This window comes from Cellulomonas fimi, assembly GCF_028527925.1.
Lineage (GTDB): Bacteria > Actinomycetota > Actinomycetes > Actinomycetales > Cellulomonadaceae > Cellulomonas > Cellulomonas fimi_C.
Genome location: NZ_JAPESW010000014.1, coordinates 1 through 93,862, shown reverse-complemented (window position 1 = coordinate 93,862; position 93,862 = coordinate 1). Strand labels below are relative to the sequence as shown.

General features: G+C 74.2%; 90 protein-coding genes, 1 tRNA gene and 1 riboswitch. Of the genes, 29 read left to right on the top strand and 62 right to left on the bottom strand.

Annotated elements, in window-relative coordinates:
* Positions 1 to 234: 234 nt before the first annotated feature.
* From OMK64_RS08990 to OMK64_RS08975, 4 genes are all read left to right on the top strand, one after another.
* The gene (locus OMK64_RS08990; RefSeq protein WP_272727739.1) at positions 235 to 582 is read left to right on the top strand and encodes a hypothetical protein; all 348 of its coding nucleotides are present in this window, start codon (positions 235 to 237) and stop codon (positions 580 to 582) included.
* A gap of 102 nt (positions 583 to 684) precedes the next feature.
* A complete protein-coding gene (locus OMK64_RS08985; protein WP_272727738.1) occupies positions 685 to 828 on the top strand; it encodes a hypothetical protein in 144 nt (47 codons plus the stop codon).
* Positions 829 to 956: 128 nt separating this feature from the next.
* Positions 957 to 2,015, top strand: coding sequence for a hypothetical protein (locus OMK64_RS08980; RefSeq protein ID WP_272727737.1), 1,059 nt, complete (start codon positions 957 to 959; stop codon positions 2,013 to 2,015).
* Positions 2,016 to 2,218: 203 nt separating this feature from the next.
* Positions 2,219 to 3,154, top strand: coding sequence for a hypothetical protein (locus OMK64_RS08975; protein WP_272727736.1), 936 nt, complete (start codon positions 2,219 to 2,221; stop codon positions 3,152 to 3,154).
* 36 nt (positions 3,155 to 3,190) lie between these two features.
* On the opposite strand, the gene OMK64_RS08970 is transcribed toward OMK64_RS08975, so the two are convergent.
* Positions 3,191 to 4,036 carry a DUF4253 domain-containing protein gene (locus OMK64_RS08970; RefSeq protein ID WP_272727735.1) on the bottom strand — a complete coding sequence of 282 codons (846 nt, stop codon included), beginning with the start codon at positions 4,034 to 4,036 and terminating at the stop codon, positions 3,191 to 3,193.
* 141 nt (positions 4,037 to 4,177) lie between these two features.
* Here OMK64_RS08970 and OMK64_RS08965 point away from each other — a divergent pair, with 141 nt between their 5' ends.
* Positions 4,178 to 4,504 (top strand): hypothetical protein, encoded by a 327-nt coding sequence (locus OMK64_RS08965; protein WP_272727734.1) that lies wholly within the window; start codon positions 4,178 to 4,180, stop codon positions 4,502 to 4,504.
* Positions 4,505 to 4,626: 122 nt separating this feature from the next.
* A tRNA-Lys gene (locus OMK64_RS08960) sits at positions 4,627 to 4,702 on the top strand.
* A gap of 56 nt (positions 4,703 to 4,758) precedes the next feature.
* On the opposite strand, the gene OMK64_RS08955 is transcribed toward OMK64_RS08960, so the two are convergent.
* The 3 genes from OMK64_RS08955 to OMK64_RS08945 form a co-directional block, all read right to left on the bottom strand.
* Positions 4,759 to 5,583: a MerR family transcriptional regulator gene (locus OMK64_RS08955; protein WP_272727733.1), complete on the bottom strand. Its 825-nt coding sequence runs from the start codon at positions 5,581 to 5,583 to the stop codon at positions 4,759 to 4,761.
* A 162-nt stretch (positions 5,584 to 5,745) separates the two neighbouring features.
* On the bottom strand, positions 5,746 to 6,543 hold the full coding sequence (locus OMK64_RS08950; protein WP_272727732.1) for an SCO4651 family lipoprotein: 798 nt from the start codon (positions 6,541 to 6,543) through the stop codon (positions 5,746 to 5,748).
* Between the two features lie 203 nt (positions 6,544 to 6,746).
* Positions 6,747 to 7,157 (bottom strand): PPOX class F420-dependent oxidoreductase, encoded by a 411-nt coding sequence (locus tag OMK64_RS08945; RefSeq protein ID WP_272727731.1) that lies wholly within the window; start codon positions 7,155 to 7,157, stop codon positions 6,747 to 6,749.
* 160 nt (positions 7,158 to 7,317) lie between these two features.
* Between OMK64_RS08945 and OMK64_RS08940 the strand changes: the two genes are divergently transcribed.
* The gene (locus OMK64_RS08940) at positions 7,318 to 8,655 is read left to right on the top strand and encodes an MFS transporter (RefSeq protein ID WP_272727730.1); all 1,338 of its coding nucleotides are present in this window, start codon (positions 7,318 to 7,320) and stop codon (positions 8,653 to 8,655) included.
* On the opposite strand, the gene OMK64_RS08935 is transcribed toward OMK64_RS08940, so the two are convergent.
* Positions 8,632 to 9,765: an AI-2E family transporter gene (locus tag OMK64_RS08935; RefSeq protein ID WP_272727729.1), complete on the bottom strand. Its 1,134-nt coding sequence runs from the start codon at positions 9,763 to 9,765 to the stop codon at positions 8,632 to 8,634. The two genes, OMK64_RS08940 and OMK64_RS08935, sit on opposite strands and share 24 nt — an antisense overlap.
* A gap of 183 nt (positions 9,766 to 9,948) precedes the next feature.
* Here OMK64_RS08935 and OMK64_RS08930 point away from each other — a divergent pair, with 183 nt between their 5' ends.
* The 3 genes from OMK64_RS08930 (at position 9,949) to OMK64_RS08920 (ending at position 11,852) form a co-directional block, all read left to right on the top strand.
* Positions 9,949 to 10,380, top strand: coding sequence for a VOC family protein (locus OMK64_RS08930; protein ID WP_272727728.1), 432 nt, complete (start codon positions 9,949 to 9,951; stop codon positions 10,378 to 10,380).
* A gap of 88 nt (positions 10,381 to 10,468) precedes the next feature.
* Positions 10,469 to 11,026: an OsmC family protein gene (locus OMK64_RS08925; RefSeq protein WP_272727727.1), complete on the top strand. Its 558-nt coding sequence runs from the start codon at positions 10,469 to 10,471 to the stop codon at positions 11,024 to 11,026.
* A 4-nt stretch (positions 11,027 to 11,030) separates the two neighbouring features.
* Positions 11,031 to 11,852 carry a hypothetical protein gene (locus OMK64_RS08920; protein ID WP_272727726.1) on the top strand — a complete coding sequence of 274 codons (822 nt, stop codon included), beginning with the start codon at positions 11,031 to 11,033 and terminating at the stop codon, positions 11,850 to 11,852.
* Between the two features lie 170 nt (positions 11,853 to 12,022).
* Here OMK64_RS08920 and OMK64_RS08915 read toward each other — a convergent pair whose 3' ends face one another.
* Positions 12,023 to 13,015: an aldo/keto reductase gene (locus tag OMK64_RS08915; RefSeq protein ID WP_272727725.1), complete on the bottom strand. Its 993-nt coding sequence runs from the start codon at positions 13,013 to 13,015 to the stop codon at positions 12,023 to 12,025.
* A 191-nt stretch (positions 13,016 to 13,206) separates the two neighbouring features.
* On the opposite strand from OMK64_RS08915, the gene OMK64_RS08910 reads away from it, so the two are divergent.
* The 3 genes from OMK64_RS08910 to rocD all read left to right on the top strand — a co-directional run bounded on the left by OMK64_RS08910 (position 13,207) and on the right by rocD (position 15,881).
* Positions 13,207 to 13,662 carry an SRPBCC family protein gene (locus tag OMK64_RS08910; protein WP_272727724.1) on the top strand — a complete coding sequence of 152 codons (456 nt, stop codon included), beginning with the start codon at positions 13,207 to 13,209 and terminating at the stop codon, positions 13,660 to 13,662.
* Between the two features lie 147 nt (positions 13,663 to 13,809).
* Positions 13,810 to 14,658, top strand: coding sequence for a dimethylargininase (gene ddaH, locus OMK64_RS08905; RefSeq protein WP_272727723.1), 849 nt, complete (start codon positions 13,810 to 13,812; stop codon positions 14,656 to 14,658).
* 2 nt (positions 14,659 to 14,660) lie between these two features.
* A complete protein-coding gene (gene rocD, locus OMK64_RS08900; RefSeq protein ID WP_272727722.1) occupies positions 14,661 to 15,881 on the top strand; it encodes an ornithine--oxo-acid transaminase in 1,221 nt (406 codons plus the stop codon).
* A gap of 161 nt (positions 15,882 to 16,042) precedes the next feature.
* On the opposite strand, the gene OMK64_RS08895 is transcribed toward rocD, so the two are convergent.
* On the bottom strand, positions 16,043 to 17,155 hold the full coding sequence (locus OMK64_RS08895; RefSeq protein ID WP_272727721.1) for a CAP domain-containing protein: 1,113 nt from the start codon (positions 17,153 to 17,155) through the stop codon (positions 16,043 to 16,045).
* Between the two features lie 208 nt (positions 17,156 to 17,363).
* Here OMK64_RS08895 and OMK64_RS08890 point away from each other — a divergent pair, with 208 nt between their 5' ends.
* Positions 17,364 to 17,843: an Lrp/AsnC family transcriptional regulator gene (locus tag OMK64_RS08890; protein WP_272727720.1), complete on the top strand. Its 480-nt coding sequence runs from the start codon at positions 17,364 to 17,366 to the stop codon at positions 17,841 to 17,843.
* Positions 17,844 to 17,897: 54 nt separating this feature from the next.
* Here the strand turns inward: OMK64_RS08890 and OMK64_RS08885 are convergent, their stop codons facing one another.
* The 4 genes from OMK64_RS08885 to OMK64_RS08870 form a co-directional block, all read right to left on the bottom strand.
* Positions 17,898 to 18,833, bottom strand: a complete 936-nt coding sequence (locus OMK64_RS08885; protein ID WP_272727719.1) for a universal stress protein — start codon at positions 18,831 to 18,833, stop codon at positions 17,898 to 17,900.
* 243 nt (positions 18,834 to 19,076) lie between these two features.
* The gene (locus OMK64_RS08880) at positions 19,077 to 19,679 is read right to left on the bottom strand and encodes an HNH endonuclease (RefSeq protein WP_272727718.1); all 603 of its coding nucleotides are present in this window, start codon (positions 19,677 to 19,679) and stop codon (positions 19,077 to 19,079) included.
* A 280-nt stretch (positions 19,680 to 19,959) separates the two neighbouring features.
* The gene (locus tag OMK64_RS08875; RefSeq protein WP_272727717.1) at positions 19,960 to 20,739 is read right to left on the bottom strand and encodes a C40 family peptidase; all 780 of its coding nucleotides are present in this window, start codon (positions 20,737 to 20,739) and stop codon (positions 19,960 to 19,962) included.
* A 2-nt stretch (positions 20,740 to 20,741) separates the two neighbouring features.
* Positions 20,742 to 20,901, bottom strand: a riboswitch (cyclic di-AMP (ydaO/yuaA leader).
* Between the two features lie 350 nt (positions 20,902 to 21,251).
* Positions 21,252 to 21,953 carry an iron-dependent transcriptional repressor DtxR gene (locus OMK64_RS08870; RefSeq protein WP_272727716.1) on the bottom strand — a complete coding sequence of 234 codons (702 nt, stop codon included), beginning with the start codon at positions 21,951 to 21,953 and terminating at the stop codon, positions 21,252 to 21,254.
* Positions 21,954 to 22,067: 114 nt separating this feature from the next.
* Here OMK64_RS08870 and serC point away from each other — a divergent pair, with 114 nt between their 5' ends.
* On the top strand, positions 22,068 to 23,213 hold the full coding sequence (gene serC / locus OMK64_RS08865; protein WP_272727715.1) for a phosphoserine transaminase: 1,146 nt from the start codon (positions 22,068 to 22,070) through the stop codon (positions 23,211 to 23,213).
* Positions 23,214 to 23,372: 159 nt separating this feature from the next.
* On the opposite strand, the gene OMK64_RS08860 is transcribed toward serC, so the two are convergent.
* The 6 genes from OMK64_RS08860 to OMK64_RS08835 all read right to left on the bottom strand — a co-directional run bounded on the left by OMK64_RS08860 (position 23,373) and on the right by OMK64_RS08835 (position 30,052).
* Complete coding sequence (locus OMK64_RS08860) at positions 23,373 to 24,068, bottom strand: peptidase (RefSeq protein ID WP_272727714.1); 696 nt, start codon at positions 24,066 to 24,068, stop codon at positions 23,373 to 23,375.
* Between the two features lie 156 nt (positions 24,069 to 24,224).
* Entirely contained in the window at positions 24,225 to 26,132 is a 1,908-nt protein-coding gene (locus OMK64_RS08855) for a DUF4012 domain-containing protein (protein WP_272727713.1), read from the bottom strand.
* A gap of 78 nt (positions 26,133 to 26,210) precedes the next feature.
* Positions 26,211 to 27,554 carry an MFS transporter gene (locus OMK64_RS08850; RefSeq protein WP_272727712.1) on the bottom strand — a complete coding sequence of 448 codons (1,344 nt, stop codon included), beginning with the start codon at positions 27,552 to 27,554 and terminating at the stop codon, positions 26,211 to 26,213.
* Entirely contained in the window at positions 27,551 to 27,973 is a 423-nt protein-coding gene (locus OMK64_RS08845) for a MarR family winged helix-turn-helix transcriptional regulator (RefSeq protein ID WP_272727711.1), read from the bottom strand. The genes OMK64_RS08850 and OMK64_RS08845 overlap by 4 nt, the downstream gene beginning before the upstream one ends.
* A 96-nt stretch (positions 27,974 to 28,069) precedes the next feature.
* A complete protein-coding gene (locus OMK64_RS08840) occupies positions 28,070 to 28,690 on the bottom strand; it encodes a CAP domain-containing protein (protein ID WP_272727710.1) in 621 nt (206 codons plus the stop codon).
* Between the two features lie 36 nt (positions 28,691 to 28,726).
* On the bottom strand, positions 28,727 to 30,052 hold the full coding sequence (locus OMK64_RS08835; protein WP_272727709.1) for a UDP-glucose dehydrogenase family protein: 1,326 nt from the start codon (positions 30,050 to 30,052) through the stop codon (positions 28,727 to 28,729).
* A 185-nt stretch (positions 30,053 to 30,237) separates the two neighbouring features.
* Here OMK64_RS08835 and OMK64_RS08830 point away from each other — a divergent pair, with 185 nt between their 5' ends.
* Positions 30,238 to 31,014, top strand: a complete 777-nt coding sequence (locus OMK64_RS08830) for a class I SAM-dependent methyltransferase (RefSeq protein WP_272727708.1) — start codon at positions 30,238 to 30,240, stop codon at positions 31,012 to 31,014.
* On the opposite strand, the gene OMK64_RS20880 is transcribed toward OMK64_RS08830, so the two are convergent.
* The 9 genes from OMK64_RS20880 to OMK64_RS08785 are packed head-to-tail and all read right to left on the bottom strand — an operon-like array spanning position 30,959 to position 41,134.
* A complete protein-coding gene (locus tag OMK64_RS20880; RefSeq protein WP_272727707.1) occupies positions 30,959 to 31,609 on the bottom strand; it encodes a CatB-related O-acetyltransferase in 651 nt (216 codons plus the stop codon). The genes OMK64_RS08830 and OMK64_RS20880 overlap by 56 nt on opposite strands.
* An 11-nt stretch (positions 31,610 to 31,620) precedes the next feature.
* The gene (locus OMK64_RS08820) at positions 31,621 to 32,964 is read right to left on the bottom strand and encodes an O-antigen ligase family protein (RefSeq protein WP_272727706.1); all 1,344 of its coding nucleotides are present in this window, start codon (positions 32,962 to 32,964) and stop codon (positions 31,621 to 31,623) included.
* Positions 32,961 to 34,271 carry a lipopolysaccharide biosynthesis protein gene (locus OMK64_RS08815; RefSeq protein ID WP_272727705.1) on the bottom strand — a complete coding sequence of 437 codons (1,311 nt, stop codon included), beginning with the start codon at positions 34,269 to 34,271 and terminating at the stop codon, positions 32,961 to 32,963. The genes OMK64_RS08820 and OMK64_RS08815 overlap by 4 nt, the downstream gene beginning before the upstream one ends.
* Positions 34,268 to 35,500 (bottom strand): Coenzyme F420 hydrogenase/dehydrogenase, beta subunit C-terminal domain, encoded by a 1,233-nt coding sequence (locus tag OMK64_RS08810; RefSeq protein ID WP_272727704.1) that lies wholly within the window; start codon positions 35,498 to 35,500, stop codon positions 34,268 to 34,270. The genes OMK64_RS08815 and OMK64_RS08810 overlap by 4 nt, the downstream gene beginning before the upstream one ends.
* The gene (locus OMK64_RS08805; RefSeq protein ID WP_272727703.1) at positions 35,497 to 36,591 is read right to left on the bottom strand and encodes a polysaccharide pyruvyl transferase family protein; all 1,095 of its coding nucleotides are present in this window, start codon (positions 36,589 to 36,591) and stop codon (positions 35,497 to 35,499) included. The genes OMK64_RS08810 and OMK64_RS08805 overlap by 4 nt, the downstream gene beginning before the upstream one ends.
* On the bottom strand, positions 36,591 to 37,508 hold the full coding sequence (locus OMK64_RS08800) for a glycosyltransferase family protein (RefSeq protein ID WP_272727702.1): 918 nt from the start codon (positions 37,506 to 37,508) through the stop codon (positions 36,591 to 36,593). The genes OMK64_RS08805 and OMK64_RS08800 overlap by 1 nt, the downstream gene beginning before the upstream one ends.
* A complete protein-coding gene (locus OMK64_RS08795) occupies positions 37,505 to 38,491 on the bottom strand; it encodes a glycosyltransferase family 4 protein (RefSeq protein WP_272727701.1) in 987 nt (328 codons plus the stop codon). Before OMK64_RS08795 ends, OMK64_RS08800 begins: the two co-directional genes overlap by 4 nt.
* The gene (locus OMK64_RS08790; RefSeq protein WP_272727700.1) at positions 38,478 to 39,638 is read right to left on the bottom strand and encodes a glycosyltransferase; all 1,161 of its coding nucleotides are present in this window, start codon (positions 39,636 to 39,638) and stop codon (positions 38,478 to 38,480) included. The genes OMK64_RS08795 and OMK64_RS08790 overlap by 14 nt, the downstream gene beginning before the upstream one ends.
* On the bottom strand, positions 39,638 to 41,134 hold the full coding sequence (locus tag OMK64_RS08785) for a sugar transferase (RefSeq protein WP_272727699.1): 1,497 nt from the start codon (positions 41,132 to 41,134) through the stop codon (positions 39,638 to 39,640). The genes OMK64_RS08790 and OMK64_RS08785 overlap by 1 nt, the downstream gene beginning before the upstream one ends.
* Positions 41,135 to 41,419: 285 nt before the next feature.
* On the opposite strand from OMK64_RS08785, the gene OMK64_RS08780 reads away from it, so the two are divergent.
* Together OMK64_RS08780 and OMK64_RS20875 are read left to right on the top strand one after the other, a co-directional pair.
* On the top strand, positions 41,420 to 42,994 hold the full coding sequence (locus OMK64_RS08780; RefSeq protein ID WP_272727698.1) for a tyrosine-protein kinase domain-containing protein: 1,575 nt from the start codon (positions 41,420 to 41,422) through the stop codon (positions 42,992 to 42,994).
* Between the two features lie 54 nt (positions 42,995 to 43,048).
* The gene (locus OMK64_RS20875) at positions 43,049 to 43,495 is read left to right on the top strand and encodes a serine O-acetyltransferase (protein WP_272727697.1); all 447 of its coding nucleotides are present in this window, start codon (positions 43,049 to 43,051) and stop codon (positions 43,493 to 43,495) included.
* 67 nt (positions 43,496 to 43,562) lie between these two features.
* On the opposite strand, the gene OMK64_RS08770 is transcribed toward OMK64_RS20875, so the two are convergent.
* The 3 genes from OMK64_RS08770 to OMK64_RS08760 all read right to left on the bottom strand — a co-directional run bounded on the left by OMK64_RS08770 (position 43,563) and on the right by OMK64_RS08760 (position 46,727).
* Entirely contained in the window at positions 43,563 to 44,081 is a 519-nt protein-coding gene (locus tag OMK64_RS08770; protein ID WP_272727696.1) for a peptidase, read from the bottom strand.
* 89 nt (positions 44,082 to 44,170) lie between these two features.
* Positions 44,171 to 46,030, bottom strand: coding sequence for a DUF4012 domain-containing protein (locus OMK64_RS21085; protein ID WP_272727695.1), 1,860 nt, complete (start codon positions 46,028 to 46,030; stop codon positions 44,171 to 44,173).
* Between the two features lie 172 nt (positions 46,031 to 46,202).
* The gene (locus OMK64_RS08760; protein WP_272727694.1) at positions 46,203 to 46,727 is read right to left on the bottom strand and encodes a SpaA isopeptide-forming pilin-related protein; all 525 of its coding nucleotides are present in this window, start codon (positions 46,725 to 46,727) and stop codon (positions 46,203 to 46,205) included.
* Between the two features lie 128 nt (positions 46,728 to 46,855).
* Here OMK64_RS08760 and OMK64_RS08755 point away from each other — a divergent pair, with 128 nt between their 5' ends.
* Positions 46,856 to 47,320: a VanZ family protein gene (locus OMK64_RS08755; RefSeq protein ID WP_272727693.1), complete on the top strand. Its 465-nt coding sequence runs from the start codon at positions 46,856 to 46,858 to the stop codon at positions 47,318 to 47,320.
* Between the two features lie 7 nt (positions 47,321 to 47,327).
* On the opposite strand, the gene OMK64_RS08750 is transcribed toward OMK64_RS08755, so the two are convergent.
* Positions 47,328 to 48,827 carry an NCS2 family permease gene (locus tag OMK64_RS08750; RefSeq protein WP_272727692.1) on the bottom strand — a complete coding sequence of 500 codons (1,500 nt, stop codon included), beginning with the start codon at positions 48,825 to 48,827 and terminating at the stop codon, positions 47,328 to 47,330.
* A gap of 134 nt (positions 48,828 to 48,961) precedes the next feature.
* Between OMK64_RS08750 and OMK64_RS08745 the strand changes: the two genes are divergently transcribed.
* Together OMK64_RS08745 and OMK64_RS08740 are read left to right on the top strand one after the other, a co-directional pair.
* Positions 48,962 to 49,567, top strand: coding sequence for an arsenate reductase/protein-tyrosine-phosphatase family protein (locus OMK64_RS08745; RefSeq protein WP_272727691.1), 606 nt, complete (start codon positions 48,962 to 48,964; stop codon positions 49,565 to 49,567).
* 9 nt (positions 49,568 to 49,576) lie between these two features.
* The gene (locus OMK64_RS08740) at positions 49,577 to 49,834 is read left to right on the top strand and encodes a DUF2530 domain-containing protein (protein ID WP_272727690.1); all 258 of its coding nucleotides are present in this window, start codon (positions 49,577 to 49,579) and stop codon (positions 49,832 to 49,834) included.
* A gap of 6 nt (positions 49,835 to 49,840) precedes the next feature.
* On the opposite strand, the gene OMK64_RS08735 is transcribed toward OMK64_RS08740, so the two are convergent.
* The 12 genes from OMK64_RS08735 to OMK64_RS08680 form a co-directional block, all read right to left on the bottom strand.
* Positions 49,841 to 50,329, bottom strand: a complete 489-nt coding sequence (locus OMK64_RS08735; protein WP_272727689.1) for a hypothetical protein — start codon at positions 50,327 to 50,329, stop codon at positions 49,841 to 49,843.
* Positions 50,326 to 50,688 (bottom strand): response regulator, encoded by a 363-nt coding sequence (locus OMK64_RS08730; protein WP_272727688.1) that lies wholly within the window; start codon positions 50,686 to 50,688, stop codon positions 50,326 to 50,328. The genes OMK64_RS08735 and OMK64_RS08730 overlap by 4 nt, the downstream gene beginning before the upstream one ends.
* Positions 50,689 to 50,764: 76 nt before the next feature.
* Complete coding sequence (locus tag OMK64_RS08725; protein WP_124342397.1) at positions 50,765 to 51,232, bottom strand: chemotaxis protein CheX; 468 nt, start codon at positions 51,230 to 51,232, stop codon at positions 50,765 to 50,767.
* Entirely contained in the window at positions 51,229 to 51,612 is a 384-nt protein-coding gene (locus OMK64_RS08720; protein ID WP_124342398.1) for a response regulator, read from the bottom strand. The genes OMK64_RS08725 and OMK64_RS08720 overlap by 4 nt, the downstream gene beginning before the upstream one ends.
* Positions 51,609 to 52,547 (bottom strand): CheR family methyltransferase, encoded by a 939-nt coding sequence (locus OMK64_RS08715; RefSeq protein ID WP_272727687.1) that lies wholly within the window; start codon positions 52,545 to 52,547, stop codon positions 51,609 to 51,611. The genes OMK64_RS08720 and OMK64_RS08715 overlap by 4 nt, the downstream gene beginning before the upstream one ends.
* Complete coding sequence (gene cheB / locus OMK64_RS08710) at positions 52,544 to 53,680, bottom strand: chemotaxis-specific protein-glutamate methyltransferase CheB (protein ID WP_272727686.1); 1,137 nt, start codon at positions 53,678 to 53,680, stop codon at positions 52,544 to 52,546. Before cheB ends, OMK64_RS08715 begins: the two co-directional genes overlap by 4 nt.
* Entirely contained in the window at positions 53,677 to 54,096 is a 420-nt protein-coding gene (locus tag OMK64_RS08705; protein ID WP_272727685.1) for a type 1 periplasmic-binding domain-containing protein, read from the bottom strand. Before OMK64_RS08705 ends, cheB begins: the two co-directional genes overlap by 4 nt.
* A 55-nt stretch (positions 54,097 to 54,151) precedes the next feature.
* Positions 54,152 to 55,774, bottom strand: a complete 1,623-nt coding sequence (locus OMK64_RS08700; protein WP_272727684.1) for a methyl-accepting chemotaxis protein — start codon at positions 55,772 to 55,774, stop codon at positions 54,152 to 54,154.
* A gap of 95 nt (positions 55,775 to 55,869) precedes the next feature.
* Entirely contained in the window at positions 55,870 to 56,289 is a 420-nt protein-coding gene (locus OMK64_RS08695; RefSeq protein WP_272727683.1) for a chemotaxis protein CheW, read from the bottom strand.
* Complete coding sequence (locus OMK64_RS08690) at positions 56,286 to 58,808, bottom strand: chemotaxis protein CheA (protein WP_272727682.1); 2,523 nt, start codon at positions 58,806 to 58,808, stop codon at positions 56,286 to 56,288. The genes OMK64_RS08695 and OMK64_RS08690 overlap by 4 nt, the downstream gene beginning before the upstream one ends.
* 48 nt (positions 58,809 to 58,856) lie before the next feature.
* A complete protein-coding gene (gene csrA / locus OMK64_RS08685) occupies positions 58,857 to 59,204 on the bottom strand; it encodes a carbon storage regulator CsrA (protein WP_272727681.1) in 348 nt (115 codons plus the stop codon).
* Positions 59,205 to 59,266: 62 nt separating this feature from the next.
* Positions 59,267 to 59,680 carry a PLD nuclease N-terminal domain-containing protein gene (locus OMK64_RS08680; protein ID WP_272727680.1) on the bottom strand — a complete coding sequence of 138 codons (414 nt, stop codon included), beginning with the start codon at positions 59,678 to 59,680 and terminating at the stop codon, positions 59,267 to 59,269.
* A 241-nt stretch (positions 59,681 to 59,921) separates the two neighbouring features.
* Between OMK64_RS08680 and OMK64_RS08675 the strand changes: the two genes are divergently transcribed.
* Positions 59,922 to 63,371 carry a 1,3-beta-D-glucan phosphorylase, GH149 family gene (locus tag OMK64_RS08675; RefSeq protein ID WP_272727679.1) on the top strand — a complete coding sequence of 1,150 codons (3,450 nt, stop codon included), beginning with the start codon at positions 59,922 to 59,924 and terminating at the stop codon, positions 63,369 to 63,371.
* Between the two features lie 54 nt (positions 63,372 to 63,425).
* On the opposite strand, the gene OMK64_RS08670 is transcribed toward OMK64_RS08675, so the two are convergent.
* A complete protein-coding gene (locus tag OMK64_RS08670; RefSeq protein ID WP_272727678.1) occupies positions 63,426 to 64,895 on the bottom strand; it encodes an MFS transporter in 1,470 nt (489 codons plus the stop codon).
* Positions 64,896 to 65,217: 322 nt separating this feature from the next.
* On the opposite strand from OMK64_RS08670, the gene OMK64_RS08665 reads away from it, so the two are divergent.
* From OMK64_RS08665 to OMK64_RS08655, 3 genes are read left to right on the top strand one after another with little or no spacing between them, the layout of a single operon-like run.
* Positions 65,218 to 65,787 (top strand): DUF2243 domain-containing protein, encoded by a 570-nt coding sequence (locus tag OMK64_RS08665; protein ID WP_272727677.1) that lies wholly within the window; start codon positions 65,218 to 65,220, stop codon positions 65,785 to 65,787.
* Positions 65,788 to 65,789: 2 nt separating this feature from the next.
* A complete protein-coding gene (locus OMK64_RS08660) occupies positions 65,790 to 66,632 on the top strand; it encodes a cytochrome c oxidase assembly protein (protein ID WP_272727676.1) in 843 nt (280 codons plus the stop codon).
* 9 nt (positions 66,633 to 66,641) lie between these two features.
* The gene (locus tag OMK64_RS08655; RefSeq protein ID WP_272727675.1) at positions 66,642 to 67,859 is read left to right on the top strand and encodes a PP2C family protein-serine/threonine phosphatase; all 1,218 of its coding nucleotides are present in this window, start codon (positions 66,642 to 66,644) and stop codon (positions 67,857 to 67,859) included.
* A 58-nt stretch (positions 67,860 to 67,917) separates the two neighbouring features.
* On the opposite strand, the gene OMK64_RS08650 is transcribed toward OMK64_RS08655, so the two are convergent.
* From OMK64_RS08650 to purL, 17 genes are all read right to left on the bottom strand, one after another.
* Positions 67,918 to 69,135, bottom strand: coding sequence for a hypothetical protein (locus OMK64_RS08650; protein WP_272727674.1), 1,218 nt, complete (start codon positions 69,133 to 69,135; stop codon positions 67,918 to 67,920).
* The gene (locus tag OMK64_RS08645) at positions 69,113 to 71,170 is read right to left on the bottom strand and encodes a flagellar biosynthesis protein FlhA (protein ID WP_272727673.1); all 2,058 of its coding nucleotides are present in this window, start codon (positions 71,168 to 71,170) and stop codon (positions 69,113 to 69,115) included. The genes OMK64_RS08650 and OMK64_RS08645 overlap by 23 nt, the downstream gene beginning before the upstream one ends.
* A complete protein-coding gene (locus tag OMK64_RS08640) occupies positions 71,167 to 72,381 on the bottom strand; it encodes an EscU/YscU/HrcU family type III secretion system export apparatus switch protein (protein WP_272727672.1) in 1,215 nt (404 codons plus the stop codon). Before OMK64_RS08640 ends, OMK64_RS08645 begins: the two co-directional genes overlap by 4 nt.
* A complete protein-coding gene (gene fliR, locus OMK64_RS08635) occupies positions 72,378 to 73,139 on the bottom strand; it encodes a flagellar biosynthetic protein FliR (protein ID WP_374694076.1) in 762 nt (253 codons plus the stop codon). Before fliR ends, OMK64_RS08640 begins: the two co-directional genes overlap by 4 nt.
* A gap of 10 nt (positions 73,140 to 73,149) precedes the next feature.
* On the bottom strand, positions 73,150 to 73,422 hold the full coding sequence (gene fliQ, locus OMK64_RS08630; RefSeq protein ID WP_272727670.1) for a flagellar biosynthesis protein FliQ: 273 nt from the start codon (positions 73,420 to 73,422) through the stop codon (positions 73,150 to 73,152).
* Positions 73,422 to 74,171 carry a flagellar type III secretion system pore protein FliP gene (gene fliP, locus OMK64_RS08625; RefSeq protein WP_272727669.1) on the bottom strand — a complete coding sequence of 250 codons (750 nt, stop codon included), beginning with the start codon at positions 74,169 to 74,171 and terminating at the stop codon, positions 73,422 to 73,424. Before fliP ends, fliQ begins: the two co-directional genes overlap by 1 nt.
* Positions 74,168 to 74,641 (bottom strand): FliO/MopB family protein, encoded by a 474-nt coding sequence (locus tag OMK64_RS08620; protein ID WP_272727668.1) that lies wholly within the window; start codon positions 74,639 to 74,641, stop codon positions 74,168 to 74,170. Before OMK64_RS08620 ends, fliP begins: the two co-directional genes overlap by 4 nt.
* 11 nt (positions 74,642 to 74,652) lie before the next feature.
* The gene (gene fliN, locus OMK64_RS08615) at positions 74,653 to 75,360 is read right to left on the bottom strand and encodes a flagellar motor switch protein FliN (RefSeq protein ID WP_272727667.1); all 708 of its coding nucleotides are present in this window, start codon (positions 75,358 to 75,360) and stop codon (positions 74,653 to 74,655) included.
* Positions 75,357 to 76,253, bottom strand: coding sequence for a flagellar motor switch protein FliM (locus tag OMK64_RS21080; RefSeq protein ID WP_272727666.1), 897 nt, complete (start codon positions 76,251 to 76,253; stop codon positions 75,357 to 75,359). Before OMK64_RS21080 ends, fliN begins: the two co-directional genes overlap by 4 nt.
* A gap of 167 nt (positions 76,254 to 76,420) precedes the next feature.
* Entirely contained in the window at positions 76,421 to 76,936 is a 516-nt protein-coding gene (locus OMK64_RS08605; protein ID WP_272727665.1) for a flagellar basal body-associated FliL family protein, read from the bottom strand.
* Position 76,937: 1 nt separating this feature from the next.
* Positions 76,938 to 77,834, bottom strand: a complete 897-nt coding sequence (locus OMK64_RS08600; protein WP_272727664.1) for an OmpA/MotB family protein — start codon at positions 77,832 to 77,834, stop codon at positions 76,938 to 76,940.
* Positions 77,831 to 78,616, bottom strand: a complete 786-nt coding sequence (locus tag OMK64_RS08595) for a motility protein A (RefSeq protein ID WP_272727663.1) — start codon at positions 78,614 to 78,616, stop codon at positions 77,831 to 77,833. The genes OMK64_RS08600 and OMK64_RS08595 overlap by 4 nt, the downstream gene beginning before the upstream one ends.
* A complete protein-coding gene (locus tag OMK64_RS08590; RefSeq protein ID WP_308201779.1) occupies positions 78,616 to 78,906 on the bottom strand; it encodes a flagellar FlbD family protein in 291 nt (96 codons plus the stop codon). Before OMK64_RS08590 ends, OMK64_RS08595 begins: the two co-directional genes overlap by 1 nt.
* A gap of 190 nt (positions 78,907 to 79,096) precedes the next feature.
* The gene (gene rsgA / locus OMK64_RS08585) at positions 79,097 to 80,185 is read right to left on the bottom strand and encodes a ribosome small subunit-dependent GTPase A (RefSeq protein ID WP_272727661.1); all 1,089 of its coding nucleotides are present in this window, start codon (positions 80,183 to 80,185) and stop codon (positions 79,097 to 79,099) included.
* A gap of 56 nt (positions 80,186 to 80,241) precedes the next feature.
* Positions 80,242 to 81,234, bottom strand: a complete 993-nt coding sequence (locus OMK64_RS20870) for an MvdC/MvdD family ATP grasp protein (RefSeq protein WP_272727660.1) — start codon at positions 81,232 to 81,234, stop codon at positions 80,242 to 80,244.
* Between the two features lie 10 nt (positions 81,235 to 81,244).
* The gene (locus OMK64_RS08575) at positions 81,245 to 82,795 is read right to left on the bottom strand and encodes a trypsin-like serine peptidase (protein ID WP_272727659.1); all 1,551 of its coding nucleotides are present in this window, start codon (positions 82,793 to 82,795) and stop codon (positions 81,245 to 81,247) included.
* Between the two features lie 316 nt (positions 82,796 to 83,111).
* The gene (gene purL / locus OMK64_RS08570; RefSeq protein WP_272727658.1) at positions 83,112 to 85,487 is read right to left on the bottom strand and encodes a phosphoribosylformylglycinamidine synthase subunit PurL; all 2,376 of its coding nucleotides are present in this window, start codon (positions 85,485 to 85,487) and stop codon (positions 83,112 to 83,114) included.
* Positions 85,488 to 85,759: 272 nt separating this feature from the next.
* Between purL and OMK64_RS08565 the strand changes: the two genes are divergently transcribed.
* Complete coding sequence (locus OMK64_RS08565) at positions 85,760 to 86,467, top strand: hypothetical protein (protein WP_272727657.1); 708 nt, start codon at positions 85,760 to 85,762, stop codon at positions 86,465 to 86,467.
* A gap of 60 nt (positions 86,468 to 86,527) precedes the next feature.
* Here OMK64_RS08565 and OMK64_RS08560 read toward each other — a convergent pair whose 3' ends face one another.
* A complete protein-coding gene (locus tag OMK64_RS08560) occupies positions 86,528 to 88,729 on the bottom strand; it encodes a SpoIIE family protein phosphatase (RefSeq protein WP_272727656.1) in 2,202 nt (733 codons plus the stop codon).
* Between the two features lie 110 nt (positions 88,730 to 88,839).
* On the opposite strand from OMK64_RS08560, the gene OMK64_RS08555 reads away from it, so the two are divergent.
* Positions 88,840 to 89,604 carry a DUF2599 domain-containing protein gene (locus OMK64_RS08555; RefSeq protein WP_272727655.1) on the top strand — a complete coding sequence of 255 codons (765 nt, stop codon included), beginning with the start codon at positions 88,840 to 88,842 and terminating at the stop codon, positions 89,602 to 89,604.
* A 55-nt stretch (positions 89,605 to 89,659) separates the two neighbouring features.
* Positions 89,660 to 90,592, top strand: coding sequence for an aldo/keto reductase (locus OMK64_RS08550; RefSeq protein ID WP_272727654.1), 933 nt, complete (start codon positions 89,660 to 89,662; stop codon positions 90,590 to 90,592).
* A 104-nt stretch (positions 90,593 to 90,696) separates the two neighbouring features.
* On the opposite strand, the gene OMK64_RS08545 is transcribed toward OMK64_RS08550, so the two are convergent.
* Positions 90,697 to 92,778: an acyl-CoA dehydrogenase family protein gene (locus OMK64_RS08545; RefSeq protein ID WP_272727653.1), complete on the bottom strand. Its 2,082-nt coding sequence runs from the start codon at positions 92,776 to 92,778 to the stop codon at positions 90,697 to 90,699.
* A 152-nt stretch (positions 92,779 to 92,930) separates the two neighbouring features.
* Between OMK64_RS08545 and OMK64_RS21275 the strand changes: the two genes are divergently transcribed.
* A partial coding sequence (locus tag OMK64_RS21275) for a TetR/AcrR family transcriptional regulator (protein WP_308201778.1) occupies positions 92,931 to 93,862 on the top strand: 932 nt, incomplete at its 3' end.

Genomic DNA, 93,862 nt, shown 5'->3' with positions numbered 1-93,862 from the left:
GCGCGCCGCGGCCGTCGAGGCGGTCGAGAAGGCCGCGAGCCTGATCGAGTTCTCCGACCGCGTCACCGTCCTGGCAGAGGGACGCGCCGACGGGTGCGGCACGCGCTCCGACGGGCCCCTGTTCTCGCAGCCGACCGGGTACCTCTGCGTCCTGGGCTGGATGGTCACGCTCGTCGTTCGGGCGCAGGCACCCGCGAGGAGGTCGCCGGCGCGATCGACGACGAGATGCGGTCCATGGACATGGACTACACCTCCGCGACCGCGACCGACCTCGTCCTGTCGTACCCCAGCGTGCGCGACGGCTCGGTCCTGCGCGGCGGCGGTCACGCCGACGGGATGGAGGTCCAGGTGGAGGTCACGCCGTTCCGGTCCGGCACGTGGACGGCGCCGCGCATCCCGCGCGGTTCCGCCGACGTCTCCACCGAGGGCGACCTCGAGGACGTGACGGCCGCGGACGTCGAGGCGACGGGGGCCGGCGACGTCGTCACCGTCCTCGTCTCGACGACGTACTGGGACACCGCACGCGGCGACCCGAGCGACCCCCGCGAGCCGAGCCGCCCGGTGACGCCGCTCGCGGTTTAGCACGTCGCCGAGGGCTCCCGGTACGCCTTCGACGTCGGGCTGCCGGAACCCTCCGGGGCGGCGGACGCGTGCGCGCAGGACGTCGCCGTCGACCCGCCCACCGTGGTGTCGGTCGACACGCCCTTCCCACGCACGACGTTCGCCCTGCGCCCGGAGGCGACCTCCGACGACATGCAGCGCGTGCGCGGTTGCCTCACGACCGGTCTCGACTCGGGCGGCGTCGCCGTGCTGACGCCCTACGAGTGAGCAGCGGCCGTGCGCTGATTCGCGGCTCGGCGACGCCTCCCGCAGCATGAGGGTGCGACGGGGCACGCCCCGTCTCCGCACCACCGGTCGACCGCTGCGGCGGCGACCCGCACACAGGGGGCACTTCCGTGCGACGACACCTCGTCCTGAGCTCGATCCTGACCGCCGCGCTCGGCACCGCCGTGGCCGTCCCACCGGCCGCCGCGGCGGACCCGCCCCCGACGGGCTGGCAGGGATCCGTGTGCGGCACGCGCACCGCGATCCCGTTGACCGTCGCACGCGACGTGGACGACGCGGGCGTCGTCGTGGGGTACGACCAGCGGACCCGGGCGGCGTCGTGGGACTCCCGGACCGGGACGTACCGCTGGTACGGCGGCATCGACGGCGGCCTGTTCTCCGAGATCAGCGCGGTCAGCGGCGCCGGACGCGTCGCGGGCGTGGCCGAGGTCGACGGCCCGACGACGAACCCGCCGAAGGCCGTGCGCGTCGAGGGCCCGCTGCCCCTGCGGCCGGTGGACCGCTCGCTGCGGACCGCCGACCAGGTGCACGACGTCAACGACGCCAACGTCGTCGTCGGCACGAGCGAGGTCCTCGGCGGCCAGGGCGCGACCGAGCCGTTCGTGTGGACCGACCGCCGGTACGTGCTGCCGACGCCCGACGCGTCCTACCGCTTCGTGCACGCCCGGTCGGTCAACGAGGCCGGCTGGGTGCTGGGTGAGGGCTACCACCTCGACACGCAGGGCGTGTACCACCACCGGGTGCTCGTGTGGCGCCCCGACCGCACCGTGCTCGAGCTCCCGCCGCTGCCCGACGACGCGATGTTCGTCGCCGAGCACATCGACGAGCAGGGCGGGGTGACTGGCCACCGCCTCAGCCCCGACTGGGAGAACGACGCGCTCGTCACGTGGTCGCCGACCGCGGGATACACGTCCGTGCCCTCGCCCGGCGGCGACCTCCAGGTCATCTCGGCCGACGACCGCGGCGGCGCGGTCGGCACGATCATCGACCCGACGTCGGGCTCGGCGCTGCCGTTCCTCTACCGCCCGGACACCGGCTTCCGACGTCTGGCGACTGCCGACGGGACCCTGCTGCGCGGCGTCCCCTATCGAATGAGCGAGGCCGGCCAGGTCATCATCATGACCGACCAGCGGCCCACGCTGTGGACCCCGACGTGCGCGGGCGCATGACGGCGCGCGCCGGTCGACGCGTCGCCCGTCCCCGACGACACCGTCCCGGACCACGCGGACGTCGGCCACCCGCTGCCGTCGCGCTTCTTGCGCTCGCCGTCGCCGGTGGCCTGGCGGTCGCCGGCACGCCGGCCGCGCCGGCCCGCGCGGACGCGGCGCCGACGACGGTCTGGGCGGGGACCGTCTGCGGCTCGCTGACGCGGGTGCCCGTCCCGTTCGCGCTCGACCTGGGCGACGACGGGTTCGTCGTCGGCTACGACACCCGCCTCCGGACGATGTCGTGGGACGCGACCACGAACGAGACGCGGTGGTACGGCGGCATCGAGGGCGGGCTGCGCTCCGAGCTCACCGCGGTGTCGCCCGGCGGCCGCGTCGCGGGCACCGCCGCGGTCCAGGGCCCGCGGTACGAGATCGCGAAGGCGGTGCGCGTGGACGGGCCGCTGCCGCTCGTACCCGTCGACCGGTCGCCGAGCCGCTACGACAGCGTCCGCGCGGTCAACGACGCCAACACCGTCGTCGGTGCGAGCGACCCCGTCGCCTCCCCCGGACGCACCGAGGCGTTCGTCTGGACCGACCAGCGGCGCGTGCTCGCCCCGCCACCGGGCGCGTGGAGCTCGACCGAGGCCGTGGCGGTCAACGCGTCCGGCTGGGTCCTCGGCTGGGGGGCCGGGACCGACGCGACCGGGTCGTTCCGGCGGCAGGTGCTGCTCTGGTCGCCGACCGGCGCGGCCACCGCGCTGCCACCGCTCGGCGACGGCACGCAGATGGTCCCGGTCGCGATCGCCGACGACGGGCGGGTGATCGGCTACCGTCTGCGGGCCGACGGTCGGGGCGACGCCCTCGTCACCTGGACCGCCGCCGGCGGGTACGACGTCGTCCCGGCACCCACCCCGAACGGGTCATCGGTCGACCTCCAGGTGACCGACGCGGACGCGGACGGGACGACCGTCGGAGCCGTCCGCGACGAACAGGCCTCACCGCCGCTGCGCCCGTTCCTCTACGAGCCGGGGACGGGATTCAGGCTCATGGTCGACCCGAGCGGGACGCCCCTACCCACCGTGCCCCAGGCGATCAACGACGGTCACGAGGCGCTCGTCCGCGTCGGCGCCCACCCGCACCTCTGGACGCCCTGCCCCTGACCACGACGCGCGTCGTCCTCGCGGCGTCGGGAAGGCTCAGTCCCACCAGAAGTACCAGGACCGCGACCCGACCTGGTCGCCCGCGAGATCGGTCAGCGAGCCGACGCCCTGGTGGACCACGTCGTAGCAGTACTCGTACTGCTCGCGCGCCACCGCGAGGGCCTCCGCCGTGCTCGCAGGCGGACGGTCCACCCACAGCTCCAGCACCTGCTCGCCGTCGAGCGTCACGAGCTCGGCACCGAACCGCTCCTGCCAGTCGCGCAGCACGACGGCGTGGTCCACGGGCTCCATGTCGTAGTTCACCCCGCCGTCCCACCCGAGCAGGACGGGCACCTGCCAGCCGTGCGCCGCCGGGACGAGCGCCACGAGACCGTCGGCCTTCGCGACCGTGAACGTCGCGGGATGGTTCGCCAGCCTGGGAGGTTCCACCATGGCGAGCGCGTCGTCGTCGTCCTCGTCGTCGCCGAAGGAGTCGTCACCGCCCAGGTCGCCGTAGCGCTCCGTGCGCCGCACCCGCAGCGCCCGCAGGTCGTCGATGGTCATGCGCTCCGCGCGCGCCAGCTCGGCGGCGGGGTCGTAGTCGTCGCGGGCACCACCGGGCAGCGCGGCGCACAGGTCGCCGACCTCCGGTCCGAGCAGCACCGGCCACAGACCCGTGCGCGGATGCTCCGCCCGCAGCTGCTGCCACCAGGCCACCAGGTCGCCGGCGGGCGCGCGGAACGCCAGCACGTCGCCGGTGCTGGTCGTCCCGATGACCTCGGTGGGCGGCGTCTCCCCGAGGACCGCGACGCGTTCGAGCGGCTGCTCGGGGACCTCCCCACCGTCCGCGGACCCGGGACGGGTCGGGTCAGGGGTGCTGCGACGCTTCCTCCACCAGGCCACGGCGTCATCGCACCACGCGGCACCGACAACCCGCGGCGGGTGAATCGCGGGGATGCCCCTTCTGGAGCAGCGACCGTCGCCCCTACCGTGACAAACCGGACACCGCGACCCGCGCGGTGCCCGTCGTCGAGGGGGCACTCCATGGCTCGTGCACGTCTGACACTCACCGCCGCCGCGCTCGCCGGCGCCGCGCTCTTCGCGTCCGCCGCACCCGGCGTTGCCTGCCCGCGCGACCCGCGCGACGACCCGGCGACATGGGAGTACGAGGGCGTCTACGACTGCACCAAGGCGACGGTCGGTCACGGCGTGCGGACGTACACCAAGCCGTCCCCGGTCGCGTTCGTCGTCATCAAGACCGGCACGACGTACTTCGTCAGCGAGCTGGGCGACGCGAACGAGGGTGACCGCACCTACACGTTCGACAAGCCCATCCGCTTCGTCATCACCTGCAACTTCACCGACGCGTAGAGCCCGGTCCGGCCCCCGAGCGCACGAGCCCGCCACGGGACGCGATACCTTCACCGTCGGAGGGACGGCGGTCGACGCCCGCCACCGGACCTGTCCGGCGGCACGGGCCGTCGCCGTCCACCGGGCCTCTAGCTCAACTGGCAGAGCAGCGGACTTTTAATCCGCGGGTTGTGGGTTCGATCCCCACGGGGCCCACCAGCGTCCAGACGCGCGCCGCCCAGCGACCGACCGAGCGGCGCGCGCCGGCACGGCGGTCAGGCCACGCGCTCGACGGGGGCCTGGAGCTCGGTGACCCAGTCCGGACCGGGCTCGTGCCCCTCCGCCTCGAGGTACACCTCGCGGGTCGGGCCGGCGACGCGGTAGCCGTCGGCGGTGAGCTGCTCGAACAGCGCCATCCACGACTCGCCGATGCCGCTCATGTCGCCGTGGTGGAGCGCGATCGCCGCGAGCGGCACGGAGGGCAGGTCGACGACGTGGTACCCGTCGCCGGGCTGCGGGTCGGGGCCGGCCGGGTAGGAGACGGTGACGCCGAGGGTGTCGTCGTCGTGCGGCTCGTACCAGAAGGTCGACGGTTCGAGGATGGCCCGGCCGGCGGCCTCGAGAGCGGTGTCGAGCCGCTCGATGAGCGGTCCGACGACGGGGCTGACGTGCTCGGGACCCATCCCCGGCGCGACACCCGCGAGCGCGTAGACGGTGACGGACGGCAGGCTGCGGTAGTCGACTGCGACGGACATCTGGGCATCTCCTTCGAGCTGGGAGAGCTTGCGCCGGATCCGGTCGGCGCGGGCGGCCTCGGCCGCGAGCTCCGACTCGATCTCCCGCAGCCGCTCGCGCAGCACCTCGGCGAACGCCGCGTGCTCGTCGTCGGCGGACAGGACCGTCGCGATGCGGTCGAGGCCGACGCCGAGGTCGCGGAGCTCGACGAGGCGCAGCAGGTGCGGGACCTGCGCGGGCGCGTAGCGGCGGTAGCCCGTGCGGTCGTCGACGTGGGCGGGCCGCAGCAGGCCGATCGCGTCGTAGTGCCGCAGCATGCGCACGCTGACCCGACCGATGCCGGCGAACTCTCCGATGGTGTACATGGCGTCGACCACGCTGGAGCCTGACACGGCGTGAGGGTCAAGCACCATGCTCGACAGGGACGCGGCAGCCCGTCGCGGACGCGACCAGGAACGGCCCCGAGAACGGCCGTGGGCCGCGTGACCGGGGAGGTCACGCGGCCCACGATGCCAGGCGGAGGTCCGTCAGAAGGGCATCTCCGTGGTGATCTGCTCGGGCGCCGGTGCGGTGACGGGCGTGCCCGCACCGAAGTTGGTGAACGTCATCGTCGTCGTCATGCCGACCAGCTCGTACGACACCTTGCGCACGAGGTCGTCGGCGCCGACCCAGTAGGTGTAGGTGAGGGTCGCGGGCAGCTCGGCGACCGACTCCGCCTCGGCCAGCTTGGCGGCGGCCTCGCCGGTCATCTTCGTGGTGTCGACGACGACGGTGTACGGCTGCACGGTGACGCCGTCGATCGTCTCCTCAGGGCCGGCGGGCTCGACGCTCGTGATCGCCTCCTCCATGCCGGACAGGCCGGTGTCGAACTGCTCGGTCATGCCGCCGAAGTCGGCCGCGAGCGGGTTCGACGCGTCGTTCGGGTCGATCTGGAAGAACTGCTCGCCGAGCATCGCGATCTTCAGGTACGCCATGCCGCCGACGAACCGGACCTCCATGTCGCCGACCTCGGGCATCGACATGCGCATCGCCATGTTCTGCGCGCCGTCGACGACCTGCATGCTCGCGGTCCCCTGGAACGTGGCGGCGCCGGTCATGTCGAGCGTCATGTCGTACGACGTCTGCGCCTTGAGCGCGCCGTCGAGGCGGGACACGAGGTTGGTCGCCGACAGCACCTCGACGGTCGGCGTCGGCGTCGCGGACGCGGTCTTCGTCGGGACGGGCGCGGGCGACTCGTCGGCGGTGGCGCTGCCGCCGCCGCACGCGGCGAGAGTGGCGGCGAGGACGACCGAGACGGGCAGGGCGAGGATGCTGCGGGACTGCACGGGGGTGCTCCAGACGACATGCCGCGCGGGTGGGCGGTCGCCCGGGGCGCGCCGGGCGGGCGGCAGACGCGCGGCGCGGACATCCTGTCAGGCCGACGCCCCCGCCCGCGTCTGCTTTCCGCGGCGACCTGGGCCGACGCCCGGAGCGCCGCCCGATCGGCCGAGCCCACGCGCCCCCCGGCCGAGCCGTGCGGCGGGCGGGGTCAGTCCTGCTTCGCCGCGCCCCAGCCGTGCCAGTGGTCGATCTCGACGAGCACGCTGACGCGGGCGCGGTCGCGGACCGGGTAGGGGTTGCCGCCGTAGTGGACGGACAGGCGGTCGATGTCGACGAGGTCGGTGTCGTCGCGGATCTCCACGACCCGGCCCTGCACGCTCACGTGCGTGTACCAGTTCGCCTCGTCGATCGCGGTGAGCGAGACCTGCGGGTGGGCGCGCAGGTGCTTGAGGCGCGCGCGGGACGCGTCGAGGTTGAGCAGGATCCGCCCGTCGTCCTCGACGAGGTACCAGGTCGCGACGGTCACCGGGTGCCCGTCGGGGTGGATGGTGCCCATCACCGCGGGGTTGGGCTTGGCGAGCAGCGCGGCGACGTCGGCGGGCAGCGGGGGCTTGGGCACGGGATGGTCCTCTCGTCGTGGTGTCGGCCACAGTGTCTCCGCGTCGTCGCAGGAGAGCACGCTCGGCGGCCCGACGTCCCGCCCCGCGGACGTAGGCTGGTGGCGTCCCCGGTCGCACCGCGTGCTCGTCGCGGGCCGGGTCCCCGAGAGGTTCCCCTGCGTGACTCGCGTGCCCGCGCCCGCCCCGGCACCTTCCGACGCACCCTCCTCCGTCTCGCGCAGCCGACGCGCGTACGCCGTGTACGCGGCCGCCGTCGTCGCGTACTTCGTCGCGATCGTGCACCGCACCGCGATGGGCGTGGCCGGTGTGGAGGCGGTCGACCGGTTCGCGCTGTCGGCCACGGCGCTGTCGTCGTTCGTCGTCGCGCAGCTGCTGCTCTACACGCTCATGCAGATCCCGGCGGGACGGCTGCTCGACCGGTTCGGGCCGCGCGCGGTCATCACCGCCGGCTCGCTCGTCATGGCGGCGGGGCAGCTGCTGCTCGCGGTCGCGGACACCGTGCCCCTCGCGCTGCTGGCGCGCGTGCTGCTGGGTGCGGGCGACGCGGGCATCTTCATCAGCGCGGTGCGGCTGATCGCCGAGTGGTTCCCGCCGCGCAAGGCACCCGTGATGGTGCAGGTCACCGGCCTCATCGGGCAGTCGGGCAACCTGGCGTCGGCGATCCCCGTCGCGTGGCTGCTGCACCACCACGGCTGGACGACGACGTTCGGCACCCTGGCCGTGGTCGGCGTCGTCGCCGCCGGCGTCGCGTTCGGCGGCATCCGCAGCGCGCAGCCCCTCGACCCGCTCACCCACGAGCGCCTGGCCCCCGCCCTGCGCGCGGCGCTCCAGCCACCCGGGACGCGTCTCGGCTTCTGGAGCCACTTCGCGACCCCGTTCAGCGCGAACGTCGTGGCGCTGCTGTGGGGAGTCCCGTTCTTCGTCACGGCCCAGGGGCGGACGGCCGCGGAGGCGAGCGTGCTGCTCACCGCGCTCACGCTGACCGCGATGGTCACCGGCCCGGTCGTCGGGCGGTTCACGGCCCGGCACCCGCTGCGGCGTTCGTGGTCCGTGCTCGCGAGCTGCGCGGTCACGCTCGTCGCGTGGGTGTGGCTCCTGGTCCCGTCGACGCCCCGGCCCATGTGGCAGCTCGTCGTGTTCGTCGTCCTCGTCGGCGCGGGCGGACCCGTGTCGCTCGTCGGCATGGACTTCGCGCGCACGTTCTCCCCGGCGGCGTCGCTCGGGACCGCGAGCGGCTTCGTCAACACGGGCGGCTTCACGTCGACGATCGCGGGTCTGCTGGGCGTCGGCGTCGTGCTGCAGCTCGTCGAGCCGAACGCCGCGGGCACCTACTCGCTCGACGCGTACCGCATCGCGTTCACCGTGCTGCTCGTGCCGTGGGTGGTCGGCGTCGTGGGCGTGCTGTCGAGCCGTCGTCGCACGCGGGCCGTCATGGCCGAGGCGGGGGTCGTCGTCCCGCCGCTCCGCGAGGCGCTACGCCGGGTCCGCGGCCGCTGACGGCGCCGGTCCCGGCGCCGCTCCCGGCGTCGGCTCCCGCACCACCGACCGGTCGCCCGACAACCACCGCAGCCAGCGCGTCGACGGGTCGGGCTCGAGGACCAGCGCGCGCACCAGCAGCGTGAGCGGGATGCACAGCACCGCGCCGATCGGCCCGATGACGAAGGACCAGAACGCCACGGAGACGAAGCTCAGCGTGAGCGACAGGTCGACGGCGTCGCACACGAACTTGGGCTGCACCAGGACCTGCAGCACGACGTTGACCACGCAGTAGACGGCGATCACGGCGAGCATGAGCGGCCAGCCGCCCACGACGAGCGCGAGCACCGCGGGCGGGATCAGCCCGAGCACGAACCCCACGTTCGGCACGAAGTTGGTGACGAACGCGAGGATCGCCCACACGACCGGCGCGGGGATGCCGAGCATCGCGAGCGCGATCCCGTCGAGCACCGCGACGACCGCCCCGAACGTCGCGTTGACGACGTAGTACCGCCGCACGCCCGACGTGAACCGCGCGACCCGCGTCAGCGCCGGCCCGCGCTCGTCCCCGAACAGCCGGGACGCGCTCGCGTACCGGGCACCGTCCGCCGCCATGAACAGCACGTACGCGAAGACGACGAACAGCGCGCCGAGCACCGACACCGCCGACGACCCGAGCGACGTCACCATGCCGACCAGCCGTGCCGGGTCGAGCGCGGCCGACGCGGCGTCCGCGGCGGTCCCCTCCAGGCCGAGGCCGGCGAGCCGCTGCGACGCGTCGTCGACCACCGAGCCGAGCTCGTCGGTGTAGTCGCCGACCATGACGGCGAACCGCGCGACGGCGAACGCGATCAGCCCGGCGATCGTGAGGATGACGAGCCACCCGACGACCACCACGACGGTCGTCGCGGCCCACGAGGGCCAGCCGCGCCGCTCGAGCGGGAACCGCAGCGGGTGGACGATCACGACGATCACCGCCCCGAGCGCGAGCGGGCCCAGCAGGTCGCGCGCGGCCCAGATCCCGGCGAGCACGACCACCACCGCGGCGAGCACGACGAGCGTGCGCCGCGCGTGGCCGGCGCCCGGGGCGCCCGTGGGGCCCGCCGCGCCCCCATCCGACCTGCCGTCCACCCGGACCTCCGTCGCCACGACGACCACCACCGGCTGGGCTCACCCTGGCGCGTGGCCCAGGCGGCGTCCAGCCACACGCCGCAGGCCCGACGGCGGGGCGCGGGAGCCGGCGTTGTGACCCGCCGGCGGTATCGGACCTCGTCGCTACCGTGGACGAACCACCCGACGACGGAAGGAACGGTCATGGCCGCACCGGTCACGCTCCGCGGGATCGCGACGCTCTCGCTGTGGGCCGACGACGTCGCCGCCGCGGGCGCCTGGTACACCGCGCTCCTGGGCGTCGAGCCGTACTGCGCGCGACCCGAGCCGCCCGAGGCGCCGGGCTACCTCGAGTTCCGGCTGGGCGACCACGGCACCGAGCTCGGCATCATCGACCGCCGCTACGCGCTGCCGGGGCTGCGCACGGGCGAGCCGGGCGGGATCGTCGCGTACTGGGCGGTCGACGACGTCGAGAAGACGCTCGACGAGTTCCTCGCCGCAGGGGCGACGCCGCTCCAGCCGCTCACCGAGTACGGGCCCGGGTTCGTGACCGCCGCCGTGGTCGACCCGTTCGGCAACGTCGTCGGGCTCATGTACAACCAGCACTACCTCGACGTGGTCGTCGACGGCTCCTGACGCCCGCACCGCACACGCACGCCGCGTCCTCGCACGGCGAACACCCGCCGAGCGGTCGCGCGGACGCGTGCGTGGCAGGATCGAGCGCATGACGACGGACCAGACGGTGGCTCAGCAGCCGCTCCCGACCGCACCGGACGCACCTGCGGCCGAGGCCGCGACGCCCGCCCCGGAGGCCACGCCCGCGCCCGTCCCCGCGGTCCCGACGACGCCCGACGTCACCCGGAACGCCGGCGACACCGAGCTGTGGGTCGAGCGCACGGGCAAGCGCCAGTACACGGGACGCTCGTCCCGCGGTGCCGAGGTGCTCATCGGCTCGGTGGGCGACGAGGGCCGGTTCACGCCCGGCGAGCTGCTGAAGATCGCGCTGGCCGCGTGCAGCGGGCTGTCGTCGGACGCCGCGCTCGCGCACCGGCTCGGCGACGACGTCGCGGTCACGATCAAGGTCAGCGGCATGGCGGACGACGCCGAGGACCGCTACCCGGCGCTCGCGGAGGAGCTCGTCGTGGACCTGTCGAGCCTCGACCCGGCCGCGCGTGAGCGTCTGCTCACGGTCGTGCACCGCGCGGTCGACCAGCACTGCACCGTCGGCCGCACCCTGGAGCACGGGGCCGCGGTGACCCTGACGGTGACCGGGGAGCGCTGAGCGCATGCCGCGTCTCGTCGAGGCCGCCCTCGCGAAGGCGGTGACGATCCCGTCGTCCACGATCCACGCGCACGTCGACCAGCTGCGCCGCCGCAACCCCGAGGCGACGCCCGAGGAGCTCGTCCGGCTCCTCGAGAAGGAGTACCTCGTCGTCGTCGCGGCGGCCGGTGGTGCGGTCGGCGCGGCCGCCGCCGCGCCTGCGGTCGGGACGGGCGTCGCGCTCACCCTGACCGCGAGCGACGTCGCGACGTTCTTCGGGGCGTCGGCGGCGTTCGCGCTCGCCGTGGCGAGCGTGCACGGGATCGACGTCGAGGACGTCGAGCGGCGACGCGCCCTGCTGCTCACGACGATCCTCGGCGAGTCCGGCGCGAAGGCCGTCGGTGACGCGGCGGAGTTCTCGTCGGCGAACGCGGCCCGTGTGCTGCTCACGCGCATGCCGATGGCGACGGTGCGGAAGGTCAACTCCACGCTGACCCGCAAGATGGTGCGCACGCAGCTCACGCGCCACACGGGCCTCGCGCTCGGACGGCTCGTGCCCTACGGCATCGGCGCCGTCGTCGGCGTGACCGGTGCGCGTGCGCTCGGCCGGACGGTCATCCAGGGCGCGCGTGCCGCGTTCGGTCCGCCGCCGGCGCAGTTCCCGGAGACCATCGTGGTCGCCGCGGGCGAGGTGCCGAAGCTCATCGTCGCCGACCGCAAGGACGGCGCACCGGTCGTCCCGACGCTGACCGCCGTCCCCGAGCAGCGAGGGCGGCGTCTGCGCGCGCTGACCGGCCGCCGCACGCCGAAGGTCCCCGAGCAGAGCCCGGCACCCGACGAGTCCTGAGCCTCACGGCGGCGCGCGCGCCCACGAGCCGGCGAGCACCGCGCGCGTCACGGGCCCCGACCGGTGCCCCCTCGTGCGGGCGGTCCCGAGGAGTCGGACCTGCCCGCGGCGCCGGGCCGGTCGCAGCGTCACGCGTCGAGACGCGTCGGCCGCCGCGACCGACCGGCACGTCACCAGCGGTCGTGCACGTGCTCCCGGACGCGCTCGTCGTAGACGGAGCGCAGGCGCTCGGACGTGTCCTCGCCGAGCGGGGCCAGGTCGGCCGCGGCCGCGTTGGCGCGTGCCTGCTCAGGCGTGCGGGCGCCAGGGATGACGACGGACACACCGGGCTGCTCGACGATCCAGCGCAGCGCGAGCTGCGCGGTCGTGGCCCCCTCGGGCGTGAGCGCGGCGACCTCGCGCGCGGCGGCGACGCCGACGTCGTAGGGCACGCCCGAGAACGTCTCGCCGACGTCGAACGCCTCGCCGTGCCGGTTGTAGCTCCGGTGGTCGTCGGCGGCGAACGTCGTGTGCTCGTCGTACTTGCCGGACAGCAGGCCGGACGCGAGGGGCACGCGCGCGATGATGCCGACGCCGGCCTCCGCGGCGGCGGGCAGCACCTCGTCGAGCGGCTTGCGCCGGAAGATGTTGAGGATGATCTGGATCGACGCGACGTTCGGCCGCGCGATCGCGGTGAGCGCCTCGTCGACGGTCTCGACGGACACGCCGTACGCGGCGACGCGGCCCTCGTCGACGAGCGTGTCGAGCGCGTCGTAGGTCGACCCGCGGGACAGCACCGCGGTGGGCGGGCAGTGCAGCTGGACGAGGTCGAGGGTGTCGACGCCGAGGTTGCTGCGCGAGCGGTCGGTCCAGCCGCGGAACGCGTCGAGCGTGTAGGCGTCGGCGACGTGCGGGTCGGCCCGGCGACCCATCTTGGTCGCCACGGTGAGCCCGGACTCGGCGCCGCCGCGCGAGGCGAGGAACCGGCCGACGAGCCGCTCCGAGCGCCCGTCGCCGTAGACGTCCGCCGTGTCGAGGAAGGTCACCCCCGCGTCGACGGCCGCGTCGAGGATCTGCAGCGCGGTGTCGTCGCCGACGTCGCCCCAGTCCCCTCCCAGCTGCCAGCAGCCGAGGCCGACGACCCCGACGTCCCTGCCCGTGCGTCCCAGTACCCGCTTCTCCATGCGCCCGACGCTACCCCGGCGCACGCGCGACCTCGCGCGCGGTCCGCCGCCGGCCGGCTCTCGACCCTGCCGTGGCGACGTCGACGCGCCGGACGTCCCGCCGCACCCACCGCGCCGTCCGGGCCGGCCGACCGCAGGATGGTGCCGACAGGACCGCCCTCGGCCGTGGCGGTCGGCGGGAAGGAGCCGGGATGACGACGACGACGCGGGTCCTGCCGCTGCCGGCGGCGCGCGCGTGGGACCTGGTCGCGGACGCGCGGAACCACGCACGGTGGATCCCGCTCACGCGCGTGGACGTCGCCGACGGGTACGTGGTGGCCGTGAGCGGCCCGCGCGCGCAGCGGGGCGGCGGTGGCCTCGTCGACCGCATGCGCATCGACCGCTTCGACCCGCCGCACGACGACGAACCCGGCGTCGCGGAGTTCACCAAGGTCGGGCGCGTGCTGCGCGGGACGGCGCGCATCGAGGTCGCGGCGGCGGGGCCGGACGCGGCGCGCGTGACGTGGACGGAGTCCGTGCACCTGGCGGGACCGCTGCCCGCAGGACTCACGCGTGCGGTCGGGGCTCCGCTCCTGGAGCTCATGGTGCGGCGCGCGCTGCGGATGGCCGCTCACGAGGCGGCTCGGGAGGCAGTCCGGGGCGGCTGACGTCCACGCAACAGATCACCGCACGAGCCGCTCATCACGCAACGGATCCGCTCCCGACGCGCAATCCGCGGTGACGAGGTGCGCGCACCGCTCCCCCTAGGCTCGTCGTGACTGCCGTCCGTTCCCGCCGTCCCCACGAGGAGCACGATGACGACGACCGCCCCCGGTGCCACGCGCCGCCACTACCTGATGTGCGAGCCGCGCTTCTACACGGTGTCGTACGAGATCAACCCCTGGATGGACAAGACGCGGTACACCGACGTCGACCTGGCCGTCCGGCAGTGGCGCACGCTGCGCGACACCTACCTCGACCTCGGGCACCGGGTCGACACGATCGAGCCGGTCGACGGCCTGCCGGACATGGTCTACGCGGCGAACGGCGCGACGGTCGTCGACGGCGTCGTGTACTCGGCGAGGTTCCGCTACCCCGAGCGCGGTCCCGAGGGCCCGGCCTACCAGAAGTGGTTCGCCGACCGCGGCTTCGTCACGCACACCGCCGCCCAGGTCAACGAGGGGGAGGGCGACCTGCTCGTCGTCGGGAACATGGTCCTGGCGGGCACCGGCTTCCGCACCGACCGGGCCGCGCACGCCGAGGCGCAGGAGCTGTTCGGCCGGCCGGTCGTGTCGCTCGAGCTCGTCGACCCGCACTACTACCACCTCGACACCGCGCTGGCGGTCCTGTCGAGCGACCCGCAGGACCCGCAGATCGCCTACTACCCGCCGGCGTTCTCCGCGGGCTCACGGTCGGTGCTCCAGCAGCTGTTCCCCGACGCCGTGATCGCGACCGAGCAGGACGCGGTCGCGCTCGGCCTCAACGCGGTCTCCGACGGGCAGAACGTCGTCGTCGCGCCCGCCGCGACCGACCTCGCCGCCGCGCTGCGCGAGCGCGGGTACACCCCCATCCCGGTCGAGACCACGGAGCTGCTCAAGGGCGGCGGCGGCGCGAAGTGCTGCACGCTCGAGATCCGTCCGGCCGGGGCCCCGACGGGAGACTGACGATGACCGCGCTGCAGGACGCCCGGACGTCGACGCTCGCGCGGAACTACGACCCGCTGCCCGTGACCCTCGTCTCCGGCGAGGGCTCCTGGGTGACGGACACCGACGGTCGCCGGTACCTCGACCTGCTGTCGGCGTACTCCGCGCTCAACTTCGGGCACCGACACCCGGCGCTCGTCGCTGCGGCGCACGCGCAGCTCGACCGGCTGACGCTCACGTCGCGGGCCTTCGACCACGACCTGCTGCACCCGTTCGCCGACCGGCTCGCGTCGCTCGTGGGACCGCTCGTCACGGGCACACCGATGGTGCTGCCGATGAACACGGGCGCCGAGGCCGTCGAGACGGCGATCAAGGCGGCGCGGAAGTGGGGGTACGACGTCAAGGGCGTGCCCGACGGGCGCGCGCGGATCGTCGTCGTCGACGGCAACTTCCACGGCCGCACGACGACGATCGTGTCGTTCTCGGCGGACCCGGACGCGCACGACGGATTCGGGCCGTACACCCCGGGCTTCGTGCGCGTCCCGTACGGCGACGCGGAGGCCCTGGAGGCGGCGCTCGACGAGAACACCGTGGCGGTCCTGCTCGAGCCGGTGCAGGGTGAGCAGGGCGTCGTCGTCCCGCCCGCCGACTACCTGCCGGCCGTGCGCGCCGCGTGCACCGCGGCCGACGTGCTGCTCGTGGTCGACGAGATCCAGAGCGGCCTCGGCCGCACCGGCACGACGCTCGCGAGCGAGCTGTGGGGCGTCCGTCCCGACCTGGTGACGCTCGGCAAGGCGCTCGGCGGCGGGATCGTGCCCGTGTCCGCGGTCGTCGGCCGCGACGACGTGCTCGGTGTGCTCACGGCCGGGACGCACGGCTCGACGTTCGGCGGCAACCCGCTCGCGTGCGCGGTGGGGCTCGCGGTGGTCGACCTGCTGTCGACCGGTGAGCCGCAGGCCTGCGCGCGCGAGCTCGGGGCGCGCATGGGCGAGCGGCTCGACGCGCTCGTCGACGACGGCCGGCTCGCCGCGGTCCGACGCGTGGGGCTGTGGGCCGGCCTCGACGTGGCGCCCGGACGTGCGGGCGGCCCCGCGACCGGCCGCGAGCTGTGCGGGCGCCTGCTCGAGCGCGGGGTGCTCGCGAAGGACACGCACGGCCGCACGATCCGTCTCGCGCCGCCGCTCACGATGTCGACCGCCGACCTCGACACCGCGCTGGACCGCCTCGGCGACGCGCTGCCCTGACCGGCGCGTCGGGCGGGCGCCGGGTCACGCGTCGACGGGGATGCGCGGCCCGGCGTCGCTCCACCGGTCCGGGCGCCCTCCCGCCCGGACGCGACAGGGCCCGGGCGACGAGTCGTCCGGGCCCTGTCGGTGGTCGGCCGGCCGGTCGTGGCCGACGGGCGTCAGCTGAAGCGGACCGCCCCGAAGAGCCAGCCTGCGCTCGTCGCGGCGCCCACCGACATGCTCGACACGTCGGTCCGCAGCATCTGCGCGTTGTGCGCGGGCGACCGCGACCACGCCGACACGAGCGACGACGCGCTGCCGTTGCTCACGCACCCGACGATGTTGTCGCCGCCGGAGTGCCAGATGCCGCCCGTGGCGGCCATGGTCAGCGCGTGCGACGTCAGGCTGCCCGAGCGCGAGATCGACAGCGCGCCGAGACCCGCCGACGCCCGGTACGCGTTGATCGCCTCGCCGACGGCACCCGCGCTCGCCTCGGCCGCGGACCCGCCCGAGCCGGCGCACACCTTGCCGCCCGCGGGGACACCGCTCGTCGGCGCCGGTGCGGCGGTCCCGCCGGAGGACTGCGTCGTCGTGGTCGTCGTGCGCGTCGAGCGCGGCTTGACGGTGGTCTTCGTGGTGGCGCGTGCAGCAGCGGCCTGACGCGCGGCCTCGGCGGCCGCGGCCTGCTCGGCGGCGATGCGCGCCTGCTCCGCGGCGACCCACGCGGCCTGCGCGTCGGCCACGGCCTTCTCGGGACCGGCGACGCCACCGGTCGCGGCACGCAGCGCCGCGATGCTCACGTTCGGTCCGGCGATCGCGGTGCTGACCGCGCCCGTCGCCGTCTGGAGCGCACCGCGCGGCCCGTCGCCCGCCTGCGGGGACGCCGCGAGCGTCGCGTTGGCGTGGTCGACGACCTGCTGGGCCGACGTCGTCACGGCCGCGCGCGCCGCCGTGTAGACCGCGGTCGCGGCCTGCGCGTCGAGCGCGCCGCGCACGCCCGCGTCGGTCGTCGCGGCGGGCAGCACCGCGGAGATCCGCAGCCGCGCCTCGGCGACCCGCTCCTCACGCAGCGCCGACGCGCGCTGCGCGGCGACGCCCGTGGTGGTGCCCGCGAGCACGAGCGCCAGCCCGCCCGCGACGACGAACCAGGTGCGGCGGCTGCGCCCGCCGTGCGGGTGCGCGCCACCGGCGCGGCTGCGCTGCGTCGGGATCGTCCCGGCCGGCGCGAGCGTGCGGGCGCCCTCCACCGGTGCGGCGGTCTGCGTCGCGCTGTCCTTCGAGTCCACGTCCATTCGTCTCCCCCCGAATGACGACCCCGTCCACCCGTGTGCGGGGGCGGGGCTCGACTTCCCTTCGGCACTCGCGTGGTCGTACTTGAGCGATCCGTTCCCTTTCGTTCGATCTCCGCCAGGGTGTCGGGTGCGCCCGGTTGCCGCCACCCGAACGCGGACACGCGCCCAGGACGTCCGGCAGCCCCTCCGCGTCCGCGAAGATGGTCCCGTGCGAGACGACTCCGGCACCGACGCCCTCGACGCCGCCATCCTGCGGGTACTCGCGCAGGACGCGCGCGCGACGTTCGCCCAGGTCGGGCAGCAGGTGTCGTTGTCCGCTCCCGCCGTGAAGCGCCGCGTCGACCGCCTGCGCGCGACGGGCGTGATCCGCGGCTTCACGGTGCGCCTCGACCCCGCGGCGATGGGCTGGCACACCGAGGCGTTCGTCGAGCTGTTCTGCCAGGGGTCCACCAGCCCGGCGACGATGCGCGACGCCGTCGAGCAGTACCCCGAGGTGGTCGCGGCCAGCACGGTCACGGGCGACGTCGACCTCGTCGTGCAGGTCCGCGCGCGCGACATGCGCCATCTCGAGCGCGTCGTCGAGCGCCTCGCGGCCGAGCCGTTCGTGTCCCGGACGCGGTCGACCGTCGTCCTGTCGGCGCTCGTGCGCCGCCCCGACGTCCCGGCCGACCCCGCCGCCGACGACTGACCTCGTCGCGCGCGGACCCGGCCGGCACCGATCCTCGTCCGGTCCCGACGCCCGTCAGGCCGTGCGCTCGTCCTCGCGGCAGCGGTTCGTCACGACCATCACCGGGCAGTCCGAGTGGTGCAGGACCGCCTGGCTCGTCGAGCCCAGCAGCAGGCCGGCGAACCCGCCGCGCCCGCGCGACCCGACGACGATGAGGTCGGTCGCGACCGAGAACTCCGTGAGCAGCTCGGCGCCGCTGCCGTCGAGCGCGTGCCGCTTCACGACGACGTCCGGGTGGTCGGCGAGGGCGCGGTCGACGACCACGTTGAGCCCTTCGGCGACGTCCCGCAGCACCTGGTCGTGGTCCACCGTGTCGGGCAGCCATGCCAGCACCCCGCTGAGCGAGCTCGCGGGCACGCCCGCGACCGCGTGCACCTCGGCGCCCCACGCCGCGGCCTCGGCGATCGCGTACGACAGCGCACGCTCGGCCTGCGGCGAGCCGTCGACGCCCACGACGATGCGGCGCACCGGCTTGACCGCGGGCAGGGCCGCGTCGTCGGCGAGCGCCCGGCCGTTCTCGCGCAGCGGCACCACGACCGTCGGGCAGTACGCGTGCGCGGGCAGCGCGGACGACACCGTGCCGAGCAGCCGGTCGGCGAAGCCGCCGCGACCACGCGTCCCGACGACCGCGAGCCGCACCCGGTGCGACATGTCGACCAGCACGCCCGCCGCGTCGCCCGTCTGGACCGTGGCGGTGACGGGGACGCCGGACGCCGAGACGCGCGCGGACGCCTCCGCGAGCACCGCCTTGGCGCCCTGCTGGATCGCGGTGTCGTCGAGCGCGGCGTAGCCGCCGTCGAGGGACGCCGCCGTGAACGACGGCAACGAGTAGGCGCACACGAGGTGCAGACCCCAGCCGCGGACCGCTGCCTCGGCGGCCGCCCAGTCCAGCGCGTGCAGGCTGGCGGCCGAACCGTCCAGCCCCACGAGCACCACGTCGTCCCGCACCATCGGGGCCTCCCGTCCTCGGCCCGTGACCACTGCGTCACGCGCCGTCCGGCGTCGGATCCTCACCCAGGTCCAGTGTGGCCCCCGGGATCACCGCCGCGCCCCCATGAGACGCCAGCGATACCGTATTTTGACACAGCCTTGACCCGAAGATCCGCGCGGACCCGCCCGCTCCGCACGCGCCCGACGGGCACGCCGCGCCACGTCCCGATGCGTGCGTGGACAGCCGGGGCCGGGCAGCGTCCGTCAGGTGCGGACGTACGCCGCCCACAGCGGCTCGGTGCGGACCGCGGACGAGCCGAAGGTCACGGACCAGCGCGGCGCGCGCGGCGTGAACGGCAGCTCCCACCCGATCTCGTGCAGCAGCCGGTCGGCCTTGCGGTGGTTGCACCGCACGCAGGCCGCGACGACGTTCGTCCACTCGTGCCGGCCGCCCCGCGACCGGGGATGCACGTGGTCGACCGTGTCGGCACCGCCGCCGCAGTACGCGCAGCGGTGGCTGTCGCGCTGCAGGACGGTGCGGCGCGTGGGTGGCACCGGCTTGCGCACGGGCACGTGCACGTAGCGGGTCAGGCACAGCACCACCGGGAGCGGCACGGCCGCGTGCTCGGAGTGCAGCACACGGCCGTCGGTCTCGAGCACCGTCGCCTTGCCGCTCATCACGAGCAGCACGGCGCGACGCAGGCTCACGATGCACAGCGGCTCCATGCTCGCGTTGAGCAGCAGCGAGCGGGCACCGGACGACAGCGCCGACGGGGCGGCTCGGGAGCCGGGCGGGGTGACGGCACGCGCGCCCGCGCCGACCGTCCCGGCCCCGTCGGGGGCGAAGGAAGTTGTCTCGGTCAGCACGGCGTCCTCCCGACCTCACGGGTCGGACCGGCTGGCTGCCGGCCCGGCGAAGCAACAGCGTGGTGCGCGACCAGCGTACGCGGCGCCCTGGCCACGGCCATCGGACTCAGCCGCGCGGCGCGGGTGAACGCCGGACGACCGTCCACGTCGCCCGTCCCGGCGCGCCGCACGGCCCGCACGGCGCCGCACCTGCCGCAGACCGGCGCGACCGCCCGGTGGATGCGCCGAGGCCCCGACGACGCGGACGTCGTCGGGGCCTCGGTGAGGTGCGTTCTCGGTGTCAGCCGACCCGCAGGAAGACCGGCGAGCTCTGCCAGATCGCGCGGAACTGGACCGTCTTGCCGGGGCGCGGCGAGTCGATCTGCTGGTTGCCACCGGCGTAGATCGAGATGTGGCCGGGGCTCCAGATCAGGTCGCCCGGCTGCGCCTGGTCGCGGGACACGACCGTCGCGGCGGCCTTGATGCCGGACGAGGTGCGCGGCAGGGAGACGCCGAGCTGCGCGTAGACGTACGAGACGAAGCCCGAGCAGTCGAAGCCGGCGGGCGAGGAGCCACCGGAGACGTACGGGGTACCCACGTAGCGGGCGGCGATCTCGAGGACCGCGTTGCCGGCGACCGACTGCGGGATCGGCGCGTTGGTGGCCGCCTTCGCCGTCGTGGTCGTCGCGGCACGCTCAGCGGTGCGCGACGTCGTCGTCGCCGTGGCGCGGCGCGTCTCCGGCGGAGGCGTCGGCTTGACGGCCGTGACGGTCGGGGCGTCGAAGGTCCACGCGGCCTCGGCCGGGGAGCTCACGACGGGGGACGTGTTGAGCACGGCGCGCGCGGACGCGGTCAGTGCTGCGGTGTCGACGGAGTTCAGGGCGCCGGATGCCGAGTCCGATGCGGCACCCGCGGGGGCGGCGCCGATCATCGTCACGACGAGGCCGGAGGATGCGGCGACGACGGCCGTCCGACGGCCGACGGTGCCCATCTGCTCCGATGCGGCCGAAGCAAGCTCGGTCAGGGGCGTCGAGGGACGACGCGCAGACCGGTGCCGGGCGCGAGTGGTGCTCACGGTCACGGGGTGCCTCTCCTGTCGCCTGCGAGGTGAGCTGTCGGGTTCGAGTGGGAGAACACTCGGCGTCGGTGGCGGTCCTGCTGCCACCTCGGCTTCACCCCAAGGTCACCGTCTCCGGTGGACCACAAAACGTGGGTCCCCCGCCCCTGCCGGCGGTTCGTACGGACCTCGGGGCGGCGGCAGGGTTAGGCGTTCCGCTCGAGGGCTTCGCGGAGGAGGGTTCCTTGAAGCAGGTCGAACGTACAGGACCCCTCCGGCGATTGTCACGTTCCGATCACGAAGAGATACGCCCGATGTTGGACACCCGTCCGGCGCGTCGACGCGACACGCCGAGGCCACCTGGGACGACGGCCGTCTCGCCGTGGGAGCGCGCACACGCGCAGGTGGCCGATCTCACCCGCTCGTGAACGGTGCGTGTCGCGCAGGGGCCGACGACGGGTCCCCGACGACGCAGGAGCCCCGCACCGACGGTGCGGGGCTCCTGCACAGGACGGTCCGGCGCGCGGCGCCGGGGCTCAGCGCGTGCCGACGAAGATGTGGCGCGCGACGTCGTCCGGGAGGTCCAGGACCGTCGCGGAGCCGGGCACCGCCACCGTCACGACGCCGGCGCCACGCTCCACGTCGATCTCGCTCCCCGGTCGCACGCCGGCCTCGGCCAGCCGGGCCAGCAGCTCGACGTCGACCTGCAGCGGCTCCGCGATCCGGGCGACGACCGCGCGCCCGCCGTCCTGGCCGACCGCCGGGGACACCGCCGTCAGCGGCGTCACGCCGTCGAGGAAGCCCTCGTGCGTGACCTCCTCGCCGATCTCGCCGAGACCCGGGATCGGGTTGCCGTACGGGTCGAAGTGCGGGTGGTCGAGCAGCGACGCGAGCCGCTTCTCGACGCGCTCGCTCATGACGTGCTCCCAGCGGCACGCCTCCTCGTGGACGTACGGCCACTCCAGGCCGATGACGTCCGTGAGCAGCCGCTCCGCGAGCCGGTGCTTGCGCATCACGCGCACGGCCTTCGCGTGCCCCTCGGGCGTGAGCTCGAGGTGCCGGTCGCCCGTCACGACCACGAGCCCGTCGCGCTCCATGCGCGCGACCGTCTGCGAGACGGTCGGACCCGAGTGCCCCAGACGCTCCGCGATGCGCGCCCGCAGGGGCGTCCGGCCTTCCTCGGTGAGCTCGTAGATCGTCTTGAGGTACATCTCCGTCGTGTCGATCAGGTCGCTCACCGCTACGCCTCCACCATCAGTCCGTGCCTCGGCGGGTGCTCACCGCCCGGACGCTGGGGACAGATTAGTTGGTCGGTCCGACCGTCCGGGGTCGTGACCGCCTATCCTCGGGCCGTGCCTGCCGTTCCCGACGCCCCGCCCGCGGTGACGATCCCCGCGCACCTCCTGCCGCGCGACGGCCGGTTCGGCTCCGGACCGTCGAAGATCCGTCCCGAGCAGCTCGACGCCCTCGCGCGCACGGGGTCCGCGGTCCTCGGCACCTCGCACCGGCAGGCGCCCGTCCGCGCCGTCGTCCGGCGCGTCCGCGAGGGGGTCGCCGCGCTGTTCGGGCTGCCCGACGGGTACGAGGTCGTGCTCGGCAACGGCGGCTCCACGGCGTTCTGGGACGTCGCGACGCTGTGCCTCGTCGAGCGGCGCAGCGCGCACGCGTCCTTCGGCGAGTTCGGCGCCAAGTTCGCCACCGCCGCCGCGCGGGCGCCGTTCCTCGACGAGCCCGTCGTCACGACCGTCGCCCCCGGCCGGGTCGCCGTGCCCGCGCCCGTCGAGGACGTCGACGTGTACGCGTGGCCGCACAACGAGACGTCGACCGGCGTCGTCGCCCCTGTGCGCCGCGTCCCGGGCTCGCGCGAGCAGGGCGCGCTCGTCGTGGTCGACGGGACCTCCGGCGCCGGCGGGCTCGCGGTCGACGTCGCGCAGACCGACGCCTACTACTTCGCGCCGCAGAAGTCGTTCGCGTCCGACGGCGGTCTCTGGCTCGCGTGCCTGTCCCCCGCGGCCGTCGAGCGCGCCGCCCGGCTCGAGCAGGGCGACCGGTGGGTGCCCGAGTTCCTGTCGCTGACCACGGCCGTCACGAACTCGCGCCTCGACCAGACCCTCAACACCCCCGCGATCGCGACGCTCCTGCTGCTCGCCGACCAGCTCGACTGGCTCCTCGGGCAGGGCGGGCTCGCGTGGGCCGCGCAGCGGACGGCGACGTCCGCCGGCCACCTGTACGGGTGGGCGGAGTCGCGCGACTGGGCGACGCCGTTCGTCGCGGACCCGGAGGCGCGCTCGTCGGTCGTCGGCACGATCGACCTGGACCCCGAGGTCGAGGCCGCGACCGTCGCCAAGATCCTGCGCGCGCACGGCGTCGTCGACGTCGAGCCGTACCGCAAGCTCGGCCGCAACCAGCTGCGCGTCGCGATGTACCCCGCGGTCGACCCCGAGGACGTGCTCGCGCTCACCGCGTGCATCGACCACGTCGTCGAGCGGCTGACCTGACGCCGAGCGGTCCGGCCCGTCGGCGGCGACGGCCCGCGACCCGCACGGCACCCCACGAGCGCGGTGCACGCGCGACGAGGCCCGCCCCGCGCGATGCGGAGCGGGCCTCGTCGTCGACGGCCCCGGGACCGGTCCCCTCCGACCGGTCCCGGCGTCGCGTCAGGCCGCCTCGTGCCGGCGGCGGACCAGCGTCACGGCGGTGACGGCACCCGCACCCACGACCAGCAGGCCGGCACCGGCCCACAGGAGCGGCGCGGTGTTGCTGCCGGTGGCGGAGAGCACCTGGCCGGAGACCGGGTTGGACGCGAGGACGGCCTCACCCGGAGGATTCGTCGCGCAGTTCGGGCTCGACGGCGGGTAGGCGACCGTCGTCGTCAACTCCGGGTTGACCGCGAAGTTCACGCTCACCGACGGGCGGACCCAGTCGAACTCGTCGCCCTCGACCCACGAGCCGTCGGACAGCTGGCGCCAGCCCGGCCAGTCCGCACCCTTGCCGTCGGGGCCGACCACGGCACCCGGCCACAGCACCGTCCCGGACAGCGGGAGGTCGGCCTGGACGACGTCAGGACCCGTCGGGTTGACCCACGTGATCGTCACGGTGGTGTTCGGCGTGCCGTTCGGGACGACCGCGTACCGGAGCTTCGGGACGTCGTTGTCGCAGATCGGCGTCAGCACCGAGACCGTGAGGTCGCACGGCAGCGGCGCGCCGTACTCGTCGGTGTCGCCCAGGCAGCCGTACTGCCCGGCGGTCGGCTGCGGCGACGGGGACACCGCCGCCTGGGCCACGGCCGGGACGCCCAGGGCGGCGACCGCCACCAGCAGCGCGGTGGCACATGCCCGGATGACCTTGCTCATGACCTTGCTCCCTCGATGGGCAGAACTGGACAATTCGTCCCTATCCTCCCCTGGCGGTTGCCCCTGCACACAGCGGCGGATCGGGTGATATCGGACATTCACCCGGTCGCGCGGCGGCTCGGCGGTGAGGGTCACCCCGGCGGGTGATCGCGGTGGTCAGTCGCCCGTCGCGGGGCAGGTCGCGGCCACGCGACCGGGGCTCGTCAGGCTCGGCGTCGTCCACACGTCGAGGCGCCCGTCACGGACGGGGACGTCGAACCGGTAGGTCGCCCGCGCGCCCGGGTCCAGGCGCGAGCCGGCCACCGTCACGGGCCGGCCGGCGACCGTCGCGGACTTGCCGCCGACGACCCCCTCGTCGGTCCGCAACCCCTGGGGTGCCGCGTCCACCGGCCCGTACAGCGTGATGCTCGTCGCGAGCGAGCCGACGGGCACCGCCCCGCTCGTCCCGGTGACGTTCTCGGGGAACGTCGCGACGTCGGCGGGCGGGTCGTACGCGAGGTCCAGGCGGACCGTCGCCGACGGGTCCGGGCCCGTGCAGCGCAGGTCCTCGACCGTGACCGTCGGGCGCAGGTAGTAGTCGAGCTTGCCGGCCGTGCCGTCGTTGAGGAACACGCCGGCCGCGTCGTCGAAGGGGCCCGTCAGGAACGCGCCGCCGATCGTCGTCGCGACCAGCTGCTCCTGCTCCGCGGGGTGCGCCGACCACACGCGGATGCGTCCCTCGTCGCCCGCGTCCGCCGCGGCCTCGACGAGCCCGCGCACGTCACCGCCGCCCGCGCCGAGCGCGCCGAAGATCGTGGACGCGACGTCGGCGAAGAACGCGTCGGCGGCCTGCAGGTCCGGGTAGCGCAGGTACGCGTCGTGCAGCAGCGTCGCGAGCAGGGTGTCGGCGTCGAGCGCGGTGCCGCCGGGCTCCGTCACCGGTCCGACCTCCCGCAGCAGGGCCGCGACCGCCACCGGGTCCGTCGCGACGACGCCGTCGACCTGGCCGCCCACGTCCCGCTGCCAGCGCGCGACGAGCAGCTCCGCCGACCGTGGGAAGTCGGGCGTCATGACCGCGTTCTGCACGTACCGGCCCAGGCCCGTGCCCGCGACCGCGAGCTCCTCGTCGGACAGCGGCAGGACCGGGTCGGGCAGGCCCTTGAGCTGGTCGGTGCTGCGCTGGTCGACGAGCGACAGCGCCCCGTCGTCGGCGCGCACCACCGCGAGGCTGCCGACGATCCCGCCCGCCGTGCGGAGCTCCGCGCTGTTGAGCGCCGCGACGAGGTAGGTGCGCGGCCCGTCGGACCCGAGCATCGGGGGCAGCAGCGTCGCCGCCTGTGCACCGGCGTCGAGCGCGCCCGCGACCTGCGCGAGGCCGTCGCGCGCCTGCTCGACCGGGCTCACGAGCGGCCCCACGAGGTCGGTGGTGTCGATGCCCGCGACGTCCGCGGACGCCCGGCGCGCGACCGCGGCCGCGTCGACCAGCTCGGGCGCGGCGGCGACGAACGGCTCGAGGTCGATGCGGCCGTCGGCACCGCGGATGCTCGTGCCGTCGCCCAGCAGGTCCGTGACCGTCGTCGCCGCCGGCAGCGCGCCCGTCGAGACGTCGTCCAGGGCGGCGGCCACGGTGCTCACCGCCGCGAGCTGCGGGCCGATCCGCGGGACGTGCTCCGCGAGCCGCCAGACCGGGTCCGACGACGACGCGTGCGCGCGCTCCGTGGCGTCCTGGATCCGCGGGAGCGCCGCGTCGAGGGCCTGCGTGTCGCCGTCCTCGAGCGCCTGCTGCACGTCCGCGACCGCACCCTTGGCGTCCGTCAGCGCTTTCACGGTCTGGACCCCGCGGAACGCCAGCCAACCTGCGACGAGCAGCGTCACCGCGAGCAGCACGACGAGCACGACCACGACCCGACCGGTGACACGACGCCGGCGCGCGCGGCGGTCGGCGGCGGACGAGGGCGCGTCCAGGTCGTCCCCGGTCTGCGCGGCGGGCGGCTCGGCGGCGGCAGCGCCGTCCGGCGCATCGGCGCCGACGTCGGCCGAGGTCCCCTCCGGACCCGGGCCTGGGGCGCCGACGTGCGTGCTCACCGGCCGATCGTGACATGCCGGACGAACCGCCCGACACGGGCGGCCGCCGGATTCACCCGGCCGCCCGTGCGGCGCGCGTCAGGCGACGGAGCGGCGGTTGCTCGCCTGGTCGGCGCCGAGGCGCAGCGCGGTCTCGGAGCGCGGCGTCGGCACCTCGTCGACGGGCTCGGGGTGCAGCACCTGCAGGTGCGGGCGCGCTCGCAGCCGGTAGCGCACCTGGACGTGCCAGGCGCGCCGCGCCCACAGCGCCGCACCGGTCGCGACGAGCAGCGCGGTGATCGACCCGATGCCGACCGACCAGCGCGGGCCGAACGTCTCGCCGATCCAGCCGACGATCGGGGAGCCGACGGGCGTCGCGCCGAGGAACACCATCATGTAGAGCGCCATGACGCGGCCACGCACGGCCGGGTCGGTGCTGAGCTGGATGGTCGCGTTGGCGGCGGTCATCATCGTGAGCGACGCGAGGCCGACCGGGATCGCCGAGATCGCGTACGTCAGGTAGGTCGGCATGAGGGCCATGACGCCCGTCGCGATGCCGAACCCGAACGCGGCGCCGATCACGAGCCGCACGCGCGGCCGCTCCCGACGGGCCGCGAGCAGCGCGCCCGTGAGCGAGCCGATCGCCAGGACGGAGCCGAGGATGCCGTACTCCCCCGCGCCCCGGCCGAACTCGGTGCGCGCCATCATCGCGGACGTCATCTGGAAGTTGAGGCCGAACGTCGAGATCACGCAGACGACGACCATGATGACGAGGATGTCGCTGCGGCCCCGCACGTAGCGGATGCCCTCGCGGATCTGCCCCTTGGCCCGCGGCGCGGTCGGCATGGGGCGCAGCTCGCTCTGGCGCATGCGGGTCAGCGAGAAGATCGTCGCGGCGAACGTCACCGCGTTGATGACGAACACCCAACCGGTGCCGACGAACGCGATGAGCAGGCCGGCCACACCGGGGCCGATGAGGCGCGCGGCGTTGAACGACGCGCTGTTGAGGCCGACGGCGTTCGAGAGCTGGCTCGTCGGGACGAGCTCGGCGACGAACGTCTGGCGGACCGGCCCGTCGATCGCCGCCACGACGCCCAGCAGGCCGGCGAAGACGTACACGTGCCAGAGCTCCGCGTGCCCGGACAGCACGAGCGCACCGAGGCCGGCCGCGAGCACGCCCTGGCCGACCTGGGTCGCGATGAGGAGCTTGCGGCGGTCGACGCGGTCGGCGAGCAGGCCCGCCCAGGCGGACAGGACCAGCACGGGCGCGAACTGCAGGGCCGTGGTGATGCCGACGGCGACGCCGGACTCGTCGGACAGCTGGGTCAGGACCAGCCAGTCCTGGGCGACGCGCTGCATCCAGGTGCCCACGTTCGCCACCAGGGCCCCCGCGAACCACAACCGGTAGTTGCGGTGCTGGAGCGAGGAGAACGTGGGACTCATGAGGCGGCGATCCTCCGCAGGAGCTCGGCGGCGTCGGCGAGGAGCTGGCGCTCCTCCTTGGTCATGCCCTTGAGGCGTTCGGTCAGCCAGGCGTCGCGGCGGCGTCGCGTCTCGACGACCTCGGCCTTGCCGGCCTCGGTCAGGGTGACGACGACCTGGCGGCCGTCGGTCGGGTGCTCAGCCTTCGCCACGAGGCCCAGCTCGACGAGCGAATTGACGGTGCGGGTCATGCTCGGCGGCTGGATGCGCTCCGCCTCGGCGAGCTGGCCCGGCGTCATGGGGCCGTCCTTCGCGAGCCACGCGAGCACCGTGAACTGGGGGTCCGTCAGGCCCTGGGCGCCGCGCTCGGCACGGATGCGCCGCGACGCCCGACCGACGGCGATGCGGAGCTCTCCGGCGAGAGCGGGGGCGGTGGGCATGATGATTACTCTAACTCATTACCTTGCGTAACGAGTGGTGGCGTCGGGCACGTTCGCGGAGGACGAACGGGGACGACGCGGGACGAGCCGGGCAGGTCAGCCCAGGAAGACCTGCGAGCAGGTGAGGGTCTCGTCGGCCTCGCGCGCGCACGCGATCCCCACGGACGTCAGCTCCGGGTCGAGGAGGTTCGCCCGGTGGCCCGGGGACGCCAGCCACGCGTCGACGACGTCCTGCGCGGGCGCCGCACCCCGGCTCAGGTTCTCCGCCGCGACCGACACCGCGCACGCCGCCATGACGTCGTCCATCGGGGCGTGCGTGAGCTCCGCGGCGCCGACCAGCGCGTCCGCGCGCGCGGCGGCCTGCTCCGCGGCGCACTCGGACCAGGCGAGCGTCGGCAGGCCCTCGTCCGCCCGGGCCGCGTTCGTCCCCGTGACGAGGCGCTGCGCGTACGCACCCGGCTCTTCGTCGGCCGACCACGGCGCTGCCGGATCGACCGACGCCGCGGGCGGTGACGGCGGCGTCGAGGTCGTCTGCTGCGATGCTGCGGTCCCGCCGTCCGGGCGCGTCGCGAACCACGCCACCACCGTCACGACCGCCAGCAGCAGACCGACGGCGACGAGCACCCAGCCCCACCGCGCCGACGACGCCGCAGGCACGGGCGCGGGCCGGTCGTCGGACCCACCCGGCGCCCCACCCGTCGTCGGACCACCCGTCACCGGGTCACCGTAACGGCCACGCGGGCCGCCGGACCGTCAGGGGCGGCCGAGCGCCCGGTACGTCCACCCCGCCGCACGCCAGCGCGCCGGGTCCAGCACGTTGCGGCCGTCGAGGATGCGCTTGTGCGCGACCACCGTCGCCAGCTCGTCCGGGTCCAGGTCCCGGTACTCCTGCCACTCCGTCGCCAGCAGCACGACGTCCGCGTCGACCGCCGCCTCGAGCGCCGTCGCCGCGAACTTCATCTCCGGCCACTTCGCCTGCGCGTTGCCGATCGCCTCCGGGTCCGTCAGCGTCACGTGCGCACCCTGCAGCTGCATCTGCGCCGCGACCGACAGCGCCGGCGAGTCGCGCACGTCGTCGCTGTCCGGCTTGAACGACGCCCCCAGCACCGCGACCCGGCGCCCCACGATCGAGCCGTGGCACACCTCGCGCGCCAGGTCCACCACGCGCACGCGCCGGCGCATGTTGATCGAGTCGACCTCGCGCAGGAACGTCAGCGCGTCGCTCACGCCCAGCTCCCCCGCACGCGCCATGAACGCCCGGATGTCCTTCGGCAGGCACCCGCCGCCGAAGCCCAGGCCCGCGTTGAGGAAGCGCCGGCCGATGCGCGCGTCGTACCCGATCGCGTCCGCCAGACGCGTCACGTCCGCACCCGTCGCCTCGCACAGCTCCGCCATCGCGTTGATGAACGAGATCTTCGTCGCCAGGAACGAGTTCGCCGCGACCTTCACCAGCTGCGCCGTCGCGTAGTCCGTCACCACCAGCGGCGTGCGGTCCGCGAGCGGCGTCGCGTACACCTCGTCGAGCAGCGCCTTCGCCGCGTCACCCTCCGCCGTCGGCACGCCCTCGTCGTCCGTCGGCAGGCCGTAGACGAGCCGGTCCGGGTGCAGCGTGTCCTTCACCGCGAAGCCCTCGCGCAGGAACTCCGGGTTCCACACGAGCGTCGCGCCCGTGCCGTTGAGTCGGTCCGCGAGATTCTCCGCCGTGCCGACGGGGACCGTCGACTTGCCCGCCACGACGTCGCCCTGGGCCAGGTGCGGCTTCAGCGCCTCGAACGCCGACTCCACGTACGACAGGTCCGCCCGGAACTCGCCGTGCACCTGCGGCGTCCCCACGCACAGGAAGTGCACCTGCGCGCCCGCCGCGTCCGCCATGTCCGTGCTGAACGACAGCCGGCCCGTCGCCTTCGTCTCCTTCAGCAGCTCCGGCAGGCCCGGCTCGAAGAACGGCGCCTCGCCCGCCTCCAGCGCGGCGACCTTCCGCGGGTCGACGTCGATGCCGATGACCTCGTGGCCGAGCTTGGCCATGCAGGCCGCGTGGACGGCACCGAGGTAGCCGCAGCCGATGACGGAGATGCGCATGGGTGTCCCCCTGGAAAGACGACGGTGTGTCACGCCACGCTAGCCTCCGGAACCCGCGCGGTCGCCGAGCAGACGGGTGGAAATGTCGCATTCGCGGGTGAATCATCGCCGTGGGGCAAGGTCACCGGCTCGCTCCCGGCGTGGCCACGGTACGCGCGGGTCGGTCGCTCGTCGAAGGAGGGGGCATGCGCGACCGCACGGATGCGGCTTGGGAGGCGTACGGGCGGGACGACCCGTACTTCGGGGTCTTGAGCGACCCGCGGTTCCATCGGGGCAGCCTCACAGCCGACGCGATGGACGACTTCTTCGCCTCGGGGGACCGTCACGTCGCCACGGTGCTGAAGTCCGTGAACGAGCTCAGCGGGGGACAGCCGTCGACGGGTCGGGCGCTCGACTTCGGCTGCGGTGTCGGGCGAGTTCTGATCCCGCTCGCCGAGCACTACGAACGCGTCACGGGGGTGGACGTCTCGGCGTCGATGCTCACGGAGGCCGCGGAGAACTGCGCACGCGCGGGGGTCAGGAATGTCGACTTCGTGCTGTCCGACGGTGAGGGCCTGCCGTTCGACGACTCGTACGACCTTGTGCACTCGACGATGGTGCTGCAGCACATCCGCACCCGGCGCGGCCTGCAGATCATCGACGGGCTGCTAGCTCGGCTCGCAGGCGGAGGCGTGGCAGTGCTGCAGTTCCCCCTGCCGGTCCCGTCGGCACGCCGCCTCGAGCAGTTCGCGCGAGCCTGGGTCCCACCGCTCAACGGCGTCGCCAACCTGGCCAGACGACGCCCCTGGAGCACGCCGCTGATGGAGATGCACGGCTACTCGCTCGACCGCCTCGTCGCGCTGCTCCACGGACGAGGGATCGACAAGTCGATGCTCGAGCGCGTCCGCCACGGTGATTTCCCGGGGGTCATCCTCGTCTGTCGTCGGCCTCGCCGCGCGGGCGTCGAAGCGTCTGGCTCTTGATCTGGGCAAGTATCGCCGCAAGCTCGTGAGGGGATGATCCGGCGAAGTCGACATCCGCGAGCCTCTGCCTCGTCGTCTCGTCGAGCCGTGTGCGGATCACCCGAGCGGGATTTCCGACGGCAACAGCGTAGTCCGGCACGTCTCGTGTCAGGACGGCCCCGGCACCGACCACGGCGCCGCGCCCGATCCGCCTGCAGCCCGGCAGGATCACGGCCCCGGCCCCGATCCATACGTCGTCGCCGATCACGCAGGGCGTGCGCTCGACGTCACGTTCGGCACCGACCAAGCCGAGCGCGGGATTGTAGAAGTACGGGTGGAGCGTCAGGTCGTCGAGAGGGTGGGCGGCACCGAAGCGGCGCACGCCGGGGCCGACGGAGACGTAGGCGCCGATCGTTGTGCCGACGTCGGCAGCTCCCGGCTCCAGCAGGGATCCATAGCTGTACGGCCCGACGACGACGCCGTACCGCTCACGAAGGAGCCGGCGCAGACTGCCCGACGTCATCTGGCCCCCCTCAAGGCGTACGGCGAGCGCGAGGATCTGCCGACGCCATGGACCGGCCGGGCCGTAGAACCGCACGAGGAGGCGCGCGAGCACCGAGGACCTCATCATCTGGCGACACGCTCCACCGAAGAACCTGGTCGACTGCTCACGGCCGGATCGCACGCCAGGGCCAACCGGTTCTGCGCAACCGCCGCACCGAAGAGAATCCAGTACATGACGAACGGCGTCTTCCCGTAGAACGCGGAGTTGACGAATGCCGCGCCCATGAACTGGAAGATGGTGAAGGCGAGAAGTCCGAGCGCCAGGCTGCTGCCCGGTCCACGGCGGACCGCGAGCCGACACAGCGTCGCGGCAGCCGTGACGACTACGGCCAGGTGGGCCGTCATGCCGAGGAGACCTGTCTCTGCGAGCCGTGCCCAGAACGCGCCGTCGGTGATGCTGATCCCGTACTCGGAGAGCGTCGAGAACTGCGCCTGGCTCGCTACGCCGGTCCCGATCCACGGGTTCGCCGAGAACTGCTGGATGCCGAGTGTCACGTCCATCGCGTGCGCCGCGTTTGAACCCTGGACAGAGGCGTTCTGCCCCAAGAACAGCTCACGATAGGCGAACGACGACTCGATCGCGGCGCGCAGCGGTGTCGCGAACGCTACGAGGACGCCGAGCGCAAGGCCGACAGCGAGAGCGAGTGCACGTAGCGACGCGCGCAGCACGTCTCGCCTCGTCACGACGAAGATTCCCGCCAGGACGACGACGGACCCCGCCATGGCGGCGCGCGAGTACGTCAGGTAGATCGCGACCAGGAGCAGGCCGACCACCGCGAGCAGGAAACGTCCCCGACGTTCGAGCCACCGCGCCCACGTCACCGCCACCATGAGCGTGAGGTACGTCGCGTACACGATGGTGTTCCCGATTAGGCCGTTGGACCGGACGATGTCCGTGCCGTAGTAGCCGAACACGACCGCATCCTTCGGCTCCAGCAGGAAGCCGGGGAGCCTGGCCGCGAGCAGCGCCTGTGCGACGCCGAAGAGGGCGAGCACGCCTGCGAGCCCGATGGCGAGTGACGTCAACCGCTCCGCCTGCTCCTGTGATCTCAGGCAGTACGCGGTGTAGACGGCTGCAAACGCGTACAGCGCGACGTTCCGCCACGTGCTGAGCTCGGATGAGAGCGACTCGGTGCCGCCCACCATCAGTGCCAGGTAGGTGACGGCGAGCGCGACGAGGGCGACAACCCACGGATAGACCCGCGCGGTGGGTTCGTTCGCCAGCTGCAGAAGGGCGAGACCGGCCATCGCCGCGACGCAGGCGTCGACGATCACTGTGGCCAGCAGCACGCCGCCGGTGGGTGCGAGGTTGATAAAGCCCGCCAGGGAGAGTGCCGCCACTGCGATCGCCGGAAGGACCGCGGTCTGGGCCGGACCCGGGTGATCGAGCGTGTGTACGGAAGTCATCGCAGCCCATCCTCCGCCTGCGGGCCGATAAGGATCCGCCGTACCGCGCCGAGGTCCGACCGGCGATACCGCACGAGCGCTGCAGGTCGCACCCTGAGGTACGCGAGAACGATCACTGTCACCGTGGCGAATCCGAGGACCGACGCGACGGCGGCGCCGACGACCCCTGCCCTGGGGCCTAACGCCACGAGCAAGGCCAGGCCGATCGACAGCCCTGCGACCTGGGCGACAGTCATGGCGTGGCCCCGGCCTTCGGCCGCCAGCACGCTCGTGCCGACGTGCGCGCAAACGACGAGTGGCGCGGCGGCCGTCAGCACGATGCTCGCCGGCACGGCCGCCGCGAACGGCGGGCCGAACAGAAGCGGAACCAGCCATGGGCAGCAGATCGCCAGGAGCGCGCCGCTGACGACACCCAAGAGCACAGACACACGGATCACGAGCGATCGTGCTGCAGGTCGGCGCTCCTCGTCGATTCGGGCGAGGCGCGCGAACGCCGCCATCCCCACGGTCTGCGCCAGCACGAGCGGCAGGCTCCCCAAGAGCGCCGCGACGGAGTAGAGACCCGCCCCATGGGCGCCGATGACGAGGACCATCACCGCTTGGTCCGCTCTGCTGGTCGCCACCTCCGCAGCCTGCGATCCCGCATAGGGGAGGCCGTCGCGCACGATCGCGCTGAGTTCGAGCCTGTCACCGCGCAGAGGTACATGCACGAGCGCTCGACCGATCACGCTCGCGACGACGAGGGAGGCGGAGTACGCGCCGATCACCCAGACCAACGACAGCTCGCCAGAGACCCAGCCGACGACCACCGCGAGCGCGTAAGACAACGGCTGCGCCGACTGCAGAGCGGCGATACCTCGGAAGTCGGAACGGGCGACGAGCACGCTCTGGTCGTTCAGCACCTGGACGAAGGCCGGCACGGTCGCCATGGCCAGGACGAACACCGTCACCTCGACGGCGCCGGTATCAGGAAGGACCAGCGGCGAGAGCGCCGCGCCGATCCCTGCAGACGGCAGCACGAGCACCATGCTCCAGCGCCGGCCCGCACGCAGCGACTCACTCTCCGTCCCGTGCGCCGCCGCGCGCCGGACGGCCATGGGGACACCGAGACCGAGCACGACCGGGGCGATGGCGAGGACCGCCACGGCGGCGGCCGCGAGGCCTCGGTCGCTCGGACCGAGCTGCCGTGCGATGACCGGCGCCACCAGCAACCCGGACAGCAGAACGGGGAGGCGTGAGGCGACGACCACTGCCGGCGACCGGACGAGCGCACCGGCGCGAGCGCGCCAGGTCGGCACGTACCTCATGCCCGCGTCCTCGCGGCGGCGTCCTGACGCCCTGCTCGCGCACGGCGGTAGGAGCCCCAGCCGTCGTACACAGCGCGCAGCGGGTCTCGGAGCGACCAGCGCAGCAGACCATAGCCGCGGTAGCGGGGCACCTGCCGGCCCGCGAGCCGCGCGCCGACGAGCCGGCCCAGAAGGGTGACCCGACGTCGCACCTGGTAGGGCTGCATCTGCGACACGGAGGCCGGGTCGACCGGGTCGAGCGCCACCACGCCGGCCGCCTCCGCCGCTCGCAGGACCTCGGCGCCGCGAGGCGTCCGGGCGATGACGACGCTGCGCCCGTCCGCCTCGTCGAATCGCGGGTAGCCGCGCTCGTCCGCGTCCCAGTAGTCGCCCGCGACGATGTCCGCGTCCTCGCCGACGCCGTCCACGCAGATCTTGCACCGCCACTGCAGTCGGCGGCCGAGGACGTCGCCCCAGGACTTCTCATACGACATCTCGCCGCTGGCGCCGTGCGCGTCCTCGGCGGTGAACCTCCCGGGCCAGCCGTCACCGCGGTAGCGCAAAGACCGCAGGGGCGCGTTCGCGTCCAGACCCAGCTCGCCGACGAGCTGGGCCGTGGCCCCCTGGCTCGGGACGCCCGCGCAGAAGAAGGACATGAGGATCGGCTGCTCGTCGACGTCCCGGAGCCGGCGCCGGATCGCGGAGACCTCGCACGGCTTCCCGGTGACGACGGAGTCGGCGTCATACGCAGATGGCTCCCCGGCGACGGACACCGGCGCGTAGCGCGAGCCCGCGAGGAGCGCCGCGCTGCCCGGGTTATGCGCGACGACCGAGACGCTGCGGGCGGCGTCCCGGGCGTCTGCCCCGACTCCGACCGACCGGACCGCGCGCCCGTCGGCGAGGAGCCACGCCGAGAGCGCGGTGAGGATCCCGCCGCTGCTCCCCGACCGCCGCAGCGCCGGGTCGGTCGCCCACCCCTGCCACACGCCGAAGGAGCGCCCGACGACCACGTCCCCGCCCGGTCGCCGAGGTGCGTCGAGCGCTGCACCGGGGCAGAAGGTGTCGAGTCGCGGGGCCGGGCCGGTGGGCGCCGCGTCCACCTCCGTGATCTCCGGGCGCGCATAGCCGTCGGCGCTCCGCGTCATCCGCACGTCGTCGAACGCCGCGGCGCAGCCGCCGCAGCCTGAGCAGTTGTCGCCACCCACCACGGCCAGCAGGACGCGACGTGAGCCGGGATCAATCCTCGTCATCGGGCACCTGCGCGTTCGTCCGCGATCCGCCTGAGCTCCTCGCGCACCACGTCGAGCCGGGCCCCCGCGATGGAAGGGACGCGAGCGGCGGTCTCTGACAGGGCGGGGTCGTCGACGTACCGCATGATGGCGCGCGCCCACTCGTCCGGTTCGCCGGGGTGCGACACAGCGGTCCAGTCGAGCGACTCCAGGAGCGGCTGGAACTTCCGCGAGTACGCGACGGCGACCCCGGGTGTCCCGACGGACAGCGCGTTCAGGCAGGCGTGCATCCGCGCGCCGATCACCAGCCGGGCGCCAGCGACTGCCGAACGAGCGTCGTCGAGGTCACGAGGCACCACGACGTCCAGGTCGAGGCCTGTCGCAGCCCGCACGTCGTCGAGGACTCGTACGTCGTTGTCGGCGCCGTCGTTGTCGAGGACGTGCGCGAACAGGGACACCGAGCGTCCGCTGCCGTGGAGCATGTCCACCAGAGTCGTCATCGCCGCTGCGTAGCGCCCGTCGGCACTGGTGAGGGCACCGCTCCACAGCAGGCCCGACACGTTGAGCAGGACGTCTCGCGCCGGGCCAGGAGCGGGATGCGGCAATGCGAAGACGACGTCCGTACTCTCGACCGCATGGCGCCGCAGGTCCCGGACGGCAGCCGCCGTGCTGACCGGGTCGCGCGACACGACGGACCGGACGGTCCCGAGCCCTCGACGCGCGACGACACCACTGACTCGACGACGGAACGGTCCGTAGGTCTGGGGCATCAGGACGACCGGGATGCGGCGACGAGCAGCCGCACGGCGGACGTAGGTGAGGATCCAGAGCCGCCCGAGGCCGTACAGGTCGGTGAAGCTGTCCCCCGCCCCGGTGTCGAGGACGAGGTCCACCCCGTTGAGGATGCGCGCGACCGGGTCGTCGCTCCGGCGCATGTCCGCGAGTATGGCCTCCCGGTCTAGGGCGACGCCGTCGGCGTTGGCCTTGAAGTCCTGCAGCACGACTTCGGCGTCTGGGAAGGCCTGCTCGGCCAGCGTTCGAGAACCTTCCGCGAGTGCGCGCACTCCGAGGTTCGGCGAACGGTCGTCTGCCCACAGCACAAGAATCCGCATCAGCGCGTCAGGTCTCCTTCTCGTCGGCGGGCGCCCGCGCCCGCCCTCGTCAGGTGCGCCCGCCAACCGCTCGCGGTGCCCCTCAGAACCTCGCGCACCGCGGTCAGGTCCCTGTCGGCGAGGCGCCGACCGATCCGCAGAGCCGTTCGCACGACGATGCCGACGTACGCCGCCCCGCCTCGGCTCAGGGCGTACCGCACGGACCCGCTCGCCTGGTACCGCGAGATCGACGAGCCAGCACGACCGTGCGAGACGGACCGCTCGTGGACGATCCGGGCCGTCGTGACGAGTCGCAGCTCACGGCCGGCGGCAGTGACCCGGAGCGAGTGGTCGACGTCCTCCCAGTACATGAAGTACGACTCGTCCAGCAGGCCGACAGTCTGGAGCGTGGACCGGTCGACGAGCACGCAGGCCCAGGAGAGGAACTCCACGTCCCGGCCCGCCGCCGCAGCTGTGTCGTCGACCCGGAGCGTCCATGGCTCGACCCGCCCGCCAGCGCCCTGGAGGCCACCGTCGACGTCGAGGAGCAGGGGCGCGGCGACGCCGCGCAGCGGTCGCCTCGCCACGTCCTCGAAGAGCGGCAGGAGCCCGCCGCGCTCGTAGCGCAGGTCGTTGTTGAGCACGAGCGCGTGCTCAAGACCGTGTGACAGCACCCATGCAAGCCCCGGGTTGACCCCTGCGGCGAAGCCGACGTTGTCGTCGCGGGCGAGGACGGTGACCGCGGCAGCCCCGGCGTCGTCCAGCGCGGAACGGAGGCTGCCGTCGGACTCGTTGTCGCTCACCACGACATGCTCGGGGCAGAAGTCCGCAAGAAGGGAGCGGACGAGCACGACCGTCCGAGCAGCGTCCTTCCAGTTGAGCACGACGACGCCGGTCGAGCGCATCACCGCGTCCGCCGTCGTCGCGACGCCGCTCATGCGTGAAGCCTGTCGACGACCTCACGGACGGCGTCCGCGGTCCGCTGCCAGGTCCAGGAGCTCGACCGGGCCACGAGCGCCTCCCGGTGCGCGGGACCGACATCGCACGCTGCGACCACCGCATCTGCGAACTCGTCCGCGTCGTTCGACGAGCGGAACCCGAGATCGCCGACACTTTCGGCGACCGCCTCTGCGACGAATGCGGTCGCTGTGCCCACCGCCATCGCCTCCAAGGGCGGAAGGCCGAACCCCTCGTACGTTGACGGCATCGCGAGACAGTCCGCGTCGAGGTAGAGGCCGCGCAACGTCGCGTCGTCGACCCCGTTCCGGACCTCTACCTGCTCCATCTCAAGGCCGTGCTCCGCTGCTTGCGCGGCGACGTCGCATCCGGCCACACCGACGACGGTGAGCCTGACGGAGTCCCCGATGCGCGCGCACGCGCCGAGCAGCAGCCCGAGGTTCTTGTGCGGTTTGGCGTTCCCGACGTAGAGCACCCGTCGGGTCGACTCGCGGTCCGCCGTGACCTGCCGGGCCAGCTCGGCCGCCGTGGCCCGTTCGACTGAACAGCCCACGCCGACGTTCACGACATCGTCGATCGGCAGGCCCGACCACTCTGCGACCCGACGGCGAGAGAACTCGGAGACCGTCAGGACGGTGCCCGCCCTCCGCACGGCAGGACGGACCACCATCCGGTAGTAAGCGCTCTTTGCCGCCGAGCGTTCTTCGGAGACCTCCAGGTGGATGAGGTCATGAACCGTCAAGAGCTGCCGGTAGCGACCCGGTGCACCAGCGTTGTAGCCGGGCGACCAGAAGACGTCGGCGCCATGGCGGCGCGCGGCGGACCGGATCGTCCCTGGGTCCCGCAGCGTCGCAGGACGGACCTCGGAGCGGAGGGTCGCGTCGACGGGCACGCGGTCGACGACCTCGGTCGCGAACCGGCCGATCCCGTGGCGGCCTGTCCACCGACCGTCAACGAGCAGCACGCCGGGCCTCGTCGTGCGCCGAGGGCGTCGGCGCGTCAGTGACGAAGTGCGCGACGTGGCGTTGCACGTCGCGGACGAAGCGGCTCCGGTCGAACTCCCAGGCGCGCGCGACGGAGGCACGCCCGGCAGCGCTCTCGCACCAGCCCACCGCGTCGGCGAGCGCACGCTCGTCCCGGAAGTCGACGTGGACGCCCGTGACGCCGTCCACGACGGACTCAACCGCTCCGCCGGTGCGCCCGACGACCACCCGGGCGCCTGCTGCCATCGCCTCGACCGGCATGATCCCGAAGTCTTCGACCGCGGGGAACACGTATGCGGCGCAGCGCTGGAACAGCGAGTAGAGCATCGGGCTGGACGGGGCGCCCACGAATGTCACCGGCACGGTGGCCCTCTCGGCGACGGCGCGCAGCCGGTCGAGCTCGGGGCCCTCGCCGGCGATCACGACGGGCACGCCGGCCGCGTCGCCTGCGGCGATCACGAGGTCAAGCCGCTTGTACGGCACCATCCGGGAGGCACCGAGCACGAATCGAGCCGGCAAGTCGTCGAGCACCCGGGTCTCGGTCCCCGTCAGGTCAGCGGTCCAGTCAGCCCTCTCGGCGATGCGTGCGACCTCGACGGGTGGATAGATCACAGACACGTCCTCGCGGTGCCAGGACCGCGCCACACGCTCGCGCACGAAGTGACTGTTCGCGACGATCGCGTCGGCCTCGGCCGCACGCCGCCGGTCGAGCGCCCGTAGCGGACCGGCCGCGCCCCGGGCGACCACCGAGCGTCCACGCTCGTCCAGGTCCGGTTCCCAGAGGTATCGGGCGGGGCTGTGCACGTAGACGAGCTTGGCGAAGTCATCCGGCTGGTCGCGGAACGACACGTGGTGGGCGAACGCGTGCGAGCTGACGAGCGCCCAGTCGTACTCCCCGCGGCGACGGCGCCAGGTGGCGGGCATCGCAGCGAGAGCCAGAGCCTTGCGGTGTCGGAGAGGCGTTCGGGCGAGCCACGTCTCGTCGAGACGACGGCCGGGGTAGCGCCCGGGGACGTCGTTCCACAGGCACAGCAGGTCGGCGTCGGGGAACGCGTCCACCATCGCGTCGAAGACGTTCTCCGACCCGCCCGTGCGCGCGAGCCACTCGTGGACGAGCACCCCGCCCATCAGTACGCCCCGCTCCGCGAGACGACGACCTTGACGGTGCGGGCAAGGATCAGCAGGTCGGTGAACAGCGTCCAGTTCTCGACGTAGGAGACGTCGGCACGCAGGCCGGCCTCGGGCGTGAGGTCGGATCGGCCGGAGACCTGCCACAGGCCGGTGAGCCCGGGCTTGACGAGGAGACGGCGGTGCGCGGCCCGGTCGTACTGCGCGACCTCCTCGGCGATCTGCGGTCGCGGGCCGACGAGGCTCATCTCGCCGCGCAGGACGTTGAAGAGCTGCGGCAGCTCGTCGAGGGAGAAGCGGCGCAGCACCCGCCCGACGCGCGTGACGCGAGGGTCGTTCTTCGGCTTGTAGAACAGCGCGATGCCGGTGACACCCTCGGCGGCGAGGACGTCGGACAGGCGCTCGTGCGCGTCGGCGACCATCGACCGGAACTTGAGCATCCGGAACCGCCGGCCGTCCTTGCCGATGCGCTCCTGCGCATACAGGACGGGACCGCGGCTGGTCGTCGCGACGAGCACGGCGAGGACGAGCAGCAACGGCGAGAGGACGACGACGAGCGCGGCGGCGGCGACCCAGTCGAACACCGTCTTGGCGACGTACTTCGCGCCGGTGAACCGGGGCTCGTCGACGTACATCAACGGCAGGCCGGAGACGGGCTGCATGGTGACGCGCGGACCGGCGACGTCGACGAGGGACAGCGTGAGCGCGAGGTCGACGTGCGACCCCTCGAGGTCCCACCCGAGCTGCCGGACGGCCTCGGAGGTGATCGCGTCGGACCCGGTGACGGCGACGGCGGACGCGCGGCTCGCGACGGCGACGCGCGCGGCGTCGTCGAGCGAGCCGAGGACGGGGACGCCGGCGACGGTGTCGCCGGAGGTGACCTCGCCGGCGGGGACGCACACGCCGATGACGGAGTAGCCGGCGCGGGGGCTGCGGTGCAGCTCCTCGATGAGCCGCGCGACCTTCTGCCGGTGGCCGATGACGAGGACGCCGGACTGCATGCGGCCGGCGTCGCGGCGGCGGTGCAGCCACTGCCGCCAGCCGTACCGGCCGGCGAGGATCAGCGCGAGTCCGAGGGGCGCGGCGACGGCGAGGTAGCCGCGGCCGATGTCCATCTTGAGCAGGTAGGCGACGATCGCGACGACGGCGAACAGGCGCCAGGTGGCGCCGAAGACGCGGGCGTACTCGACGGGGCCGGTGCCGATGATGCGGCGGTCGCGGGACCGGACGACGGCGAGGGCGGCGAGCCAGGCGGCGGTGAGGATCCCGGAGACGGTGAGGTAGGACGGCGAGAACTCGCCGGAGACGAGCGTGGTGCCCCCGATGTCGAACCGGACGACGTAGGCGACGCCGACGGACACCACGATCGCGAAGGCGTCGGTGATGGTGAGCCGGGCGACGTACCAGGGCCACCAGGGCGAGGTCGCGGCCTCGGGCGCAGCGGCCGGCGCCGCTGCCGGACGGTCGTCGGCCCGGTCGGGTCCGACGGCGCGCATCTCGACCACCGTTCCCCCCGTCTGCGGTGGACTTCGCTAACCGCAGCATGCTACCTGTGGCTCGACGTTCTCGATCCGGACGAAGAATGACGAGCCGGACAACCGGGGCGACGCCGAGCGCCTTTTCCCGGGATTCCACCCGCACGCACGCGCGGGCGTCACGGGCGACGACGAGGGGTGCACGCCGGTCGGGGCGCACGGCCGCGATGGCGGTCGGTGAATGCGCGTCCGTGAGAGAATTGCGCGCCGCGGGTCCGCCCCGCGCACCAAAGGGGAGGCATTTCGTTGGAGCTCCAGGACTATCTGCGCGTGCTGCGCAAGCGGTGGGTCTCGATCGTGGCGATCACGGCCCTGTGCACGCTGGGCGCGGTCGCGGCGTCGCTGGCGATGACGCCGATGTACCAGGCGACGACGCAGCTCTACGTCTCCGTGCAGGGCGGTGCGTCGACGTCGGACCTGCTGCAGGGCGCGAACTTCACGCGGCAGCAGGTGACGTCGTACGCGCAGCTCGTGAACAGCCCGAGCGTGCTGGGCCCGATCATCGACGACATGGGCCTGGACGTGCGGGCGGAGTCGCTCGCGGGCCGGGTGCAGGCGGACTCGCCGCTCAACACGTCGCTCATCAACGTGACGGTGACGGACGAGAACCCGGCGGTCGCCGCGGCGATGGCCGACGCGATCGCGGGCCAGTTCAAGGACGTCATCGGCGAGCTCGAGACGCCCGCCGACGGCGGTCCGTCGGCGGTCAAGGTGTCGGTCGTGCGGGAGGCGACCGCCCCGACGGACCCGTCGTCGCCGAACCTCAAGCTCAACGTCGCCCTCGGTCTTCTGGTCGGCCTCGCGCTCGGCGTCGGGATCGCGGTGCTGCGCGAGGTGCTCGACACGCGCGTGCGCACGGAGGACGACATCGCGCGCGTCACGAACACCTCGGTGATCGGCACCATCCCGTTCGACGAGGACGCCCCCAAGCACCCGCTGATCGTGCAGTCGAGCCCGCACAGCCACCGCGCGGAGGCCTTCCGCCGGGTCCGCACGAACCTGCAGTTCCTGGACGTGGCGGACCGGCCGCGGTCGATCGTCATCACGTCGTCCCTGCCGGGCGAGGGCAAGTCGACGACGTCGATCAACGTCGCGATCACGCTCGCGGACGCAGGCACGCGCGTGATCCTCGTCGACGCCGACCTGCGCCGTCCGGCGGTGGCCCGCTACATGGGCCTCGAGGGCGGTGTGGGTCTCACGACGGCGCTCATCGGCCGCGCGGACGTCACGGACGTCATCCAGCCGTGGGGCAACGGCAACCTGCACGTCCTGCCCGCGGGCCAGGTCCCGCCGAACCCCAGTGAGCTGCTCGGCTCCCAGGCGATGGCGCAGCTGCTCACGACGCTGACGTCCCAGTACGACGTCGTGCTCCTCGACACCGCTCCCCTGCTGCCGGTCACGGACGCCGCGATCCTGGCGAAGCTCACGGGCGGCGCGCTGCTCGTCGCCGGCTCGGACAAGCTGCACCGCAACCAGCTCGCGGAGTCGCTGTCGTCGCTCGAGACGGTGGGCGCGCGCGTGCTCGGCATCGTCCTCAACCGGCAGCGCCGCAAGGCCGGCGAGCAGTACACGTACTACGACTACTCGCCCACGCCCGCGGTCGACGGGCGTGGACGCGACGGCCGCCGCCGCCGCAAGGCCCGCTCGACGCCGTCGGCCCCGGCGACGGCCCCGACGCCCGCGACGACGACGGGCGCCGTCCCGGTGTCGACGAGCACCGGGTCGATCTGGCCGGGCGACGCGCTCAGCGAGTCCCGACTGCGGGGAGGCGCGACGCCGCAGCCCCAGCCGCAGCACCAGCGCGGGGGTTCCCGGCCCTGAGGCCCCCAGGCGGTCGCGGGGCGACGACCGTCCTTCGTCCCTAGGATCGAGCGCGTGGAAGCCGTCGAGAAGCTGGTGCACCTCCGGCGGAAGCCCGGGATCGGACGCGTCGTCAACGCCGCGCTCCACGTCCTGGGCGTGGACTTCCCCGCGAGCGTCCGCGTCGGGCCCGGTCTGGCGCTGCCGCACGGCGCCGTCGGACTGGTCGTCCACGAGGACACCGTCATCGGCTCGAACGTCAAAATCTACCAGGGCGTCACCATCGGGCGGTCCGACACGCACCTGACGGGCGCGCGGGCAGACGGCGGCCGCGTGGTCGTCGAGGACGACGTCGTCATCGGCGCCGGCGCCGTGGTGCTCTTCCGTTCGGGTTCGACGACGACCATCGGCCGCGGCGCGGTCATCGGCGCGAACGCCGTCGTCCTCCGCTCGGTCCCGCCGGGCGAGATCTGGGTGGGCAACCCGGCACGACCGACGCGACCCACCGGCCCGACGTCGTAGCGGGCCGCACGACACGAAGGCCCCCGCCGGATCCCGGCGGGGGCCTTCGTCGTGCGTGGGGCGCGTGTCAGGCACGCACCTCGGAGCGACGGCGGGCGATGACGATCGCACCGGCGCCGACGGCGAGCAGGGCGCCCGCACCGGCCGCGATCGGCAGCGCGTCGGAGCCGGTCGAGCTCAGGGCCGCGGGCGTCCCGGCGGCGGCACCGGCGACGGTGACGGCCTGCGTCGACAGGACGGCGCCGGAGGCGGCGTCGGTGACGACGAGCGAGAACGTCCCGGGCTGCGCGAGCGTGACCGAGAAGACGGCGACACCGGAGGCGTCGGTCAGCTTGGTGAGCGACTTCGTGCCGGCGATCGTGACGGCGTCCGCCGGGACCGAGCCCGGGGTCGTGATGGTCAGGGTGACGTTGGCCTTCGCCGGGCCCTTGACGGTGACCTTGAAGGTCTCGCCGACGGCGGGCGTCGAGTCGGAGACCGTGCCCTTGTCCTGGTAGTTCTCGGCGCCGTAGCCGAACGCGGCGGACGGCGCGAGGACGAGGGCGGCGGCGGCTGCGGCGATGACGAGCGCGCGACGGGTCTTCATGGTGCTCCCCCAGCATGGGACGGACGAAAATGGCACGGAATGACCTTTTCGGACGTTTCCCCGCCGATGACCCTGGAAATGGGTCGGCGTCACCGTACCGATTCGCTGGAGCAACCGGAAGCAACGATCGTCGGTCCGGCACCGCTGGCCAAGGGTGTGGAACGCACCACGACGTCGCCCGTGGACGACTTTCCGGTCACGATCTCGAGCTCGAGCGTGCCGGATTGTCCGGGTGCGAGCGTGAATGTCCGGGCGACGACCCCCAGCTGGTCGTGAACCTGTGCCAGGACCCCCGACTCCTCGGAATTCACCCGCACCGTCTCGACGAATCCCCCGGACGGCGCATACACGAGGACGTTGGTGGCGACCTCACCGGGCGGGACCACGCGGTCGGGCCCGACGACGTACTCGGGCAGCGTCGCGGCGTCGGCCGGGGCGGTCGACGTGAGGGTCACGGTCAGGTCGACCACCTGCGACCCGTCAGGCCGGCACTCCGCGACCTCCCCCGTCACGTCCAGGTCGAGGTAGTAGCCCATCTTCGCCTGCGTGCCGTCGTTCAGGTAGACGCCCACGAGGGGCGACTGGTCGCCGTCACGGCCGCGGAGCGCACCCGCGAGGACCGTCGGCGCGAGCAGCTCCTGCTCGTCGGCGTGCGCGGACCACAGCATGAGCCGTCCCTCGCGCGCGGCCTGCGCGAGCGCGTCGACGACCGCGCCGGCGTCGCCCTGGCCGCCCGCGACGGCGCCGAACACCGTCGCAGCGGTCGACGCGAAGTAGGCGTCCTGGTCGGCGGGCTCCTCGAGCCGCAGGTAGACGCCGTTGAGCAGCTCCGCGACGGCGTTCTCCTGGCTGAGCGCGGTGCCGTCCTCGAGCGCGACGGGACCGGTCGCCCCGAGGACGAGCGCGAGCGCGCCGGGGTCCACGGACAGCACGCCGTCGACCTCGTCGCCGACCTCCTGCTGCCAGATCGCGCGGGCGAGCGCGGCGGACCGCGGGAAGTCCGGCGTGAAGGTGACGTCGCGCATGTCGGTCCCGACGAGCGGGCTGAACAGCGCCTCCTCGGTGTCGCTGAGCGGCAGCGCGGGCTCGGCCAGGCCGGACAGGTCACCGCCGCGCCGCTGGTCGACGACGTCGATGCGCCCGTCCTGCGCGCGCAGCACGAGCACGGTCCCGGGGATCCCACCGGTCGCGCGGGGCTCGGCGTTGTTCTGGACGAGCACGAGGTACGTGCGCGGCTCGGCGGACCCGAGCATCGCGGGCAGGAGCGTCGCGGCGCGCGCGGCCGTCGCGGTCGTCAGCGCGACCTCGTCGACCTGGGTCCGCAGCTCCTCGACGGGCCCGGCGAGCTGGCCGACGAGCCGCGAGGTGTCGAGCGCGTCGAGCTGCTCCACGGCGGCCTGGACGGCCGTGTCGGCGCCGACGACCTGCGGTGCGGCCTTGCGGAGCGCGTCGAGGTCCACGCGGCCGTCGACGGGCGCGAGCGCGGCGGGGTCGACGAGCGCGACGGCGTCGACGAGCGGCGGCAGCCCGTGCTGCGCGAGGTTGTCCACGACGTCCGCCACGACCTGGACGGCGCCGGTCTGGTCGCCGACCCAGGGCAGCGCACCCGCGAGCGACCACGCCGGGCCGCGCGTGCGGGCGTGGGCGGTCGCGGCGTCCTCCTGGAGCCGGGCGACGGTGGCGCGCGCGGCGTCGACGTCGCCCGCGGTCGCCTGCTCCTGCAGCGTCACGACCTCGCCGCGGGCGTCCAGCAGCGCCGAGCGGGCGGCGAGGACGTCGGCGACGAGCCAGCCGACGGCCACGAGCGCGAGGAGCGCGACCCCGGCCACGGCGCCGAGGACGGCGCGCCGGTCGAGCACGATCCTGCGGCGCCAGCGCGGTTCGGGCGGCGGCGTCTGCTCCGGCACGACCTGCGTGGACCAGGCGTCGCCCCAGTCCGGATGTGTCACGCAGGTCCTTCCGCTCGGCTCGGGTCACCGTGGTGCCGCGCGGACGTCCACCCGCCGGCGCGCTCGATGGTAACCGTGCCGCCTGTGCGTCCCGCGGGTCGGCGCGAGCGCGCGACGTGGGCACGGGTCGGGGCAGCCGTGGCGCGCACGGCTGCCCCGATCAGCGTCCCGGTCAGCGGATGGCGCTGCGGTGCCGGGCGAGCAGGAGCGCGCCCGCGCCGACGACCAGCAGCGTGACGCCGCCGAGCACGTACGGCAGCGCGTCGGCTCCGGTGGAGCTCAGCGTCCCGCCCGTCCCGGTCGCCGTCACGGCGAGCACCTCGGTCGCGATGACCGCGCCGGTGGCCGCGTTGGTGGCCGTCAGCGTGTAGGTCCCGGCCTGCGAGAGCGTCACGGTGAACGTCGCGACCCCGGAGGCGTCGGTCGTCTTCGTGAGCGACTTCGTGCCGGCGATCGTGATCGCGCTGTCCGGGATCGACGCAGGCGCCGTGATGGTCAGCGCCACGGGCGTGCTCGGCGTGTACCGGACGGTGAACGTGAACGACTGCCCGGGCGCAGGCGTCGGGTCGGACACCGTCGCGACGACGCTCGGCGCGCGGTAGCCGTCGTCGGTCGTCGCGGCGGTCGCTGCGCTCCCGGCTGACAGGAGCAGTCCGCCTGCGACGAGCACGGCGGCGATCTGGCGTCGAACGTTCATGTGAGCCCCCTCGGCTTCCCCCAGGCCGTCAGCACCGTGCACGGACACGGCACCCGCGTCCGACGGTACAACTGCCCCAGGCATCTGGAAAGCGGTACGCCGCCCGCGGTCACGGCTACCGTGACGGGATGCCGTCCTCCCCCGCCGCGCGTCGCCGCGTGCTCGTGGCGGTGCTGGTCGTGTACCTCGCGGGGGTCGCCCGGCTGACGCTGTGGCCCGAGCCGGCGCCCGACGCGACGTTCGGGCTGGTGCGGGCGGTCCTCGCGTGGCTGCAGGACCGTGGTCTCCCGGTGACGTACGCGGGGACGGAGGCGGTCGCGAACGTCGCGCTGTTCGTGCCGTTCGGGTTGCTCGTCGGCGTCCTGCTGCGGCACCCGTGGTGGGCCGTCGCGCTCGGCGCGGCCACGTCGGCGGCCATCGAGACCGCCCAGCTCGCGTTCCTCCCGTCGCGCGTCCCGACCGTGCAGGACGTCGTCATGAACACCCTGGGCACGGCGCTCGGGGTCGCGGCGCTGCTCGTCGCCCGTCGCGTCGCGCAGAAGCGGACGGGCCAGGCCCTCCCGGAGGAGGACCCGGCCCGCACGGCCGGCTGACGCGAGTTCAGACGCCGAGGACGTCCTTGATCGGGCCGAGCAGGAAGTAGACGACGAACAGCACGGCCGCGCCCCACATGAGCGGGTGCACGAGGCGCGCCTTGCCGAGCGCGAGCTTGATGACGACGAACGCGATGACGCCCGCACCCATGCCGACGGTGATCGAGTAGGCGAACGGCATGAGGACGATCGTGAGGAACGCGGGGATGGCGACCTCGAAGTTCTTCCAGTCGATGCCGCTGATCTGCATGACCATGAGGAAGCCGACGACGACGAGCGCCGGGGTGGCGGCCTCGAACGGGATGACGTCGACGAGCGGCGCGAGGAACGTCGCGAGCAGGAACGCCACACCGGTGGTGATCGCGGCGAGACCCGTCCGGGCGCCGTCACCGACACCCGCGGCCGACTCGATGTACGACGTGTTCGACGACACCGAGCCCGCACCACCGGCGGCCGCGGCGAGCGAGTCGACGATGAGGATCTGCTTGGTGCGCGGCGGGTTGCCGTCCTTGTCGAGCAGCCCTGCCTCGCCGCCGATCGCGACCATCGTGCCCATCGTGTCGAAGAAGTCGGCGAGGAGCAGCGAGAAGACGAGCAGGATGACCGCGACGGCGCCGATGCGCTCGAACGAGCCGAACAGCGAGAACTGGCCGAGCAGCGAGAAGTCGGGGGTCGCGACGACCTGGTCGGGGATCGCGGGGGTGTTGAGCTTCCAGCCGCCCGGGTTGCTGCCGTCGGGCGTCGACGGGCCGACCTTGGTGACGGCCTCGACGATGATCGACAGGACCGTCGCGGTCGCGATGGCGATGAGGATCGCGCCCTTGACCTTGCGGACCATGAGGACGATCGCGGTGATGAGGCCGACCGAGAAGACGAGGAGCGGCCACGAGCCGAGCGAGCCGGCGATGCCGAGCTCGACGGGCGTGGCGAGGCTCGACGGGATGCGCACGAAGCCCGAGTCGACGAGGCCGATGAACGCGATGAACAGGCCGATGCCGACGGAGATCGCGGTCTTGAGCTCGACGGGCACGGCCTTGAACACGGCCTCGCGGAAGCCGGTGAGGACGAGCACGAGGATGATGAGGCCCTCGAGCACGACGATGCCCATCGCGTCCGGCCAGGTCATGCCGGGCAGGAACGCGATCGAGTAGGTGACGACGGCGTTGAGGCCGAGGCCCGCGGCGAGCGCGAGCGGGAAGTTCGCCACCGCGCCCATGAGGATCGACATGACGCCCGCGACCAGCGCGGTGGTCGCGGCGACGGCGGCGAGGTTCGGGGCGTCACCGCCGCCGAGGAACGCACCGTTGCCGCCGTCCGACTGGACGGTGCCGATGATGAGCGGGTTGAGCACGATGATGTAGCTCATCGTGAAGAAGGTGACGAGACCGCCGCGGATCTCCGTGCCGATCGTCGAGCCGCGCTCGGTGATCTTGAAGTAGCGGTCGACCGCGTTGCGAGGTGGCGCGGGAGTCTCGTCCTGCGCGACGGGGGCGGAGGGGGAAGCCATGCGCAGATCGTAGGAGAACGATCGCGTCCGCATGATGGTTCCCACCGTCCGCAACATGAACGTCACACAGTGACGAGCGCGACGCCCGCCCGGCGGTACCCGGCAGCGCACCCCCGCCGGGCATCATGGTCGCCGTGACCGTCGACCCCGCCGCGCCCGTGCGTGTCCTCACCGTCTGCACCGGCAACATCTGCCGCTCCCCCGCGGTCGAGCGGCTGCTCGCCGCGGGTGCCGGTGGCGCGTTCCGGGGCGGCGTGGCGACGGGCGGGATCGAGGTCGGGTCGGCCGGCACGCGCGCGGTCGTCGGGTCCGCGATGAGCCCGCAGATGGCGACGCTGGTCGCGGGGCGCGGGCTGGTGGCCGACGGCTTCGTCGCCCGGCAGCTCGACGCGACCGCGGTCCGCGAGGCGGACGTGGTGCTCGCGCTGACCCGCAGCCACCGGTCCGCGGTCGTCGAGCTCGTGCCCGCGGCCGTCCGGCGCACCTACACGCTGCGCGAGCTCGCCCGCCTGGCGCCCCTCGTGGACCCGGCGGCGCTCGCCGCGGCCGGCCCGACGCCCGCCGACCGGCTGCGGGCGCTCGTCACGCTCGCCCCCGCGCAGCGCGGACGTGTGCACGCGACGCCCGACGAGGACGACGTCGTCGACCCGATCGGGCAGTCCGACGCGGTCTACGCGCGGGTGTTCGACCAGATGGCGCAGGCCGTGGACGTGATCGTCGGCACCCTGCGCCGGTCGTAGGCTTCGCCCGTGCCGTCGCTCCTCGACCGGCTGCTGCGCCCCGAGCGCACGCCGCCCCCGCCCGTGCAGGTCGACCTCGCGCACGTGCTCCTGGTCGGCACCGGCGTGTGGACGGTCGGGCTCGTGGTCTGCGCGGTCCTCGGCTGGACCGGGGTCACCGACTGGGTCCCGACCGTGGTGTGCGCGACGGGTGTCGTGATCGGTCTGGGCGCGCTCGGGTGGGCCCGCCTGCGGCGACCGCAGACGGGCCCGACCACCGGGCGCTGACCGGCGTCAGACGACGACGAGCGAGAACCCGCCGCGGCCGTACCCGGCGACGTCCACCTCGAGGTCGCACCGCCGCATGAACGCCGGCACGTGCCGCGCGACGTCCGCGGGCAGCGGGTGCCCCGGCTCGTACACGACGTCGAGCCGCACGTGCGGCGCCCCCTCCGCGTTCAGCAGAGAGCCCAGCACGTTGAGGATCTCGCTCGCGTTCTCGAGCAGGCCGGCGGGCAGACCGCCGTGGTTCACGGCCTGCTGCGCCATCTTCACCGGGACCAGCCCGAGCGCACCGCCGAGGTACGCGGCGGCGGCGACGTCGAGCAGGACGAGCGCGGCGATCTGCTGCGTGTCGTCGAGGTACACGCCGACCAGGCAGCCGTCGCCCTTCGCGGGGTCCTGGCTCTTCGCGCCCGTGAGCACGTCGACCTCGCGACCGACGAGGCTCTCCAGCAGGTCGCGGACCTCGACGGCACCGGCCAGCGGGGTCTGCGCGCTCATGCCAGCACCGGCTCGATGACCTCGCGGAACGAGTCCGCGGTGAACGGCTTGGCGATGAGGAACAGCGCACCGGCGGCGTCCGCGGTGGCCCGCATCTCGGGCGAGCCCTCGGACGTGACGAACCCGAACGGCGTCTCGAAGCCCTCGGCGCGCAGCGCCTCGAGCAGCTCGATGCCGGACACGTTCGGCATGTTCCAGTCCGACAGGACGACGTCGGGCTCGTCGGCGCGGACGGCCGCGAGGGCTTCCGCACCGTCGGACGCCTCGCGCACGTCCCAGTCGTAACCCGCCTGCCGGAGCGTGCGGATCACGATCTGGCGCATGACGCGGCTGTCGTCGACGACGAGGACGCGGATCATGATCGGTTCCTTCCTTCGGTGCCGCGCCGCGGAGCGGTCGGCGCGGCGGTCGTGCCAGGGACGGTGGGGACGGGGCTCACTGCCCGCCCCCGGTGAGGAGCACCCAGAGCTCCACGACGATCGGGCGGCCGCGCCACGACAGCGCGAGCTCCTGGACGCGCAGCGCGCCCTCGAGCAGCGGGACGGTGTCGGCGACGGCCGGGAGGCCCAGCTTGGCGGCGTCGGGCATGAGCGCCTTGATGTTGCCGCCGACGACGTTCGCGAGCTCGCCGAACGCGTCGACGAGGTCCTCGTGCGACACCTCCTCGTCGGCCGGCAGGCCGAGCAGCGCACGGGCCAGGTCGTGCGCGGTGGCGGTCGCGGTCGTGAGGACGGCGCGGCCGCTCAGCTCGCCGAACAGGTCGACCCACGCGTGCACGGGCTCCTCGACGGCGGGCGTCTCGCCCTCCCAGGCGTTCAGGTGCCCGTCCTCGCCGTCGATCATCGACGCGAACACGTCACGGGCGATGAGCAGGACCTGGTCGGTCGCGACGTCGGTGCTCATGCGGTCTCCTCCACGGGGACGAGGCCGAGCAGGTCGAGCTTGGCCCGCAGCTCCTCGGCGGTGAACGGCTTGATCAGGTACTCGTGCGCGCCTGCCGCGAGCGCGCGCACGATCTGGGACTGCTCGGCCTCGGTCGTGACCATCATGAGCGTCACGCCGCGCCACTCGCGGTTCTTGCGGACGTGCGTGACCAGCTCGAGCCCGTCCATGACGGGCATGTTCCAGTCGACGGTGACGAGGTCCACGGCCCCCTCCTGCTGGAGGGCGTCGAGGGCCTCCTGGCCGTCGGCGGCCTGGGTCGTCGAGAACCCGAGCCCTTCCAGGACGTTCGCGACGATGCGGCGCATCGTCCGCGAGTCGTCGACCACGAGTGCTCTCATCGGCTCTCTCCTCGGACGCTGTCGGACAGCGGGACGGCGGCGACGCGCGCGGACGGCACGACACCGAGGGGGGCTATCGGGGCGGGCGCGAACGACCGCAGGGTGGGCGTGAGCAGGCTGGGCACGGCGGCGGCCCGGTAGACCGCGCCGCGCTCGACGGGCACGCGCTCCCAGCCGTCGTCGAGGCCGATCGTCGTCTCCGCCGCGCCGAGGACGAGGAACCCGCCGGGGCGCATGGCCGCGAGGACGCGGTCGAGCACGGCCTGCTTGACGGGCAGGTCGAAGTAGATGAGGACGTTGCGCAGGAACACCACGTCGAAGCCCCCGCCGAACGGCGGCGGGTCGAGCAGGTTGTGCCGCAGGAACGTCACCTGGCGGCGGAGGTGGTCGCGCACGCGCCAGCCGGTGCCGTCGGCCTCGAAGTGCCGCACGAGCATCTGGGTCGGCAGGCCGCGGTTCGTCTCGAGCCGCGAGTAGACGCCCTGCGACGCGCGGTCGAGCACGGTCGCGTTGATGTCGGTCGCGACGATCTCGACGGCCGTGTCCGGCACGGCGTCGGCGAGCGTCATCGCGATCGAGTACGGCTCCTGCCCGGTCGAGCAGGCCGCCGACCACACGCGCAGGCGGGGCAGGCTGCCGTCCGGGCCGCGCAGCGCGGGCACGACGTGCTCGGCGAGCGCCCGGAAGGGCGACCCGTCGCGGAAGAACGACGTCTCGTTCGTGGTGAGCGCGTCGACGACCGCACGCACGTCCGCCTCGCGCTCGAGGCCGCGCAGCTCGCGCACGTACATGTCGACCCGGGTGTGCCCCGCGCGTTGCGCGAGCGGCTGGAGCCGGGACTCCACGAGGTACTCCTTGCCGCTGTCGAGGTTGAGGCCGGCGCGTCGTGCCACCAGCTCCGCGACGTAGGCGAAGGCGTCGGGGGCGAGGCTCATCGGTGCGCTCCGGTGGGTTCGGCGGTCGCGTGGGTGAGGACGTCCTCCACGGCCGCGGGGATCTGGTCGACGGGCAGCACGCGGTGCGCGAGCCCGGCGGTGGCGACGGCTCCGGGCATGCCCCAGACGACGCTCGACGGCTGGTCCTGCACGAGCACGGTGCCGCCGGCGCCGACGACCTCGACGCAGCCCTGCCGCCCGTCGACGCCCATGCCGGTGAGCACCACGGCGAGCAGCTCGCCGCGCACGGCGCGCACCGCGGAGCGGAACAGGACGTCGGCGGCGGGCCGGCAGAAGTTGATCGGCGGCGAGTCGTCGAGCGCGGTGCGCAGCATCCCGGTGCGGGTGTCGACGCCGAGGTGCCGGTCGCCGGGCGCGATGTACACGTGCCCCGGCAGGAGCGGCTCGTCGTCACCGGCCTCGACGACCGTCGCGGGCCCGACGCGGTCGAGCCGCGCCGCGAGCTGCCGCGTGAACACCGGCGGCATGTGCTGCACCACGAGGACGGGGACCGGCGGCGGGACGGTGAGCCCGCGCAGGACACGGGTGAGCGCGTCGGGCCCCCCGGTCGAGGACGCGACGACGACGAGCTGCACGGGGTGCGCCGGCGGCATCGGCCGCGCGACCGGCTCGGCGGCGTGTCGCGGCGGGACGACGTGCTCGACGACGGGCGCGGCGTGCGCGGCGTGCGCGGACGGCGCGGGCACGTCGACGACGTCCTCGTTGCGCGGGACGAGCGCGAGGATCCGCGGGATCAGGTCGTGCGCGACGCGTGCCAGCGCCTCGTGCACGGACGCGGTGCCCGTGGGCTTCGTGACGTAGTCGGTCGCGCCCGCGGCGAGCGCGTCGAGCGTCGCCGTCGCACCGCGTTCGGTGAGCGTGGAGAACATGATGATCGGCATGCGGTCGCCGCGGGCACGCAGCGCCGCGACCGTCTCGATGCCGTTCATCTCCGGCATCTCGACGTCCATCGTCACCAGGTCGGGCTGCAGCTGCTCGACCTTCGTGAGCGCGAGCCGCCCGTTCGCCGCGATGCCGACGACCTCGATGCGCCGGTCCTGGCGCAGGACGTCGCTGACGATCCGCCGCACGACGACCGAGTCGTCGACGACGAGGACACGGATCGGACTCACGCGGCGCCGCCGAGCTGCGCCGCGACGCTCGTCGCGACGTCGGCCTCGTACGGGACGACGACCACGCCGCGCAGGCGGGCCTGCTGCAGGACGTCGTCGAGCGTGCCCTCGGCCACCGCGACCGCCACGACCGCGTCGGCGCCGCCGTCGACGAGCAGGCGGACCTGCGCGACCTGCGTCGCGGAGTCGGGCGCGTAGTGCACGCGCACGCCGTACCCGAGCTGCGCGAGGCGCTGCACGAGCACGTCGCCCTCGACGGCCCAGCCGGTCGCGGGCAGCGTCACGCCGACGAGGCGCGTCGACTGCCACCGCGCGAGCGCGTCACCGCTGACCTCGCCGCCGCCCGTCTGGTGGGCGAACGCAGCCGCCACGGCGAGCGCCATGACCGACGCCGCCCATGCCTTGCGTCGCGACATCCCTGTCTCCTTCGTCCGGCGGGCCGTCCCTGGCCCGGCGGTGGTGCACCTTCGGTCAGAAGGTGAACATCGACACCCGCTCGCGCAGGTCGGCGGACATGCGGGCCAGCTCGGTGACGGACCCGCCCATCTGGCTGAGCACCTCCGAGCTCGTGGCGGCGGACGTGGCGACACCCGTGATGTTCGCGGCGATCTCGCCGGAACCGGTGGCGGCCTCGGCCACGCCGCGGGACATCTCGTTGGTCGTCGCGGTCTGCTCCTCGACGGCCGACGCGATGGTCAGCTGGTAGTCGTTGATCGACGCGATGATCGCGCCGATCTCGCCGATCGCGGCGACGGCACCCGTGGTGTCGGCCTGGATCGCCTCGACCCGGCGCGCGATGTCCTCGGTCGCCTTCGCCGTCTCCGACGCGAGCTCCTTGACCTCGCCCGCGACGACCGCGAAGCCCTTGCCGGCCTCCCCGGCGCGCGCGGCCTCGATGGTCGCGTTGAGCGCGAGCAGGTTCGTCTGCTCGGCGATCGACGTGATGAGCTTGACGACCTTGCCGATCTCCTGGCTCGACGAGCCGAGGCGCGACACCGAGTCGTTCGCGCTCGCCGCGGCGCCCGTGGCCGCCTGCGCCACCTTGGTCGCCTCGGTCGCGTTCTGCGCGATCTCCCGGATCGACGCGCCCATCTGCTCCGCACCGGCGGCGACGGCCTGCACGTTGCGGGACACCTGCGCGGCCGCGGCGGCGACGACGCCCGCCTGCGCGCTGGTCTCGTCGGACCCGGCGGCGACCTGGCTCGACGACGCGGAGAGCTGCTCCGCGGCGACAGCGACCTCGTCGGCCGTGTGCTTGACCTCGGTGAGCGTCTCCCGCACGCCGGCCTGGGCGCGGGTGAGCGCGTCGCGCATCTGGCCCATCTCGTCGCGCGACGTCCCCGGGACGGTCCGCGTGAAGTCGCCGACGGCCATGCCGTTGAGCGCGCGGCACATGTCCCAGACGCTCTTGCGGATGCCCGACGCCGTCTTGAAGCCGAGGAACATCGAGATCGCGAGGCCCGCGAAGAGGCTGATGCCGAGGATGTAGCCGGCCATGTCGACGCGGTCCTGCGCGGCCTCGGCGGTCGCGGTGACGTCCGCGGCCATCGACTTCTCGACCTCGGCGAAGTCCATGACGAACTGGTCGATCGCCGGCTGGCTCACCGTGTCGAGCACCGCCGAGTACGCGTCGGGGTCGTCGGACAGCGCGGCCGGCACGACCTCGTCGTCCCGCAGCAGCACCCACTTCTGGTAGGAGTCGACGAACTTCGGCCAGGCCGCGTTGCCGCGCGCGGCGTCGGACTTGCCGAACGCCTCGATCGCCTCGCCCATGTCCATGTCGTTGCGCCGCTGGAGCTCGAGCCACCCCTTGCGGATGACCGGGTTCTTCACCGCGGCGATCTGCGCGACCGTGAGGCGGGCGGTGTGCTGGCCGTCGTCGACGGCGCGAGCGAGGGCTGCCTCGTCGGTCGCGATGACGTCGACGTCCCGCAGGTCCTGGGCGGCACGCTGGAGGGCGACGTAGGCGAAGGCGCCCGAGCCGAGGGCGACGAACGCCACGAGGCCGAGCAGCAGCATCATCTTCGTCTGGATGCCCAGGTTGCCCAGGCTCATGCGCCGGCGCGGGCCGCCGTCGCGGGAGGTCTTGCTCATCGGTGCTCCTTGTCAGGGCGTCGTCGCCGTCGTCCGTCAAGATCGGCCGCAGCGGCGGTGCTGTGAGAGGTCGGGGCGACATCCCCCCGCACGGCTCAGGCCGCGGAGGCGGCCTCGTCGACGTCGAGGACGAGCAGCAGCCGGTCCTCGAGCGTGCACGCGGACCGGATGAGGGGCCGCAGGTCGGGGTCGAGCGTCTCCGGGGGTGCGCCGACGTCGTCGACCGGGACGTCGAGGACGTCGCCGATCTCGTCGACGAGCAGGCTGACGGGCTCGCCGTCGACCTGGACGACGACCATCATCGGCTCGGCGTCCTGCGCGAGCGCCGGCAGGCCGAGCCGCGGCCGCAGGTCGACCGTGACCACGACCTGACCGCGCAGGTTGACGACGCCGGCGATGCCGGGCGGCGCGAGCGGGACCCGCGTGCGGGCGTGCGCGCGCAGCGCCTCCTGGACGCGCAGCACGTCGACGCCGTACAGGTCGTCGCCGATCGTGAACGTGACGTAGCGGTTCACGCCGCCCCCTCCAGCAGCTCGTCGGACTCGAAGTCGTGGTCGGCGGCGAGCAGCGCGGCGCGCAGGTCGAGCAGCTCGGTGACGCGACCGTGCACGACGGTCGAGCCGACGAGGCCCGCCGCGTCGATGTCGGAGTGCTCGGCGTGGTCCTCGACGATGTCGACGATGTCCTCGACGACCAGCGCGGCGCTGCGCGACCCGCGCTCGTAGACGACGAGCAGCAGCTCGTCGCGGTCCTCGGGCGTCGCGCCGACCAGGCTGTCGACGCGCGCGAGCGGCAGGATCGAGCCGCGGTACTGCACGACCTCCCGGTCGCCGACCGTCTCGACCTCCTCCGACCGCACGTGCTCGAGGCGCGCGACGCCCGCGAGCGGCATCGCGACCAGGCGGCCCTCGCCGATACGCGCGACGAGCAGCTGCTCGGTCTCGTGCGTCTCCTCGACGACCGTCGACGCGTGGCCGACCGACGCGTGCTCGTGCTCGCGCGGCATGGCCTCGCGGGCGATCGACTGCATGTCGAGGATGAGCGCGACCCGCCCGTCGCCGAGGACCGTCGTGCCCGCGTAGGTGCTCACGGACTTGAGCTGCGCCGCGAGCGGCGTCACGACGATCTCCTCGGTCGCGAGCACACGGTCGACCAGCAGGCCGAAGCGGTTGTCGTCCGCCTGCACCACGACGATGACGCCGGGCCGCGACCCGGCGGGCTCACCGTCGGACAGGCCGAGCACCTCGCGCAGCGGCACGAGCGGCAGCAGCTCGCCGCGCAGCCGGTAGACGGGCGCGTCGTGCACGTGCTCGACGGCCTGCTCGGCGCGCTCGTCGAGCGCGACGAGCTCGAGGACGTGGACCTGGGGCACCGCGTAGACGTCACCGTCGCACTCGACCGACAGCGACGGCATGATCGCGAGCGTCAGCGGGATGCGCAGGCGCCACGACGTGCCGACACCGACGGTGGACTCGACGTCGACCGTCCCGCCGACCGCCTCGATGCGCGTGCGCACGACGTCCATGCCGACGCCGCGGCCGGACACGTTGGTGACCGCGGCGGCCGTCGAGAAGCCGGGTAGGAACAGCAGCCCCAGCATCTCGGCCTGCCCGAGCGAGGCGACCTGCTCGGGCGTGCGCAGCCCCTTGCGGACCGCCGACTCGGCGACCTTCTGCGGGTCGATCCCGCGCCCGTCGTCGCGGACCTCGACGACCACCTGGCCGCCCGCGTGGAACGCCCGCAGCTCGAGCGTGCCGTGCGACGGCTTGCCCGCGGCGACGCGCTCGGCCGGCGGCTCGATGCCGTGGTCGACCGCGTTGCGCACCAGGTGCGTCAGCGGGTCCTTGACCGCCTCGAGCAGGCTGCGGTCCAGCTCGGTCTCTCCGCCCACGAGCTCGAGGCGCACCTCGCGCCCGCACGTCGCGGCGAGGTCGCGCACGACGCGCGGCATCTTCGCCCAGACGTTCTCGATGGGCTGCATGCGCGTGCGCATGACGCCGTCCTGCAGCTCGGACGCGATGAGGTTGAGCTGCTGCGCCGACCGCGTGAGGTCGACGTCCTGCGACTCGGCCGCGAGGCGCGTGAGCCGGTTGCGGACCAGCACGAGCTCGCCGACCTGCCGCATGAGCCGGTCCAGCAGCTCGACGTCGATGCGCACCGACGACTCGCTCGCGCCGCGCAGCGTGCCGACCTCCTCGAGCGGCGCCGCCGCGGGGGCCATCGTCGGGGTGTACTCGTGCCCGCTCGACAGGTCCGCGAGCGCCGCGGTCGCGAGCGCCTGCACGGCGGCCGCCTCGAGGGCCTCGTCCGCGGCGCGCTGCGCGGCGGGGTCGACGTGCGGCGTCGGCAGCACCGGCGTCACGTCGCCTGCACCGGGGCCGTCCGCCGGGGGTGCCGCGGGGGTCGTCGGGACGCGCTTGGCGATCTGCTTGATCGTCGGGGCCTTGTCCGGGGTCGCGACGGCACCGGCGGTCGGTGCGGCGACGGTCGCGGCGACCTGCGCCGCGGTCTCGTCGGAGGGGGCCTCGCGCGGGTGGGGCACGTCGGTCGCGGTCTCGACCGCCCGCGCGACCGCCTCGGCGGGCGAGGCCTCCGCGGCCGGCTCGGCGGCGGCGGGCGCGGCCGCGGCGGCGGGCGCGGCGGCCGTGCGCCCCTCCTGGACAGCGACGATCGCCTCGACGACCACGTCGACGTCGACGTCTCCCTCGCCGCCGGTGCGCTCGATCGCGTCGAGCAGCAGGCGGACGGTGTCGACCGTGCGCAGCAGCACGTCGGTCGTCACCTGGTCCATCTGCCGGCGACCGTCGCGCAGCTCGACGAGCAGGTTCTCGCCCGCGTGCGTGACGCGCTCGAGCCGGGAGAACGCGAGGAAGCCGCTGGTCCCCTTGATGGTGTGGATCGTCCGGAAGACGCTGCTCAGCAGCGGCCGGTCCCCCGGGTTCTCCTCGAGCTCCACGAGGTCCCGGTCCAGCTGGTCGAGGTTCTCGTAGCTCTCGACCAGGAACTCGCGGACGATCTCGTCGATGTCCTCCACGCGTGCCTCCCCACCGGGGGGCGATCGGCGCCGGCCCGGCGCCCAACCTCATCGGCCGGTCGAGGTCCCTGCTGAGGGATCGGCGGGGGTCGTGCCGGTGCCGGGCTCGCCCGGCGGCGTGGCGGGGGCCTGCGCGGCGGGCGCACTGCCGCGACCGGCGGTGCCCGTGGCGGGCGGCTGGAGCCGGCGCAGCGCCGCGGCGGTGCTGTCGTCGGCCGTCGCGGCGTCGGCGTTGGCCGCGGTGAGGGCCTCGAGGACCTCGGCGCGGTGCACGCGGACGTCGCGGGGGGCGTCGATGCCCAGGCGCACGCCGTCGCTGCGCACCTCGATCACGGTGACGACGATGTCGTCCCCGATGACGAGACGCTCACCGACGCGTCTGCTGAGCACGAGCATGCGAGCGACCCTACCGTCCGCACGCGGCGGTGCCCGCGCACCACGGGCGAGTCACCCGCGCGTCACGCGCCGGACGTGCCGCTCGCGCCGCCCTCGGGCTCGCCGAGCCGCTGCTCGCGGTCGCGCAGCTGCGCCTCCCAGTCGCGGAGCATCTGCTCGTGCTTGCGGTCCGACTCGCGGTCGCTGCGCAGCCGGTCGAGGAACTCGGGGTCGTCGTCGGGCGCGCGGCGGGGCCGCTCGTACTCGGGGAAGCCCGCGGTGCCGGTGGACGGCCACGGGACCTGGCGGCGGCGGTCGTCCTTGGGGCGGCCGGCGACGAGCCACGCGACGCCGCCCGCGATCGGCAGGATCACGATGAGGATGAGCCAGCCGGTCCGCGACAGGTTCCGGATGCGGCCCTCGTCGGACTGGATGCAGTCGATCAGGCAGTAGACGAGCAGGCCGATCTCGACGACGAACGGCAGGTAGCGGAGCACGACCCCTCCTCCGGTGCCGCAGGCCCCGCGCCTCGGCGGACGCAGGCTAGCGGAGCGGGAGTGCCGGGCGGGCGCGTTCGGGTGACGGACCTGCGACGACGCACGCGGACCGGGCCGAAGGGCCGTTGCCTTCCGCGTTGACACGTGTCACTGTAGGGGAGCGCTTCCACGGCCGCACCGACGCGGCCCGCCCGGTCCCCGACCGGTCGACCCGCGCCCCGGCCCGAAGGACGATCAGGACATGGCGTCGCAGACCCTCACGCCCGCACGCACCGACGAGCCCGGTGACGCGCTCGTCACGAGCGGACCCGTGGACCTCGACGGGCGGCGGTTCTACCGGATCGCGTCGTACTCCGACCTCCCGCCGTTCTTCATGACCCTCGTCGGGGCCAGCGACCTGTGGCTGTTCGTGTCGAGCACGGGCGGCGTCACCGCCGGGCGCGAGCACGCCGACCGCGCGCTGTTCGCGTACTCCACGGACGACAAGGTCGCCGCGGGGGCCGGGCGCACCGGCGGGCTCACGCTGCTGCGCGTCGAGACGCCCGACGGGACGCGGTCGTGGCAGCCGTTCGCCGAGCGCCGCCCCGACGACCCGGCCGTCGAGCGCCACCTGTACAAGGACTACCTCGGCACGACGCTCGTGTTCGAGGAGACCCGCCCCGACGTCGGCCTGCGGGCGCGCGTCACGTGGCGCACGAGCGCGCGGTACGGCGTCGTGCGTGAGGTCGCGCTCACCGCGGTCGGCGGCGCACCCGTGCGCGCGCAGGTGCTCGACGGGTTCGTCGACCTGCTGCCGGCGGGCGTGACCGTGCAGACGCAGTCCGAGTTCAGCAGCCTGCTCGACGCCTACAAGCGGACCGAGGTCGACCCCGCGACGGGCCTCGGGCTCGTCTACCTGAACTCGACGCTCACCGACAAGAGCGACCCGAGCGAGTCGCTCGCCGCGACCGTCGCGTGGCAGGTCGGCCTGGACCCGGTCGCGCACCTCACGTCGACGCGTCAGGTCGGCTCCTTCGCGGCCGGGCGCCCGGTGACGTCCGAGCCCGAGGTGCGCGGCGAGAAGGGCGCCTACCTCGTGGTCGCGGGCGTCGCGCTCGCGCCCGGGGAGACGCGCCGGTGGAGCGTCGTCGCGGACGTCGACCAGAGCGCCGCCGACGTCGTCCGGCTCCAGACCGCGCTCGCCGACCACGCCGCCGCGGCCCTCGCGCTCGAGGCCGACGTCGCCGCGACCCGCGACCGCCTCGACCACCTCGTCGGCACCGCCGACGCCGCGCAGGTCACCGGCGACGAGCTCGCGTCGGCGCACCACGCCGCGAACGTGCTGTTCAACGTCATGCGCGGCGGCGTGTTCGTCGACGGCTACCGCGTGGCCGCCGAGGACCTGCGCGCGTTCGTCGGCCAGCGCTCGCCGCGCACCGCCGAGCGCCGGGCCGCCTGGCTCGACGCGCTCCCGGAGACCACGGACCTCCACGCGCTGCTGGAGCGCGCCGACGCGACCGGCGACCCCGACCTGCTGCGGCTCGTGCGCGAGTACCTGCCGCTCACGTTCAGCCGCCGGCACGGCGACCCGAGCCGCCCGTGGAACAAGTTCCAGATCGCGCTCACCGACGCCCGCGGCCGCACGCGCGTCGACTTCCAGGGCAACTGGCGCGACATCTTCCAGAACTGGGAGGCACTGGCCTGGTCGTTCCCCGGCTACGTCGAGTCGATGGTCGCGGTCTTCCTCGACGCGACCACCGCCGACGGCTACAACCCGTACCGGATCTCACGCTCGGGCATCGACTGGGAGGTGCCCGAGCCGTCGAACCCGTGGGCGAACATCGGCTACTGGAGCGACCACCAGATCATCTACCTGGTCAAGCTGCTCGAGACGTCGCGGCGGTTCCACCCCGGACGGCTCGACGCGCTGGTCGACCGCGCGCTGTTCACCCACGCCGACGTGCCGTACCGCATCGCGTCGTACGCGCAGACGGTCGTCGAGCCGATCGAGACGATCACGTTCGACACGGCCGCCGAGGAGCGCGTGCAGGAGCGCGTGCGCACCGAGGGCGCCGACGGGCGGCTCGTGCACGGCGCCGACGGCGACCTCGTGCGCGTGTCGCTCGGCGAGAAGCTGCTGCTGCTCGTCCTGGCGAAGGTCGTCAACCTCGTGCCCGACGGCGGCATCTGGATGAACACCCAGCGCCCCGAGTGGAACGACGCCAACAACGCGCTCGTCGGCAAGGGGCTGTCCGTCGTCACGCTCGCGTACCTGCGCCGGGGGCTCGCGCTCGCCCGCGACCTGCTCGACCGCGACCTCACGGTCACCGACGAGCTCGCCGGGCTGCTCGCCGAGGTGACCGCCGCGCTCGACGCGCACGCCGCGTCGGGCGACGGCGGGTTCGACGACGCGGGCCGACGTGCCGTCATGGACGCGCTCGGCGCGGCGGGCACCGCCTACCGCGAGCGCGTGTACGCGGGGTTCGGCGGCGAGCGCCGCACGGTCGACGTCGCCGACGTCCGTGCCTTCCTGGACGTCGCGCAGCGGTACGTCGACGCGGGCCTGCGGGCCAACCGCCGGCCCGACGGGCTGTTCCACTCCTACAACCTGCTCGACCTGCGTGGCGGCGTCGCGCGCGTCGGTCACCTGCAGGAGATGCTCGAGGGCCAGGTCGCCGTGCTGTCGTCGGGGCTGCTCACGCCCGCCGAGGCGCTCGACCTCGTGCACGCGCTGCGCCGCAGCGCGCTGTACCGCGCGGACCAGCACTCCTACCAGCTCTACCCCGACCGCGAGCTGCCGACGTTCCTCGCGCGCAACACGATCACCCCGACCCAGGCCGCGAGCGCGCCCCTGCTCGACGCGCTCGTCGCCGCGGGCGACACGTCGCTCGTGCTGCGCGACGTGCGCGGCACGCACCGGTTCGCACCCGGTCTGCACAACGCGCGCGACGTCGTCGCCGCGCTCGACGCCCTGGCCGCGGGCGTGCCCGGCGTGACCCCGCAGCAGGTGGCCGACGGACGGGCCGCGGTGCTCGACGTGTTCGAGCAGGTGTTCCGGCACGCCGAGTTCACGGGCCGGTCCGGGTCGTTCTTCGCGTACGAGGGACTCGGCAGCATCTACTGGCACATGGTCTCGAAGCTGCTGCTCGCGGTGCAGGAGAACCACGAGCGGGCCGTCGCCGAGGGCGCCGACGCGGCGGTCGTGCAGGGCCTGTCCGACGCGTACGAGGACGTCCGGCTCGGGCTGGGCTACTGCAAGTCGCCCGAGGTCTACGGCGCGTTCCCCGTCGACCCGTACTCGCACACGCCCGCCGGCCACGGCGCGCGGCAGCCGGGCATGACCGGGCAGGTCAAGGAGGAGGTGCTCACGCGGCTCGGCGAGCTGGGCCTGCGGGTCGAGGACGGCCGGGTCGTCGTGCGCCCCGTGCTGCTGCGCGCCGACGAGTGGACGACCGCCCCCACGACGTTCCGCTTCCACGACGTCGCGCAGGCCGAGCAGACGCTCGCGCTCGACGCGGGGTCGCTCGCGTTCACGTTCTGCCAGGTGCCGGTCGTCTACCGGCGCGGGTCGGTGCTGCGGGTCGAGGCGTCGCTCGCCGACGGCTCGCGCGTCGAGGGGACCGACGGCGTGCTCGACGCCGACGTGAGCGGCCGGATCTTCGCCCGGTCCGGCGACGTCGTCCGCCTCGACGTCGAGGTCCCGACGGCCTGACCCGCACGGTACGACGCCGCGACCCCCGCTCGTCCGGGGGTCGCGGCCCGGTCGTCAGGCGCGCGAGGCGGCGCCGTCGTCGGCCGACGCGGGCTCGTCGTGCCGCTCGGTCGGCGGCACCCCGACGCGCGGTGCGACGACCGCGGCGAGCACCGACAGCACGACGGTCAGCCCGAACGCGACGGCGAACCCCGCCGTGCCGACGACGTCGTCTCCCCCACCCGAGCCGTGCCCGCCCGCGGCCGACGCTCCGGAGACGAGCGCGAACAGCACGCCGCTCACCGCGAGGGCGAGCGCGGCGCCGACCGCGTCGGCGATCGACAGCGCCGAGCTGTTGCGTCCCTGCGTCCCGGGGCCGGAGTAGCCGAGGAGCAGCACGTTGAGCCGCGACGACGCGAGCCCCATGCCCGCGCCCGCGAGGGTCCACGTCGTGACGAGCACCGCGGGGTGGAGCCCGGCCGCGGCGGTCGCCCACGCACCGACGGTCGCGGCGACCACGAGGACCGTCCCGATGCGCACGGCGTCGCGGCTCCTCAGGCGCTGGCCGAGCCGGCCCTGGACGGCCGACATCCCGGACCACGCGAGCGCCGCGGTCGTGAGCGCGAGCCCGCTCGCGGCGGGTCCCCAGCCGTCGCGCGCCGCGAGCAGGTAGGGCACGTACGCCTGTGCGCCGAAGAACGCGCCGGACACGAGCAGGCGCGTCGCCAGGACGCTCGGCAGGCCGGGCCGCGCGCGCAGCGACCCCGCCGGCAGGAGCGGCCGGACCGCGACGAGGGCGCAGACGCCCGCGACGGCCGCGAGCACGGCGGACGGCACGGCGGACAGCTCGACCGCGAGGTTCAGCGCGAGGACCGCAGCGGCGACGACCACCGCGAGCAGCACCCGGACCCGTGCCTCCGCAGGGCTGACGTCGGACCCGCTCTCGGGCGGGCCCAGCGGACGCAGCGTGCGCAGCAGCGGCAGGCTCGTCGGCACCACGAGCACCGCGACGGCGAGGAACACCCACCGCCACCCGGCCGTCTCGGCGATCACGCCCGCGACCGCGGGGCCGACGAGCGACGGGAGGACCCACGCGGCGGAGAACCACGCGAACGCCCGCGGGTGGAGCACGGGCGGGTACGCGCGCGCGAGCGTGACGAGCAGCGTGACGTTGACCGCGCCTCCGCCGAGGCCCTGCGCGAGCCGCCCGAGGACGAGCACCGGCATCGACACGGCGAGGCCTGCGACGACCAGACCCGCGACGAACAGCACCGCGCCCGCGAGGAAGGGCCGGAACGGCCCGCTGCGGTCGGACCACGACCCCGCGACGACCATGCCGACGACGCCGGTCGCGAGCGGGCCCGCGAACGCGAACGCGTAGAGCGCGTACCCGTCGAGGACGTCGGCGACGCGCGGCATGACGGTCGTGACGGCGAACGACTCGAAGGCGACGAGGACGACCAGCGACACCAGGGCCGCCGTCGTGGTGCGCCGCTCGCGCCACAGGGCGTCGGTCGTGCGGGGACGGTCGTCGAGCGGTGTCACCTGGCGACCCTAGCCCGCGGATCCGTTGCCGCGGGAAACGCATTTCCGGCCCGCGACGCGTCACGACGAGGTGGCCGGACGCCTCGCCGGGACGAGGCCGTCCGGACATGCGGAAGGGCGGCCGGTACGAGACCGGCCGCCCTCCACGAGGTGCGCACCGCATGACGCCTCTCGGCGCGTGGCCGCTCGTAGCGGCGAAGGGTAGAGCCCGGGGGTCATGGGCGGTGCGACACCCTCCTCAACGGGCGACCCCCTCCGGCCATTCCGACGATCCGGACCCCGCGACGTGGCGCTCGTCACCCTGCCGGGTGATGCTGAGGCGATGACGGCCCCGGCCGACCCCGCGCCCTCGACGCCCCCCGCAGCGCTCGACGCGGCGGGCGGGACCCGGCGAGCGCGTGCGGCGCGCGCGTCCCGGGCGGACCGCGCGGCGCAGCGGGACCGGCGCCGGTCGGTGCTCGCGGCGGCGCTCGTCGGGGCCGCACTCATGGCAGCGGTCGACGAGATCGTCTTCCACCAGGTCCTCGGCTGGCACCACTTCTACGACCGCGGCACACCGCAGGTGGGGCTCGTGTCCGACGGGCTGCTGCACGCGGCGGAGGTCGTGGCGCTCGTCGGCGGCGGGTTCCTCCTCGCCGACCTGCGCCGTCGTGGGGCGCTCGTCGTGCGCGCCGCGTGGGGCGGGCTGCTGCTCGGCGCGGGCGCCTTCCAGCTCGTCGACGGGCTGCTGCACCACAAGGTGCTGCGGCTCCACCAGGTCCGCTACGACGTCGAGCTGCTGCCGTACGACGTCGCGTGGAACGTCGCCGGGCTGATGCTGCTCGCAGCGGGCGCGCTCGTCGTGGTGTCGGGTCGACGTCGCTCCGCGGCCGGTCCCGGCATCGGCGACTGACCGTGGAGCCCGGGCACGGGCACGTGCTCGCGGGTGCGGGCGACGGGGCCGGCTGGGTCGTCACGGTGCTCGTCGTCGTCGTGCCGGTCGCGGCCTACGTGCTGGCGGCGGTGCGACGTCGGGTCCGCCGGTCGACGCCGTGGCCCGCCGCCCGGACGGCGAGCTGGGTCGCGGGCGCGACGCTCGTGGGCGTCGCGGTGAGCCCGCCGCTCACCGCGCTCGCGCACGCCGACCCGCGCGGGCACATGGCGCAGCACCTGCTGGTCGGCATGTACGCACCGGTCGCGCTCGTGCTCGCCGCACCCGTCACGCTGACCCTGGCGGCGAGCGCGCCTGCGACCGGGCGCCGCCTGTCCGCCGTCTTGCGGAGGCCCGTCGTGCACACGCTCACCCACCCGGTGACCGCCGCGGTGCTGAGCGTGGGCGGGCTCGCGGTGCTCTACCTGACGCCGCTGTACGCGACCACGCTGCGGTCGGACGTCGTGCACGCGGCCGTGACCGTGCACCTCCTGGTGTCCGGGACGCTGTTCGCCTGGGCCGTCGCCGGGCCCGATCCCGCGCCGCGGCGCCCACGCACGGCGACGCGCCTGACCGTGCTCGTCCTCGCGGCGGGTGCGCACGCCGCCCTCGCGAAGACGCTGTTCGCGCACGCCGGCACGCTCCCGCCGGGCGCGGGTCAGCCGCGTGCGGCGACCGAGGCGGCGGCGCAGTGGATGTACTACGGCGGGGACCTCGCCGAGGTCGCGCTCGCCGTCGCGCTGCTCGGCGCGTGGTACCGGCGCACGCGACCGCGCGGCTCACGAGCGACGCGCCTCCGGGGAGCGGTCGCCCCCGTCCGGACCTAGCGTGGCCCGATGACCGACGACCGCGACTCCGGCACGCTGGCCGCGCTGCGCACGTTCCTGGACGACGTCCACCTTGCGACACCCGACGGCGTCGCCGAGGCCGCGCACCAGGCGGCAGCCGCCCTCGGCTGGTCGGCGCGGCTCTACGTCGTCGACTACGAGCAGCGGTACCTCGTGCCGATGCCGACGTCCTCGCTCCCGGACGCCGACGCGGTGCCGATCGAGGGGACGCTCGCCGGCCGCGCGTTCCAGCACGTCGAGCCGGTCCCGGCCTCCGGTCACCCGGGCATGCTGTGGGTGCCGCTGCTCGACGGCGTGCACCGGTTCGGGGTCGTGCAGCTCACCGTGCCGCCCGACACCGACCTCGACGACCCGGGCACCGTGGACCGCTACGAGCTGCTGTGCCACCTGGTGGGCCACATGCTCGCGGCCAAGAACCCGTACGGCGACGCGCTGGACATGCTCGCGCGCCGACGGCCGCGCGCGGTCGCGACCGAGCTGCTGTCCGACCTGCTGCCGCCGCTGACGTTCGGCTGCGAGGGTCTCGTGGTGTCCGGGATCCTCGAGCCCTGCTACGACGTCGCCGCCGACGCGTTCGACTACGGGGTCGTCGACAGCACGGCGCACCTCGCCGTGCTCGACGCGACGGGCCACGACCTGTCGGGCACGCTCGTCGCCGCCGTCGCGGTGGCGGCGTGCCGGAACAGCCGCCGCGAGCGCCGCACGCTCTACGAGACCGCCTCGGCCGTCGACGACGCGCTCCGCGAGCAGTGGCGGGGCACGCTCTTCGCGAGCGGGGTGCTCGCCGAGCTCGACCTCGACACCGGACGCCTGCGCTACGTCAACGCCGGCCACCCCGCGCCGCTGCTCATGCGCGACGGGAAGGTCGTCAAGCGACTGGACGGCGGCCGACGGATCGTGCTCGGGCTGGGCGACGGGCAGATCGACGTCGCCGAGGAGTGGCTCGAGCGCGGCGACTGGGTCGTCTTCTACACCGACGGCGTGACGGAGGCGCGCGGCGCCGACGGCGCGTTCTACGGCGTCGAGCGGCTCACCGACCAGCTGCGTCGCTCGGCCGCCGCCGGCTACCCGGTGCCCGAGACGCTGCGGCGCGTCGTGCACGAGGTGCTCGACCACCAGCAGGGCCGCCTGCAGGACGACGCGACCCTCCTGGTCGCGCAGTGGGCGACGCGCAAGGAGGACGCGCTGCGCGCGGCGCCGAGCTGAGCACGTCCGCCGCCCGCGGCCCCGCTGAGCCCGTCGGATGCCCGCAGACCGTCGCGTGTCAGTCCCAGCGGGCGTCCGGGCCCAGCGCCTGGCTCAGGGCGGCCGCCCACGCGACCGGGGTCGCGGGGACGCCGTCGATCCACGCCACCGGCACGCCGAGCGCCAGGGCGGCACCGGGCTCGGCCGTGTCGAGCAGGCCGCGCATCGCGACCGCGTCCACGCGGGACGTCACCGACCGCAGCCACCGGCGGGCGTCGGCGGTGCGCGTGCGCGCGTCGAGCACGGCCCACACGTGGTCGGCGTCGCACGCGGCGAGCAGCGACCGCGCGAACTCGCGGTCCTCGGGGTCGGCGCCCACGGTCAGCGCGACGACCCACGGGTGCTCGGCGGCCGAGGCCCCCGCGCGCCACGCCATGACCTGCTCGGCGCTCGACATCCGGCCCGGCGTGCGGCCGCGGCCGCGACCCCGACCGGTCGGCGCACCGGCGAGACGCACGGCCTCGGCGGGCAGCCGCAGGCGCTCGGCGAGCAGCGCGGCGGCCGCGTCGGCGTCGTCGTCGGCACCGAGCACGACGAGCACCGAGCCGGGCGTGCGCGGCGGCTGCGGCGCGGGCGGCACGTCGGCCAGGACCCCGGACAGCGAGACGTGCTCCCGGTCGAGCAACGCGGCGGGCACCCCGATCTCGGCGAGCGCGACACGCAGGTCGTGCGACGCGGCCGGGGCCGGCGGCGTCGCAGTCGGCGTCACGACGGGGAACGTCACCGGCACGACGTCGACGGGCTCGCGCGGCGACGGCACCTCGACCACGGGCTCCGCGACCGCGACCCGCGGCGACACGGCCTGGAGCGCGCGGGCGGCGGGCGGGGCGGCCAGACCGGGGTCGGGCAGCGGGTCGGCGGTCACCGCGCGCACCTGCTCGAGCACGTGCGCGAACGACGGCGCGTCCGGCTCGTCGTCGGCACCCGCCCCGGGGCCCCCGGCCGCGGCGCCGGCGGCCTCGGCCACCGCACCCCCGACCTCGTCGGCCTCGTCGGCGGCGGCCAGCAGCGCGGGCAGCCCGCCCGCGGGCACGGCGCGCAGCGCGGCGGGCCGGGCCTCGGGCGGCGGCGGCACGTCCACCGTGATCTCGTACCGCTCGCGCGCGAAGAACCCGCCGATGCCGCCGCTGCGGACGCGCTCGGCGCGCACGACGCGCGCCTGCGGCCCGAACTCGGCGCGGACGTGCGCCATGAGCTCGGCGAGGCTGGTGCCCTCAAGCAGCAATCGCGTGGTCACCGCGCACCACCCCCACGGTCTCGACGGTCAGGCCGCCACCGGTCACCTCGGCGTAGGACAGGACGGGCAGGCGCGGCAGGCCGAGCGCGACGAGGCGGCGCAGCGCGGGCCGCACGACGGGCGCGCACACCAGCACGACGGCACGCCCGTCGGCCTCCGCCTCGGCGACGGCGGTGCGCAGCTGGTGCAGCACGGACTCGACGCGCGACGGGTCGACGAGCAACTGGGTCCCGCCGTCGCCGGGCCGCAGCGACTCGACGAGCTGCTGCTCGAGGCCGGGGTCGAGCGTGAGGACGCGCAGCGTGCCGTCCAGCGCGTGCTGCGCGGCGAGCGCGGGGCCCAGCGCGGCGCGCGCGGCCTCGACGAGCCCTTCGGGGTCGGTCGACAGCTTGGCGCGCAGCGCGAGCGCCTCGTAGATGCGGCCCAGGTCGCGGATCGGGACCTCCTCGGTGAGCAGGCCCTGCAGGACGCGCTGCACCTCGCCGAGCGACAGCAGCGACGGGACGAGCTCCTCGACGACCGACGGGTTGACCTTCTTGACCGACTCGGTGAGGACGCGGACGTCCTCGCGGCCGAGCAGGCGCGCGGCGTTCTGCGTGATGAGCGCGCCGAGGTGCGTGATGAGCACGGACACCCGGTCGACGACGGTCGCGCCGGACATCTCGGCGGCGTGCCGCAGCTCGGCGGGCACCCACTTGCCGGGCAGGCCGAACACGGGCTCGTGCACGACGGTCCCGGGCAGCGCGCCCAGGTCGTCGCCGAGCGCGAGCATCGACCCGGCGGGCGCCTGCCCGCGGCCGACCTCGACGCCGGCGATCTTGACGACGTAAGTCGCGCGCGGCAGGTCGACGGAGTCGCGGGTCCGCACGGGCGGCACGACGATGCCGAGCTCCATCGCGGTCTTGCGGCGCAGGCCGCGCACGCGCGCGAGCAGGTCCTGGTCGGGGCCTGAGCCGACGAGGTCGACGAGGTCGGGCGCGAGCAGGATCTCGAGCGTGTGCACGCGCATGTCCTCGATGAGCTGCTCGGGCGTGTCGGCGGGCGGTGCGGTCACGGACGCGGCGGGCGTGGTGAGCGCCGCGGCGGCCTCGCGGGCCTCGCGCGCCTTGACCCGCTGGGCGACGAGCAGGAGCGTCGCGCCGACGAGCATGAACGGCAGCTTCGGCATGCCCGGCAGGAGCGCGAGGGCGATCGCCCCGCTGCCCGCGATGAGCAGCGCGGTGCGGGACTGGCCGAGCTGCTTCGCGGCGGCCGTGCCCATGTCGCCCTCGGCCGTCGCGCGGGTGACGACGATGCCGGTGGACACGGACAGCAGCAGCGCGGGGATCTGCGTGACGAGGCCGTCGCCGATGGTCAGCAGGCTGAACCGCTGCAGCGCGTCCCCCGCGGACATGCCCATCTGCACCATGCCGATGACGAAGCCGCCGACCAGGTTGATGACGGTGATGACGATGCCCGCGATCGCGTCGCCCTTGACGAACTTCGAGCCACCGTCCATCGCGCCGTAGAAGTCGGCCTCGGCGGCCACGTCGGCGCGGCGGCGGCGTGCCTCGTCCTCGTCGATGAGGCCCGAGTTGAGGTCGGCGTCGATGGCCATCTGCTTGCCGGGCATCGCGTCGAGCGTGAACCGCGCGCCGACCTCGGCGACGCGGCCCGCACCGTTCGTGATGACCGCGAACTGGATGACCACGAGGATCAGGAAGATCACGAGGCCGATGACGAGCGACCCGCCGATGACGAAGTGCCCGAACGCCTCGATGACCTGGCCCGCGTAGCCGTCGCGCAGCACGAGCCGCGTGGACGCGACGTTGAGGCCGAGCCGGAACAGCGTGAACACGAGGATCAGCGACGGGAACACCGAGAAGTCGAGCGGCCGCTTGACGTACATCGACGTCAGCAGGATGACGAGCGACGCGGTGATGTTGACGGCGATGAGCACGTCGAGCAGTGCGGCGGGCAGCGGCACGACGAGCAGCAGCACGATGCCGACGACGCCGGCGGGCACCGCCATGGGCGCGATGGACCGGGACTTCATCGGGGGGTCTCCTGACCGGTGGAGGTCTCAGCGGGGTCGGTGGTGCCCGCGGGCCGGCGGCCGGCGCGTGCGGCGTCGCGCACGCCGGCCCGCGCGGCGGCGCGGTGGTCGGTGGTGTCGTCGGGCGGCAGCGTCGAGCCGCCGGGCACGCGGTGCTGGCCCGAGGCGGCACCGCGGCGGCGCAGGGCCATCACGAACGCGAGGACGCGGGCGACGGCGGTGAACAGGTGGGCCGGGATCTCCTGGCCGAGCTCGCACGCGGCGTGCAGCGCGCGGGCCAGCGGGACGTCCTCGACCATCGGGACCTGCGCGTCGGACGCGGCGGACCGGATGCGCGCGGCGACCGCGCCGGCGCCCTTCGCGACGACGCGCGGCGCGCCCGTGCCGGGCTCGTAGCGCAGCGCGACGGCGACGTGCGTCGGGTTGACGAGCACGACGTCGGCGTTCGCGACCTCGGCCATCATGCGGTTCCGGCTCATGGCGAGCTGCTTCGACCGGATCGCGCCCTTGAGCATCGGGTCCCCCTCCGTCCGCTTGTGCTCCTCCTTGACCTCACGGAGCGTCATGCGGGTCTGCTTGCGGTTGCGGCGCCACACGACGACGACGTCGGCGACCGCCAGGAGCACGCCGGCGGCGATGCCGGTGCGCAGGAGCGTCGACGTGCCGTCGGACGCGATGCCGAGCAGGTGCGACAGCGGCAGCCGCCCGGACGCGAGCAGCGTCGGCACGAGCGCCTGCAGCGCGACCAGCAGGACGAGCGCGACCGCGGCGGTCTTGAGCAGCGTCTTGATGCCCTGCCACCACGCCTGCCCGCCGACGAGCCGGGACGCGATGCCCTTGGGCTTGAGGTGCTCGGCGTGCAGGCGCAGGCGGTGCAGGTGGATGCCGCCCTGCGCGGCGCTCACGGCGACCGCCGCGATCACGCCGACGACGAACAGCGGCGCGAGCGTCGTGATCACCGTCATGAGCGCGTCGCCGAGCACCTGCACGACGTCGGTGCCGTCGGGGTCGGCTGCGGCGTCGCGCACGACCGCGAGCTGGCCGAGCGCGGCCGCCTTGCCGTTGTCGACCACGAGCGGCAGCACCGCGGCGGCAGCGCCGAGGCCGACCCAGGCGGCGAGGTCCTGCGACCGGCCGAGGCCGCCCTTGCGGCGGACCTCCTTCATCCGCTGCGGGGTGGCCTTCTCGGTCCTGTCCTGGCCGTCGCTCATGGGTTCACCACCCCGAGCATCTGCTCGACGGAGCGCCCGGTGAGGGCCTCCATCACCGTGGGCAGCGCCAGGAACGCGAGCGAGCCGAAGACCAGCGTGAGCAGGATCTTCAGCGGGAAGCCCATCGCGAACGCGTTGAGCGCGGGCGCGACGCGCGTGAGGAGACCGAGGCCGACGTCGGCGAGGAACAGCACGACGATGAGCGGCCCGGCGATCTGCAGCGCCGCGAGGAACATCTGCGTGAGGCCGTCGGTGAGCGTGTGCCCCAGCGCGGCGGGGTCGAGCAGGGCGCCGAGCGGCAGCGCGTCGAACGTGCGCACCAGGCCCGCGAGCACCACCTGGTACCCGTCGGACGCGAACAGCAGGACCATCGCGGTCATCTGGTACAGCCGCCCGAACGGCCCGCCGCTCGTCTGGCTCATCGGGTCGTACGCGGTCGCGAGCTGGAAGCCGCCGAACAGGTCGATCAGCGAGCCCGCGGACTGCACGGCAGAGAACACCATCGAGACGAGGAACCCGAGCGCGGCGCCGATGACCGCCTGCCCGACGAGCGACCCGACGAACGCGGGCGTCGTGTCGGACGGCAGCGGGTCGAGCCGGGGCGACACCGCGAGCGCGATGCCGAGCGCGAGCGCGACCTTGATCGTGGCGGGCACCGCACGCTGCGAGAACGGCGGCGCGATCACGAGGAACGCGGCGACGCGCACGCTCGCGAGCATCGTCGTCTCGACCGCCCCCACGGGCAGGGCGATGCTGATCGGGTCCACGTCAGCCGCCGACGAGCGTGGGGATGCGGGCGAACAGCTCGTGCGTGAACGTGACGAGCTCAGAGATCATCCAGTGCCCGCACACGACGAGCGCGATCGCGGCGGCGATCGCCTTGGGCACGAAGCTGAGCGTGACCTCCTGGATCTGCGTGACCGACTGCAGCAGGGAGATGACGAAGCCGACGACGAGCGCCGTGACGAGCACGGGCGCGGAGAGCTTGGCGGCGAGGACGAGCGCGTCGACGCCGACGTCGAGGACCGCGGTGGTGTCCATCAGCCGCTCCCCACGTAGGAGCCCACGAGGGACGTGACCACCAGCCCCCAGCCGTCCACGAGGACGAACAGCAGGATCTTGAACGGCAGGGAGATCATCACGGGCGGCAGCATCATCATGCCCATCGACATGAGCGACGCCGACACCACCAGGTCGATGACCAGGAACGGCACGAAGATGACGAAGCCCATGATGAACGCGGACCGCAGCTCGGAGAGCAGGAACGCGGGGGCGAGCGTCGTGAAGGGCACGTCCTCCGGCGACGCCGGGTTCTCCTGCTGCGCCGCGCGGGTCAGCAGCGCGAGGTCCTGCTCGCGCGTGTGCCCCAGCATGAACTCGCGCAGCGGACCGGAGCCCGCGTCGACGGCCTGCGAGAACGTCAGCGACCCGTCGAGGTAGGGCTGGACGCCGATCGCGTTCACGTCGCTCACGGTCGGCGCCATGATGAACAGGCTGAGGAACAGCGCGAGCCCGGCGAGCACCTGGTTGGGCGGGACGCCCTGCAGGCCGAGCGCGTTCCGGGTGAACGACAGGACGACGAAGATCTTGGTGAAGCTCGTCGTCATGAGCAGCAGCGCGGGCGCGACCGACAGCAGCGTGATCGCGAGCAGCACGACGATCGAGCTGCTGGGCGTCCCGTTGACACCGTTGACCGCGACGGTGACCGTGTCGCCGACCGCGGGCGCGTCCGGCACCGTCGGGGGCGTCGGGGCGAACCAGGTGACGGCGAGCGTGGTGAGCGCGCTCATCGGCGCACCGTGCGGTCCTGCAGGGTCCGCACGGCCTGCCGCCACGTGGCGGGGTCGAGCACCGAGCCGTGCAGCGCGCCGTGCTTGACGTCGCCGAGCGGCACGTCGAGCGGCGGGTGCGCGTCGGCCGCGGGGCGCGGTCGGGGCACGTCGGCGTCGACGACCTTCTTCGCGACGGGCGCGGGCTTGGTGGGCGCCGCCGCGGGCGGCGTGTGCACCTCGACGACGGGCGCGAGCTCGGTGAGGAACGTGACCTGCTGCTCCCCGTACCCGACGAGCAGCCGGCGCGAGCCGACCGCGACGACGGCGACCCCGGCGTGCCGGCCGACGGACTGCCGCCCGACGACCTGGACCTGCGGCTCCTTGGAGCGCCCGCTGCCCGCGGCGCGCCCCGCCCCCCACCGGCGGCCGACCCACCACACGAGGCCGACGACGGCCGCGAGCGACAGGGCGACGCGCAGGAGCAGCATGACCGAGTCCATCAGTCGACCGAGCCGCCCGCGTCCGTGCCGGCCACGATCTCGGTGACGCGGATGCCGTACACCTCGTCGACCACGACGACCTCGCCGCGCGCGACGAGCCGCCCGTTGACGAGCACGTCGGCGGGGCTGCCCGCGGTGCGGTCGAGCTCCAGCACGGCGCCGGGCGCGAGGTCGAGGACCTGCTTGACCGACAGGCGCGTCCGGCCGATCTCCGCGGTGAGCGTCATCTCGACGTCGTAGAGCATGCGCAGGTTGGTGCGCGGGGTCGGGACCTGGGACGTCGTCGGCTCGGCGACCTTGGGGCTGCGCACCCGGACCGCGAACCACGCGGCCGGCGCGGCACCGTCGGCGGCCAGCGCGAACACCGCGGCGTCCTCGGCGAGCACCTCCGCGACCGGAGCGGGCCGGACCGTCTCGAGGACGCCCGCACCGAGCGTGCGGGACGCCGCCTCGAGCGCGGGACGCAGCGCGTCGGCGATCTCCAGGGGCACGCTCGACGACGCGACCGCCTCGGTGACCGCGTCGCCCGCGACGAGCACGAGCTCCGCGCTGGGCGAGCCGACGAACGACGCGACGAGCGCCGTCGCGCCCGCCGGGACGTCCCGGTGCGACGCGGCCATCGCGGCGAGCGGCAGCGGCGAGGGCACCAGAGCGGCCGCGGCGTCGGCGGCGGTCTGACCCGTGAGGGCGTCGGTGGTCTGGGTCATGCGGGGTTCTCCTCGACGGTGACGACCTGGCAGGCCAGTCGGGGCCCGTGGGTGCCGGCGGCGCCACGGGCGAGCACGATCCCGTCGACGACCACGTCCAGCGGGTCGGTCGACGGGTGGGACAGGGGCAGCACGTCGCCGACGGCGAGGTCGAGGACGTCGCGCGGGTGCACGGTGACGGGCCGGAACCGGACCGCGACGTCGACGGGCACGCCGTGCACGGCCCGCTCGAGGTCGCCCTGCGCGGTGACGACCGCACGGCGCTCCTCGTCGGACCGCGCGTCGGCGCCCTCGGACGAGCGCAGCGCCCCGAGCAGCAGGTCGGACGGGAGCATGAGCGTCATGCGGTCCTCGCGGTCGCCCACACGGAGCAGGAACGCGGCGACGAGGACCGTCTCCTGCGCGGCGACGACCTGCACGAACTGCGGGTTGTACTGGACCGAGCGCAGCGTCGCCGACATCGACGTGAGGCCCGCGAACGCGTAGTCCAGGTCGCCGATCGCGTGCTGCAGGACGTCCTTGACCAGGGTCCACTCGATCTCGGTGAGCTCGCGACCCTCGCGCTCGTCGCCGCGGCCGTCGCCGCCGAACAGGTAGTCGATCCACACGAGCGCGGCGCCGACGGGCATCTGCAGGACGGCGGGCTGGCGGCTGGGCTCGAGCGTGCACAGGACCATCGCGGTGGGCGACGGCAGGCCGCCCGCGTACTCGTCGTACGTGCGCAGCTCGAGGTCCTCGAACGTCACCTGGCTGACGACGCGCAGGCGAGCGGTGAGCTGGGTCGCGAACTGCCGCGCGAGCCGCTGGAACGCCATCTCGAGGTGGCGCGCGTGCTCCCGGGCGAGGGTGAGCGGTCGACGGAAGTCGTACGGCTCGGGCTCGGCGGTGCGCACCCGACGGGAGGGCTGCGGCGCAAGGGGTGTCACGACCGCCCTATCGGCGGGCGCGCAGGGGTGCTGAGCGAAACCCCTGACTTCATCCCCTCCGTCGCCTCGTGCGACGGACTGCGGGGCGGTGCGGGCACCCTCCGTGGTGCCCTGGGTCGCCGGCTGCGGCCGGCCTACTGCGTGACGTAGTTCGTCAGGTAGACGTCCATCACCTCGCCCTCGTAGGCCTCGACGAGCTCGTGCGCGAGCTGGTCCTTGAGCGCGGCACGACTGGCGGGGTCGGAGATCTCGGCGACCGACCGGCCCGAGAACAGCTCGATGGCCAGGTCGAGCGCGCGCGCCGGGTCGGGCGACTCCTCCGCGTCCTTCGTGAGCTGCAGCGCGATCCCGAGCCGCAGGTAGTGCCCGTCCGCGAGGTTGAGGCTGATCGGCTCGACCTGCACGACCTCGCCGGCCTCGGGCGCGGGCTCCTCGGGCGGTGCGCCGTCGCCCTGGAAGAAGAGGAACCAGGCGGCCGCCGCTGCCGCGAGGACCACGACGACGGCCCCGACGATCAGGAGCTTCCTGGACGGCGCACGACGCTTCTTCGGCTCGGGCTCGGGCGCGGGCGCGGGAGCCGCGGACGACGAGTTCCCGCCGATCTTCGCGCCGATCTTGGGGCCGGAGATGACCCGCTGCTCGATGGGCACGTCAGCCTCCCTGGGTCAACGAGGGCAGCAGCGCGCGGACCTGCTCGGGCGCGTTGCTGAGGACGACGAGGTCGACGCGGCGGTTCGCCGCGAGCGCCTCCGGGCTGTCGCCCGCGACGAGCGGGCGCGTGTCGCCGAACCCGACGGCCATGATCCGGTTGCCCGGCATGCCGTCGACCTCGACGAGGTGCCGCAGCACCTGGGTGGCCCGGTCGGACGACAGCTCCCAGTTGGTCGCGTACCGCCCGGAGACCGGGATGACGTTGGCGTGGCCCTCCACGGAGATGTTCTCGCCGATGCCGACGAGCAGCGGCGCCGCGACGTCGAGCACGCGGTTCGCGGTGTCGGTGAGCTCGGCGCGGGCCGGGGCGAAGAACACGTCGTCGGCGACGAGACCGAGCACGAGGCCGCGCTCGTCGATCCGCATGCGCACCGCGTTGTCGAGGCCGTTCGCGGTGAGCGCCTGCATGATGCGCGTCTGCAGGTCCTGCAGGTGCGCCGCCTCGGCCTGTGCCGCGGCGAGGACCGCGGGATCGAGGGCCTCCTGCGGCGTCTGGGTCGTGGGCGTCATCGGGTCGGCGGCCTGGAGGCCGAGCCCGCTGTCCGCGCTCACCATGCCCGCCGAGCCGTCGGCGGGCGTCGTGTCCTTGTGCACGGTCGCGCCGTCGAGGTTCCCCGACGTGCCCTCGAGCACCGACGGCGACGTCGTGGTGTCCATGAAGCCCGCCGCGAGCGAGTCCCGCAGCGCGATGTACTTCTCCTGGTCCACCTGGCTGATCGCGAACAGCACGATGAACAGCGCCATGAGGACCGTGATCATGTCGGAGTAGCTCACGAGCCAGCGCTCGTGGTTGACGTGCTCCTCCTCCTCGTGACGCCGCCGCCGCCCCGCGCTCACGCGGCCCTCGACTTCGCCTTGGCGTCCTTGCCCTCGGGCGCGTCGGGCAGCAGGCTGCGCAGCCGCTCGCCGACGAGGCGCGGGTTGGCACCGGCCTGGACCGACAGCAGACCCTCGAGCGTCATCTCCATCTGCGTGCACTCGAGGTCGGAGATGCGGCGGATGCGCGTCCCGAGCGGGAGCCACACGACGTTGGCCGAGAGGATGCCCCAGAGGGTCGCGACGAACGCGGCAGCGATCGAGTGCCCGAGCGACGCGGGGTCGGCCAGGTTCTCGAGCACGTGCACGAGCGAGATGACCGTGCCGATGATGCCGATGGTCGGCGCGTAGCCGCCCATGTCCTGGAAGTACTTGGCGTGCGCGCGCTCGCGGGCCCGCTTGGTGGCGATCTTGTCCTCGAGGATCATGCGCAGGTCCTCGGGGTCGGTGCCGTCGATCGCCGCCTGGAGGCCGGCGCGCAGGAACTGGTCGTCGATCGTGCGCGCGGCGTCCTCGAGCGCGAGGAGGCCCTCGCGGCGGGCGCGGTCGGCGAGGCTGACGAGCGTGTCGACCGTGTCCGACGGGTCGGGGATGCCGCTGCGCAGCGCGCGCGGGACGGCCGCGAACGACTCCTTGGCGTCGCGCAGCGTGTGCCCCGCGAGGCCGACGCCGATCGTGCCGACCCACACCAGCAGCAGCGGTGCGGGCAGCATGACGGACATGGGGTCCGCGCCCTCGAGGATCATCGCCCCGAAGATCGCGACCAGGGCGACGACGATCCCGATGATGCCGGCCGGGTCCATCACACGCTCCTCGGTCGCAGCGGCACCGCCGGCGCGATGGGCGCCTGCGCGGTCGGCTCGTCGTCCTCGAGGTCGGGGACGAGCCCGATGTGCGGCGACGACTGGATCTCGCGCGCCCGGGCGAGGATGGACGCGCGGTGCTCGTTGATGCGGTCGATGACCTCGGGCAGGGACTCGGTGACGATGTACTTCGTCCCGTCGATGAGCGTGAGGATGGTGTCCGGCGCGGAGTCGATGCGCTGGACGAGGTCGGGGTTCACCCCGATCTGTCCTCCGTTGAGGCGCGTCACGACGATCACTGCGGTACCCGTCCCTGGTCACCTGGTCCTGCAGGCGGCGACCGCCGCCCCGGGCCCGTCCGTGGGCCCTGTGCTCATCTGATCGGTCGGGGCACGCGAGGTGTGAGGGTTTGCCCGCGATCCGTCGTGATCGCCCTGGTCAGGGTCGGGCGGTGGCGGCCGGGTGCCGGCCGGTCACCCGTCAGGGGCGGGGGCGGCCCGCCCCGCGCATCCCCCGCTGGTACTCCTTCGTGACCTTCTTCCACCGCGCGCGCTCCTCGGCGGCGAGGCGGGCGTCGACGCGGCGCGCCTGGTAGGCCGCCTCGCGCTCCAGACGCCGGAACGACTCGAGCCGTCGGGGCGCGAGCTCGCCGGACTCGAGCGCCGCGCGGACCGCGCAGCCGGGCTCCCCCTCGTGCCGGCAGTCGGAGAACCGGCACGCCGCGGCGAACCCGGCGACGTCGGAGAAGGTCGCGTCGAGCGCGTCCGCGTCGGCCACCACGCCGACGCCGCGGATCCCGGGGGTGTCGACGAGCATCGCGCCGTCGGCCAGCGGGACGAGCTCGCGGTGCGTGGTCGTGTGCCGGCCCTTGCCGTCCGAGCGGCGGTCGCCGACGTCCATGACGGTCCGCCCGGCGAGCGCGTTGACCAGCGTCGACTTGCCCGCACCCGACGGCCCGACGACGACGAGCGTGTGCCCGGGGCGGACGACGTCCCGGCGGAGCTCGTCCAGCCCGCGGCCGTCCTGCGCCGACACCGCGTGCACGTCGACCGCGAGCGCGACGAGCGCGACGTCGGCGGCCATGCCGTCGGGGTCGGGCACCAGGTCCGCCTTGGTGAGCACGACGACCGGGCGGGCACCGGACCGCCAGGCGAGCGTGAGGAGCCGCTCGATGCGGCCGAGGTCGGGGTCGGGGTCGAGGTGCTCGACGACGAGCACCGCGTCGACGTTCGCGGCGAGCGCCTGGGTGCGGCTGGTCTCGCCCGCGGTGTCGCGGACCAGCGCCGTGGTCCGCGGGAGCATCGTCGCGACGCGCGGGCCGTCAGGGGTCTCGCCGAGGAGCAGCCAGTCCCCCACCGTCGGGGGCGTGCGGCCCTCGTCGGACGCGACGCAGCCGTCGCGGTCGAGCGGGACGCGTCGGGGCTCGTCGTGCTCGACCGCGTCGGGCGTGTCGGGACCCCGGCCGTCGACGGGCGCGAGGGCGCGCGCGGGCAGCACGAGGACCGCGCCACGGTCGGCGCGGACCACGCGCACGGCCCCCGCGGGGATCGCGTCCGGATCGGTCGTCATGCTGACCGACGGTAGGCGTGGCCCGGACCGCCGAGCCACGCATTTCGAGCGCCCCGTCAGACGGTCGTCGCGGTGCGCGACCCGGCGGCCGCACGGGGCGACGGTGCCGCGTCGAGGCGGATCAGCAGGTCCGCGAGGGCGGCCGAGATCGGCAGGCCGGTCGCGAGCTCGACGAACAGCCACTGACCGGCCGGGTTCACCTCGAGGAACACGTGGTCGCCGTCGGGTGCGACGCGGAAGTCGGCGGCGCCGTACCGCAGGCCCAGCGTCGCGACGAGGTCGACCAGCCGGCGCTCGACGTCGTCGGGCAGCCGGTGGGCGGTGATCGGCGCGTTCATCGTGTCGATCCGGAAGTCGAACTCGTAGGCGGACCGGTCGGCGCGGATCTCCGCCGCGAACACCCGGCCGTCGACGACGGTCGCCCGGACGTCGCGGCCGCCCGGCACGAGCTCCTGGAAGATCACCGGCGCGAACCGCACGGCGTCGATCATCTCGACGTCCTCCGGGCGGACCGGCCGGGTCTCGCGCCATGTGCGCGGCGTCGCGGAGAACGACTTGTAGACGACGCCCGACGGCTCGGACCCGACGAAGTCGCGTGCCTGCTCGGGGTCGTTGGTCATGCACGTGCGCGGCACGCGCAGGCCCAGCCGGGCGGCGAGCTGGAGCTGGCGCATCTTGCGCGACGCCGCCTCGTCCCGGTCGGGGTCGTTGACCCACTCGGCGTCCATGCACGCCCACAGGCCCGCGACCATCGCGGCGCACTCGCCGTGCGCGAAGCCGCGGTCGTGCGGGCGGGTCACCTCGTCGTGCAGGACGAACGGCTGCGGGCGACGCCACCAGACGGCGCCGACGTCCGCGAGGTCGAGCGTGCCGTCGGCGTCCGCCCACGTGCCCGTCCACGTCCCGTCGGGACGCTGCCGGGTCGTGAGCGCGGCCGCCGTGGGCACGCGCGACGTGTCGAGCAGCCGGTGCCCGGCACCTCGGGTGTCGAGGTGCCGGGCCACGGTCTGCGTGTGCAGGTCGCCCGCGTGGGAGACGATGCCGATCACGTCGGCCTCGTCAGCCGTCCGCCTCGCCGGCCAGGGTCGCGTAGAGCGCCTGGAGCGAGCCGAGGACCTGCGTCTGGGTGGCGATGAGCGCCTCGAGCTCGGCGAGCACCGCGCCGAGGACGGTGTCGCCGCCCTCGTCCTGCCCGAGCGAGATGTACGGCCCGGCCTGCACGAACGGCCGCTGGCCGCCGACGAGGCCGCCTGTCAGCCCCGGGTTCACGACGATCCCGCCCGGGTTGAGGATGCCGACGTCCGCCGCGAACAGCGTGCCGGGCTGGTCCGCCGCGCCCGAGTCGATCGCGACCGGCGTGCCCGCGTCGAGCGCGATGTGAGTGTCCCGGTTCAGCGAGGTGAGGTTGTCCCGCTGGACCGGTGTCGCGAGGTCCTGCGCGAGCGGCGTGCCGAGGTGGTCCTGGAGCGTCGCGGTGCCGACGTCCGTGGCGTGCGTCGTCGCGAGGTCCTGGGACAGCGGGGTGCCGAGCAGGTCCTGGATCTTCGGGGTCGCCGTGTCGGCGGCGATCGTCGTCGCGACGTCCTGGGCGATCGGGGTGCCGAGGGTGTCCTGCAGGAAGCTGGTGTCCGTGCCGGCGGCGGTGTCCGCGGACAGCAGCGTGCCGGTGACGTCGGCCGCGAGCGGGGTCGACAGGTCGAGGCCGAGGCCCGTGCTCGAGCTCGGCGTGAGCCCCTGCAGCGTGGGCGAGGCCGCGACGATCGCCGCGATCGCGACACCCGAGTTGCTGCCGCCGGACGCGGTGCACCCGCCGTTGGTGTGCACGCCGACGACGCGCCCCGACGGGGAGTGCAGGATGCCGGAGCCGGAGTTGCCGCCGAGCGTGTCGATGTCGGCGTAGCGGATGGTGTTCGCGGTGACCTGGGTCGCGGGTCCCGCCTCGATGCGCTTCGGAGCGCCGACGGGGTGGCCGATGATCGCGAGCATGTCGCCGACCGCGGGGTTCGCGGTGCCGAACTCCGACCAGCCGTACGTGTTGCCGGGGTTGCCGGCGACGCGGAACAGCGCCATGTCGAGCCCGCCGAGCCGGTACTCGACGAGCTGCGTGATCGCGAACGACTGCTCCGCCTGGAGCGTGCCGCCCGCGTCGACCTGGTAGTTGAGGTTGACGTGCATGGCCGTCGCGGCCTGCTGGGGCGACAGCGGCGTGCTCGTGCCGTTCTGCCGCGGGATCGTCCAGCCGTTCGGGTCGGGGTCGAACAGGTGGCCGCACGTGAGGACGAGGTCCGGGCCGATGAGCGTGCCTGTCCCCCACCGCACGCCGCTGACGTTGCCCGGGTTGGTGAACGTCGCCGCCAGGTCGCTGTTCCACTGCACCTGCACGACGGGCCGCTCGTGGGCGTTGACGAACCCGACGGTCACGCCGAGCGTGCCGTCGTACTGCTCGACCTCCTGCGAGTCGTCCGTCGCGCCGCAGATGGACCGCAGCACCTCGGCGTACGGCACGCGTTCTCCCGCGCCGCGGGTCTCCTGGCCCGGCAGGTCCTCGAGGTGCGGCGGGTACATCCCGCCGCCGCCGAGGTCGGCCGGCTGCTTCTTCTTCGCTGGCATGGCCGTGCTCCTTCAGGTCGGCGACAGTCCCCCTGCCGCGCCGTAGAGGAAGGAGCCGGGCGGGACGTCGCCGATACGGCGGCCCCTGCGGCGACCGCGGGTGAGAAGCCGCGGCGACCACGGGTGAGAAGCAGCGGCCCCGCCGGTCGCGAAACGATTCGGGGCGGTGGCCTGCTGTTACATGGGCGCGCGCACACCCTGCGCGCGGACGGCACGCCCCCCGGTGCAGTGGCGTGCCGTCCGCTTCGCCCCGTCGACGACGACGCCCGCGTCGCACGAGGCGGACGCGGGCGTCGGGCAGGTGTCGCGGGCGGCGTCAGCCGAAGTACGACGGGAGGGTCGCCGACCACGCCGCGCGGGCCTCGGCGAGCGGCAGCGTGAACAGGCCGCGCACCTCGACCGCCGGGGCGTGCTCGTGGTCCGCGTCGTCGACCGGCGTGCCCGCACCCGGGGTGCAGGTCTCCGCGGTCTCGCCGAGCCGGAGCGCCGGCACGCCGCGCGCGGTGCACAGGTCGAGCAGGCGGACCTCCTCCGAGCGCGGCACCGCCACGATCACGCGACCCTGCGACTCGGAGAACAGCGCCTCGAACGGCGTCACGCCGTCGCGCGCGCACAGCGCGTCCAGGTCGACCTGCACACCCGTGCCGTAGCGCAGGCTCGACTCGACGAGCGCGATCGCGAGGCCGCCCTCCGACAGGTCGTGCGCGGCGTCGACCAGGTCGTCGCGGGCCGCGGCGACGAGCACCTGCGCGAGGCGGCGCTCGGCGGCGAGGTCGACGCGCGGCGGCGTGCCGCCGAGGTGCTGGTGCACGACGTCGGCCCACGCCGAGCCGTCGAGCTCCGCGCGCGTCTCGCCCAGCAGGTAGACGGCCTGGCCCGGCGTCGTCCAGCCCGACGGGACCGCGTCGGCGACGTCGTCGAGCACGCCCAGCACGCCGACGACGGGCGTCGGGTGGATGGCCGAGTCGATCTTCCCGGGCTCGCCCGTGCCGTTGTAGAGCGAGACGTTGCCGCCCGTGACGGGCACCTCGAGCTCCTGGCACGCGTCCGCGAGGCCGCGGATCGCCTCGACGAGCTGCCACATCGAGTCCGGGTGCTCGGGGCTGCCGAAGTTCAGGCAGTCCGTGACCGCGAGCGGGCGGGCGCCCGTCGTCGCGACGTTGCGGTACGCCTCGGCGAGCGCGAGCTGCGCACCCGTGTACGGGTCGAGCTTGCCGTAGCGGCCGTTCGCGTCGGTCGCGAGCGCGACGCCCAGGCCGGTCGTCTCGTCGACGCGGATCACCCCCGAGTCGTCGGGCTGCGCGAGCGCGGTGTTGCCCTGCACGAAGCGGTCGTACTGGTTCGTCACCCACGACTTGTCCGCGAGGTTGGGGCTCGCGAGCAGCCGCAGCACCGTCTGGCGCAGGTCCGCGGCGGTCGACGGGCGCGCGAACCGCGACTCGTCGGCGACCGAGTCGGCGTTGAGCGCGTCCTGCCACGCCGGGCGCGTGTACGGGCGGTCGTAGACCGGACCCTCGTGCGCGACCGTCTTCGGGTCGACGTCGACGATGCGCTGGCCGTGGTGGTCGATCGTGAGGCGGCCCGTGCCGGTGACCTCGCCGATCACGGCGGTCTCGACGTCCCACTTGCCGGTGATGGCGAGGAACGCGTCGAGCTTGTCGGGCGCGACGACCGCCATCATGCGCTCCTGCGACTCCGACATGAGGATCTCGCCGGCCGTGAGCGTCGGGTCGCGCAGCAGGACGTTCTCCAGGTCGACGTGCATGCCGCCGTCACCGTTCGACGCGAGCTCGCTCGTCGCGCACGAGATGCCGGCCGCGCCCAGGTCCTGGATGCCCTCGACGACCTGCGCCGCGTAGAGCTCGAGGCAGCACTCGATGAGCACCTTCTCCATGAACGGGTCGCCGACCTGCACGGACGGGCGCTTGCTCGGCTTGGTGTCGTCGAACGTCTCGGAGGCCAGGATCGACGCGCCGCCGATGCCGTCGCCGCCCGTGCGCGCGCCGAACAGCACGACCTTGTTGCCCGCGCCCGACGCGTTGGCGAGGTGGATGTCCTCGTGGCGCAGCACGCCCAGGCACAGCGCGTTGACGAGCGGGTTGCCCTGGTAGGACGCGTCGAAGACGAGCTCGCCGCCGATGTTCGGCAGGCCGAGGCTGTTGCCGTAGCCGCCGACGCCCGCGACCACGCCGTGCACGACGCGCGCGGTGTCGGGGTGGTCGACCGCGCCGAAGCGCAGCTGGTCCATGACCGCGACCGGCCGCGCGCCCATCGAGATGATGTCGCGCACGATGCCGCCGACGCCCGTCGCGGCGCCCTGGTAGGGCTCGACGTAGGACGGGTGGTTGTGGCTCTCGACCTTGAAGGTCACGGCCCAGCCGTCGCCGATGTCGACGACGCCCGCGTTCTCGCCGATGCCGACGAGCAGGTGCTCCTTCATCGCCGGCGTCGTCTTGTCGCCGAACTGGCGCAGGTGCGTCTTGGAGGACTTGTAGGAGCAGTGCTCCGACCACATCACGGAGTACATCGCGAGCTCGGCGGCCGTGGGGCGGCGGCCGAGGATGTCGCGGATCCGCTGGTACTCGTCCGGCTTGAGCCCGAGCTCGGCGAACGGCTGCTCCTGGTCGGGCGTCGCGGCGGCGTGCTCGACGGTGTCGGTCGTGGGCGCGGTGCGGGGGGATGCGGTGGTCATCGATTCCCTCGGTGGGGGCGCGGACGGCGGCGGGACGCCGGACCGCGGCGGGGTCGGCAGACGGGGACCAGGGTACCCGCGGCCGGGCGGGCGACCGGAGGGCGTCCAGGCGACGGCGGCTAGGCCCCGACAGCCGCTCTGCGCGACGCGCCTGCAGGCCGCTGACGTGCAGGTTCTCACGGGACTCTCATCGCCCGTTTCGTCCGCCATGTCCGGATCGCGCCTAGGGTCGTCACCGCACGCCGTCCACCCTGAGCCGTCACCGAGGTCCGATGCTCCGCCGCGCCGCCGCCGTCGTCCCGCTCTCCTGCCTGCTCGTCGCAGGGAGCGCGGCCGCCGCGTCCGCGGGCGGCTCCGACGACCCGACGCCGTACACCGTCACGGCCGACGGGCTCACGCTGCCCGCCGGACGGACGTTCGTCGAGCACGACCACGTGAACGTCCGGTACGACGTCGACGGCCGGACGCTCACCGCGCAGCTCCACGTCCAGGCCGCGACCGCGCAGGGGGCGTTCGCGGGCCGGACGGGGCTCGCGTGGACCGAGCTCGGCCTGCCCGACCGGTACTGCGTCACGTGGGTCGAGGTCAGCGGGTACAACGAGCACTTCGGCGAGGGCGGCCAGCGGCCGGCGTGCACCGACGCCCCTCTCACGGCGGAGCCTGTCGAGCCGATCCCGGCCGTCCCCGCGGGACCGCCGGAGGCCGAGCCCGCGCCGGCGCCGAGCGCGACCCCGGCCCCGACGCCCAGCCCGACCGTGAGCGGCGCGGCGCTGGTCGCGACACCGGCGCCCACGTCGAGCGCGTCCGTCGTCCGCTCCGAGGTGCTCAGCGCGGGTGCAGGCTCCGGCGGGCTCGCGATCACCGGGAGCGGGCTGCTGGTGCCGGTCCTCGGCCTCGGCACCGCGGCCCTCGCGGCGGGCGTCGTCCTGCGGTCGGTGCACCGTCGTGGCCGGCACGCCCGGCCCGCGCACCGCCTCTAGGCCGACCCGCCCCGACGACGGGGCCCACGGCCGGACGCCGCGAGAGGCGGGCCGGGCCAGTCACGCGGCCGTCGCGTCCACCTCGGGTCGCGGCAGGACGTGAACGGCGAGGACCGCCACGTCGTCGTCGGCGTGACCGTCCAGCATGCGCGCCAGGAGCCCGTCGACCGCGCGGGCCAGGGCGTCCTCGTCGTCGAGCGGCACGTGCGCGAGCAGCTCGGTGAGGACCTCGCACAGCCGTGCGACCCCCTGCGACAGGTGCTCGCCGCGCCGCTCGACCAACCCGTCGGTGTAGAGCATCAGCACGCTGCCGGGCTCGAGCAGCACCTCGTGCTCCGCCCGCTCGGTCCCCTGGCCGACCCCGAGCAGCAGCTCGTACCGACCGGTGTCGAGCGCGCGGGCGGTCCCGTCGGGCGCCACCACGACGAGCGGGAGGTGACCCGCGCTGGACCACCGCACGCGCCGGCCCCCGACGTCGCCGCACGGCGCCGGGTCGACGCGCGCGACGACGGCCGTCGCCATGGTGTCGACGCGCAGCCCCTGCATCGCCTCGTCGAGGTCGCGCAGGATGGTCGCCGGAGCGGCGCCCGACGTGTACCCGATGCCCCGCAGCAGCGTCCGCACCTGGCTCATCGCCGCGGCGGCCTGCGTGTCGTGCCCGATCACGTCCCCGACGGCGAGCACGGTCGCGCCGTCCCGCTGGAGGAACGCGTCGTACCAGTCGCCGCCCACCTGGGCGGCCCTCGACGCGGGCAGGTACCGCACGACGACGCGCAGCCCCTCAGGGGTCACCGGCGGGGACAGCAGCGCGCGCTGCAGCGACTCCGCCATCTGCCGCTGCTCCTCGTACAGCCGCGCGTTGTCGAGCGCGAGCCCGGCGCGGTCGGCGAGCTGCACGAGCATCGCCAGGTCGTCCGAGGTGAGGTCGCGGCGGCCTTCGTCGAGGAACAGCGTCATCGCGCCGACCGTGCGCCCACGCGCGCGCAGCGGGATCGCGTACGCGCTGCTCGGGGCCAGCTCGCCGAGCACGGTCCGCGCCTCGCCGACGGTGAGGACCTCGGAGATCGCGCGGGTCGCGTCGGGGACCGCGACGACCTCGCCCGTGCGCAGCGCCTGGTACAGGTACGACGACGGGTCGAGCGAGTTCAGCCGGAGCCGCGCGTACCGGGCGACGGTCTCGCGGCGTGCGGGGTCGCCGTGCCACGAGGCGATGTCGCGCAGGTGGCGCTGGTCGGTCGACAGCGTGATGAGGCACCACGACGCGAGGCTCGGGACGAGGTGGCGGGCCAACCGCGCGACGGCGTCCTCGGTGTCGAGCGTCGACGCGAGGTCGTCGCCCACCTCGCCGAGCAGCCGCAGCCGCGCCTGGCCCACCTCCGCGCGCTGGCGCGCCCACTCGGCCGCCCGACGCTCGGTCTCGGCCCGGTCGCGCGCGCGCCGCGCCTCGTCCTGCGACCGGCGGCGCTCGGTGCAGTCGGAGAAGTACACCGACAGCCCGTCCGTGCCGGGCCACGCGCGCACCTCGTACCAGCGGTCCAGCGGCGCCGGGTAGTACGCCTCGAACGTGCGCGGCTCGCCGGTGCGGACGGCGGCGCGGTAGTGCTCCTCGAACGCCGAGCCGACCGCGTCGGGGAACAGCTCCCAGAGGACGCCGCCCAGCAGCTCGGACCGGGGGCGCGCCAGCAGCACCTCCGCCTCGGCGTTGACGTACGTGAACCGCCACGCGTCGTCGAGCAGGAAGAACGCCGCGGACATCGTCTCGAGCACGCGCGAGATGCGGGCGTCGGCGTCGCGCCGGTCCGTCGTGTCGTAGGCCGCCCCGAGCACGCGGACGGCCGTGCCGTCCGGACCGCGCAACGCCTTGCCCCTGGCCTGCACCCACCGGACCGTCCCGTCGGGGCGCACCACGCGGTACTCCGCGACGTACTCCGCGCAGGAGGCGATCGCGGCGCGCAGCGCCTGCGTGACACGCGCGACGTCGTCGGGGTGCAGCACGGCCGCGAAGTGCTCGATCGTGCCGTCGAAGTCCTCGCGCGGGATGCCGAAGATGGCGTGGAGCTGGTCGTCCCACTCGAGTCGGCCGGTCACCAGGTCCCAGTCGAACCCGCCGATCTCCCCCGCGGTGACCGCGAGCTGCCAGCGCATGCGCTCCGCCTCGAGCGCGTGGGCGACCGCGTCGACACCCTCCGGGTGGACGGCGCCGGCGTGGCACTGCACGGACGCGACGGAGGCGTCGTCGTCGGCAGCGTCACGGACGGGCACAGGCCCCCCTCGGCGGGCAGGTGGGCGCCGCGCTCCGGACACCATTCGGGTCAGCATATGTCTCCACAGCGTCGTGACCAGTTGTGACGCGTCGCTGCTAGCGTCCGGCCATGCGCCGCGCCGCCCCGTCCGCCGCCGCGCCGGCCGCTGCCGCGCTGCTCCTCGTGCTGGTGGCGTGCGGTCCACAGGAGTCGGACGGCGCCCCCACGGCCCCGTCGACGACGGCCGCGGCGACGGACGCCGTGTCGCCCGTTCGGACGCCGTCGCCGAGCGCCGCACCCGACGCCGCGACGGTCCGCGCCCAGGGCGTCCCGCTGGTCTCCGGCCCTGTGACCCTGGCGGTGCTCGCCGTCGCGCCGACGACGGTCACGGTCACGCCCGACCCCGACGGCAGCGCCCGCGCGACCGTCGGGCCGGGTGAGGTCCACGTCGCGGCACCCGAGGGCTGGTCGCTCACGGTGCTCGACGACGGGACGGTCCTCGTGCTCGACGCCGCCGGGACACCCGTCGGCGGGCTCGCGGGCGGTCCGGCGGCGTCGGTCGCGCCGGACCTCGTGCGCGTGGCCGCCGCTGCGGGCACCGACCTGTGGCTCACGTCGTCGACGCTCGCGGGGCTCGACTGGGGCGACCGGGAGGGGGGCGAGTCGCTCGCCGTGACACCCACCGCCTGGGCGCGGGCGTCGGGACTGGCTGCGCAGGAGCTCACGTGGGCGCAGCTCGTCGTGCAGGAGCCGCGCGCCGACTCGCCGACCATGCACGACCAGCTGCTCTGCCACATGCTCGGCGCCCCCGACAAGGCACGGTGGAACCTCGAGCCGTGGCGGCCGGAGGTCGACGCGTTCGCGATGATCGCCGCCCGCTGCAACCCGGAGTAGCCCGTCCCCACGCAGGGCTTGCGTTCGAGCGCGCTCGAAGCGGCACGGTGTCGTCATGACCGATCTGCGACTGGCACTGGGCACCATCCCGCTCGGCACGACGGTGGACGAGAAGGACTCCTTCGCGATCCTCGACCGGTTCGTCGAGCTCGGCGGCACGCGGCTCGACACGGCCGACAACTACCCGTTCTGGCAGGACGGCTGCACGGGCGACGAGAGCGAGGCGACCATCGGCCGCTGGCTCGCCGCGCGCGGCAGCCGCGACGCCGTCGTCCTCTCGACGAAGGTCGGTGCGCGGCCGCGCACGCCGGGCGACCGGACGCTCGACGACGTCGAGGGCCTGTCCGCCGCCGCGATCCGGGCGGCCGTCGAGGGGTCGCTCAAGCGCCTCGGCACCGACCGCATCGACGTCTACTGGGCGCACGTCGAGGACCGCACGGTCCCGCTCGAGGAGACCGTCGGGGCGTTCGGCGCGCTCGTCGCCGACGGCACGGTCGGGGTCCTCGGGGCGAGCAACCACGCGACGTGGCGCCTCGAGCGGGCCCGCCGCGTCGCGCGCGACCTGGGCGTCGCGCCGTTCACGCAGGTGCAGCTCCGTCACACCTACCTGCAGCCCCGCCCGGGCGTCCGACTGCCGGAGGGCGGGCACACGCTCGCGACCCCGGAGACCTTCGACTACCTCGCCGCCGAGGGTGACCTCACGCTGTGGGCCTACAACACGCTGATGTTCGGCGCGTACACGCGGCCCGACAAGCCGATGCAGGAGCTCTTCGAGCACCCCGGGACGACGGCGCGGCTGGCCGTGCTGCACCACGTCGCCCGCGAGCTCGGCGTCTCGGCGAACCAGGTCGTCATCGCGTGGCTCGTCGCGCACGGCGTCGTGCCGATCGTGGGCGCGACGCGCGTCGAGCAGGTCGAGGAGGCCGTCGCCGGCGCACTCCTGCCCCTCGACGCCGACGTCGTCGCCCGTCTGGACGCCCCTGCCTGAGACGACGTCGACCTGGGCGCGGACCCGGCCGGCCGCCCCGGCACGCGACGACGGGCCCCGGGCTGCGCCTCCACCGCGCGCCCGGGGCCCGTCGTCGTGCCGGGTCAGCGGGTGTGCTTCTCCGGGATCGGGGCGTCGCCCGACGCGCGCTGCGCGCGGTACCAGGCGCGCGCCTCGTCCTGCCGCGCCTGCTCCGCGCCCGACGCGATGGGCGCGCGCAGGTGCGACTGCTCGAAGCCGAACGCGTCGACGAGGTCCTGCGCGTGCGGCCGCAGGCGCGACACGAGCCGGTCGATGTACGACGTGACGGTGCGCGCGCGGCCGGCCGACAGGCGCCCGTTGACGAGGTACCAGGCGAGGTGCCGCTCGACGAGCGTGAGCCCGAACAGGTCGCGCACCCACGTGAGCACCTGCTTGGTGCCGGGGTCGTCGACGCGCGCGAGCGCCGCGGTGAACGACTCCCACTGGACGAGCTCGGCGTGCGCGCGGGCGGCCTCGACGATCGCGTGCTGCTGGCTGTTGAACAGCGCGGCGGACGTCGCGGCGTCGGCCTTCTGCGCGGGGCGCAGGGCCTGCGCGATCTCGGCGACCATCGTCTCGACCCGGTCGACGAGCAGCGCCCGCTGGGTGTCGGTCTCGCGGAGCTGGCCCGCGCTGCGGCGGACGTCGCCGACGTCCGCGATGGTCTGGATCGCGCGGTGCAGCGGCGTGCGGAACCGCGCGGCGTCGGAGGCCCGCTCGGCGACGAGCTGCGCGACCTTGACGGCGTCGAGGTGCTTGAAGCCCTTGGCGTAGTCGGACAGGAGCCGCTTGCCGACGAGCTGGTAGAGCACGGTGTTGTCGCCCTCGAACGTCACGTAGACGTCCATGTCGGCCCGGAGGCTGGTCAGCCGGTTCTCGGTGAGGAACCCGGCGCCGCCGCACGCCTCGCGGCACGTCTGGAGCGTCCTGAGCGCGAACCAGGTCGACGTCGGCTTGAGCGCGGCGGCCAGCGTCTCGAGGTCCTCGCGCGTCTCGGGGGTGTCGTTGCGGCCCGAGAAGACGTCGTCGAACGCGGCGAGGAGGTCCTCGTGCGCGAAACCGGCGGCGTACGTCTCGGCGAGCAGCGGCAGCAGGCGGCGCTGGTGCTCGGCGTAGTCGAGCAGCACGACCTCGTCGTTGCCGGCGCCCGCGAACTGGCGGCGCTGGTTGCCGTACGTGATCGCGATCGTCAGGCCGAGCCGCGACGCGGTGACGGCGGCGCCGTCGAGGGACACGCGCCCCTGGACGAGCGTGCCGAGCATCGTGAAGAACCGGCGGCCGGGGCTCGCGATCGGCGAGGAGTAGGTGCCGTCGGCGTCGACGTCGCCGTAGCGGTTGAGCAGGTTGACGCGCGGGACGCGCACGTGGTCGAACCACAGCCGGCCGTTGTCGATGCCGTTGAGCCCGCCCTTGAGGCCGTCGTCCTCACCACCGACGCCCGGCAGGAAGTCCATCGTCTGCGGGTCGCGGATCGGGACGTAGAACGCGTGCACGCCGTGGTCGACGCGCGGCTTGCCCGCGGGAGCGGTGATGAGCCGGGCGAAGACGACCGCCGCGGTGCCGTGCTGGCCCGCGTTGCCGAGGTAGTCCTTCCACGCCGCACGGAACGGCGTGTGGATGACGAACTCCTCGGTCTCGGTGTCGTACGTCGCGGTCGTGCCGATCGACGCGACGTCCGACCCGTGCCCGGTCTCGGTCATCGCGAAGGCGCCCGGGACCGCGACGGACAGCGCGTCGGCGAGGAACTGGTCGTGGCTGCGCTCGGTGCCGAGGTGGTAGATCGCCGAGGCGAACAGGCCCCACTGCACGCCGGACTTGATCTGCAGCGACGGGTCGGCGTGGCCGAGCTCCTCGAACCGCGCGAGGAACCCGCCGTGGTCCTCGGCGCCGCCGAACCGCACGGGGAACGACCGGTGCACGTCGCCCTCGGCGGCGAGCAGCCGCAGCTGGCCGAGCACCCGGTCGCGGTGCTCGGCCAGCGGCAGGCCCTCGATGCGGTGGAACCGCTCGTCGGCCATGAGCCGGCGCGCGCCCAGTCGCAGCTCGGGGTAGTGCCCGAGCAGCAGGTGCGCGAGGTGGTCGACGTCCAGGCGGACGTCGGCGTCGAGCCGGGGGTCGCCCTGCTCGGTCTCCGCCGGGGTCGGGCGGGGGGTGGTCGTCGTCATCGGGACTCCTCCGGGTCTTGCGGGGGGAGGGGGCCACGGCTTGGTTCCTCTCGCATCGTCGCTCGAGCTCGGACGGCCCTCGTGCCGGTGCGCGAGGGACCTACGTCCCGAAGTGGTGTCCGAAACCCACAGTACCTGATACCTTCGGTTTCGTGAGCCCCATCACACGAGGGCCGTCGACGACGACGCGACCCACGCTCCTGCGCCCCGACGCCGGTTCGCCGCCGCCGGTCGTCCCCGCCGGGCCCGACGCGCACGACCTGCCCGTCGACGGTCGCTCGACCCGCTGGGCCGACCACCGCGAGGCCCGCCGCGCCGAGCTCGTCCGCATCGCCCGCCGCACCGTCCACCACCACGGCCCGGACGTGTCGATGGAGGAGATCGCGGCCGCCGCCGGCACGTCGAAGTCGATCGTCTACCGCTACTTCACCGACAAGACCGGCCTCCAGATCGCCGTCGCCGAGGCCGTCGTCCTGCAGATCCAGGGCGCGCTCGAGGGCGTCCTGCGCGTCTCGCCGACGCCCCGCGAGGGCCTGCGCGCGATGGTCGCCGTCTACCTCGAGATGATCGAGTCGTCGCCGAACGTGTACGCGTTCGTGACGCGCGACGGGTCCGTCGAGTCCGGCGGCCCGCTCGGCCACTTCCTCGACTCCGTGACGGCCCTCGTCGCCGCCCCCTTCGCACGCGGCCTCACGCAGGAGCAGCCCGACGGCCGCCGCACGGCCCGCCGTCCCGAGGCCGCGCCCGACGAGCCCGCCCCCGCCGACGAGGACGACGCGGCACGCGTCGCGCTCGCCGAGGCCTGGGCCGCCGGCGCCGTGGGCTTCGTCCGTGGCGCGGGGGAGTGGTGGCTCGCGCACCGCGACCAGCCCGGCACCCCCGACCGCGAGGCCCTCACCGCCCAGGTCGCCGCCTGGCTCTGGGCCGGCCCCGTCGGCCTGCTCGCCCGCGACCGCACCCGACAAGGCACGGTGGAACCTCGAGCCGTGGCGGCCGGAGGTCGACGCGTTCGCGATGATCGCCGCCCGCTGCAACCCGGAGTAGCCCGTCCCCACGCAGGGCTTGCGTTCGAGCGCGCCCGAAG

Excerpts from the sequence above, each read along its gene's own strand:
- OMK64_RS08990 (WP_272727739.1), top strand. The coding sequence starts at position 235 with ATGGACATGGACTACACCTCCGCGACCGCGACCGACCTCGTCCTGTCG.
- OMK64_RS08965 (WP_272727734.1), top strand. The coding sequence starts at position 4,178 with ATGGCTCGTGCACGTCTGACACTCACCGCCGCCGCGCTCGCCGGCGCC.
- OMK64_RS08955 (WP_272727733.1), bottom strand. The coding sequence starts at position 5,583 with ATGTACACCATCGGAGAGTTCGCCGGCATCGGTCGGGTCAGCGTGCGC.
- OMK64_RS08930 (WP_272727728.1), top strand. The coding sequence starts at position 9,949 with ATGGCCGCACCGGTCACGCTCCGCGGGATCGCGACGCTCTCGCTGTGG.
- OMK64_RS08925 (WP_272727727.1), top strand. The coding sequence starts at position 10,469 with ATGACGACGGACCAGACGGTGGCTCAGCAGCCGCTCCCGACCGCACCG.
- OMK64_RS08920 (WP_272727726.1), top strand. The coding sequence starts at position 11,031 with ATGCCGCGTCTCGTCGAGGCCGCCCTCGCGAAGGCGGTGACGATCCCG.
- OMK64_RS08915 (WP_272727725.1), bottom strand. The coding sequence starts at position 13,015 with ATGGAGAAGCGGGTACTGGGACGCACGGGCAGGGACGTCGGGGTCGTC.
- OMK64_RS08910 (WP_272727724.1), top strand. The coding sequence starts at position 13,207 with ATGACGACGACGACGCGGGTCCTGCCGCTGCCGGCGGCGCGCGCGTGG.
- ddaH (WP_272727723.1), top strand. The coding sequence starts at position 13,810 with ATGACGACGACCGCCCCCGGTGCCACGCGCCGCCACTACCTGATGTGC.
- rocD (WP_272727722.1), top strand. The coding sequence starts at position 14,661 with ATGACCGCGCTGCAGGACGCCCGGACGTCGACGCTCGCGCGGAACTAC.
- OMK64_RS08895 (WP_272727721.1), bottom strand. The coding sequence starts at position 17,155 with ATGGACGTGGACTCGAAGGACAGCGCGACGCAGACCGCCGCACCGGTG.
- OMK64_RS08885 (WP_272727719.1), bottom strand. The coding sequence starts at position 18,833 with ATGGTGCGGGACGACGTGGTGCTCGTGGGGCTGGACGGTTCGGCCGCC.
- OMK64_RS08860 (WP_272727714.1), bottom strand. The coding sequence starts at position 24,068 with ATGAGCAAGGTCATCCGGGCATGTGCCACCGCGCTGCTGGTGGCGGTC.
- OMK64_RS08850 (WP_272727712.1), bottom strand. The coding sequence starts at position 27,554 with ATGAGTCCCACGTTCTCCTCGCTCCAGCACCGCAACTACCGGTTGTGG.
- OMK64_RS08845 (WP_272727711.1), bottom strand. The coding sequence starts at position 27,973 with ATGCCCACCGCCCCCGCTCTCGCCGGAGAGCTCCGCATCGCCGTCGGT.
- OMK64_RS08835 (WP_272727709.1), bottom strand. The coding sequence starts at position 30,052 with ATGCGCATCTCCGTCATCGGCTGCGGCTACCTCGGTGCCGTCCACGCG.
- OMK64_RS08830 (WP_272727708.1), top strand. The coding sequence starts at position 30,238 with ATGCGCGACCGCACGGATGCGGCTTGGGAGGCGTACGGGCGGGACGAC.
- OMK64_RS08820 (WP_272727706.1), bottom strand. The coding sequence starts at position 32,964 with ATGACTTCCGTACACACGCTCGATCACCCGGGTCCGGCCCAGACCGCG.
- OMK64_RS08815 (WP_272727705.1), bottom strand. The coding sequence starts at position 34,271 with ATGAGGTACGTGCCGACCTGGCGCGCTCGCGCCGGTGCGCTCGTCCGG.
- OMK64_RS08810 (WP_272727704.1), bottom strand. The coding sequence starts at position 35,500 with ATGACGAGGATTGATCCCGGCTCACGTCGCGTCCTGCTGGCCGTGGTG.
- OMK64_RS08805 (WP_272727703.1), bottom strand. The coding sequence starts at position 36,591 with ATGCGGATTCTTGTGCTGTGGGCAGACGACCGTTCGCCGAACCTCGGA.
- OMK64_RS08800 (WP_272727702.1), bottom strand. The coding sequence starts at position 37,508 with ATGAGCGGCGTCGCGACGACGGCGGACGCGGTGATGCGCTCGACCGGC.
- OMK64_RS08790 (WP_272727700.1), bottom strand. The coding sequence starts at position 39,638 with ATGGGCGGGGTGCTCGTCCACGAGTGGCTCGCGCGCACGGGCGGGTCG.
- OMK64_RS08785 (WP_272727699.1), bottom strand. The coding sequence starts at position 41,134 with ATGCGCGCCGTCGGACCCGACCGGGCCGACGACCGTCCGGCAGCGGCG.
- OMK64_RS08770 (WP_272727696.1), bottom strand. The coding sequence starts at position 44,081 with ATGAAGACCCGTCGCGCGCTCGTCATCGCCGCAGCCGCCGCCGCCCTC.
- OMK64_RS08760 (WP_272727694.1), bottom strand. The coding sequence starts at position 46,727 with ATGAACGTTCGACGCCAGATCGCCGCCGTGCTCGTCGCAGGCGGACTG.
- OMK64_RS08755 (WP_272727693.1), top strand. The coding sequence starts at position 46,856 with ATGCCGTCCTCCCCCGCCGCGCGTCGCCGCGTGCTCGTGGCGGTGCTG.
- OMK64_RS08750 (WP_272727692.1), bottom strand. The coding sequence starts at position 48,827 with ATGGCTTCCCCCTCCGCCCCCGTCGCGCAGGACGAGACTCCCGCGCCA.
- OMK64_RS08735 (WP_272727689.1), bottom strand. The coding sequence starts at position 50,329 with ATGAGCGCGCAGACCCCGCTGGCCGGTGCCGTCGAGGTCCGCGACCTG.
- OMK64_RS08730 (WP_272727688.1), bottom strand. The coding sequence starts at position 50,688 with ATGATCCGCGTCCTCGTCGTCGACGACAGCCGCGTCATGCGCCAGATC.
- OMK64_RS08725 (WP_124342397.1), bottom strand. The coding sequence starts at position 51,232 with ATGAGCACCGACGTCGCGACCGACCAGGTCCTGCTCATCGCCCGTGAC.
- OMK64_RS08720 (WP_124342398.1), bottom strand. The coding sequence starts at position 51,612 with ATGAGAGCACTCGTGGTCGACGACTCGCGGACGATGCGCCGCATCGTC.
- OMK64_RS08715 (WP_272727687.1), bottom strand. The coding sequence starts at position 52,547 with ATGAGCCTCGCCCCCGACGCCTTCGCCTACGTCGCGGAGCTGGTGGCA.
- OMK64_RS08705 (WP_272727685.1), bottom strand. The coding sequence starts at position 54,096 with ATGTCGCGACGCAAGGCATGGGCGGCGTCGGTCATGGCGCTCGCCGTG.
- OMK64_RS08700 (WP_272727684.1), bottom strand. The coding sequence starts at position 55,774 with ATGAGCAAGACCTCCCGCGACGGCGGCCCGCGCCGGCGCATGAGCCTG.
- csrA (WP_272727681.1), bottom strand. The coding sequence starts at position 59,204 with ATGCTCGTGCTCAGCAGACGCGTCGGTGAGCGTCTCGTCATCGGGGAC.
- OMK64_RS08675 (WP_272727679.1), top strand. The coding sequence starts at position 59,922 with ATGGCGTCGCAGACCCTCACGCCCGCACGCACCGACGAGCCCGGTGAC.
- OMK64_RS08665 (WP_272727677.1), top strand. The coding sequence starts at position 65,218 with ATGACGGCCCCGGCCGACCCCGCGCCCTCGACGCCCCCCGCAGCGCTC.
- OMK64_RS08655 (WP_272727675.1), top strand. The coding sequence starts at position 66,642 with ATGACCGACGACCGCGACTCCGGCACGCTGGCCGCGCTGCGCACGTTC.
- OMK64_RS08645 (WP_272727673.1), bottom strand. The coding sequence starts at position 71,170 with ATGAAGTCCCGGTCCATCGCGCCCATGGCGGTGCCCGCCGGCGTCGTC.
- OMK64_RS08640 (WP_272727672.1), bottom strand. The coding sequence starts at position 72,381 with ATGAGCGACGGCCAGGACAGGACCGAGAAGGCCACCCCGCAGCGGATG.
- fliQ (WP_272727670.1), bottom strand. The coding sequence starts at position 73,422 with ATGGACACCACCGCGGTCCTCGACGTCGGCGTCGACGCGCTCGTCCTC.
- fliP (WP_272727669.1), bottom strand. The coding sequence starts at position 74,171 with ATGAGCGCGCTCACCACGCTCGCCGTCACCTGGTTCGCCCCGACGCCC.
- OMK64_RS08620 (WP_272727668.1), bottom strand. The coding sequence starts at position 74,641 with ATGCTGCTCCTGCGCGTCGCCCTGTCGCTCGCGGCCGTCGTCGGCCTC.
- fliN (WP_272727667.1), bottom strand. The coding sequence starts at position 75,360 with ATGACCCAGACCACCGACGCCCTCACGGGTCAGACCGCCGCCGACGCC.
- OMK64_RS08595 (WP_272727663.1), bottom strand. The coding sequence starts at position 78,616 with ATGGACCCGGCCGGCATCATCGGGATCGTCGTCGCCCTGGTCGCGATC.
- rsgA (WP_272727661.1), bottom strand. The coding sequence starts at position 80,185 with ATGACGACCGATCCGGACGCGATCCCCGCGGGGGCCGTGCGCGTGGTC.
- OMK64_RS08575 (WP_272727659.1), bottom strand. The coding sequence starts at position 82,795 with ATGCCAGCGAAGAAGAAGCAGCCGGCCGACCTCGGCGGCGGCGGGATG.
- purL (WP_272727658.1), bottom strand. The coding sequence starts at position 85,487 with ATGACCACCGCATCCCCCCGCACCGCGCCCACGACCGACACCGTCGAG.
- OMK64_RS08565 (WP_272727657.1), top strand. The coding sequence starts at position 85,760 with ATGCTCCGCCGCGCCGCCGCCGTCGTCCCGCTCTCCTGCCTGCTCGTC.
- OMK64_RS08555 (WP_272727655.1), top strand. The coding sequence starts at position 88,840 with ATGCGCCGCGCCGCCCCGTCCGCCGCCGCGCCGGCCGCTGCCGCGCTG.
- OMK64_RS08550 (WP_272727654.1), top strand. The coding sequence starts at position 89,660 with ATGACCGATCTGCGACTGGCACTGGGCACCATCCCGCTCGGCACGACG.
- OMK64_RS08545 (WP_272727653.1), bottom strand. The coding sequence starts at position 92,778 with ATGACGACGACCACCCCCCGCCCGACCCCGGCGGAGACCGAGCAGGGC.